Origin of the sequence: Sphingomonas montanisoli, from assembly GCF_008274695.1 — a bacterium.
GTDB classification, from domain to species: domain Bacteria; phylum Pseudomonadota; class Alphaproteobacteria; order Sphingomonadales; family Sphingomonadaceae; genus Rhizorhabdus; species Rhizorhabdus montanisoli.
This window is the reverse complement of the sequence record NZ_VTOU01000002.1, coordinates 985,136-1,098,839: the sequence shown is the minus strand read 5'-3', so window position 1 is coordinate 1,098,839 and position 113,704 is coordinate 985,136. Positions and strand designations below refer to the sequence as shown.

108 protein-coding genes (2 of these 108 cut by a window edge) are annotated in these 113,704 nt (G+C 65.2%); 55 read left to right on the top strand and 53 right to left on the bottom strand.

The window, feature by feature from the left end:
• Positions 1 to 703: the 3' portion of a M24 family metallopeptidase gene (locus tag FYJ91_RS10995; protein WP_181008454.1), read on the top strand. It extends 335 nt beyond the left edge of the window; the window shows 703 of its 1,038 coding nt (coding positions 336-1,038); its start codon lies off the left edge, out of view; its stop codon occupies positions 701 to 703.
• Between the two features lie 15 nt (positions 704 to 718).
• Here the strand turns inward: FYJ91_RS10995 and FYJ91_RS10990 are convergent, their stop codons facing one another.
• From FYJ91_RS10990 to FYJ91_RS10970, 5 genes are all read right to left on the bottom strand, one after another.
• Positions 719 to 1,351, bottom strand: coding sequence for a thermonuclease family protein (locus FYJ91_RS10990; protein ID WP_149522260.1), 633 nt, complete (start codon positions 1,349 to 1,351; stop codon positions 719 to 721).
• Between the two features lie 18 nt (positions 1,352 to 1,369).
• On the bottom strand, positions 1,370 to 2,185 hold the full coding sequence (locus FYJ91_RS10985; protein ID WP_149522259.1) for a 4-(cytidine 5'-diphospho)-2-C-methyl-D-erythritol kinase: 816 nt from the start codon (positions 2,183 to 2,185) through the stop codon (positions 1,370 to 1,372).
• Complete coding sequence (locus FYJ91_RS10980; protein WP_149522258.1) at positions 2,182 to 3,864, bottom strand: tetratricopeptide repeat protein; 1,683 nt, start codon at positions 3,862 to 3,864, stop codon at positions 2,182 to 2,184. Before FYJ91_RS10980 ends, FYJ91_RS10985 begins: the two co-directional genes overlap by 4 nt.
• Positions 3,865 to 3,879: 15 nt before the next feature.
• Positions 3,880 to 6,030, bottom strand: coding sequence for a prolyl oligopeptidase family serine peptidase (locus FYJ91_RS10975; protein ID WP_425474007.1), 2,151 nt, complete (start codon positions 6,028 to 6,030; stop codon positions 3,880 to 3,882).
• A gap of 70 nt (positions 6,031 to 6,100) precedes the next feature.
• On the bottom strand, positions 6,101 to 7,312 hold the full coding sequence (locus tag FYJ91_RS10970) for an FAD-dependent oxidoreductase (protein WP_149522257.1): 1,212 nt from the start codon (positions 7,310 to 7,312) through the stop codon (positions 6,101 to 6,103).
• Between the two features lie 66 nt (positions 7,313 to 7,378).
• On the opposite strand from FYJ91_RS10970, the gene FYJ91_RS10965 reads away from it, so the two are divergent.
• Entirely contained in the window at positions 7,379 to 9,187 is a 1,809-nt protein-coding gene (locus FYJ91_RS10965) for a cation:proton antiporter domain-containing protein (protein ID WP_149522256.1), read from the top strand.
• A 98-nt stretch (positions 9,188 to 9,285) separates the two neighbouring features.
• Here FYJ91_RS10965 and FYJ91_RS10960 read toward each other — a convergent pair whose 3' ends face one another.
• Positions 9,286 to 9,723: a hypothetical protein gene (locus tag FYJ91_RS10960; RefSeq protein ID WP_149522255.1), complete on the bottom strand. Its 438-nt coding sequence runs from the start codon at positions 9,721 to 9,723 to the stop codon at positions 9,286 to 9,288.
• Positions 9,720 to 12,377 (bottom strand): alanine--tRNA ligase, encoded by a 2,658-nt coding sequence (gene alaS / locus FYJ91_RS10955; RefSeq protein ID WP_149522254.1) that lies wholly within the window; start codon positions 12,375 to 12,377, stop codon positions 9,720 to 9,722. The genes FYJ91_RS10960 and alaS overlap by 4 nt, the downstream gene beginning before the upstream one ends.
• Positions 12,378 to 12,447: 70 nt before the next feature.
• Between alaS and FYJ91_RS10950 the strand changes: the two genes are divergently transcribed.
• The 3 genes from FYJ91_RS10950 to FYJ91_RS10940 are packed head-to-tail and all read left to right on the top strand — an operon-like array spanning position 12,448 to position 13,623.
• Positions 12,448 to 12,759 carry a hypothetical protein gene (locus FYJ91_RS10950; protein WP_149522253.1) on the top strand — a complete coding sequence of 104 codons (312 nt, stop codon included), beginning with the start codon at positions 12,448 to 12,450 and terminating at the stop codon, positions 12,757 to 12,759.
• A 4-nt stretch (positions 12,760 to 12,763) separates the two neighbouring features.
• The gene (locus FYJ91_RS10945; protein WP_149522252.1) at positions 12,764 to 13,069 is read left to right on the top strand and encodes a YciI-like protein; all 306 of its coding nucleotides are present in this window, start codon (positions 12,764 to 12,766) and stop codon (positions 13,067 to 13,069) included.
• A complete protein-coding gene (locus FYJ91_RS10940) occupies positions 13,069 to 13,623 on the top strand; it encodes a DNA-3-methyladenine glycosylase I (protein WP_149522251.1) in 555 nt (184 codons plus the stop codon). The genes FYJ91_RS10945 and FYJ91_RS10940 overlap by 1 nt, the downstream gene beginning before the upstream one ends.
• Here the strand turns inward: FYJ91_RS10940 and FYJ91_RS10935 are convergent.
• The 9 genes from FYJ91_RS10935 to dapA form a co-directional block, all read right to left on the bottom strand.
• Positions 13,620 to 14,165, bottom strand: a complete 546-nt coding sequence (locus FYJ91_RS10935) for a DUF4019 domain-containing protein (RefSeq protein WP_246152565.1) — start codon at positions 14,163 to 14,165, stop codon at positions 13,620 to 13,622. The genes FYJ91_RS10940 and FYJ91_RS10935 overlap by 4 nt on opposite strands.
• Positions 14,152 to 14,778 (bottom strand): glutathione S-transferase family protein, encoded by a 627-nt coding sequence (locus FYJ91_RS10930; protein ID WP_149522250.1) that lies wholly within the window; start codon positions 14,776 to 14,778, stop codon positions 14,152 to 14,154. Before FYJ91_RS10930 ends, FYJ91_RS10935 begins: the two co-directional genes overlap by 14 nt.
• A 36-nt stretch (positions 14,779 to 14,814) precedes the next feature.
• Entirely contained in the window at positions 14,815 to 15,165 is a 351-nt protein-coding gene (locus FYJ91_RS10925) for a VOC family protein (protein ID WP_149522249.1), read from the bottom strand.
• A gap of 243 nt (positions 15,166 to 15,408) precedes the next feature.
• Positions 15,409 to 16,482 carry a recombinase RecA gene (gene recA / locus FYJ91_RS10920; RefSeq protein WP_149522248.1) on the bottom strand — a complete coding sequence of 358 codons (1,074 nt, stop codon included), beginning with the start codon at positions 16,480 to 16,482 and terminating at the stop codon, positions 15,409 to 15,411.
• Positions 16,483 to 16,573: 91 nt separating this feature from the next.
• A complete protein-coding gene (locus FYJ91_RS10915; protein WP_246152564.1) occupies positions 16,574 to 19,015 on the bottom strand; it encodes a hybrid sensor histidine kinase/response regulator in 2,442 nt (813 codons plus the stop codon).
• An 86-nt stretch (positions 19,016 to 19,101) separates the two neighbouring features.
• Complete coding sequence (locus tag FYJ91_RS10910) at positions 19,102 to 21,132, bottom strand: M13 family metallopeptidase (protein WP_149522247.1); 2,031 nt, start codon at positions 21,130 to 21,132, stop codon at positions 19,102 to 19,104.
• Positions 21,133 to 21,190: 58 nt separating this feature from the next.
• Positions 21,191 to 21,802, bottom strand: coding sequence for a DUF2062 domain-containing protein (locus FYJ91_RS10905; protein WP_149522246.1), 612 nt, complete (start codon positions 21,800 to 21,802; stop codon positions 21,191 to 21,193).
• Positions 21,803 to 22,285, bottom strand: a complete 483-nt coding sequence (gene smpB, locus FYJ91_RS10900; RefSeq protein ID WP_149522245.1) for an SsrA-binding protein SmpB — start codon at positions 22,283 to 22,285, stop codon at positions 21,803 to 21,805.
• 10 nt (positions 22,286 to 22,295) lie between these two features.
• Entirely contained in the window at positions 22,296 to 23,171 is an 876-nt protein-coding gene (dapA, locus tag FYJ91_RS10895; protein WP_149522244.1) for a 4-hydroxy-tetrahydrodipicolinate synthase, read from the bottom strand.
• Positions 23,172 to 23,295: 124 nt separating this feature from the next.
• On the opposite strand from dapA, the gene FYJ91_RS10890 reads away from it, so the two are divergent.
• Entirely contained in the window at positions 23,296 to 25,257 is a 1,962-nt protein-coding gene (locus FYJ91_RS10890) for a lytic transglycosylase domain-containing protein (RefSeq protein WP_246152563.1), read from the top strand.
• Here the strand turns inward: FYJ91_RS10890 and FYJ91_RS10885 are convergent.
• Together FYJ91_RS10885 and FYJ91_RS10880 are read right to left on the bottom strand one after the other, a co-directional pair.
• A complete protein-coding gene (locus tag FYJ91_RS10885; RefSeq protein WP_246152562.1) occupies positions 25,230 to 25,949 on the bottom strand; it encodes a cistern family PEP-CTERM protein in 720 nt (239 codons plus the stop codon). The genes FYJ91_RS10890 and FYJ91_RS10885 overlap by 28 nt on opposite strands.
• A gap of 137 nt (positions 25,950 to 26,086) precedes the next feature.
• Positions 26,087 to 27,238 (bottom strand): cytochrome P450, encoded by a 1,152-nt coding sequence (locus tag FYJ91_RS10880; protein ID WP_181008453.1) that lies wholly within the window; start codon positions 27,236 to 27,238, stop codon positions 26,087 to 26,089.
• A 164-nt stretch (positions 27,239 to 27,402) separates the two neighbouring features.
• Between FYJ91_RS10880 and FYJ91_RS10875 the strand changes: the two genes are divergently transcribed.
• From FYJ91_RS10875 to FYJ91_RS10855, 5 genes are all read left to right on the top strand, one after another.
• On the top strand, positions 27,403 to 27,924 hold the full coding sequence (locus FYJ91_RS10875; protein ID WP_181008452.1) for a TetR/AcrR family transcriptional regulator: 522 nt from the start codon (positions 27,403 to 27,405) through the stop codon (positions 27,922 to 27,924).
• An 89-nt stretch (positions 27,925 to 28,013) separates the two neighbouring features.
• On the top strand, positions 28,014 to 29,063 hold the full coding sequence (locus FYJ91_RS10870; RefSeq protein ID WP_246152561.1) for a spore coat protein U domain-containing protein: 1,050 nt from the start codon (positions 28,014 to 28,016) through the stop codon (positions 29,061 to 29,063).
• A 44-nt stretch (positions 29,064 to 29,107) separates the two neighbouring features.
• Positions 29,108 to 29,848: a 16S rRNA (uracil(1498)-N(3))-methyltransferase gene (locus FYJ91_RS10865; RefSeq protein ID WP_149522241.1), complete on the top strand. Its 741-nt coding sequence runs from the start codon at positions 29,108 to 29,110 to the stop codon at positions 29,846 to 29,848.
• Positions 29,849 to 29,900: 52 nt separating this feature from the next.
• The gene (locus tag FYJ91_RS10860; RefSeq protein ID WP_149522240.1) at positions 29,901 to 31,271 is read left to right on the top strand and encodes a glutamate--cysteine ligase; all 1,371 of its coding nucleotides are present in this window, start codon (positions 29,901 to 29,903) and stop codon (positions 31,269 to 31,271) included.
• Between the two features lie 638 nt (positions 31,272 to 31,909).
• The gene (locus tag FYJ91_RS10855; protein WP_149522239.1) at positions 31,910 to 32,452 is read left to right on the top strand and encodes a CAP domain-containing protein; all 543 of its coding nucleotides are present in this window, start codon (positions 31,910 to 31,912) and stop codon (positions 32,450 to 32,452) included.
• Positions 32,453 to 32,670: 218 nt separating this feature from the next.
• Here FYJ91_RS10855 and FYJ91_RS10850 read toward each other — a convergent pair whose 3' ends face one another.
• A complete protein-coding gene (locus FYJ91_RS10850) occupies positions 32,671 to 33,231 on the bottom strand; it encodes a hypothetical protein (protein ID WP_246152560.1) in 561 nt (186 codons plus the stop codon).
• Between the two features lie 210 nt (positions 33,232 to 33,441).
• On the opposite strand from FYJ91_RS10850, the gene xrtV reads away from it, so the two are divergent.
• Complete coding sequence (xrtV, locus tag FYJ91_RS10845; protein WP_149522238.1) at positions 33,442 to 34,362, top strand: exosortase V; 921 nt, start codon at positions 33,442 to 33,444, stop codon at positions 34,360 to 34,362.
• On the top strand, positions 34,359 to 35,066 hold the full coding sequence (epsI, locus tag FYJ91_RS10840) for an exosortase-associated protein EpsI, V-type (RefSeq protein ID WP_149522237.1): 708 nt from the start codon (positions 34,359 to 34,361) through the stop codon (positions 35,064 to 35,066). The genes xrtV and epsI overlap by 4 nt, the downstream gene beginning before the upstream one ends.
• On the opposite strand, the gene FYJ91_RS10835 is transcribed toward epsI, so the two are convergent.
• Entirely contained in the window at positions 35,063 to 35,323 is a 261-nt protein-coding gene (locus FYJ91_RS10835) for an XrtV sorting system accessory protein (RefSeq protein WP_149522236.1), read from the bottom strand. The two genes, epsI and FYJ91_RS10835, sit on opposite strands and share 4 nt — an antisense overlap.
• A gap of 112 nt (positions 35,324 to 35,435) precedes the next feature.
• Here FYJ91_RS10835 and FYJ91_RS10830 point away from each other — a divergent pair, with 112 nt between their 5' ends.
• Positions 35,436 to 36,422, top strand: a complete 987-nt coding sequence (locus FYJ91_RS10830) for a SurA N-terminal domain-containing protein (RefSeq protein ID WP_149522235.1) — start codon at positions 35,436 to 35,438, stop codon at positions 36,420 to 36,422.
• On the opposite strand, the gene FYJ91_RS10825 is transcribed toward FYJ91_RS10830, so the two are convergent.
• Together FYJ91_RS10825 and FYJ91_RS10820 are read right to left on the bottom strand one after the other, a co-directional pair.
• Positions 36,416 to 37,870 carry an exopolysaccharide biosynthesis polyprenyl glycosylphosphotransferase gene (locus tag FYJ91_RS10825; RefSeq protein ID WP_149522234.1) on the bottom strand — a complete coding sequence of 485 codons (1,455 nt, stop codon included), beginning with the start codon at positions 37,868 to 37,870 and terminating at the stop codon, positions 36,416 to 36,418. The two genes, FYJ91_RS10830 and FYJ91_RS10825, sit on opposite strands and share 7 nt — an antisense overlap.
• Positions 37,870 to 39,582 (bottom strand): tetratricopeptide repeat protein, encoded by a 1,713-nt coding sequence (locus FYJ91_RS10820; RefSeq protein WP_149522233.1) that lies wholly within the window; start codon positions 39,580 to 39,582, stop codon positions 37,870 to 37,872. Before FYJ91_RS10820 ends, FYJ91_RS10825 begins: the two co-directional genes overlap by 1 nt.
• A 140-nt stretch (positions 39,583 to 39,722) precedes the next feature.
• Here FYJ91_RS10820 and FYJ91_RS10815 point away from each other — a divergent pair, with 140 nt between their 5' ends.
• The 3 genes from FYJ91_RS10815 to FYJ91_RS10805 are packed head-to-tail and all read left to right on the top strand — an operon-like array spanning position 39,723 to position 43,410.
• On the top strand, positions 39,723 to 40,742 hold the full coding sequence (locus tag FYJ91_RS10815) for a glycosyltransferase family 2 protein (protein WP_149522232.1): 1,020 nt from the start codon (positions 39,723 to 39,725) through the stop codon (positions 40,740 to 40,742).
• On the top strand, positions 40,739 to 41,884 hold the full coding sequence (locus tag FYJ91_RS10810) for a glycosyltransferase family 2 protein (RefSeq protein WP_149522231.1): 1,146 nt from the start codon (positions 40,739 to 40,741) through the stop codon (positions 41,882 to 41,884). Before FYJ91_RS10815 ends, FYJ91_RS10810 begins: the two co-directional genes overlap by 4 nt.
• The gene (locus tag FYJ91_RS10805) at positions 41,881 to 43,410 is read left to right on the top strand and encodes a hypothetical protein (protein ID WP_149522230.1); all 1,530 of its coding nucleotides are present in this window, start codon (positions 41,881 to 41,883) and stop codon (positions 43,408 to 43,410) included. Before FYJ91_RS10810 ends, FYJ91_RS10805 begins: the two co-directional genes overlap by 4 nt.
• On the opposite strand, the gene FYJ91_RS10800 is transcribed toward FYJ91_RS10805, so the two are convergent.
• From FYJ91_RS10800 to FYJ91_RS10790, 3 genes are read right to left on the bottom strand one after another with little or no spacing between them, the layout of a single operon-like run.
• The gene (locus FYJ91_RS10800) at positions 43,411 to 44,964 is read right to left on the bottom strand and encodes a hypothetical protein (protein WP_149522229.1); all 1,554 of its coding nucleotides are present in this window, start codon (positions 44,962 to 44,964) and stop codon (positions 43,411 to 43,413) included.
• Between the two features lie 19 nt (positions 44,965 to 44,983).
• Positions 44,984 to 46,381: an oligosaccharide flippase family protein gene (locus FYJ91_RS10795; RefSeq protein WP_246152559.1), complete on the bottom strand. Its 1,398-nt coding sequence runs from the start codon at positions 46,379 to 46,381 to the stop codon at positions 44,984 to 44,986.
• Positions 46,378 to 47,868 carry a hypothetical protein gene (locus FYJ91_RS10790; protein ID WP_149522228.1) on the bottom strand — a complete coding sequence of 497 codons (1,491 nt, stop codon included), beginning with the start codon at positions 47,866 to 47,868 and terminating at the stop codon, positions 46,378 to 46,380. The genes FYJ91_RS10795 and FYJ91_RS10790 overlap by 4 nt, the downstream gene beginning before the upstream one ends.
• Positions 47,869 to 48,025: 157 nt before the next feature.
• Between FYJ91_RS10790 and FYJ91_RS10785 the strand changes: the two genes are divergently transcribed.
• The 16 genes from FYJ91_RS10785 to FYJ91_RS10710 all read left to right on the top strand — a co-directional run bounded on the left by FYJ91_RS10785 (position 48,026) and on the right by FYJ91_RS10710 (position 60,975).
• On the top strand, positions 48,026 to 48,598 hold the full coding sequence (locus tag FYJ91_RS10785) for a NifU family protein (protein WP_149522368.1): 573 nt from the start codon (positions 48,026 to 48,028) through the stop codon (positions 48,596 to 48,598).
• Between the two features lie 26 nt (positions 48,599 to 48,624).
• Positions 48,625 to 49,212 (top strand): malonic semialdehyde reductase, encoded by a 588-nt coding sequence (locus tag FYJ91_RS10780; protein WP_149522227.1) that lies wholly within the window; start codon positions 48,625 to 48,627, stop codon positions 49,210 to 49,212.
• Positions 49,212 to 49,835 (top strand): tRNA (adenosine(37)-N6)-threonylcarbamoyltransferase complex dimerization subunit type 1 TsaB, encoded by a 624-nt coding sequence (gene tsaB, locus FYJ91_RS10775; RefSeq protein WP_149522226.1) that lies wholly within the window; start codon positions 49,212 to 49,214, stop codon positions 49,833 to 49,835. The genes FYJ91_RS10780 and tsaB overlap by 1 nt, the downstream gene beginning before the upstream one ends.
• The gene (locus tag FYJ91_RS10770; RefSeq protein ID WP_149522225.1) at positions 49,832 to 50,317 is read left to right on the top strand and encodes a GNAT family N-acetyltransferase; all 486 of its coding nucleotides are present in this window, start codon (positions 49,832 to 49,834) and stop codon (positions 50,315 to 50,317) included. Before tsaB ends, FYJ91_RS10770 begins: the two co-directional genes overlap by 4 nt.
• A gap of 105 nt (positions 50,318 to 50,422) precedes the next feature.
• A complete protein-coding gene (locus FYJ91_RS10765) occupies positions 50,423 to 50,836 on the top strand; it encodes a Ros/MucR family transcriptional regulator (RefSeq protein WP_149522224.1) in 414 nt (137 codons plus the stop codon).
• Between the two features lie 153 nt (positions 50,837 to 50,989).
• The gene (locus FYJ91_RS10760; protein ID WP_149522223.1) at positions 50,990 to 51,412 is read left to right on the top strand and encodes a Fur family transcriptional regulator; all 423 of its coding nucleotides are present in this window, start codon (positions 50,990 to 50,992) and stop codon (positions 51,410 to 51,412) included.
• On the top strand, positions 51,409 to 52,131 hold the full coding sequence (locus tag FYJ91_RS10755) for a lysophospholipid acyltransferase family protein (protein WP_149522222.1): 723 nt from the start codon (positions 51,409 to 51,411) through the stop codon (positions 52,129 to 52,131). The genes FYJ91_RS10760 and FYJ91_RS10755 overlap by 4 nt, the downstream gene beginning before the upstream one ends.
• Before the next feature lie 31 nt (positions 52,132 to 52,162).
• Positions 52,163 to 53,497, top strand: a complete 1,335-nt coding sequence (gene miaB, locus FYJ91_RS10750; protein ID WP_149522221.1) for a tRNA (N6-isopentenyl adenosine(37)-C2)-methylthiotransferase MiaB — start codon at positions 52,163 to 52,165, stop codon at positions 53,495 to 53,497.
• A gap of 35 nt (positions 53,498 to 53,532) precedes the next feature.
• Complete coding sequence (locus tag FYJ91_RS10745) at positions 53,533 to 54,009, top strand: VOC family protein (protein ID WP_149522220.1); 477 nt, start codon at positions 53,533 to 53,535, stop codon at positions 54,007 to 54,009.
• Positions 54,010 to 54,161: 152 nt separating this feature from the next.
• The gene (locus tag FYJ91_RS10740; RefSeq protein ID WP_149522219.1) at positions 54,162 to 55,397 is read left to right on the top strand and encodes a cytochrome P450; all 1,236 of its coding nucleotides are present in this window, start codon (positions 54,162 to 54,164) and stop codon (positions 55,395 to 55,397) included.
• A gap of 98 nt (positions 55,398 to 55,495) precedes the next feature.
• Positions 55,496 to 56,500 (top strand): PhoH family protein, encoded by a 1,005-nt coding sequence (locus FYJ91_RS10735; RefSeq protein WP_149522218.1) that lies wholly within the window; start codon positions 55,496 to 55,498, stop codon positions 56,498 to 56,500.
• A 24-nt stretch (positions 56,501 to 56,524) separates the two neighbouring features.
• A complete protein-coding gene (gene ybeY / locus FYJ91_RS10730; RefSeq protein WP_149522217.1) occupies positions 56,525 to 57,034 on the top strand; it encodes an rRNA maturation RNase YbeY in 510 nt (169 codons plus the stop codon).
• Between the two features lie 100 nt (positions 57,035 to 57,134).
• Entirely contained in the window at positions 57,135 to 57,809 is a 675-nt protein-coding gene (locus tag FYJ91_RS10725; RefSeq protein WP_149522216.1) for a DUF2490 domain-containing protein, read from the top strand.
• A gap of 92 nt (positions 57,810 to 57,901) precedes the next feature.
• On the top strand, positions 57,902 to 59,449 hold the full coding sequence (locus FYJ91_RS10720) for a PQQ-dependent sugar dehydrogenase (RefSeq protein ID WP_149522215.1): 1,548 nt from the start codon (positions 57,902 to 57,904) through the stop codon (positions 59,447 to 59,449).
• Between the two features lie 60 nt (positions 59,450 to 59,509).
• Complete coding sequence (locus FYJ91_RS10715; RefSeq protein ID WP_149522214.1) at positions 59,510 to 60,403, top strand: hemolysin family protein; 894 nt, start codon at positions 59,510 to 59,512, stop codon at positions 60,401 to 60,403.
• 83 nt (positions 60,404 to 60,486) lie between these two features.
• A complete protein-coding gene (locus FYJ91_RS10710; protein WP_181008451.1) occupies positions 60,487 to 60,975 on the top strand; it encodes an acyltransferase in 489 nt (162 codons plus the stop codon).
• A 2-nt stretch (positions 60,976 to 60,977) separates the two neighbouring features.
• Here the strand turns inward: FYJ91_RS10710 and FYJ91_RS10705 are convergent, their stop codons facing one another.
• Positions 60,978 to 62,315 carry a phosphotransferase gene (locus FYJ91_RS10705; RefSeq protein WP_149522212.1) on the bottom strand — a complete coding sequence of 446 codons (1,338 nt, stop codon included), beginning with the start codon at positions 62,313 to 62,315 and terminating at the stop codon, positions 60,978 to 60,980.
• A gap of 106 nt (positions 62,316 to 62,421) precedes the next feature.
• On the opposite strand from FYJ91_RS10705, the gene FYJ91_RS10700 reads away from it, so the two are divergent.
• A complete protein-coding gene (locus tag FYJ91_RS10700; RefSeq protein WP_149522211.1) occupies positions 62,422 to 63,762 on the top strand; it encodes a PQQ-dependent sugar dehydrogenase in 1,341 nt (446 codons plus the stop codon).
• A gap of 12 nt (positions 63,763 to 63,774) precedes the next feature.
• Positions 63,775 to 64,074, top strand: a complete 300-nt coding sequence (locus tag FYJ91_RS10695; protein WP_149522210.1) for a hypothetical protein — start codon at positions 63,775 to 63,777, stop codon at positions 64,072 to 64,074.
• 1 nt (position 64,075) lies between these two features.
• Here FYJ91_RS10695 and FYJ91_RS10690 read toward each other — a convergent pair whose 3' ends face one another.
• From FYJ91_RS10690 to FYJ91_RS10675, 4 genes are all read right to left on the bottom strand, one after another.
• Positions 64,076 to 65,392 carry an MFS transporter gene (locus tag FYJ91_RS10690; RefSeq protein WP_181008450.1) on the bottom strand — a complete coding sequence of 439 codons (1,317 nt, stop codon included), beginning with the start codon at positions 65,390 to 65,392 and terminating at the stop codon, positions 64,076 to 64,078.
• A 163-nt stretch (positions 65,393 to 65,555) separates the two neighbouring features.
• Positions 65,556 to 65,894, bottom strand: a complete 339-nt coding sequence (locus FYJ91_RS10685) for a response regulator (protein WP_149522208.1) — start codon at positions 65,892 to 65,894, stop codon at positions 65,556 to 65,558.
• Between the two features lie 200 nt (positions 65,895 to 66,094).
• A complete protein-coding gene (locus tag FYJ91_RS10680) occupies positions 66,095 to 66,892 on the bottom strand; it encodes an arginyltransferase (RefSeq protein ID WP_149522207.1) in 798 nt (265 codons plus the stop codon).
• Between the two features lie 267 nt (positions 66,893 to 67,159).
• Positions 67,160 to 68,404, bottom strand: a complete 1,245-nt coding sequence (locus FYJ91_RS10675) for a threonine ammonia-lyase (RefSeq protein WP_149522367.1) — start codon at positions 68,402 to 68,404, stop codon at positions 67,160 to 67,162.
• A 127-nt stretch (positions 68,405 to 68,531) separates the two neighbouring features.
• Between FYJ91_RS10675 and FYJ91_RS10670 the strand changes: the two genes are divergently transcribed.
• The 3 genes from FYJ91_RS10670 (at position 68,532) to FYJ91_RS10660 (ending at position 72,919) form a co-directional block, all read left to right on the top strand.
• Positions 68,532 to 69,404 carry an NAD(P)-dependent oxidoreductase gene (locus tag FYJ91_RS10670; protein WP_149522206.1) on the top strand — a complete coding sequence of 291 codons (873 nt, stop codon included), beginning with the start codon at positions 68,532 to 68,534 and terminating at the stop codon, positions 69,402 to 69,404.
• Between the two features lie 92 nt (positions 69,405 to 69,496).
• Positions 69,497 to 71,137 (top strand): amidohydrolase, encoded by a 1,641-nt coding sequence (locus FYJ91_RS10665; RefSeq protein WP_149522205.1) that lies wholly within the window; start codon positions 69,497 to 69,499, stop codon positions 71,135 to 71,137.
• A 147-nt stretch (positions 71,138 to 71,284) separates the two neighbouring features.
• Positions 71,285 to 72,919, top strand: coding sequence for an alkaline phosphatase family protein (locus FYJ91_RS10660; RefSeq protein ID WP_149522204.1), 1,635 nt, complete (start codon positions 71,285 to 71,287; stop codon positions 72,917 to 72,919).
• 135 nt (positions 72,920 to 73,054) lie between these two features.
• Here the strand turns inward: FYJ91_RS10660 and FYJ91_RS10655 are convergent, their stop codons facing one another.
• Positions 73,055 to 73,300, bottom strand: coding sequence for a hypothetical protein (locus tag FYJ91_RS10655; RefSeq protein ID WP_149522203.1), 246 nt, complete (start codon positions 73,298 to 73,300; stop codon positions 73,055 to 73,057).
• 128 nt (positions 73,301 to 73,428) lie between these two features.
• Here FYJ91_RS10655 and FYJ91_RS10650 point away from each other — a divergent pair, with 128 nt between their 5' ends.
• Positions 73,429 to 74,220 carry a TauD/TfdA dioxygenase family protein gene (locus tag FYJ91_RS10650; RefSeq protein ID WP_181008449.1) on the top strand — a complete coding sequence of 264 codons (792 nt, stop codon included), beginning with the start codon at positions 73,429 to 73,431 and terminating at the stop codon, positions 74,218 to 74,220.
• Here the strand turns inward: FYJ91_RS10650 and FYJ91_RS10645 are convergent, their stop codons facing one another.
• From FYJ91_RS10645 to FYJ91_RS10630, 4 genes are all read right to left on the bottom strand, one after another.
• Complete coding sequence (locus tag FYJ91_RS10645; RefSeq protein WP_149522201.1) at positions 74,221 to 75,213, bottom strand: right-handed parallel beta-helix repeat-containing protein; 993 nt, start codon at positions 75,211 to 75,213, stop codon at positions 74,221 to 74,223.
• Positions 75,214 to 75,247: 34 nt separating this feature from the next.
• The gene (locus tag FYJ91_RS10640) at positions 75,248 to 76,246 is read right to left on the bottom strand and encodes an inorganic phosphate transporter (RefSeq protein ID WP_149522200.1); all 999 of its coding nucleotides are present in this window, start codon (positions 76,244 to 76,246) and stop codon (positions 75,248 to 75,250) included.
• 12 nt (positions 76,247 to 76,258) lie between these two features.
• Positions 76,259 to 77,371 (bottom strand): DUF47 family protein, encoded by a 1,113-nt coding sequence (locus FYJ91_RS10635; RefSeq protein WP_149522199.1) that lies wholly within the window; start codon positions 77,369 to 77,371, stop codon positions 76,259 to 76,261.
• Between the two features lie 74 nt (positions 77,372 to 77,445).
• Entirely contained in the window at positions 77,446 to 78,078 is a 633-nt protein-coding gene (locus tag FYJ91_RS10630; RefSeq protein ID WP_181008448.1) for a response regulator, read from the bottom strand.
• 126 nt (positions 78,079 to 78,204) lie between these two features.
• Here FYJ91_RS10630 and FYJ91_RS10625 point away from each other — a divergent pair, with 126 nt between their 5' ends.
• From FYJ91_RS10625 to FYJ91_RS10610, 4 genes are all read left to right on the top strand, one after another.
• Entirely contained in the window at positions 78,205 to 78,837 is a 633-nt protein-coding gene (locus FYJ91_RS10625; RefSeq protein WP_149522197.1) for a response regulator transcription factor, read from the top strand.
• Positions 78,834 to 81,326, top strand: coding sequence for a CHASE3 domain-containing protein (locus FYJ91_RS10620; protein WP_246152558.1), 2,493 nt, complete (start codon positions 78,834 to 78,836; stop codon positions 81,324 to 81,326). Before FYJ91_RS10625 ends, FYJ91_RS10620 begins: the two co-directional genes overlap by 4 nt.
• Positions 81,323 to 81,697: a response regulator gene (locus tag FYJ91_RS10615; RefSeq protein WP_149522196.1), complete on the top strand. Its 375-nt coding sequence runs from the start codon at positions 81,323 to 81,325 to the stop codon at positions 81,695 to 81,697. Before FYJ91_RS10620 ends, FYJ91_RS10615 begins: the two co-directional genes overlap by 4 nt.
• A 240-nt stretch (positions 81,698 to 81,937) precedes the next feature.
• Complete coding sequence (locus tag FYJ91_RS10610) at positions 81,938 to 82,384, top strand: hypothetical protein (RefSeq protein WP_149522195.1); 447 nt, start codon at positions 81,938 to 81,940, stop codon at positions 82,382 to 82,384.
• A 3-nt stretch (positions 82,385 to 82,387) separates the two neighbouring features.
• Here the strand turns inward: FYJ91_RS10610 and FYJ91_RS10605 are convergent, their stop codons facing one another.
• Both FYJ91_RS10605 and FYJ91_RS10600 read right to left on the bottom strand, forming a co-directional pair.
• Positions 82,388 to 83,164, bottom strand: coding sequence for a class II aldolase/adducin family protein (locus FYJ91_RS10605; protein WP_149522194.1), 777 nt, complete (start codon positions 83,162 to 83,164; stop codon positions 82,388 to 82,390).
• Positions 83,161 to 84,510, bottom strand: coding sequence for an MFS transporter (locus FYJ91_RS10600; protein WP_149522193.1), 1,350 nt, complete (start codon positions 84,508 to 84,510; stop codon positions 83,161 to 83,163). Before FYJ91_RS10600 ends, FYJ91_RS10605 begins: the two co-directional genes overlap by 4 nt.
• Positions 84,511 to 84,594: 84 nt before the next feature.
• Between FYJ91_RS10600 and FYJ91_RS10595 the strand changes: the two genes are divergently transcribed.
• The 8 genes from FYJ91_RS10595 to FYJ91_RS10560 all read left to right on the top strand — a co-directional run bounded on the left by FYJ91_RS10595 (position 84,595) and on the right by FYJ91_RS10560 (position 94,430).
• The gene (locus tag FYJ91_RS10595) at positions 84,595 to 85,557 is read left to right on the top strand and encodes a D-2-hydroxyacid dehydrogenase (RefSeq protein ID WP_181008447.1); all 963 of its coding nucleotides are present in this window, start codon (positions 84,595 to 84,597) and stop codon (positions 85,555 to 85,557) included.
• A gap of 41 nt (positions 85,558 to 85,598) precedes the next feature.
• Positions 85,599 to 86,138, top strand: a complete 540-nt coding sequence (locus FYJ91_RS10590; RefSeq protein ID WP_149522192.1) for a nuclear transport factor 2 family protein — start codon at positions 85,599 to 85,601, stop codon at positions 86,136 to 86,138.
• A 48-nt stretch (positions 86,139 to 86,186) separates the two neighbouring features.
• Positions 86,187 to 86,801, top strand: coding sequence for a TetR/AcrR family transcriptional regulator (locus tag FYJ91_RS10585; RefSeq protein WP_149522191.1), 615 nt, complete (start codon positions 86,187 to 86,189; stop codon positions 86,799 to 86,801).
• A 395-nt stretch (positions 86,802 to 87,196) separates the two neighbouring features.
• On the top strand, positions 87,197 to 87,589 hold the full coding sequence (locus tag FYJ91_RS10580) for a hypothetical protein (protein WP_149522190.1): 393 nt from the start codon (positions 87,197 to 87,199) through the stop codon (positions 87,587 to 87,589).
• A complete protein-coding gene (locus FYJ91_RS10575) occupies positions 87,586 to 88,839 on the top strand; it encodes an efflux RND transporter periplasmic adaptor subunit (protein WP_149522189.1) in 1,254 nt (417 codons plus the stop codon). The genes FYJ91_RS10580 and FYJ91_RS10575 overlap by 4 nt, the downstream gene beginning before the upstream one ends.
• 143 nt (positions 88,840 to 88,982) lie before the next feature.
• Positions 88,983 to 92,165: an efflux RND transporter permease subunit gene (locus FYJ91_RS10570; RefSeq protein ID WP_149522188.1), complete on the top strand. Its 3,183-nt coding sequence runs from the start codon at positions 88,983 to 88,985 to the stop codon at positions 92,163 to 92,165.
• A 13-nt stretch (positions 92,166 to 92,178) separates the two neighbouring features.
• Positions 92,179 to 93,624, top strand: coding sequence for an efflux transporter outer membrane subunit (locus tag FYJ91_RS10565; protein WP_149522187.1), 1,446 nt, complete (start codon positions 92,179 to 92,181; stop codon positions 93,622 to 93,624).
• 200 nt (positions 93,625 to 93,824) lie between these two features.
• Positions 93,825 to 94,430, top strand: a complete 606-nt coding sequence (locus FYJ91_RS10560) for a cysteine hydrolase family protein (protein ID WP_149522186.1) — start codon at positions 93,825 to 93,827, stop codon at positions 94,428 to 94,430.
• A 131-nt stretch (positions 94,431 to 94,561) separates the two neighbouring features.
• On the opposite strand, the gene metH is transcribed toward FYJ91_RS10560, so the two are convergent.
• The 4 genes from metH to FYJ91_RS10540 form a co-directional block, all read right to left on the bottom strand.
• Positions 94,562 to 97,165, bottom strand: coding sequence for a methionine synthase (gene metH / locus FYJ91_RS10555; RefSeq protein WP_149522185.1), 2,604 nt, complete (start codon positions 97,163 to 97,165; stop codon positions 94,562 to 94,564).
• Between the two features lie 132 nt (positions 97,166 to 97,297).
• A complete protein-coding gene (locus FYJ91_RS10550; protein WP_181008464.1) occupies positions 97,298 to 98,353 on the bottom strand; it encodes a homocysteine S-methyltransferase family protein in 1,056 nt (351 codons plus the stop codon).
• A 2-nt stretch (positions 98,354 to 98,355) separates the two neighbouring features.
• Positions 98,356 to 99,300 carry a methylenetetrahydrofolate reductase gene (gene metF / locus FYJ91_RS10545; RefSeq protein ID WP_149522183.1) on the bottom strand — a complete coding sequence of 315 codons (945 nt, stop codon included), beginning with the start codon at positions 99,298 to 99,300 and terminating at the stop codon, positions 98,356 to 98,358.
• Positions 99,297 to 100,268, bottom strand: a complete 972-nt coding sequence (locus FYJ91_RS10540) for an ArsR/SmtB family transcription factor (RefSeq protein ID WP_149522182.1) — start codon at positions 100,266 to 100,268, stop codon at positions 99,297 to 99,299. Before FYJ91_RS10540 ends, metF begins: the two co-directional genes overlap by 4 nt.
• Positions 100,269 to 100,357: 89 nt before the next feature.
• Between FYJ91_RS10540 and FYJ91_RS10535 the strand changes: the two genes are divergently transcribed.
• On the top strand, positions 100,358 to 101,287 hold the full coding sequence (locus FYJ91_RS10535) for an MlaA family lipoprotein (protein WP_246152557.1): 930 nt from the start codon (positions 100,358 to 100,360) through the stop codon (positions 101,285 to 101,287).
• A gap of 136 nt (positions 101,288 to 101,423) precedes the next feature.
• Complete coding sequence (locus FYJ91_RS10530) at positions 101,424 to 101,621, top strand: circumsporozoite protein (protein WP_149522181.1); 198 nt, start codon at positions 101,424 to 101,426, stop codon at positions 101,619 to 101,621.
• A gap of 80 nt (positions 101,622 to 101,701) precedes the next feature.
• Here FYJ91_RS10530 and FYJ91_RS10525 read toward each other — a convergent pair whose 3' ends face one another.
• The 6 genes from FYJ91_RS10525 to FYJ91_RS10495 form a co-directional block, all read right to left on the bottom strand.
• The gene (locus tag FYJ91_RS10525) at positions 101,702 to 102,487 is read right to left on the bottom strand and encodes an acid phosphatase (protein ID WP_149522180.1); all 786 of its coding nucleotides are present in this window, start codon (positions 102,485 to 102,487) and stop codon (positions 101,702 to 101,704) included.
• Between the two features lie 65 nt (positions 102,488 to 102,552).
• Positions 102,553 to 103,341, bottom strand: a complete 789-nt coding sequence (locus FYJ91_RS10520) for a CpsD/CapB family tyrosine-protein kinase (protein WP_246152556.1) — start codon at positions 103,339 to 103,341, stop codon at positions 102,553 to 102,555.
• Positions 103,338 to 104,789 (bottom strand): GumC family protein, encoded by a 1,452-nt coding sequence (locus tag FYJ91_RS10515; protein ID WP_149522179.1) that lies wholly within the window; start codon positions 104,787 to 104,789, stop codon positions 103,338 to 103,340. The genes FYJ91_RS10520 and FYJ91_RS10515 overlap by 4 nt, the downstream gene beginning before the upstream one ends.
• Positions 104,786 to 106,000: a porin family protein gene (locus tag FYJ91_RS10510; protein WP_181008446.1), complete on the bottom strand. Its 1,215-nt coding sequence runs from the start codon at positions 105,998 to 106,000 to the stop codon at positions 104,786 to 104,788. The genes FYJ91_RS10515 and FYJ91_RS10510 overlap by 4 nt, the downstream gene beginning before the upstream one ends.
• Complete coding sequence (locus tag FYJ91_RS10505; protein WP_149522177.1) at positions 105,997 to 106,629, bottom strand: polysaccharide biosynthesis/export family protein; 633 nt, start codon at positions 106,627 to 106,629, stop codon at positions 105,997 to 105,999. The genes FYJ91_RS10510 and FYJ91_RS10505 overlap by 4 nt, the downstream gene beginning before the upstream one ends.
• 639 nt (positions 106,630 to 107,268) lie before the next feature.
• Positions 107,269 to 107,547, bottom strand: coding sequence for an integration host factor subunit beta (locus FYJ91_RS10495; protein WP_149522176.1), 279 nt, complete (start codon positions 107,545 to 107,547; stop codon positions 107,269 to 107,271).
• Positions 107,548 to 107,768: 221 nt separating this feature from the next.
• Here FYJ91_RS10495 and FYJ91_RS10490 point away from each other — a divergent pair, with 221 nt between their 5' ends.
• Positions 107,769 to 108,140, top strand: a complete 372-nt coding sequence (locus FYJ91_RS10490; protein WP_246152555.1) for a c-type cytochrome — start codon at positions 107,769 to 107,771, stop codon at positions 108,138 to 108,140.
• Between the two features lie 40 nt (positions 108,141 to 108,180).
• Here the strand turns inward: FYJ91_RS10490 and FYJ91_RS10485 are convergent, their stop codons facing one another.
• From FYJ91_RS10485 to aroA, 6 genes are all read right to left on the bottom strand, one after another.
• Positions 108,181 to 108,432, bottom strand: a complete 252-nt coding sequence (locus FYJ91_RS10485) for a hypothetical protein (protein ID WP_149522175.1) — start codon at positions 108,430 to 108,432, stop codon at positions 108,181 to 108,183.
• Positions 108,433 to 108,485: 53 nt separating this feature from the next.
• Positions 108,486 to 108,617, bottom strand: coding sequence for a hypothetical protein (locus FYJ91_RS21000; protein ID WP_281290592.1), 132 nt, complete (start codon positions 108,615 to 108,617; stop codon positions 108,486 to 108,488).
• Positions 108,618 to 108,705: 88 nt separating this feature from the next.
• Entirely contained in the window at positions 108,706 to 109,464 is a 759-nt protein-coding gene (locus tag FYJ91_RS10480) for an SIMPL domain-containing protein (RefSeq protein WP_181008445.1), read from the bottom strand.
• Between the two features lie 160 nt (positions 109,465 to 109,624).
• A complete protein-coding gene (rpsA, locus tag FYJ91_RS10475) occupies positions 109,625 to 111,340 on the bottom strand; it encodes a 30S ribosomal protein S1 (RefSeq protein ID WP_149522173.1) in 1,716 nt (571 codons plus the stop codon).
• Positions 111,341 to 111,564: 224 nt separating this feature from the next.
• Positions 111,565 to 112,191, bottom strand: coding sequence for a (d)CMP kinase (locus FYJ91_RS10470; protein ID WP_149522172.1), 627 nt, complete (start codon positions 112,189 to 112,191; stop codon positions 111,565 to 111,567).
• Entirely contained in the window at positions 112,188 to 113,522 is a 1,335-nt protein-coding gene (gene aroA / locus FYJ91_RS10465; protein ID WP_149522171.1) for a 3-phosphoshikimate 1-carboxyvinyltransferase, read from the bottom strand. Before aroA ends, FYJ91_RS10470 begins: the two co-directional genes overlap by 4 nt.
• A 113-nt stretch (positions 113,523 to 113,635) precedes the next feature.
• Between aroA and FYJ91_RS10460 the strand changes: the two genes are divergently transcribed.
• On the top strand, positions 113,636 to 113,704 hold the 5' end (the start) of the coding sequence (locus FYJ91_RS10460) for a TIGR02300 family protein (protein WP_149522362.1). 249 nt of this gene lie beyond the right edge of the window; 69 of the gene's 318 nt are visible here — the first part of the coding sequence; it begins with the start codon at positions 113,636 to 113,638; its stop codon lies beyond the right edge, outside the window.

Sequence of the window (113,704 nt, the reverse complement as noted above, 5' to 3'; positions counted from 1 at the left end):
TGTGAAGGCCGACGAAGCCCCCGCCGATCCTCCGCTCGATGCCCTGGTCGCCGCCGAACAACGCGGCCTCGCCTTACTCGACGCGATCGAGGCGGCGGGCTTCATCGTCCCCGGCCGCACCGAACGCGCGATCGAGGCGGACATCCGCGCGCTCGCCGCCCGCGAGTTCGGCGTGTCGGTCCATTGGCACGATCGCGTCGTGCGCGCCGGCATCAATACGCTCTGCATCGCCGGCCAACCCGCGCCCGACCGGACCATCGAAGAGGACGACATCGTCTTCCTCGATCTCGGCCCCGTCTTCGGCGATTGGGAGGCGGATGTCGGCCGCTCCTATGCGGTAGGCGACAATCCCGAAAAGCGCCGCGTCATCGCCGATCTCGAAACCGTGTTCGACGTCGTCCGCGCCCGTTTCCTCGCCAACCCTGACATCACGGGCGCGGACCTGTTCGCGATCGCGGTGGCGGAAAGCGAAGCGCGCGGCTGGCGCTTCGGCGGGCAGATCGCCGGCCACACGGTCGGCCCCTTCCCCTATGCCCGCTCCCCCGCCGGCAAGACCGGCGGTCGCGTCAATCCCGCTAACACCCAGCGCATGCGCGAGCACGACCAGCATGGCCATCCGCGTCACTGGATCTTGGAGATCCACCTCGTCTCGCCCGACGGCCAGTGGGGCGGCTTTTACGAGCGGCTGCTGCTGGAGGCTTGATCCGCCGCCGGGCCTCTAATGCCCGGCCTCGACCCCACGCCATTCCCACGGCGGCTTGAAGCTGCTCGCCCACAGGCCGGCGCGCGCTTGCTGCGCATCGTCCTCGATCTCGCCGAAATGCCCCTCGATATCCATTGCGGCTCCGCGCTTGACCATTGCGAGGTTGAGCGAGCCTAGGCTCGTCTGGCACGCCTCATCCTGCGCACAGCGCGCGGTGCGGACGAAGCACAGGACGGTCGGATGCTCGGCATTCTGCTCCGGCCCTTCGCCCCGGCACGCAACCGTCCGGCCGCCGATCAGCTTTTCGAGTTCCGCCTTGGCGAAGTCGCCGCAGCGCCACGGCTTTCCGGCGCGTTCGCAGGTCTGATCCAGTTCCGGCGCGTCGACCGCCCACAGGTGAACCTCATGCCCGTCGAATGCGAGCGTATCGCCATCCACCGCCTGCGCATCGCCGAACCATTCCTGCGTCGGGGTCGGTTCCTCCGCAGCGGGCACAAGCTGCGGGGCCGCCTTATTCTCAAGTGCGGCCAGGCGGACGGCATCGGCCTGCTTGATCGGATGCACCCACGGTTTCGCGGTTTCATAAGCGTAGATGCCGAAGCCCAGCACGGCCGCACCCAGCAACAAAAGATACCAGCGCCGTGTCATCCCGCCTCCGTTCGTATCTTAACGCAGCGCCGTCGCCAGCCGCCACCAGTCGGGCCGCTCGTTGCCGATCGCGGCATCGGCCGCATCGCGCCACGCTTCACTCTCGAACAGCGCAAAGCAGGTCGCGCCCGATCCCGACATCCGCGCCAGCGTCACCCCATCCTGCGCGCGAAGCAGCGCCAGCACCTCGCCGATCACCGGGCACAGGCCGAGCGCCGGCGCCTCCAGATCGTTACGCCCGGCCAGCGCCACGGCCAGCGGATCGCCCTCGCCCAGCGCGCCGCGATCCCGGCCATCCCACGCGCGGAAGACCGGCCCTGTCGACAGCGGCACGCGCGGATTGACCAGCAGCAGAGGCATAGCGCTCAGCCCCGCCGCCTCGATCGCGCGCAGTTCGTCGCCCCGCCCGTCGCCGCGCACCGGCACCGAGGCAACGCACGCCGGCACGTCCGCGCCCAGCCCCGCCGCGATCGCCAGCAACTCCGCCTCGTCATGCCCCTCGCCCAACAGGCGCAGCACCGCCGCCGCGTCGGCCGATCCCCCGCCGATCCCAGCCGCGATCGGCAATGTCTTGGTCAGCCGGATCGCCGCAGGCCGCCCCAGTGCCCGCGCGGCGCGCATCACCAGATTGTCGTCGCCCGCCTCCCCCGCCAGCGCATCGCTGAATGGTCCATCGATCGTCAGGCCCGGCGCCCCATCGGTATCGATCGCAATCGCATCGCCGTCGCGTGCGAAGGCGAACAGGGTTTCAAGCTCATGATAGCCATCCTCGCGCCGCCGCCGGACGTGGAGCGCGAGGTTGATCTTGGCGTAACCCGTGCCGGTCAGCGTCACGGGCGCGCGGATGTCGTCTTGGTCGGCGCCGGCGTGTCGAGGCCGTCGGCGAGCTTGCGGTTGATCCGCGCGATATCGTCCGGCTCGGCATGAACCAGGGCCGCGCGCCAGGCATAGCGCGCCTCGATCCGCCGTCCGGTCGCCCAATAGGCGTCGCCCAGATGATCGTGCATCACCGGCTCGGACGGATCCGCCACGATCGCGCGTTCGAGCGCCGCGATGGCCCCGGCATAATTGCCACGCTTGTAATAGAGCCAGCCGAGCGAATCGCTGATCGCCGCATCGCTGGGGTCGAGCGCCGACGCGCGTTCGATATAGGCCTGCGCGACGGCCAGATCCTCGCCATGTTCGAGCATGCCGTAGCCCAGATAGTTGAGCACGATCGCTTGCTGCGGATCGATCGCATTGGCCTCCGCCAGCGCCGTCTTGGCCGCCGGCCACTGCCCCGCTTCGTCGAGCGTGCTCGCCATCAGGAACAGATAGACCCAGTTCGGCGTGCCTGCCGCCTTGTTCATCGCCACCGCGCGGCCATAAGCGGCGGCCGCATCCTGCGGGCGGGAGAGATCGGACAGGATCTGGCCAAGATCGGCGAAGTTGCTGGGGGTGGCGCCCGGCTGAGCGGCGGTGCGCTGCAGTTCGGCCAGCACCGCCTGCTTGTCGCCCTTCGCCGTCAGGATCGAGGTGCGCACCTGTCGCGCGGCGTCGTAGAGCGGATCATCGGGGCTGACCCCGTCGATCAGCTTCAGCGCGCTGTCGCGATACTCGGCGCCCGACAGAAGATCGGCCGCCGCGATCCGGGCGCCGGTATTGGCGGGCGCGACATAGGTGGCCAGCCGGGCGAGCTGGAGCGACATTGGCGATCGCCCTCCGCTCTTCACGTCGACCGCGAGTTGGGTGAACAGTTCGGCCAGGCCATCGGCCGGGTCGTCGATCGCGCCCGGCAGCGTCTTGCCCGCCGCCAGCCGCGCGCGCGCCGCCTCCAGTTCGGGCGCGCGGCCATCGAGCAGGCTGGCCGCCGTCTCGCGATCCCCCGTCTTCGCCACAAACGCTGCGACCGCGAGCCGCAGGCGCAGCGAGCGGACGTCGCCCTGTGCGATCAGCGCGCGGATCGACTGCACCGCCTCGTCCCGCTTGCCTGCGACCAAAGCGATCAGGATGCGATGGTCGCGCGCATAGCTGTTGGCGAGCTGGCTTTGCCCCGGCGTATCCATCGCGCGCAGCGGATTGGAATCGCCCGCGCCCACCGCAACCCAACCGCGAATGACCGGCAGCAGGAAGGAGAACAGCGCCTCCTTGTCGATCCGGTCGCACAAAACGCGCGCCTTCACCCAGTCCTTTGCCGCGACGGCATCGGACAGGAGCAGCAGCGTGCCGTCGGCAGGCAGCGCGCCGATCCGGTCGAGTTCGCCGGCCGCCTTCGATGCCAGTCTGAAGTCACCGGCCGTCAGCGCCTGACGATAGGCGCGCAGCGCCAGTCCCTTGTCGCCCGGCGCCTCGGCCAGCAGCCGGCCATAGTTCTGCGCCGCCATTTCGGGCAGGCCCGACGCATCGGCCAGCCGCGCCTGGACGTAGAGGCGATGCTCGGCCGACGCGGGATCGATCGCGAGCGCATGGACAGGCGCCGCCACGATGGTCGCCGCGATCGCCCCAAAACCTAGCTTAATCTGGGCGAGCTTCATCCCGATATCCTTCCGTCAGCGCTTCGCGGGGACGAGGCCCGTCCAATAGCCCATGAACGCCCACAAGTCCGCATATTCGTCGATGATCTTGTCGGTGGGCTTGCCCGAGCCGTGGCCCGCACGCGTCTCGATCCGGATCAGATGCGGCTTCGATCCGATCTGCGCCGATTGCAGCGCGGCGGCATATTTGAAGCTGTGCCCTGGTACGACGCGATCGTCGGTATCCGCCGTCGTGACCATGATCGCGGGATAGTCCACGCCCGCCTTGATATTGTGATAGGGCGAATAGGCACGCAGCACGCGGAAATCGGCCTCGACGCCCGGATCGCCATAATCGTCGACCCAGTAACGCCCCGCCGTGAAGCGATCGAAGCGCAGCATGTCCATCACGCCCACGGCCGGATTGGCGGCGGCGAACAGATCTGGACGCTGGTTGACGGTCGCGCCGATCAGAAGGCCACCGTTCGACCGGCCCATCGCCGCCAGCTTGCCCTTCGCGCTAATCCCGCTGGAGATCAGATAGTCGCCCGCGGCGATGAAATCGTCGAACACGTTCTGCTTCTGCGCAAGGCGGCCGGCATCGTGCCACGCGGCGCCATATTCGCCGCCGCCGCGCAGATTCGCGACCGCATAGACCCCGCCCATCTCCATCCAGTTCAGCACCGCAGCCGAAAAGACCGGCGTCACCGAGATGTTGAACCCGCCATAGCCATATAGCAGCGCCGGCGCGCCGGGCGCCGTCGTCTTCTTGCGCGCGACGAAGATCGGAACCCGCGTGCCGTCCTTCGAATCGAAGAACTTCTGATCGACCTCATAATCCTTGGGATCGAAGGCGAGCTTGGGCGCGGCGAAAACGTCGGTCTTCCCGGTCGAGGTGTTGAGCCGGTAGATCGTCGTCGGCGTCGCGAAGTTGGAGAAGCTGTAGAAGGTCTCCGGATCGCCCGCGCGCCCGCCGAAGCCCGCGCCGGTTCCGATATCGGGCAACTCGATCGGGCCGACGCGGCGACCGTCGAGTTCGTAGAGCGACGCCTCGGTCTTCGCATCGCCCAGATATGCGAGGATCATCCGGCTGCCGACGATATGCGCGCCGACCAACGTATCGATCTGCTGCGGTACGATCTCGACCGGCTTGGGCCGTCCCCTCTCCGCCACATCGAGCACGACCACGCGTGAGCGCGGCGATTTCAGGTTGGTGCGGAAATAGAATTTGGTGCCGATGCTGCCCGCCAGCGCCCAATCATTGTTGAAGCCACCGACAAGCTTGCGCGGTTTCATCTTCGGATCGGCGAGGTCGAACAACGTCACCTCGTAACGCTCGTCCGTCCCCTGCGACGATGTGACGAGCAGGTAGCGGCCGTCACTGGTCGTCTCGACGCCATGGTTGAGCTTGGGCCGGTCGGGCGTAGCGTAGATCAGCTTGTCGGCCGACTGATCGGTGCCGACCGCATGATAATAGACCTGGTGGTTCAGGTTGAGCTGCTGAAAGGCATTGCCTTTCTTCGGCTCGGGGAAGCGCGCGTAGAAGAAACCTTTGCCGTCGCTGTCCCAGGCGAGGCCCGAAAATTTCACCCAGCGTATCTCGTCGGGCAGCAGTTTGCCGGTCGCGACGTCGAGCAGGCGCACGATCCGCCAGTCGGTGCCGCCGTCCTGCACCGAATAGAGCAGCAGCTTGCCGTCGTTCGACGGTTCCCACGCGTCGAGCGCAGTCGCGCCGTCCTTCGCCCAATCGTTCGGATCGATCAGCGCGCGATCCTTGCCGGCCAGCCCGTCGCGGACCTTGAGCACCGCCTGGTTCTGCAGGCCGCTGTTATGGACGAAGAAATAGCCGTCGCCGCGCTTGCGGGGCACGCCATAGCGTTCGAAATTCCACAGCTGCTTCATGCGCGCCGCGATGTCGGCGCGCACCGGCAGCGTCTTCATATAGGTCTGCGTCGCCTTGTTCTCGGCCTCGACCCAGGTTTCGACAGCCTTATCGGCCCGCACGTCATTTTCCAGCCAGCGATAGGGATCGGCGATCTCCTCCCCGAACTGCGTCTCCACCACGTCGCCGCGCGGCGTCTGCGGATAGGTCACGGGATCGGTGGGAGCGGCGGCGGGAGCGTTCATGGTCATCATCAGGGCAGTCGCGGCAAAGAGGAAACGGGCGGTCGAACCGAGGCGTGGCATCCTCATCCTTTCTGTAGGCTTATCGACGCGAACCGTAGGACGGGTGATGTGGGATCGCAACACACTGGCCTCAGGCCACAGGCGACCGCACATGTTCGCGCCGCACGCCCAGACCCACGATGCGCGCGGGGATACGCTGAAGGATCGGGAAGCGATCGAGCATCCTAAGCGCGAGCGGAGGCTCCATCACGGAATCGGCGCTCGCCAGAGTGGGCCCAAGGACGTTGGCGTGAATCGCTCTCTGCATCCCTTGGATCACGCGCACCGGAAACATCCGCCGCGCCTGAACCTTCGCCAGCAGCAGATCGATGTCAGCGCCCCGCGCCATCGGCCCGGCCAGGATGTTCGCGGCGGCTACCGCATCCTGGATCGCCAGGTTGATCCCCACCCCGCCCACCGGCGACATCGCATGCGCCGCATCGCCGATCGCGAGCAGGCCGGGGCGGTGCCAGCGGGTCAGCCGATCGAGCGAGACCGAGAGCAGCTTCACGTCGTCCCATGACGTCAGTTCGCCCACCTGCCCCGCCACTTCGGGCACGGCCGTCGCGACGCGGGTGCGGAACGCATCGATCCCCATCGCGCGGATGCGATCGGCGCCGCCCTTCGCGAAGACGAAGGCGCATTGCCAATAATCGCCGCGATCGATCATCGCGATCACCGTGCCGGGCGCAAACTGCCCGACCGTTTCGTTCCCCGGCCGCGGTTCCTTCGACAGGCGGAACCAGAAGACGTCGATCGGCGCCCCCAGATCCTCGCGCGGCAATTCCGCCGCATCGCGCAGCACCGATCCGCGCCCGTCTGCGGCAATGACGAGTCGCGCGCGCAATTCGCGCCCGTCCTTGGTCCGCACACCCGCGATCCGGCCTGCCTCCGCGATCAGCCCCGCCGCCTCGGTTTCCATCGCGAGCGAGAAGGCGGGATAGAGCTTCGCCTGATCGGCGACGAAATCGAGGAATTCCCATTGTGGCATCATCGCCATGAAGCCGTGTCGCACGGGCAGATGGGTGAGGTCGGCCACGCGATAGTCGCGCCCGCCGATCCGCGCACCGACGGCCGGCACCCTGTCATGCGGGCGGGCGAGCAGCGCATCGGCCAGCCCCAGTTCGTCGAACAGCGCGATCGTCGAGGGGTGGACCGTGTCGCCACGAAAATCGCGCAGGAAATCGGCGTGTTTCTCAAGGACCAGCGTGCGCACCCCCGCGCGGGCGAACAACAGCCCCGCCATCATGCCGGCAGGGCCACCCCCGACAATCAGGAGGTCGGTCGGCTGGTCCTCTGTCATGGTCTACATCCCCTTTTTGCCTCGCTTTGACTGGTATTTCGCGCGCTTAACCGCCAAAGTCTCCCTATGGCGCTTCCTCTCAATTCCGCGGCGTTCAGCGACGCCCTCGTCATCCTCGGCGCTGCCGGCCTCGTCATCCCCGCCTTCGCCCGCGCCAAGATCAGCCCCGTCATCGGTTTCATCCTGGTCGGAGCCCTGATCGGCCCGACCGCGCTCGGCGCACTCGTCGACGAGCATCCCTGGCTTTATTATATCACGATCAGCGATCAGCACGCGATCGAGCCCTTCGCGGAATTCGGCATCATCCTGCTGCTGTTTTCGATCGGCCTGGAACTGTCGTTTCGACGATTATGGGCGATGCGGACACGCGTGTTCGGGCTCGGCTCGTCGGAGCTTCTGCTGTCGGCAGCGGCGATCGGCGGCGGGCTGTATATGCTCGGGCAGAGCTGGACGGGATCGCTGGGTCTCGGCCTCGCGCTCGCGCTCTCGTCGACCGCTTTGGTGCTCCCGCTGGTCGGCACGACGGGTGCTGTGGGGCGCAACGCCTTCGCGATGCTGCTGTTCGAGGATCTGGCGCTCGTCCCCATCATCTTCGTGCTCGGCGCGCTGGCCCCTTATGGCGAGAATGCCGGCTGGGACGGGATCGCCCGCACATTGGGCCTCGGCGCGATGGTGATCGCGATCATGATGATCGGCGGGCGCTTCTTCTTGCCACGCCTCTTTTCGCAGGCGGCGCGCGCGAAGAATCCCGAACTGTTCCTCGCCGCCAGCCTGCTGGTCGTCATCCTCGCCAGCGTCGCGACCGCAGCGGCCGGCCTGTCGCCGATCGTCGGCGCGCTGCTGGCCGGCATCCTGATCGCCGAGACGGATTATCATGCCGAGGTCGAATTGGTCACCGCACCGTTCAAGGGACTGGCGCTCGGTGTGTTCCTGATCTCGGTCGGCATGTCGCTCGACTGGCCGATGATCTTCGCCAACTGGCCCAAGCTGCTGCTCGCGGTGGCGGGGGTCTGCGCGGTCAAGGCGATCATCACCGGGCTGCTGCTGCGTTTCTCGGGCGCGGGCCGCGCGGTCGCGACCGAGACGAGCCTGCTGATGTCGGCGCCTTCGGAAACCACACTGATCGTGCTGGGCGTCGCCGCGCAGGCCGCCTTGATCGCGCCGAATACCGCCGCCTTCTGGCAGGTCGTCACCGCGATCGGCCTGACGATCACGCCGATCCTCGCCCGCGTCGGCCACGACATCTCGCGCCGCATCACCGATGGCCAGGAGGGTGAGGCGCCAGACGCCGCCCCGGACAGCGGCCGCGCGATCATCGCTGGCTTTGGCCGTGTCGGGCGGCTCGTCGCGCAGATGCTCCACGCGCATAACCGGCCCTATATGGCCGTCGACGCCAACATCGATACCGTCACCCATGCGCGCAAGCGCGGCTATCAGGCGATGTTCGGCGATATCGGGCGCCCGGGGATGATCGAGCATCTCGATCTGGGCAGTGCCAGCGCGCTCATCCTGACGATGGACGATCCGGTCCAGACCGTCCGCCTCACCCGCCGCGCACGAACCCTCCACCCCGAACTCACGATCGTTGCGCGCGCCCGCGATCCCAATCACGCCGCGGAACTCTACAAGGCGGGCGCCACCGACGCGGTGCCCGAAACGCTCGAAAGCTCGCTGCAGCTCTCCGAGGCAGTCCTCGTCGATCTGGGCGTCGCGATGGGGCCCGTCATCGCCTCGATCCACGAAAAACGCGCCGAGCTGCGCGCCAAGATCATGGAGATGAGCGAAACCAACCGCGAACCGCCCCTGCGCGGCCGCCGCCTGCGCGACGCCGCCGGCAGCGCGCCCGACGAGCATGCGGAAGATACGGAGCTTTAACCGTCGCCCCAGCAAAGGCTGGGGCCTATCTCTCTGGCGGCAAACGGTGCCGTTCGAAATGAAAGACATGGGCTCCAGCCTTCGCTGGAGCGACGAGCCTAGCGACCAGCCTGTTCGATCCGCGCCACGCCCAGACCATAGGCCCGTTTCACGAGCTTCAGCCGGTCCTCGCTATCGCGCTCGCCGTTGAACGTCAGGAGCAGTCGATTCCCCCGCATCCGGCCGGTGACGTAGAAATGCAGCGACGGCGCCGCCTTCCCGTCGGGATTGTAGAGCGGCTGATCGAAGTCGAAGCTGAAGCTCTCGCCGGTCCGAACCAGGTCGACGCGATAGGTGCTGTTGCACCACCCTTCGCACATCACGAACTCGGCCCAGGTCTTCGGAGAATCGAGATGCAGTTCGATCTCGTTGCCGACCAGATCGTCAGCTTCGGGGATATGCTTGACGCTGCTGTAGATACCCGACCGCAATGGTGCGGGCATCGCCGCGGCAGGAACGAGCATCGCGACCAGCGCCGCGATGCTCGATATTCTCAAGCAGGCACCTTCGCCAGAACGTCACGCACCGCCGCGACCGCATCTTCTGCCTTGTCGCCATCGGGCCCACCGCCCTGCGCCATGTCGGGACGGCCGCCGCCGCCCTGCCCGCCCAGCGCCGCGACCGCAGCCTTGACGAGGTCGACCGCGCTGACCCGGCTGGTGAGGTCCGCCGTCACGCCCGCCGCGACGCTCGCGCGACCTTCGTTGGTCGCGACGATCACCGACACGCCCGAGCCCAGCTGCTGCTTCGCCTCGTCGACCAGCCCGCGCAGCCCCTTGGGATCGAGCCCGTCGACGACCTGCGCCAGGAACTTCACGCCCGCAATGTCTTCCGGCCCCGCCGCTTCCGCCTTGGCAGCACCGCCGCCCAGCGCCAGCGCCTTCTTTGCCTCGGCCAGTTCGCGCTCGAGCTTGCGACGCTCCTCGACCAGCGCCGCGATGCGCGCGGGCACGTCGTCGGGTGCGGTCTTGAGCGCGGCGGCGGCTTCCTTCAGCCGCTCGTCGCGCTGCGTCAGCCACAGCCGCGCCGCTTCGCCGGTCAGCGCCTCGATGCGCCGCACGCCGCTCGATACCGCGCTTTCCGACACGATCTTGAACAGGGCGATGTCGCCCAGCGCGGAGACGTGCGTGCCGCCGCACAGCTCGACCGAATAATTGTTCTCGTCCGCACGGCCCATCGAGAGCACACGCACCTCATCGCCATATTTTTCGCCGAACAGCGCCATCGCGCCTGCGGCGATCGCGTCGTCAGGGGTCATCAAACGGGTCATCACCTCTTCATTCTCGCGAATGTGCAGGTTCACCTCGGCCTCGACCGCGGCGATATCCTCCGGGGTCATCGGCTTGGGATGCGAGAAATCGAAGCGCAGGCGATCGGCCGAAACCATGCTGCCCTTCTGCGTCACATGCCCGCCGAGCCGATGGCGCAGCGCCGCGTGGAGCAGGTGGGTCGCGGAGTGATTGGCGCGAATCCGCGTCCGCCGATCCTTGTCGACGACGAGATGGAGCGCCGCCCCGACCTTGAGCGTCCCAGCCTTCACCACGCCCTGCATCGCGTGGATGCGGCCCAGCGGCTTGGCGGTGTCGGCGACCTCGATCAGCAGACCGTCATCGCCGGTGACGACGCCCGCATCGCCCATCTGGCCGCCGCTTTCGCCGTAAAAAGGCGTCTGGTTGGTGACGAGCGAGACCTCGTCGCCCGGCCCTGCGCTGTCGACGCGCGCGCCATCCTTGACGATCGCGAGCAACTGGCCTTCGCCGACTTCGCTGACATAGCCGGTGAATTCGGTGCCGCCATGCTCCTCCGCGATGTCGAACCACACTTCAGACGAAGCCTTCTCGCCCGAACCCTTCCACGCCGCGCGTGCCGCCGCTTTCTGTTCGGCCATCGCCGCGTCGAAACCCGCGCGATCGACGCCGAGCCCCTGAGCGCGCAATGCGTCCTCGGTCAGATCATAAGGGAAGCCGAACGTGTCGTAGAGCTTGAACGCGGTCGCGCCGGGCAAAGTATCGCCCTTCGCCATCGAACCCGTCGCCTCATCGAGCAGACGCAGCCCGTTGGCGAGCGTCTGGCGGAAGCGGACCTCCTCCAGCTTCAGCGTCTCTTCGATCAGCGGCTGAGCGCGGACCAGTTCGGGATAAGCGGCGCCCATTTCGGCGACCAGGCTCGGCACCAGACGGTGCATCAGCGGCTCGGCCGCGCCCAGCAGGTGCGCGTGACGCATCGCGCGGCGCATGATCCGGCGCAGCACATAGCCGCGCCCTTCGTTCGCCGGCAGCACGCCGTCGGCGACCAGGAAGCCCGCCGAACGCAGGTGATCGGCGATCACGCGGTGCGACGCCTGATTATCGCCCGTCGTAACCGTCTTGGTCAGTTCGCCCGACGCGGCGATCAGCGCCTTGAACGTATCGGTATCGTAATTGTCGTGGACACCCTGCAGGACGGCGGCGATCCGCTCCAGCCCCATGCCAGTGTCGATCGACTTCTTGGGCAGTTCGCCGACGATCTCGTTGTCGACCTGCTCATATTGCATGAACACGTTGTTCCAGATCTCGATGAAGCGATCGCCATCCTCGTCCGGGCTACCCGGGGGGCCGCCGGGGATGTGATCGCCATGATCGTAGAAGATCTCGGAACAGGGCCCGCACGGGCCGTTATCGCCCATCGCCCAGAAATTGTCCTTGGTCGGGATGCGGATGATCCGGCTTTCGGGCAGGCCGGCGATCTTCTTCCACAGATCGAACGCCTCGTCATCGGTATGATAGACGGTGGCGGTCAGCCTATCGGGGTTGAGCCCCCAGACCTTGGTCAGCAGGGTCCAGGCATGGGTGATCGCCTGTTCCTTGAAATAGTCGCCGAACGAGAAATTGCCGAGCATCTCAAAGAAAGTGTGGTGCCGCGCGGTATAGCCGACATTGTCGAGATCATTGTGCTTGCCGCCCGCGCGCACGCACTTCTGGCTCGACGTCGCAGTCGTGTAGGGCCGCGTTTCAAGGCCGGTGAACACGTTCTTGAACGGCACCATGCCCGCATTCACGAACATGAGCGTGGGATCGTTGTGCGGCACCAGCGGCGCGGATGGCACCACGGCGTGGCCGGCCCCGGCGAAATAATCGAGGAAGGAGCGGCGAATATCGTTGGTCGACGTCATGGGGTCGACTTAGGATAGGACGCGTCGATTGGGAAGATGGGCAGAACGCAGTTCGGCGGAGGGCGATGCGATGTTCAAATTGCTGCTGGTCGCCGGACTGATCGTCCTCGTGATCGCGCTCTATCGGTCGACGCGGCGCGGGCGCTCCGGCGGGGGCGATGCGGGCGGTGGCGATAGCGGCGTCGGCTATGCCGGCACCGACACTTATTATGTGTCGAGTGGCGGCGATAGCGACAGTGACAGCCTGAATCGCTTTTCGGGCGATGGCGGCGATTTCGGCGGCGGCGGAGCGAGCGGCGACTGGAGCGACTCTTCGGACAGCGGCGGCAGCGACAGCGGTAGCGATAGTGGCGGCGGGGATAGCGGCGGGAGCAGCGACTGAGATCATGGCGCATTACATCCTGAGCTACGAATTGGCCCCCGATTATCTCGAACGCCGCGGCACGTTTCGCGCCGATCATCTGGCGCTCGCCTGGGCCGCGGCCGAACGCGGCGATCTGCTGCTCGGCGGCGCGCTCGGCGATCCGGTCGAGGCGGCGATGCTGCTGTTCGCGGGCGACGGGCCGGAGGCGGCCGAGGCGTTCGCGCGGGCCGATCCCTATGTGACCAGCGGTATCGTGCGATCGTGGCGCGTGCTGCCGTGGACCACCGTGGTCGGCGATGCGGCCGCGACGCCGGTGCGGGGCCAGTAATGCCGCGCTGCAGCTGGGCCGAGGGCGATGCGGTGATGTCCGCCTATCATGACGCCGAATGGGGCGTTCCGGTGCGCGATCCGCGGATGCTGTGGGAAATGCTGATGCTGGAGGGGTTTCAGGCGGGCCTTTCGTGGCGGACGATCCTCTATCGGCGCGAAGGCTTTCGCCATGCTTTCGACGGCTTCGATCCCGCGATCGTCGCGACCTACGACGATGCGAAGGTCGAGGCGCTGATGCAGGACGAAGGCATCATCCGCGCCCGCGCCAAGATCCTCGCCACGATCGGCGCGGCGCGGATCTACGGCGAGATGGCGGCGGCGGGCGAGGATTTCTCCGCGTGGCTGTGGAGCTTCGTCGACGGCGAACCGCAGCAGGGCGACGGCACCTCCTTCCCGGTCTCCTCCCCCGCCTCCGAAGCCATGTCCAAGGCACTCAAGAAGCGCGGGTTCAAGTTCGTCGGCCCGGTGATCGTCTATGCGTTCATGCAGGCGGTCGGGATGGTGAACGACCATGCACGCGACTGTCCGCAGCGAGAGCCGATCGCGGCCTAGTCGCTCGCCGGCTGGTCAGCGCCAACACACCCGAACAGTTTCGGCAATTCCTTGCGGCGTTCGGGGGGCATGGCTTTGGCGGCGGCGTGGTCGATGTAGTTTTGTTCTTCGCGGACGAGTTCGAAGCGGCCGGGGGCGGCTTCGTGCCACATGAGATAGCCGCACATCAGATCGAGATTGGCGTAGAGCGCGGTGAAGTCGGTCGCGACGTAGAGGCCGGGGGCGGGCGCGTCGGGCGGGTCGCGATACCAGCTGATCCGGGTGAGCACGCGGCGATCGAGCTTGCCCGCCTCCGACGCGAAACGCGCCTGCGCGTCGGCGAAGAGTTGGGGGGTGAGATAGGCGGTCATGCTGGGGCCGATCAGCTTGTAGGCGCTGGTCGGCTTGCCGTGGTCCTGCGCATCGAACCAGGTCTTCGTCGCCGTCATCAGCGCCGCGCGTTCGGCGGCGGTGCCGGGTTCGCCGACTTCGGGGACCGCCGAAGGCGGCGCCGCGGCGATCAGGGCGAGAGCGGCGAGGACGGCCAACTTATGCATAGGCATAGGGACCACCTTTTTCGAGCGCGGTCTTGTAGGCGGGGCGAGCGTGGATCTTGTCGAGCCATTCGACGATGGTCGGGCGGCGGCCGTCGAGCTTCAGGCGACCGCGCGCGGCCTCCAGCGGGAAGCTCATCATGATGTCGGCGGCGGTGAATTCGGGGCCGGCGAACCAGGGGCGGGTGGCGAGTTCGGCCTCGACATAGTCGATATGGACCATCGCCATTTTCTCGACGAAGCCCTTTGCCGGCCAGCCGAACGGGCCCATCTTTCCAATGACGAGGCTGAGCAGCAGCGGCGGCATCAGCGAGCCTTCGGCATAATCGAGGAAGTAGCGCCAGCGCAGGCCACCGTCGGTGTCGGCAGGCGGGCCGAGCCGGCCACCTGCGAGCGCGACGAGATAGCCGATGATCGTCGCGGTTTCGGCGACGATCCGCCCGTCATGCTCGATCAGCGGTGACTTGCCGAGCGGGTGGATCTTTCGCAGTTCGGGCGGGGCGAGCATCGTGCGCCTGTTCCGCTCGTACCGCTTGACCTCATAGGGAAGGCCAAGCTCTTCGAGCAGCCACAGCACACGCTGCGACCGCGAATTTTCGAGATGATGGACGATGATCGTCATCGGACGCTCCCCCGAACCGGAGGAGCGACACGATCGTCAATCCCCGGGCTCGTTGATATAGACTGCCAATTCGTTGCCCGAAGGCTCGCGGAATTGAAAGCGGCGTCCGCCGGGGAAGGCAAAGATCGGCACTGTGATCTCGCCACCCGCCGCCTCGACCGCGGCGAGCGTCGCTTCGAGATCGTCGGTTTCGATGCCCGCCAATGGCTTGGCCGCCGCTTCGAGCATGTCCCCCTGGAGCGCGATATCGGTGCCCGCGCCCATCGTCGCGGCATAGGTGGGGCCGAACGCGGTCAGGCTCCAGCCGAAAGCGGTTTCGAAGAAGGTCTTGCTGCCCGCGATATCGGCGGCGGGGAGTTCGACATAGTTGAGACGGGCGAAAACCATCTGAGGCTCCGTGTAACATCAAAGGCCACAATGGTCGTGGCTTTTGTGGCCTTTGGATTTCGGCTGGAATTCCCGGAGAAAATGCGACGAAGTGGCAAAAGAACCAAACTCGCTCCTCCCCCGCCAGGGGGAGGTGGCGCCGAAGGCGACGGAGGGGGAGGTCGGCGACCAACTCAAGGACATCGCGTCCTCCCCCTCCGTCAGCTACGCTGACACCTCCCCCTGGCGGGGGAGGATCAACAGTTAGACGTCGTCGTCTTCGGACGGGCCGGCCATCAGCGCTTCGCCGACGCCTTCGGAATTGGCGCGGATCGCCTTTTCGAGGCGGGTGGCGACGTCGGGATTTTCGCGCAGGTAATTCTTCGAATTCTCGCGGCCCTGCCCGATGCGGATCGAGTCGTAGCTGAACCAGGCACCCGATTTCTCGACCAATCCGGCCTTGACGCCGAGATCGAGGATCTCACCGACCTTGGAAATGCCCTCGCCATACATGATGTCGAATTCGACCTGCTTGAACGGCGGGGCAACCTTGTTCTTGACCACCTTCACGCGGGTCGCATTGCCGACGATATCGTCGCGATCCTTGATCTGGCCGGTGCGGCGAATGTCGAGGCGGACCGAGGCGTAGAATTTCAGCGCATTGCCGCCGGTCGTCGTTTCGGGCGAACCGTACATCACGCCGATCTTCATGCGGATCTGGTTGATGAAGATCACGGTGCACTTCGACCGGCTGATCGATCCGGTGATCTTGCGCAGCGCCTGGCTCATCAGGCGTGCCTGAAGGCCGACATGGCTGTCGCCCATCTCGCCCTCGATCTCGGCACGAGGCACGAGTGCGGCGACCGAATCGATCACCAGCACGTCGATCGCGTTCGATCGGACCAGCGTGTCGGCGATTTCGAGCGCCTGTTCACCGGTGTCGGGCTGCGACACGATCAGCTCGTCGATGTTGACGCCCAGTTTCTTGGCATAGACCGGATCGAGCGCATGTTCGGCGTCGATGAAGGCCGCAGTGCCGCCCGCCTTCTGCGCTTCGGCGATCGAATGGAGCGCGAGCGTGGTCTTGCCCGAGCTTTCCGGTCCGAAAATCTCGATGACGCGGCCCTTGGGAAGCCCGCCAATGCCCAGTGCGATGTCGAGCCCGAGCGAACCGGTCGAGACCGCTTCGACCTGCATCGCTTCCTTCGAGCCCAGCTTCATCGCCGAACCCTTGCCGAAGGCGCGGTCGATCTGCGCCAGCGCCGCTTCGAGCGCCTTTTCCCTGTCGATGTTTGCCACGTCCTTGGGGGTTCCTATCAGTTTCAACTGTGCCGACATCTGCGGGCTCCCTCGTAGATAGCGTGTCCGAAAGCTTCAATGCCCGAATACGTATCCGAAATGTTCCAACAGAACAAGTGGAGAACAGATATTATTTATCCGCCGCGCGATCTTCCGCCAGCGTATCGCGCGCGGCCTCGCAAATCTGCTGCACCGAGAAGGGCTTGGGCAGGAAACCGATATTGTCGATATCGATCGATTTGCGCAGCTGTTCCTCGGCATAGCCCGACATGAAGATCACCGGCAGATCCGCCCGCGCCGCGCGTGCGGCGCGCACCATTGCGGGGCCGTCCATCACCGGCATCACAACGTCGGAAATGACGAGATCGACCTCCTGCCCGCTTTCGAGCACCTCCAACCCCTCCTCGCCATTGGTGGCGGTGAGGACGGTGTAACCCTGGCGCGAGAGCGCGCGTTCGGCCACGGCCCGCACCATCGCCTCGTCTTCGACCAGAAGGATGGTGCCGGTGCCCCAAAGCTCGGTCGACGGCTCCTTGGCGGCGGCGCGCTGTGCGGGAATGCTGCCCTTTTCGGCCTCGTGAACGGGCAGGTAGATGACGAAGCTGGTCCCCTTCCCCACCTCCGATTCGGCGAAGATGAAGCCGCCGGTCTGCTTGACGATGCCATAGACGGTGGACAGGCCCAGGCCGGTGCCGCGCCCGACCTCCTTGGTGGTGAAGAAGGGTTCGAAGATCTTGGTGATGATCTCGGGCGGGATCCCGGTGCCGGTGTCGCTCATGCGCAGCGCGACATATTCGGTTATGGGCATGATCTCGATGCCCAGCTTGCGCGTGTCGGCAGCGGAGAGACCGTAGGTCTGGATCGTCAGCGTGCCGCCATCGGGCATCGCGTCACGCGCGTTGACGGCGAGGTTGACGATCACCTGTTCGAGCTGGCCCGGATCGGCGCGGACCGTCTGCAAATTGCGGCCGTGGCTGACGTCGAGCGCGACCCGTTCGCCCAGCAGGCGGCGCAGCAGGCTGGAGATTTCGGAGATGACGTCGGGCAGCTGGAGGATCTGTGGGCGCAGCGTCTGCTGACGCGAGAAAGCGAGCAGCTGGCGGGTCAGCGCGGCGGCGCGGTTCGAGTTCTGCTTGATCTGCTGGATATCGTCATAATCGCTGTCGCCCGGCATGTGGCGCATGCTCATCAGGTCGCAATGGCCGATGATCGCGGTCAGGATATTGTTGAAATCGTGCGCGACGCCGCCGGCGAGCTGGCCCACCGCCTGCATCTTCATCGCCTGCGCGACCTGCCGCTTCAGGCGTGATTCCTCGCTATTGTCCTTCAGGCTGAGGAGGACTGCGGCATCGCCCAACCCCTTCGTCGCGGCGATGGTGAGCGCGACATTCTCCTCCCCCTTCTCCTTCAGCCGAACCGAGAGATCGCCGAACGATCCGCGACCCGAGGCGAAGCGGCGCACCGCGTCGGACACCGACGCCTTGTCGTCTTCGACCACCAGATCGCTGGGGTAGATGACGTGCCCGTCGGGCGCGATGCCGGCTGCGCGGCGGAAGCTGTCGTTCATGAACAACAGCCGCCCGTCGCGATCGGCGAGCGCGAGGCCGAGCGGCAGCATGTTGAGCAACCCCTGCACATTGGGCGCGGCCGGCGCGATCTGCTGCGCGATACCGCCCGCATGGACGGGCAGATCGAACATCAGGAACATCGTCGCGGCTTCGCCATCCGAGCCGTCGAACGCGACCTGCGACAGATGGATCGGCGGCATGTCGCGCGGTTCGCCCGCCAGCCGGATCGCGTCACCCTCGATACGCAGAAGATCAGTGAACAGCCAGCCAGGCGACGCTTCGAGATCGCCCAGCGCGCGTTTGCGAAAGGCGCGATTGGCGGCGATCCCGCGCCCCTCCCTGTCGACCAGCGCCACCATGATGCCGGCCCCACCAAAGCGCCGCCCGTTCTCGCCGCTGATCCAGCCGGCAATCTCCGAAACGCCGTCGATCCGGCGCAACTGGCGGAACCGCCAGACGATGTGCGCGCCATCCTCGCCCGCCGCGCGCAGCACGACATCGACAGTGCCGCGATCGGTGACGAGACCGGGAAGGTTCGCGATCCCGTCGCGCCGCGCGATCATCCGCGCTTCATCCAGCCGCCGCCGCGATTCTTCGGGCAGCGGCAGAGCGGGCGGGGTCGGCAGGCCACCGAACCAGTTCTGGAAACGCCGGTTGACGCAGGCGAGGCTGCCGTCGGGCCGGGTGATCGCCACCGCGCAATCCGAATCCTCGATCACGCCGACGATCAGGTTCATGTCAGGCCCCGATACGCGCGCGGTCGCGACCGGCTGACGATAGCGCAGCAGCGCATAAATCAGCATGCCGAGGATCGCGGCGATGAACGCGATCAGGAACACGCTGGCGCTGCGAGCATCGGTGACAGTGCCCCACACGGCCACCACAGTCCCCGCCGACAGCAGCATGAACATCGTGATGCCGATGCCATAGAGCAACGTGCGGCTCGACGCGCGCGCATGCGCCTTTGCCGGCTTGGTGGACGACGGGAGAAATTGGCTGGCCATACCAACCTGTCCCCCCGGCGACGGGGGACGTCAAGCCGGGGAAGTGATCGACCTGATCCTCCCCCGCCAGGGGGAGGATCAGAAGGTTACCAGATACGGATGCGCTGATCGGGCGCGAGATAGATCTTCTGGCCGGGCTTGGGATCATAAGCCGAGTAGAAGGGATCGAGGTTGCGGACGACCCAGGCGCGCTGCATCGAGGGCGAATGCGGATCGGTCAGCAGGCGCTGGCGCAGGTTCGCCTCGCGATAGTTGCGGCGCCACACCTGCGCCCAGCCCAGGTAGAAACGCTGGTCGCCGGTGAAACCGTCGATCACCGGCGCTTTCTTGCCGCCCAGCGAGATCATGTACGCCTCATGCGCGACCGTGAGCCCCGCGAGATCGGCGATGTTCTCACCCTGGGTCAGCGCACCCTGAATGTGCATGCCGGGCAGCGGCTCATAGGCGTCATATTGCTTCACGACCTTGTCGGTCAGCGCGTTGAACGCCTTGACGTCTTCGGTCGTCCACCAGTCGGACAGGCGGCCGTGCATGTCGTACTTCGCGCCCTGATCGTCGAAATGATGGCTGATCTCATGCCCGATCACCGCGCCGATGCCGCCATAGTTCACAGCCGGATCGGCGTTCGGATCGAAGAAGGGCGGCTGCAGGATCGCGGCCGGGAAGACGATCTCGTTCATGCCGAAATTGGCGTAGGCGTTGATTTCCATCGGGGTCATCCCCCATTCGCTGCGATCGAGCGGCTTGCCCAGCTTGTTGAGGCCGCGATTCCATTCGAATTCCGCCGAACGCATGACGTTGCCGGCCAGATCATCACGCTTGATCACGAGCACCGAATAATCGCGCCACTTGTCGGGATAGCCGATCTTCGGGGTGAACGCCGCCAGCTTGGCGCGTGCCTTCACCTTGGTTTCGGGCGCCATCCAGGTGAGGCCGTCGATGCGCTTGCCCATCGCGGCGATGATGTTCTTGACGAGCTGATCGGCGGCCGCCTTCGTCTCCGGCGTGAACCAGCGCTTCACATATTCCTGGCCCAGATCCTCGCCGATATTGTCCTTGATCAGCGTGACACCACGCTTCCAGCGCGCCGAATTCTCCGGCGTGCCGCTCAGCACGGTCTGGTTGAACGCGAAGTCGGCGTCGACGAATTGCTTCGACAGATACGGCGACATCGCGTTGATCAGGTTGAGCTCGACATAGTCCTTGAGGACGGCGAGCGGGGTCGCCTCGAACACCTTGGCCGAGCCGGTGAACGCGGTCGGCTGCGCGACGAGGAAGGCGGGCTGCGCATCGACGCCCGACGCCTTCAGGAAGGCATCCCAATCGAAGCCGGGGGCGTTCTTCGCGAAATCGGCGCGCTGCCACTTGTTATAGGTCTTGGTGCTGTCGCGGCTGTCGACGCGGGTCCAGTGGACCTTGGCCAGCTCGGTCTCGAACGCGACCACGGCGGCGGCACGCGCGGCGGCGTTCGGCTCGCCCGCCAGCGTGAGGAGCCGGGTCAGATAGGCGGCATATTTGGTGCGAGTCTCGACGATCTGCGCGTCGGTCTTGAGGTAATAATCGCGGTCGGGGAGGCCGAGGCCGCCCTGATAGCTGCTGACGATGTTATTCTCGGGATCCTTGTCGTCCTGACCGACATACAGGATGAAGGGCGCATTGACGCCGATCTTGCGCAGCTTCGCCATTTCGGCGGCGACGGCGGACTTGTCCTTGAGCGCCTTGATCTCGGCGATCGTCGGGGTCAGCGGCTTGATGCCCAGCGCGTCGACCGTCTTTTCGTCGGTGAAGCTGGCATACATGTCGCCGATGCGGGTGCCCGGGGTCTTGGAGATTTCCTCGAGGATGTCGTGGCTGCGCGCGATCGACAGTTCGTCGAGGACCGAGAACATGCCGAAGTTCGAGCGATCGGCCGGGATCTGGGTCGTCTTGGCCCAGGTGCCGCTCGCATAACCGTAGAAGTCATCGCCGGGGGCGATCGACTTGTCCATGCCGTCCGTGTCGAAGCCGAAGCTGCCATAGGTCGGCTTCTTGGACGGGGCGGCGGTGGCGGCAGCGGCGGGCGAGACGGCGGACGCCAGCATGGTGCTCGCGGCCAGCGCGATCAGGAACGTCTTCATCGGGAAACCTCTGTATTATCTTGCTATGACGGTTGGCTAAGCCCGCCTCGAAGCAAGATCAACCCCGATGATGGCCGTGTTCGTCGTAATGATCGGGGTGGGCCCGCTCATGCGCGCGCTCGATCCGCTGGCGGGTGCGCAGGGTCCACTTATGGGCGATCCACCAGCGCCAGAAGAAGGCGGCCGCAAGGTAGCCGACGGCCGCTGCGACCACCGAGATCACGAACAGCCCCAGCACCAGCGCCGGCGCGGCCGAGGAAGCAAGCCAGCTAAGCCAGTCCCCGATCGATGCGCCTTGATCGATCATCACCATCACCGTGCCAACATCGGCGGTCGAATGGATGAAGTGATTACCGACGATCAACGACAGATAGAGGATGAACGGCGTCGTCGCCGGATTGCTGAGGAACGTCCCCGCAACCGCGATCGGCACGTTGGCGCGGCACGGCAAAGCCAGCAGGCACGCGCCAATGATCTGCAGCCCCGGGATCATCAGGAAGATGCCGACGATCAGGCCCAGCGCCACCCCGCGCGGTACCGAACGGCGCGTGAAGCGCCACAGGCTCGGCTCCAGCACGCGATGCGCGAAGGGGCGCAGCCAGCGCACCTCCTCCAGCGATTCCCGCGTCGGGGCGTGCTTGCGCCACCAATTGCCGATCCGCGCGAACATTCAGCCGCGCTCGCGCATCAGGCGGCCCTGCTCGCGCTTCCAGTCACGCGCCTTCTCGGTATCGCGCTTGTCGTGGAGCTTCTTGCCCTTGGCGAGCGCAAGTTCGACCTTCGCGCGGCCGCGTCCGTTGAAATAGACCGACAGCGGGACCAGCGTCATGCCTTCGCGCGACACAGCGTTGCGCATCTTTTCGATCTGGCGTTCGCGCAGCAGCAGCTTGCGGGGGCGCTTTGGCTCGTGATTGAAGCGGTTGCCGAAATTATATTCGGGGACGTTGGCGTTCACCAGCCACACCTGCCCGTCCTTCACCTCGGCATAGCTTTCGGCGATCGAACCCTCGCCGAAGCGCAGCGATTTCACCTCGGTCCCCGTCAGCGCGATTCCGGCTTCGAAGAATTCCTCGAGGAAATATTCGTACCGCGCGCGCCGGTTCTCGGCGACGACCTTGGTCTTTTCGAATTCGGGGGGATGCGGACGGGCCATTCAGATTCCGTCAGACCAGGCCCGCATGCGCCAGCGCCGCGTCGACGGCCTTGCGGCTCGCCTCGGAAGGCCAGGTCATCGGCATGCGCAGCTCGTTGGGGAAATCGGGATAGACACGGGTGAGCGCATATTTGATCGGGCCAGGTGAAGCATCGCTGAACAACGCGGCGTGGAGCGGAAAGAGCCGATCCTGCAGCGCAAGCGCGTCGGCCCAGCGCCCTTCGGCGCAGGCGGCCTGAAAATCGGCAGCCAGCTTCGGCGCGACATTGGCCGTCACCGAGATGCAGCCCTTGCCGCCCATCGCCATGAAGCCGAGCGCCATATCGTCATTGCCCGACATCTGGCAGAAATCGGGGCCGCACGCCGCCCGCTGCGCCGAAACCCGCTCGACCTTGCCGCTCGCATCCTTGATCCCGATGATCGTGGGCAGTTCGGCCAGCTTGCCCAGGGTTTCGGGCAAGATGTCGGTCACGGTGCGCGCGGGCACGTTGTAGACGACGATCGGCAGATCGTTGTTCGCCGCCAGATAGCGGTAATGCGCCAAAATGCCGTCCTGGTTCGGGCGGTTATAATAAGGCAGCACGACCAGCGCCGCAGCCGCGCCGGCGGCCTTTGCGTGGTGCATATGTTCCAGCGCGACCATCGTGTCGTTCGATCCGCAGCCAGCAATTACGGGCACGCGCCCTTTCGCCTGATCGATGCAGACCCTAACTACATGGTTATGTTCTTCGATCGACATCGTGGCGCTTTCGCCCGTCGTGCCGCATGGCACGAGCGCGGAAGAACCCTGTTCGATCTGCCAATCGACGAAGCCACGAAACAGTTTCTCGTCGAACGCCCCGTCGCGAAACGGTGTCACCAGCGCCGGTATCGATCCACTGAACATCAGCCACTCCCTTCACCTCACGATGCCAGGGGGGCATAAGGCACCCATGACCGACCCGCGAGATCGTGCTGCGCCCAATAGGTTTCAGCCCCCTGCCCTGTCCAGCCGCGCCCGCCGTCTTTTTATGCCGGGCCTGCTTCTCCTCTCCACGGCCGCGCTTGCCGCAGTGGTGGCGCAGGACGAGCCGACTCGGCCCGCGCCCGCCCCTCCGGGCTTTGCGGGCTGGAACGAAACCGCGCTGCGCCAGGCGATTGCCGACTGGCGGCGGCTTCGCGGCAACGATTCGCTGCCGTTCCAGAGCTATGCCAGCTTCCTGACCGCGCATCCCGGCTGGCCGGGCGACACCGCCATGCGCCGCGCGGCCGAGCGCCGGATCGATCCGAACAATTACACGCCCGGCGATGTCGTCACCTTCTTCACCCGCACCCCGCCGCTGACGGCAGCAGGCCAGGCGCGCTATGCCGAGGCGCTGGCTGCGACCGGCCGATCGGGCGAGGCGCGGACCGCCGCGGCCGCCGCCTGGGGCATGAAGGGGCTGTCGGCCGACGATGAAGGGCGTCTGCTCACCCGGTTCGGGGGGCAGTTCAGCGCATCCGACCATGATCGCCGCATGGAACGCCTGCTGTGGGATCGTAACGCCACCGCCGCATCGCGCTTCCTGACGCTCGCCACCCCCGCGCGCCGGCCGCTATACGAGGCGCGGATCGCGCTGATCCGCAACGATCCCGATGCGGCGACGCGTGTCGTCGCGGCGGGCGAAGCCGCCAATCGCGATCCGGGTTTCCTTCTGGATCGGGCGCGCTGGATGCGCGATCGGGGCAATGGGTTCGACGCGCGCGTCTGGCTGGCGCAATCGCGCACCCTGTCGGGCGTGCCCTATGACGCCGCGATCTGGCTCGATACTTTGTTCCAGTTCGGACGACAGGCCGCGGCCGACAATCAGAACGACCTTGCCTTCGCCATCGCGCGCCATGCCGAGGAGACCTATCCGTCGGGCACGCAGGTCCGCGATCGCCCGTTCGACGAGCGCGACGATTATACCAACCTGATGTGGCTGGGCGGCACGGTGGCGCTCAAGCGGATCGGCCGTCCCGCCGATGCGATGACGATGTTCGATCGCTATGCGCGCGCCGCGCAAAGCCCGTCGACCCAGACCAAGGGCATGTACTGGGCCGGACGCGCCGCGGAACAGGCGAACAAGTCGGATTGGGCAAACAGCTATTTCGGCCAGGCAGCGTCGCATATCGACCAGTTTTACGGCCAGCTCGCCGCCGAACGCCTCGGCCGCCAGCTCACCATGCCCGCCGATTCCAACCGCGCCGTTGCGCCCACCGAACGCGCCGCGTTCGAAGCGAGCGAGGTCGTGCGCGCCACGCGCCTGCTGGGCCGCGACGGGCAGTGGCAGGATCAGACTGCGTTCATCCGCCTGATCGCCAGCGACGCCAAGACCGACATCGACCATGCGCTGGCGGGCGAGCTTGCACGCTCGATCGGACGGCCCGATCTGGGCGTGATGGTGTCGCGTGCGGCGCGGACAAGCGGCACCCCCGATCCGCTGCGCATCGGCTTCCCAACCGTCGCGGTGCCGCCGGCCATGGCGGATCACTGGACGATGGTCCACGCGATCAGCCGGCAGGAAAGCCAGTTCGATCGGCAGGCGACAAGCCGCACCGGTGCGCGCGGCCTGATGCAGCTGATGCCCGCCACCGCGAAGGAGCAGGCAGGCAAGGTCGGCCTGCCCTACGATCCCGCGCGACTTGCCGAGGTCGACTATAACGTGATGCTGGGATCGTCCTTTTTCGATCGCATGCTCAATTATTACAACGGTAGCTATGTGCTTGCGATCGCAAGCTACAATGCCGGCCCCGGCAACGTGAACAAGTTCATCCGCGCGAACGGCGATCCGCGCATGCCCGGCGTCGATGTGGTCGACTGGATCGAGGCGATCCCGTTCGAAGAGACCCGCGGCTATGTCCAGCGCGTGCTGGAAAATGCGGTGGTCTATGACCTGATGAACCCATCACGGGCGCGCACGCCGACGAAGAACCGGCTGTCGACCTACCTCGCCAAGAAGACGCCGGGCTGAGGCGAGAACGCCGAGCCCCGGCGGCGCATTGCCATTCCCACCAGCCCGAAGCCGGTGAGCATCAGCATCCACGTTGCCGGATCGGGCGCCGCGCCGACCACGCCGCCATCAAGTCCGATCAGCGAACCCGTGCCCACGCCCGAGCTCGATCCGTTGATCTTCGGGTTGATTGACTGGAAGCGAACAGCAAAGTCGCTCAGTTCGATAGACGACATCGCATTGGCGAATGTCAGCGCGAACGTGCCGCTGCCCGATTGATCGGGATTTGAGGTCAGCCCCGCGCCATTACCCGTGCAGGTGCCGTTGCTGACGGCCGTAAAGCAGATTTCGATATTGCCGATGCCCTGAGGATAATTGGCGTTGGTGTTCGAATATCCGAAATAGCCGGTCGACGATACCGAAGAGATATTGGGAGCTGCATTAAACCCGAACGAACTCAACCGTGAATCATAGTTAGAATTGTTGAGCATATTATAGGTAAAGTTGAACGTTTTTCCCGCATTCGATACGCTTGTGAAGGTAAAGTTACCTTGGGCCGTGACGTTGTTGGTCGTCACCCCACCAACCAGCCCGGTATAGGCCATTGCAAATGACTGACCTGCGGCATTGCTATTGATGACGATGCCCGCACTGGCCGGAGCCATCGCGCAAACGGCAACCAAAAGCCCCACAACAAAACGCATCGAACGCATAACATCCTCCCGAGCCGGCCACCGCGACCGATTGCCCGATGAGCGGTCGCCTAACCCGGAAGTCGAAAACGTGCAATTGTTGGCTTTTCTTACACTATGCCATTACTTAACCATTTTCCTGATATTCATTCGCATTATTATTTGTAGCAGCGGATATTACACCCGCGCAATTCATAGCCGGTGATCAGCGGATTCCAGCCGACGCTGGGTGCATCGATCAGCCGGATGCCCGGCACACGCAGCAGGCGATCGAGGAAAATCGCCGCCTCCAGCAGCGCCACGCCGGCACCGGGACAGCGATGCGCGCCGTCGCCGAAGGCCATTCCTGCAGCGCCCACGCGCGGCGCGCGGTCGCGATCGGGGTCGATGCGATGCGGGCAGGCGCCCATCGCCTGCGGATCGCCATTGGCGGCGCGGATATCGAGCGCCACGGGCGCGGGCTCGCCTTCGCGCTGGCGATAAAGCGTGCCGACCACGGGCTCGAGCCGCAATATCTCCTCAAGGATCGCGAGTCGCCCCACCTCGTCGGTCTCGCGAAAGCGATCGGCGAGGTGCGGGTCTTCGAGCAGGTGCCACGCCGCCATCGTGATGAACTCACGCGTCGTCACCATCCCCGCCGCGCCATAAGTGAAGCATTCAGTGAGGATCGACCGGTCGCTATAGCCTTCGGCGATCAGGTGCGAGATGACGTCTTCGCGCGGGGCCTTCATCCGCGAGCGGATCGCGGGGCGGACGTCGCGGAAATAGAAGGACCAGAGGCGGAACTGGCCCTGAAAGAAGCTCGCGAACTGCGCGAGCCGGTTATCCTTCAGCGCCAGATCCGCATCGAAGAATCGATCGAGCCGCCGCGCCATCCCATCCCGGTCGCTGTTGGTCAGGCCGACGATATCGGCCGCGACCGCGACGGCGAGGCGCAGGCTCATCCGGTCGAGCGTCGCGTCCCCCTTCGCCTGAAACCCGGCGATGAGTTCGTCGGCTTCGGCCTCGATCAGCGCGCGATAGCGTGTGGTGACGGTGCGCGGGGCGAAGAAACGTGCGGTGGCGGCGCGCTGGCGGCGGTGCGCGTCACCTTCGAGGAACAGGATCGGCGCGAACCGCATATCGGCATAACGCCGGATCAGATCGGCCTTGAAGCCCGCCTGGGTCGCGCTTTCATCGCGCAGCACCGCACGCACGCCGGCATGATCGACGATCCGATCAGCCGACTGGGTTGATCCTCCGGCGACGGCACTGGCGGTCTTTCGGTCATCGCCACTGCGATCCGCATGAACAGGGCAATGTTCGGTCATCGGACATTCTCCACCACATAGACACAACGGGCCTTGCCTTCGGACGGACAGCCATCCTAGGGCAGTCGAAACGATTGCGTGACATATGATAACCAGTGGATCATAAAACAAGAGTGGCACCGACACGACATCAAGCGGACGATCGCTGGCGCAAGGATGCGCGGGTGGTACGGACACGCGCAGCACTGCGATCGGCATTGGTCGAGCTGCTAGCCCGACATGACTTTCCGGACGTCACCGTGGGGATGATCGTGGAGGAGGCGGGCGTCGGCTATGCCACGTTCTTCCGCCATTTTGCCGATCCGACCGCGCTGCTGACCGACATCGCCGACGCCACGATCACCGAGTTCATGACGGCGATGATGCCGACCCTGCTGTCGGCCGATCGCCTGAGTGTGACGCGGGTGTTGGTCGATTTCATCGCCGACAGGACGGCCTTGTGCCGCGCGCTGCTGATCGGCGGAGGCGAAGTGGTGCGGCGTGACGCGATGGCGCGCGCGATCGAACATGGCACCGCCGTGCCGGTGATTTTCCACCCCGACATTCCGCTCGACCTGGCGGTGACGCACGCCGTCAACGCGATCTTCAGCACGGTCGCATGGTGGCTGGGGCCGGGACAGGGCATGAGCCGCGATCGCTTCGCCGAGATGCTCGAACGGCTGGCGATGGCGCCGGTAAGATCGTGACCGATCATCTATTGGTCTAATCGCGCCCCTTGCGGGCGGGCGGATTAGGCAATCGGTAAGCATGCGCGGCCAAGCCCGGCAGCATGTTCGTGAACCGCTTCTTCAGTTGGACGCGCCGACGGCCGACATGGCCGCTCATGGCGCTGCTTGGCGCGATCCTGTGCGCGTGGACCTCAGCCGGCAACGCCTGCGGCGTGACGACGCCCACATCGGTTACAGTCGGCCCCTTCTCCCCTTCCGCGATCAAGGGCGGCGCCGTGCCGCTCACCCCGACGTTGGGCGGGTTTTCGTGCACCAGTTCGACCGTGCTGGGCCTGCTCAGCGGCAACTATCTGAAGGCGACGGTTCCGGGTGCTGCCAGCCTGCAGCTCACATCGGGCGGCAATATCGTCACATACAAGCTTTATGCCGATGCTGCGGGGACCACGGAGCTCAAGCCGGGCGTGATGGCTTATTATATCAACGGATCGGTGCTGAGCCTGCTCTCCACGAGCACGACCAACGTGCCCGTCTATTTCAAGCTGGCCAGCGCGGGCTATCCGCCCGCCGGCACCTATACGGGCAGCTTCCAGATCAAGTGGGAATGGTATTTCTGCTCGGTCAACGCGCTGGGTATCTGCATTCTCGGCCCGATCGACAGCGGCAACGTCACCGGAACGGTCAACGTCACCCTCACCGTCCAGCCCAACCCGCCGACTGTGAGCATCGCGATGGGCGCCGCGACCTGGAACCCGGTGGAGGGCACCAGCAACCCCAAGGCGCTGCCCGGCAGCAAGCGGCGTATGACCGTGACCGTCACCAACCCCGACATCGTCGCGGTCGACGCCAACGTCCTCCAGATCACCGTCCCCACCCCGCCCAAGATGACGATCGCGCTCGACGGCGACGGCACGGGCGGTAATGTCGTGCGGACGACCGACGGCAATCCGGCTTCCGGCCTGACGCTCAGCTATGTCTCGTCGACCAGCACCGGCGACAATGTCGAGTTCGCATCGGACGGGGGCACGAACTTCACCTATGCGCCGGCCGCAGGCGACGCCACGTCGCAGGCCGCCGTGACCCATGTGAAGTTCCGCCCGCAGGGCAGCATGGCGGCCGGATCGAGCTACAGCATCTCGATCCCGTTTTCGGTCAACTGATCGCCACGGATGACGGAGGCGGGCAGTCGTGTTAGCGCACGGCCATGCCCGCCACCCCCGCCTGGCCGCCCGCGAGCCTGCCCCGCCTGTTCGTCGATGAAGCGCTGTCGCAGGATCAGCACCTGATGATCGACGGTGCGCAGGCGCATTATCTGGCGGGCGTGATGCGCCGGAAGGCGGGCGATCAGATCATCCTGTTCGACGATCGCACCGGCGAATGGCTTGCCACGATCGAAAGCGTCGCCAAGCGCAACCTGGTCATCCACCTGACCGAGAAACTGCGTGAGCGCGAGGCGGTGCCCGACCTGTGGCTGGTCGCCGCGCCGATCAAGAAGGACCGGATCGACTGGGTCGCGGAAAAAGCGAGCGAGCTGGGCGTCGCGCGCTGGCGGCCCGTTATCACCCACCGCACGATCGTCGACCGGCTCAACCTCGATCGGCTGCGGTCGCACATGATCGAGGCGGCCGAGCAATGCGAGCGCACCGCCCTCCCCCTGCTCGACGAACCGGTGAAGCTCGCCGCGCTGCTGCGTGAATGGCCCGCCGATCGCCAGCTGATCTTCGCCGACGAGGAAGGCGGCCTGCCGATGGTTCAGGCGATCCGCCCCGGCCCCGCCGCGATCCTGATCGGCCCTGAAGGCGGCTTCACCCCCGAGGAACGCGCTGCGATCCGCGCCATCCCACAGGCGAGCGGCATCTCGCTCGGCCCCCGCATCCTGCGCGCCGACACGGCGACGGCGGCAGCGATCGCGGTGTGGATGAGCCACGCGGGCGACTGGCGCTGACCCGCGCAAAAGCTCTGGCACCCTACCGATCGGTAGGTTATTGCGCCGCCCCATGAGCACTCGCGAAGCCGGCACCGGCACCGACCCCGTCATCGAAAGCCGCGCTGACCTGATCTCGGTCTTCTCCGGAGGCGAGAAACCCAAGGCCCGATGGCGCATCGGCACCGAGCACGAGAAGTTCGTGTTCTTCGAGGACGATCGCCGCGCACCGAGTTACGAGGAACGCGGCGGCATCCATGCGTTGCTGATCGCGCTGACCAGGTTCGGCTGGGAGCCGATCTACGAGGGCGAGAACGTCATCGCGCTCAAGGGCGCCGACGGCAATGTCAGTTTGGAGCCCGCAGGCCAGTTCGAGCTGTCGGGCGCGCCGCTCGACAATCTGCACGAGACCTGCGCCGAAACCGCGCGGCATCTCAGCCAGGTCAAGGACGTCGGCGAGAAGCTCGGCATCGGTTTCCTGGGCGTGGGCCTGTGGCCCGACAAGACCCGCGAAGAGCTGCCGATCATGCCCAAGGGCCGCTACGACATCATGCTGCGGCACATGCCGCGCGTCGGATCGATGGGCCTCGACATGATGCTGCGCACCTGCACCATCCAGACCAACCTCGATTATTCGAGCGAGGCGGACATGGTGAAGAAGTTCCGCGTCAGCCTGGCGCTCCAGCCGCTCGCAACCGCATTGTTCGCCAATTCGCCCTTTCTGGAGGGCAAGCCCAATGGCTTCCTGAGCTATCGCAGCCACATCTGGACCGACACCGATCCGCACCGCACCGGCATGCTGCCCTTCGTCTATGAAGACGGCTTCGGCTATGAGCGCTACGCCGATTACATGCTGGACGTGCCGATGTATTTCGCGTTTCGCGACGGCTATGTCGATGCGTCGGGCCTCGACTTCAAGGACTTCCTGAAGGGCGAGCTTTCGGCCCTGCCCGGCGAGAAGCCGACGATCGCCGACTGGAACGACCACCTGTCCACCGCCTTCCCCGAGGTGCGGCTCAAGAGCTTCCTCGAGATGCGCGGCGCCGATGGCGGCCCGCACGACCGGATCTGCGCGCTCCCGGCCTTCTGGGTCGGCCTGCTGTACGACGACGTCGCGCTCGACGCGGCATGGGACGAGATCAAGCATTGGACGATCGAGGATCACCACCGCATCCGCGCCGAAGTGCCCAAGCTCGGCCTCAAGGCGAAGGGGCCGCGCGGCCGCGATTTCCAGGCGCTCGGCAAGATCATCCTCGACATCGCCGATGCGGGCCTCAAGGCGCGCGCGCGCCTCAATGCGGGCGGCGAGGACGAGCGGGTGTTCCTCGATCCGCTGCGCGTGATCCTGGAGAGCGGAAAGACGCCCGCCGAGCGGCTGCTTGAACTCTATCACGGCCCCTGGGGCGGCGACATTTCGGGCGTGTATCGGGACGCGCGTTTCTGACGCCGGTTGCCTATTGATTCGATAGGCAAATGAACTTGTCCACCGGTCTCAGTTGACCAATAGGTTAGACATCGATGTTTGTAGTTGGTGGCAACCCGCGCCAACTTTGGCGGATTTCCGCCATTCGCAAACGGCTGCAAATCTTTAGTAGCGCGCCCCGATTTTCCTGCCTATCCAGCGTCCCGCTACGTCAGCGAAGAGCCCGATAGGGCCGCGCGGAGGGGGTGCACCGGTGAAAGTCCGGGTAGCGGGGCTCGACGTGGCCGCCGCGGTAAAATCGTCTCCGGTCTCACGACCGTCGAGCACGAGCCGGTGTGAGGACCGGCCCGCGGCGCCCCAACTTTCTTTGCGTAAACAATCGTCGCGCCGAACCGATGATTCGCGCCCTGCCATCTCGTTTGAATGGTAAAATTGGCCGCAACATTTGGCGCAATTTCGAACATCCCCAACGCGGAGTTAACCGGGCAAGCGCCGGGTTCGGCACGATAATCGCTGCCTCCGCACCTGCGCGCCGTCCTTCGAAAAATCCGTGTTTGTCAGCCTGTTAGTGCTGAACGTGCGGGTCACTAATCTCGCCAACCACGCCGCAAGGTGCCGTCTCCATACTGATCCCCGTCACGCAGTTGGAGTGATGGGTAATGCGTTTTTCGACGACCACGGGACGGATGGCGAAGCTGGCGATGGCCGGCGCAATCGCGTTGGTGGCGCCGCTCATGCAGGGTGCGACCGACCTGAGCACGAACTTCAACGATCGCGTTCTGGCAGGCCATAACCGCGAGCGCGAGGCGCTGGGCATTCCCGCGCTCCGCTGGGACAAGAATCTCGAGCGTGACGCCGCGATCTGGGCACAGCACCTGACCGCGGTCGGTTATCTGGTTCATTCACCGGACGAACCGCTCGATCCCGATCCCGAGGGCGAGAACCTCTGGGCGGGCACGCGCGGCTATTATGGCGCGGACTCGATGGTGGGGCTTTGGGTGGCCGAGAAGAAGAACTTCAAGCAGGGGATCTTCCCGAACAACGCGATCAACGGCGATCTCGAACAGATCGGTCACTATACCCAGCTTACCTGGCGTTCGACCAAGGCAGTAGGCTGCGCGCTGGCCCATGGCCGCCGGGACGATTTTCTGGTGTGTCGTTACAATGAAGGCGGCAACGTGATGGGCGAACGCCCCTTCTGACGCGCCTTCTTCAAGAGCTTCCGCGAAGGGCGGGGGCCGGCTTTTGACGGGGCCGGCTCCCGCCTGACTCTTCATCCTCCCCCGCCAGGGGGAGGTGTCAGCGTAGCTGACGGAGAGGGAGGACGGGGACGAACCTCAAGTTGGCTGAAACCTCCCCCTCCGTCGCCTTCGGCGCCACCTCCCCCTGGCGGGGGAGGATAAGGAGGGAAAGGCCGGCCTCAGCCCGCCTTGCTCTCGTTCTTGGTCTCAGCCCAGGCGTCGAACGGATCCTGGCGGCGCTGCTGGCCGCCGTTGCGGCGATAGCTGACGCGCGCGACACCGCCGATGATGCCGAAGCCCAGCACCAGCTGGACCCAGGTCTCCGGCTCGGGCACGCCGCCCGGGCCCTGCGGCACCGGATTGCCACCCGCCGGCGGCACGAAGATGCGCGGGGTGAGCGGGATGGGATTGGTCACGTCCGGGCTCGGCCCTTCGGCGAGCTGCTGGGGCGCGGCCTGAAGCGGCTGAACCGAGGTTTCGGGCAGGTTCGACAGGGCGAACGGCGTGACCGTGGGGCAAGGCTCGTCGGCCGCCGCCATCTGCATGGCGCTCGCCTCGCCTTCCGCACCCGGAGCGCGAACGCGCGTCTTGGGCTTGGCATATTGACGCGGCTGGGTCGCCTTGTGGACCGCATCGCGGACCTTGGGGGAGGCAAGGCTGAGCGCGGTGGTGCCCGCGACCGGGCACACGCACGTCATCAGCAGCTTAGCCGCTTTGGACGCTGCAGCTTCCTTCAACATCTCGACAACCCCAATACTCGGCCAAAACAGCCACTCTACGCATGCGGAAACATAGCATGCCTCGCTGAATCCGCAAACCTTGACGGTTAACGCCTGTTCCCTCGCGAACCGATCGGCTATGGACGCCGACGGGGAAGCTGGAAGCCCTTTCCAGCCGCGGAGCAACGGGCTTTGAAGCTATACACATCCCTGGTTAAGGCTTCCTAAACCATGACCGGTCAAGACGGTCGCGTGGCGAACCAACATGTAAACAATCGTTATGGATGGAGCGATCTGGCCCCCGTCGTGCGCGGCCTGCGCCCGATCTGGCCCTTCGTCCTGGGCGCGCTGATTCTCGCGCTGCCGACCTTGTTCGACGTCGCGAGCGAAAGCTGGTCGACCGAACAGGGCGCGCACGGCCCGATCGTGCTGGCGACGGGCCTGTGGCTCTATGCCCGCCGTTGGAGCGAGGCGAAGACGCTGGCGGCGCCGGGCAACCCGATCGTGGCGCTGCTCGCCGCCCTGGTGTTCGTGCCCGGCTATGTCGTGTTCCGGATCATCAACGTGATCGAGGTCGAGGGGTTCTGCATGTACGCAACCCTGCTGACCGGCGCTTATTACCTGATCGGTGCGCGGGCGCTGCGGCTGATGTGGTTCCCGATCCTCTACATGCTGTTCATATTCCCGCCCCCCGACACGGTGGTCGCGATGATCACCCAGCCGCTCAAGATCGGCATTTCGCAGGTGTCGATCGATCTGCTGCACCTGTTCGGTTATCCGATCGCGGGATCGGGCGTGATGATCAGCATCGGCCAGTACGACCTGCTGATCGCGCAGGCGTGCGCCGGGCTGAACTCGCTGATCAGCCTGTCGGCGATCGGGCTGTTCTACATCTACGTCCGCCACAATGCGAACTGGCGCTATGCGATGCTGCTGATGCTCGCGATCGTGCCGGTCGCGGTGCTGGCCAACTTCATCCGCGTGATCGCGCTGATCCTGATCACCTATTATCTGGGCGATGCCGCCGCGCAGGGCTTCCTGCACAATTTTTCGGGGATCACGCTGTTCCTCTTCTCGGTGTTGGGCATCTTCGGCGTCGATGCGCTGGCGAGCCCGCTGCGCCGCCGCCTTGCGAAGGCGGGCCAAGCATGACGGACGATAGCACCCCCGTGGTGAGCCGACGCGCGATGATCGTGGGCGGCGTCTGCGCCGCGGCGAGCGTGATCGCCAATTCGCGCCGCCCGGACGAGCCGCTGCGCATGGCCCCCGCCAATGCCGATCTGAACAAGCTGATCCCCAAAAAGATCGGCAACTGGACCTTCGAAAGCGTCGGCGGGCTGGTGCTTCCGCCCGAGGACCAGTTGAAGGGCGGCGTCTATTCCAAGCTGCTGACCCGCTATTACGGCGCGCCGGACAGCGAACCGATCATGCTGCTGATCGCCTATAGCGGCCAGCAGGACGGCATGCTCCAGGTCCACCGGCCCGAGGTCTGCTATCCGGCCGCCGGCTATCAGCTCGACGAGAATTACATCAAGCCGATCGACATGGGCGGCGGGCTGACCGTTCCGACCCATTTCATCGCGGCGCGCAGCAACACGCGCCACGAACAGATGATCTATTGGACCCGGATCGGGAATGCCTTTCCCGAACGCTGGTATCAGCAGCATCTGGCGGTAGCGGAGGAAAATCTGAAGGGCCGCGTGCCCGACGGCGTCCTTGTCCGCATCTCGACCGCGGCGCCGACCGACGATCGCGCCATCATGCTGCTCGATCGGTTCGTCGCCTCGCTGCAGTCGCAATTGTCCCCCGTCGCGCGCCGTATCCTGTTCGGCGACGCCGGGGTGAAGAAAGCCTAGGCCCGGTCGAGCGGCTTCAGAACGACGAAGACGAATACTGCCGTCGCGAGGATCAGCGCCACGGCGATCGCATGATAGAGGATGCTCTTGTCCTCGACCGCGTGGTTGCCGAAATAGTTGGCAACCGCGCAGCCGACCGCCGCGACCAGATATTGCCACAGCGAATCCCGCGGCGCCACGGCCGTCGATCGCTGCATGAACAGGACCACCAATCCCGCGAACATCGCGACCGTGATCCAGTCATAGGGCGTTTCCACTGCGTTAAACCTTAGCTGCCATCTGTGCGTCGTTGGTTAAGGCTTGTCGCCCCGGCGGGCAATCATGTAGCAGTCGCCCGGGGCGAAGTTTCGAAAGAAAGGGAATATCGGCGTGCGTCTGAAAGCGATCATGCTCGGCACCACGATGGCGGCAGCGCTGATGCTGGCGGCGTGCAGCAAGGAGCCCAAGGGTCAGGTCGTGGCCGTCGTCAATGGCGACGAGGTCTCGATGGCTGAACTCAACGCCGAACTGGCGGGGGTCAACATCCCTGACAACATCGATCGTGCGATGCTGCGCCGCCAGGTGCTGGAACGCATCATCGACCGCAAGCTCCTGGTCCAGAAGGCCAAGGAACAGGGCCTCGACAAGACCCCCGAATATGTCAGCCAGCAGCGCCGGCTCGACGAAAATCTCCTCGTCTCGATGCTGGGTCAGAAGGTCGCGCAGACCGTTCCCGCGCCCGACGATCGCGACGTGACGCAGTACGTCGCGGACAACCCCACCATGTTCGGCCAGCGCCAGCGGCTGTTGCTCGATCAGCTCCAGTTCGAAGCGCCCAAGGACAATAAGCAGCTGTTGAACCTGCGCGATGCCCATTCGCTCGACGATATCGCCGCCATCCTGCAGAAGATGGGCCTCGCGTCGCGGCGCGGCCGCGGCGTGATCGACACCGGCCGCCTCGATCCGCAGCTGATGAGCAGGATCAACCAGATGCCCGCGGGCGAACCGTTCGTCCTGCCGTCGAACGGCAGCTTCGTCGCCAGCGTCATCGTCGGCCGCGATCAGATCGCGACCCCGAACAATGTCCAGCGCGCCGTCGCGACCGAGGCGGTGCGCCGCCGCGCTTTGTTCAACGAGAGCAAGGCGCAGATCGAGCGCGCGCGCCAGCAGGCGGACATCAAGTATCAGTCGGGCTTCGAACCCAAGAAGCAGGCCGAAGCGCGCAAGGCGATGCCGGTCGACAAGCCCGAGGTTCCCGATGATCCCATCGCGACGGGCCAGCCCATCGGCGCCGCACCGGGCACCGTCCCGCCGCCGCCCGCCGCCGCCGCAGACACCGCGCCGCCCCCCTCGCCCGCGGCGCCCCCGGCTCAATAAGCGTCGGGATCGCGCCAGATCTTGAATATGGTCTCCAGGATGATGCGGATGTCGAGCATCAGGGACCAGTTCTCGATATAATAGAAATCCAGCTCGACGCGCCTTTTGGCGCGTTCGACGCTGTCGATCTCGCCCCGTAGCCCGCGCACCTGGGCAAGTCCGGTAATGCCGGGTTTGACCCGGTGGCGCGCGGTATAGTGGCGCACCGCATCGAAATAATAATTGTCGCCGACCATCATCATCGTCGCATGCGGGCGCGGGCCGACCAGGGACATTTCGCCGCGCATCACGTTGATCAGCTGCGGCAGTTCGTCGATGCTCAACCGCCGGATGATCCGCCCGATCCAGGTCACGCGCGGATCGCCGCGCACGGTGCGGTCCGTGCCACTCGGATCCTGCAACTCGGTGCGCATCGACCGGAACTTGAGCACCTCGATCTTGACGTTGTTGAAGCCAAAGCGCTGCTGACGGAACAGGATCGGCCCGGGGCTCGACAGCTTGATCAGGATCGCGGTCAGGATCATCACGGGCGACAGCACGATCAGGCCCGTCGCCGCGAGAATCCTGTCTTCCAACGCCTTCACCAACAGCGCCCAATCCCGGATCGGGCGCTGCCACAATGCGAACAGCGGCAGCGACCCGATGAAGCGGACATTATACTGGCTCGAAAGATCCATCGCCTCGCGTGGCATCAGGCAGACATCGACCGAGATCGACTGGAGCGCCTCGGTCAGCTGGTCGAGCCGTTCCTGGCCGATATTGGGCAACGCAATCAGCACCATGTCGATATCGCCCCGGCCCAGGCGATAGCGAAGCTCCTCCATCCCCGAATAATAAGGCAGCCCCCACGGCGCCTCGGCCGCCACGCGCGTCGTCCGTCCGTCGGCGATACCGACCACCGACAAATAAGGGAGCCGTTCGAGCTCAAGCAGGCGGATCGCGCGTTCGGCGGTTTCGGTTTCGGCGCCGTAGATGATGATCCGCTGCCCCAGCTTGCCCGCCTGGACCAGCTGCCACACGATCTGCCGCACCGCATAGCGGCTGACGAACAGGAACAAGGTGCAGCCCGCGATATAGCCTGCGGCCAGCGCGGCCGGGAAATGCGGCGCGGGCTCGATCGACCAGGTCGTGCCCCCCACCATCAGCGCGGCGACCAGGAAGGCATAGACCACGCCCTGATCGCTGTCCTGCCCGCGCCCCATCGGCCGGTCGTAAGAGCGGCGGGCCAGGCGCAGCGCGAAGAAGTTTCCCGAGATCAGCACCGCGATCCAGCCGTAAGGATAGAGCGGCTCGTCAAAGCCGGTGATCTTCGGCGCCAGCCAGAATGCGAGCATTCCGCCCGCGACCAGCGCAATCAGATCGGCCGCCACCACCATGGTTGTGACGATGCTCTGGGTCAGCCGGTATCGGCGTGCCCAGCCTGCGACGGGGGCGTGGGGGCGCAGCATCACCGCGTTCCCCCGGGTGGCGGCGGCACGGCGGTGCCCGCAGGCGCGAAATCGTCCGCGCCCTGATCGGGGGTCAGGGTGACGGCCATCGGCGGGGGTTTGGGCAGCTTATCGAGTTCCGCCTGCAGATCGCGGCGCAGCTTGTCCGTTCCGCGCAGGCGGGTCAGCCCCACGATCACCGACTGAAGGCAGTTGGCGTCGCGCGCGGCGGCGCAGAGCCGGCCCCGTAGCGCCCATCCCGCGGTCATATCCACGTTCTGGCGCGTGAACATGCGCACGACGTCGAGCGCGCGGTCACCTTTGCCGGTGGCCTGCAGCCACGCGACATAGGCCTGCAGCGCATCGAAAGCGCCGCTGATCTCGGTCAGCGCGCGCGCATAATGCGTTTCGGCCATCGCCGGATCCCCGCGCGCGGCATAGACGCGCGCCAGCATGATCCGGCCACCCGAATCCTGTGGCGTCTTGGCGACGATCGCCTGCGCATCCTCCAGCGCCTCGTCCAGCTTCCTTTCCGCCAGCTTGATCCGCACCCGGACGAGCAACGCGTTCGGATTGCTGCGGTCGAACGTCAATATGTCGTCGATCAACGGCTTGGCACGGCCGAGCTGCCCCAGCCCCGCGAGCGCCCCCGCCTGCACCACCCGCGCCTCGACATTGGCGGGATTGACCGGACCGGCGCCGACGATGGGCGAAACGATCTCGATCGCATCGGCAAAACGCCGCTGCTCGATGGCGAGCCGACCGAGCGTGACGCGCAGTTCCGGCCCCGCCGATGTCGCCAGCCCGCGCAGCTGATCGATGTCGATCACGTCGCCCATCGAGGTCCACAGATCGACCACGCGCTGCTCGATGCGGGGATCGTCCGCCTTTGCGCGCAACATGCGCGACAGCACCGGCGCGGCCAGATCGCCGCGCTTATATTCGTACATGTTGCGCGCATATTCGAGCGCGATGTCGGCATCGTCGGGGCGCAGGCGGAACAGCCGCTGATAGGTCGCCTCGATCGGCGCGAAATCGTCGCGCGCGCGATACATGTCGAGCAAGGCGACCAACCGGGGGATGGTGTCCCCCTGGGACTTCAAAGAATCCTCGAGCAGCGCGATCGCCTTGTCCTGCTCCCCCAACGCATAGTCGACGCGGGCGAGCAGGATCGTCGCCGCCTCGTTGGTCGGATCGATCGCGAGCATCTTGCGTGCGATTTCGCGCGCTTCGTCATGTTGCTTCCGGTCGAGCGCGACCGATCCCTTGACGATCAGCATGCGCAGGTTGCGCGGCTGGGTCGCCAATATCTGATCGGCATATTTCAGCGCATCGTCCTGCGAGCCGCCCGAAAAGCTCAATTCGGCCACCGACTGCACCGCTTCGATGTTGCGCGGATCGAGCATCAGCGCATTCTTGTACGCGGTATAGGCGTTCAGATAGTGGCCCAGCGCGAGCTCGACCCGGCCTAGCCGGTTCCAATATTCGGGAACGTCATCCTCAAGCCGCAGCGCGCGGTTGATCTCCAGCCGGGCGACCCAATAGCTGCGCTTGGCATAAGCGGCGTCGAAACGGGCGACCGCCTTGGTCGCGCGCTCGGTGCCCGATCCGCACCCCGCCAGCATCATGGAGGCGGCGAGCGCCGTCACCAGCAGCGGGCGCGACCATGCAAACGCGGAAGCGCCAAAGATTTCCCACGCGTGCGATAATCTCGCCTGGATCAACCTCGCCACAAGCACACTCTGCCGCGCGACCCCCCGATCCCGCGTTTCCTCAAGAAATCGATTACGGATTAAAGCGGATACGATCAAGTCGAGGCCGGCCAATCCTACACGGCTCGTCTTGCGAGAACGGATCGGCTAGGGTCGGAATCATGGGGGAAGCGACGACCGCACTGATCGTGATCGGCCGTAACGAAGGCGAGCGCCTGGAGCGGTGCCTGCGTTCGATCGGCGTCGGTCGTCCCGTCATCTACGTCGACAGCGGATCGACCGACGACAGCGTGGTGCTGGCCGAACGGCTGGGCGCCACGGTCGTCCGGCTCGACCCCGCGCAGACCTTCACCGCCGCGCGCGCGCGCAATGCGGGGCTCGCCCGGCTTGCCGAGGATGGTATCCGCGTCGACCATGTCCAGATGATCGACGGCGATTGCGAGCTTCAGCCCGGCTGGATCGAGCGCGCCGTCGCCGCGATGGAGGCAGATCCCGCTCTCGCGGTCGTCTTCGGCCGGCGGCGCGAGCGCTTCCCCGATCGTTCGATCTACAATTGGCTGTGCAACGTCGAATGGGCAATCCCTCCCGGTCCGGCCGGTTCGTGCGGCGGCGATGCGCTGTTCCGCCACAAGGCGATTGCGGCGGCGGGTGGGTATCGGCCGGAGATGATCGCCGGCGAGGAGCCCGATCTGTGCGCGCGCCTGCGTCGGGCGGGGTGGGAAATCGTCTGCCTCGACGCCGAAATGACGCTGCACGACGCCGCGATCACCCGCTTCGGCCAGTGGTGGCGCCGCACCGCCCGCGCCGGCCACGCCTTCGCTGAACTGACCGCGCTGCACGGCAAGCTGCGGGAAGGTCGCCCCTATCGCGCTGCCCGTCGTCGGATCGTGATGTGGGGCCTATTGCCCGTCCTCGGCCTGCTCCTCGCCGCCGCGATCGGCCTTGCGGGGCAGGCATCAGACGCGCGGATGATCGCCCTCGCGATCCTGCTCCTCCTCGCCGCCCAGACCCTGCGCCTCACTCTGCGTGAGGGGCTGCGCTTCCCGATGGCCAAGGCCTTCGCGCTCGCCAGCTTCCTGACGATCGGGAAGTTCGCCGAGGCGACCGGCCTGATACGTTACCTGTGGGAACAGGCGAGCGGCCGGCGTGCCACCCTGATAGAATATAAGAACGCCGCATGATCGCGCTCCTTGTCGGAACGGCGATAGCGCTTGTGCTCGGCATTCCAACGCTGACGTTTGCGGTGGAGTTGGCGCTGGGCCTGCTGCCGCCGCGCCGATCGATCGCGCCGATCTGGCAGGGGCGCTTCGCCGTGATCATCCCCGCGCATGACGAGGCGGCCGGCATCGGCCCGGTCCTAGCCGATCTGCGCCAGGCGTTGCCGAAAGAGGCCCGCCTGCTGGTCGTCGCCGACAATTGCCGCGACGACACCGCCCGGATCGCTCGCGCGGCCGGCGCCGAAGTCATCGAACGCACCGATCCCGCCCGCCCCGGCAAGGGCCATGCCCTCGCCTTCGCGCGCGATCATCTGGCTGCCGATCCGCCGAAGGTGGTGGTGGTGGTCGATGCCGATTGCCGGGTCGAAGGCGCGGGGGTCGAGCGGCTCGCCGCCATCGCTTATGTCCGTCGCCGGCCGGTGCAGGCGACCTATCTGATGGCCCCGCGCCCCGATGCCGGCCCGATGGTCCAGCTGTCGGGTTTCGCGATGCTGGTGCGCAACATGCTGCGTCAGCGAGGGCTGCGGCGGCTGCGCGCGCCGGTGGTCCTGACCGGCAGCGGCATGGCCTTTCCGTGGCGCAGCTTCGCCGCCGCGCGGCTCGCCACCGGCGAGACGGTCGAGGATCTGGTGCTGGGCGTCGAATTCACCCTGATGGGCGTGCCCCCGCGCTACGCCCCCGGCATCCGCGTCTGGTCCGACCCTGCCGGAGATTCCGGCACCCGCGAACAGCGCCGCCGCTGGGAGCAGGGATCGCTCGCCGCCGCCTGGCGGCTGGCCCCGCGCCTTCTGCTCAGCCCCCGTCCCGGCACCACGATGCTGGCGCTCGATATGCTCGTCCCCCCTTTGGCGCTGCTTGTGCTGCTCGATGGCGCAGGGATCGCGATCGCCTTCCTTCTGGCGCCGGTCGCCGCCATGGTACTCGCCGCGCTTGCGGGGCTGGCGGGGCTACTGATACTCGCCGCGTGGGCGCTGTACGGGCGGGCGCAGATGCGTGGCCGGACATTGTTCAAAATCCCGTTCTACATCCTCTGGAAACTGCCGATCTATGCGGGCGCCCTGATCGGCCGCGAACGGCGCTGGACCCGCACGAGCCGCGACGCATGATCGAAAAGACAGACGATATTGGCGGCTTCGATCGCTTCAAGCTGGCCTGTGCCGCGCTGGGCCTGATCGGCTATGCGATCGGGCTGTGGCACGTCCACCGGATCTGGCCGACCAGCGATCAGGCGATCTTCGACTATGTCGCCTTCATCGGCGCCAATGGCGGCATGTATTATCGCGACGCCTTCGACATCAGCTGGCCGATCCCCTTCCTCTATCATGCCGCCGGGCAGGCCATCTTCGGCGTACATCCGTGGACGTTTCGCGTCTTCGACATGGCCGTGCTGATGCCAATCGGCCTGACGGCGATGGCATGGCTGCTCAAGCGGTGCGGCTTCGCACGCGCACCATGGATCGTGCTGGCAACCTATCCGATTCTCTATGCGACGTCAGGTGCGTGGATTTCCGGCCATCGCGACATCACCGCGATGCACCTGCTGATCCTCGCCGCCGCGCTCATGATCGACCGGCCCAGCCCATCGCGGCGCGGGCTTGCCGGCTTCGTGCTGATGATCGCGACCTTCATCCGGCCGACCTACCTCTTCGCCGCCCTGCCGCTGTGGCTGATCGATCTGCGTGCCGCGCCGGCGAGCTTCCGGTTGCGGATGACGGCGGGGCTGATCGCGGGCGGGATCGCCGTCGCCTTCGCCTTCCTGATGGCGGGCCTGCAGCTGGGCACGATCGGCGACTGGTATGAACAGGCCGTCCTGTTCCCCGCCACCCGGTATCAGGTCGATCAGGGACGGATGCGGCTGATCGGCGATTTCATCACGATAGTCGCAAGCCACTGGCGCTGGCCCTTTGTGGTGGCTGTCGGCGGCGCGGCCTTGTGGGGCATGGACAAAGCACGCCGTAGCCGTTTCGGGCTGACTCTCGCCGCCTTGATCCTGACCGTGATCGTGTCCTTCTTCGTCCAGAACAAAGGCTTCCCTTATCATCTGAGCGGGTTCGTCCCCCTCATGCTGCTGTCGACCGCCGCTGGAATCGATGCGGGGTGGAGCCGACTGCGTGAAGCCCGGGGCGCACTGCGCGCGGCGCTCACGATGATGATGCTGATCGCCGGGGGCGGGCTTGCGATGGGCAGTGGCGCACGCGCCGTCGGGCCGCTTCTCGCCTGGAACCCGCCGATATCGCAGGTGGAGATTGATCGGCGGACCATCGCCGGGATCATCCGGTCGGAAAGCCGGCCCGACGAACCCATCCTGCAATGGGGGCGCCGTTATGATGTCGCGGTGCTCAGCGAAAGGCTGTCGGCCAGCCGCTATATCAATTCGCAGCTGATCGCCCGACTATCGGCCGACGATCGACTGTTCGCGCCGTGGATCGGCACCTTCCGGCACGAACTGGCCGCTCGTGCCCCCGTCTTCATGATCATCGATCGCGATCAGATGCCGGGGCGCCCGGATCGGCTACCTTTACCCGTCAGCGTGCGGCCGACGCCCGCGGTGGCGACGTTCGTCGCGCTCGCCAATCGCAACTATACGGTGCGTGCGCTCACGCCCGAGATATTGTTGCTCAAGCACCGCTGATCATTTGCCGGGCGGATGCGCCTTGGCGAACGCCTCTACCGCGCGCGCCTTGGGCGATTCCGCCAGCGGCGCACCGTCATAATCGCGCAGGCCGAATCCGCCCTGCGCGCCGGACCCGCCGACGAGGCTGTAGATCGCGAACACATCCCCCGCCTCGCGTGCCCACCCGTCGAGCAGCCGGGTGTAAAGCGACGCCATCCGCGGATCATGGTTGATGCGATCCAGCAAGGGCACATCATAGGCGATCAGGACGTGCGCGCCGCCTTCATAAGCGATCAGGCGCTTGCCAAGGCGGTTGGCCACGGCTTTGGCCTTACCGATCTGCGCGACGGTCGCGTCGACCTCCTTATCGAGCTGGGCGAAAGCCTCGTCGATATCGGGACGCGGCAACTTGGGGTCTTTTGGGAAGACCTTCTCGCCGAAATAAGGAGCGACTGCGATCGCATCGATCGACGCCGCCACGTCGTTCTGCTCGATGATCTCCAGCGACTGGAGATAGTTCAGATTGCCCGAATAGACGCGCACCAGATCGCGAGGCCGATCGGCGAACGTGCGGCTCCAGATGCTAGCCATCCGCTTGGCGCGCAAAGCATATTGCATCAACTGCCCTTCGTACGGATAGCGGCCAAGGCCGGCGGCCTTGCCATCGATCATAGCCTGCTGGCCTGTGAAGAAGCCGCCGTGCCACGCCTCGTTGCCGATCTCGACATAGACAGTGCGCCCCCGCGGCAATTTGTCGTGCACCATCTGCGCGAAGCTGCGGATATAATCGTCGGTGGAATCGTATGGCAGCGCGAACCACGGATCGACATTGGCCTGCCGCACCAGCGCCATCATGTCGCGCGCCGTCGCGCTATTCCGGTAATTCCGCGGCATCGTCGGGCCGGCATCCAGCGCAGCGCTGAACGAACGCTGTCCGTTGACGTTCATCCATTCCATGAAGCGCACGACCCGGAAGGGCGCGAGCGAGCGGACGAAAGCGGGATCAAATACCTGATCGCGCGGACGGTCCGCCTCACGGCAATCGACGTCGCTGACGGTGTCGACCACGTCGCCGAACCATATCGTCGCGCGAGGCGGCTTGGCATCGGTGCCGCGAATGGCGTTGCGGCCTTCGCGGGTGAAGGCGAACTCGAACATGTTCGGGCCGCTCGCCAGCATTCGCACATCACCATCGGCCCAGCTCTTGGCCTGCCCTTGCCATGTGCAGCGGATCACCTGACCAGGCTTGGCATCCAGCGGGTAGAACAGCGCCACCGTCGCGGTCGCGCCCGCGGGTAACCTGGATGGCCACCCGCCCGGACCAACCTGTTGCGGCTCGATCTTCTTATATCCTTTGCCGGGCAGCTGCGTGTTTGGGTTCGCATAGACGGCCAGGTTCGTATAGGATCGGGACTCCATCCAAAAGGCGGGCGAATTCAAATTGATGCCCAGCTGCGCCGGCGGCACGCCATTAGCGCGGGCCACGGTGGACCAGATCGCAGATCCGACCCCCAGCACCGCCACGATCGCCGCTGCGAGCAGCAACAGGGCGCCACGTTCCGAACGATTCACTGGGTCCGCCTCCTGCCGTTTACCGTCCCATCCGCGCGAGACCTTCGATCGTCTTGCCCGGAGCGGCGGCCATGCTGATAGCGCCGCCGGCCACGAATGCCGCCACAAAAATGACCGCATAGGCCGCGTGCAGCCGCGGCTTGAAGATGCCGCGCCGATGCAGCAGCCAGCCGATATAGACCGCAGCCCCCCCTTCCGCGATGGCCAGCGCCAGCGGTAGCGCGATCGGGCCGAGCAACCGGAACAACCCCGCCACTGCCGCCGCGAACAGGATCAGCCGTAGGACATTGGCGCGCAAAGTCGTCGCGGTGAAGCCCATCGCCATCAAGGTCTGGCTGCCGATGAAACTGTCGAGATCAAGCGCACCACGCACCATCAGCACCGACATGAACACCCAACCATATTCGTATCGCCAGTCGAACAGGATCGCGAATATCACAGGCGCCAGCCCGGTCGCGAAGCCGAACCCTGCAAACAACAGCCGATAGGCGCGGCCCCGACCACGATAGAAAGTATGCGCGATCGTATCGGGCGCCTCGCGCCACACGCGCGACACCAGCGGGAAAAAGTAGTTCTGGACGTAATTGCGGCCGAACGGCTGGGTCGACAGCGCCATGTTGGTCGCCATCGCATAGACAGCGAAGGTCGGCATGGCAAAGAGCCGCGCGAACAGCACCTTGTCCGCCTGCGTGATCAGCAGGGTCAGAATGCTCGACACCATGATGATGCGCGAAAAGCCGAAGAACTCTGTCGCCAGGGCGCGTTCGAAGCTCAATCGCGGCATCGGCCGCAACAGGATGATCGCCACGGCGATCCGCGTCAGCGCGCCCGCATAAAGCCCGACGACAAGCGCGCGATAGTCCATAAAGACCGAGACGAGGCCGACATTGCACCCGATCTGGACGATCAGCGCACCCAGTTCGATCGCGCCCACCATCCGAACCCGACCATGTCGTTGCGCGACCAGCAGCGACATAGGACACAAGGCGTTCAGCACGAAAACCGGCGCGCAGATCGCGATCGGATGCGCCAGCCAATCCTTGCCCAGCATCGCCGCGAACGGCGCGGCAAGCAGCGCCATCGCGATCGCCTGCAACACCGACTGGCCCAGCCGGATCGTCCAGGTCACGTCGATGAAGCGCGGATCGTCGCCGCGTTCGTGGCGGATCACGAAGCTGGCATAGCCAAGATCGGACAGCATGGTGAGGATCACCATTGCCGACGCGATCACGCCCATCACGCCGAACACATAAGGCGGTAGGATTCGCGTCAGCACCGCATTGCTCGCTATCCGCAGCAGCAGGGTCGCCGCGGTGAAAAGCAACATCACCCCGCCGGTCCGCCCCCGCACGATGCCCAGCACCTGCGCGACGAGGCGATTCACGATGGCAAGGCCGGCGGTCGATCGAACGGTCACCGTATCGCCGGCAAAAGATAGGGATCCTGGTCTCGCGCAGCTTTCTGTGCCGCGATCGCAGCACGCTTCGGGGCCTGCTCCGCTTCGACGCGTAAAGCGACCAGCAAGGCCGCGCACAGGATCGACAGCAACATAGGAGTGCTCCACGCACCCACGAACATGGCCGCAACCATATAGCTGATCTGCATGGCGACCAAGGTCTGCCCGGCGATCAGTTGCTCACGCGCCGGCCCGGTGCGTCGCAATGCACGATATTGGGTAAAACTGCTGAGCAGAAAGGCGATATAGGGCAGAAGCGATACCAGCCCACCCACCACCGCTATCGCAAGGTAGATGTTGACCAGATCGACCAGCCCCTGCCCCTGCATAAAAGCATCCAGCAGCCCCAGACCGATCGCCTCGCGATAGCCCAGGATCAGCTTACTGCCCAATGTCGCGGGAATGCCGCCGAGGATGTAGAGCCGATAAGCCGCGGTCGATGATCCGTCGCTGCCCGAGATGAACTGCAGCAGGAAAAAGCCGCCGAGCCCAAGGATCATTGCAGACAAGGCGGTAAGCGGTCTTCCGCGCAGCGCCATCAAAGCGATCACGCCGACGACCAGCGCGACGAGGCCGCTGCGCGACACCGTTACCAACATGCCGATCACGATCGCCGCACCCAGCAACAGGATGGGCCAGCGCATACCGCGCAGCGCCACAAGCCCCGCCGCCGCCACGCCCGCCATGCCGAATACCACGCTGCCCACCAACGGATGCACGAAAGGGCCGGAAGATCGCATCACGCCGGCGCGCAGCAGCATCATGTCGTTATACTGGATGATGTTGCCCGCACGCTTGATCGCGTAGAGCCCACTGTAGAGCGGCCAACTGCGCAGCGTTTCGAACAGACACACCGCGCCCGCCATGGCCGATCCGATCACCAGCCACCGCAGCGCCAGTTCGGGCCGCTCGATCCGCGTGCGCGACACGCCCCAATAAGCCAGCCCATAGGGAACCGCGTAGATGAAGAAATTGCGCATCGCGATTGTGATGCCGTCGCGCAGCGACACGCAGATCCAGAAGACGACAAGGAAGATCGCCAGATAGATGTCGGTCGCGACGACACCCGGCCGCAGCTTGATCCGTGGATAGAGCGCGAACGCCACCGCCAGGGTCGCGCCGAACACCAAAGTCGGCGTCAGTGGCATCAGATAGAGGCCCGCCAATTCGAGAAGGCCCGCCGCCATCGGCGTCCACACCACGAACATCAGGAAGGGCGCGCTGGCCGGCGCGCGCTGATCGATGCACAACAACATCATGATTGCGAACAGGATCGGCGTGACCAGGATCGGTACCGCGCTGACGGTTAGGCAGGCGATCAGGCCCGCCGAAACCATCATTTTTTGGGTCATCATCCGCTCCCAATTGGAGCGGGCCAACGCCATCGCCGCCGGATAGAGCAGCACGACGATGCCGACGAGGACTATGGCGTTCTTCCAGTAGAACATTTGCCGCTTGTTGCCGTCCTACCCCGTGTCGTCCACTGCGTTGCTATGGCAATTATCTTAAAGCTTTGCCATCGCCTAACCACGCCCCAAGTCGGGTTATTCGCCCTGATGGGAGGATTATCTTGATCATGCGCGCGACAGCCCCCAAATGACGCCCATGCTGATCGAAACAGAACCAACGCCCAACCCGGCCACGCTCAAGTTCGTCCCCGGTCGCACGGTGATGTCCGCGGGCACGCGCGACTTCGCCGATCCGGAAGAAGCCGAAGCGTCCCCGCTTGCAAATGCCCTGTTCGGCCTGGGCGATGTCGAAGGCGTATTCTTCGGCAGCGACTTCGTGTCGGTCACGGCGGCGCCAGGCGTCGAATGGCGCCATCTGAAGCCGCAGGTACTTGGCGTACTGCTCGATCATTTCGCGTCGGAAGCGCCATTGTTCGCGCCCGGATCGGCCGGGGCCATCGCGATCGACGACACCCCCGATTTCAACGACGATCCCGAGGATGCGGAGATCATCGCGCAGATCAAGGATCTGATCGACACGCGCGTTCGCCCGGCGGTAGCCAAGGATGGCGGCGACATCGTCTATCGCGGCTTCGATCGCGGCACCGTCTATCTTGCGATGCACGGCGCCTGTGCGGGCTGCCCGTCATCGACTGCGACGCTCAAGCAGGGCATCGAAACCCTGCTCAAACATTATGTGCCCGAAGTGACGGAAGTCCGCGCGGCCTGATCGAACGAAAATTTAGGGGGGACTATATGGCCAAGCTTTCCGACGACGCGCTCGACCAGATTTTCCGCAAAGCGCGCAGCTATAACGGTTACACCGATCAGCCGGTGTCCGATGCGGAGCTGCACGCGATCTGGGACATCATGAAGTTCGGGCCGACCTCGGCGAATCTTCTTCCCGCGCGCATCATCTGGGTGAAGAGCGACGAGGCGAAGGAAAAGCTCGCCGGGCTCGTCTCCTCGGGCAATGCCGCCAAGGTGCGCAGCGCCCCCATCACCGCGATCATCGCGATGGACCTCGAATTTTACGAGCAGGGCCACAAGCTGTTCCCGCACGACGATGTCCGCCCCTGGTTCGCGGGCAATGAGAAGTCGATCGCCGACACAGCCTTCCGCAACAGCGCGCTGCAGGGTGCCTATCTGATCATCGCCGCACGCGCGATCGGGCTCGATACCGGCCCGATGTCGGGCTTCGACAATGACGCCGTCGACGCCGCCTTCTTCGCGGGCACCAGCTACAAATCCAACTTCATCTGCACGATCGGGCATGGCGATGCCTCGACGATCTTCGATCGCCTGCCTCGCCCCGACTTTGCGGAGTTCAACAAGATCGCCTGATGCCGGGGGGCGGCACAAGACGGCTGGTGATCGACACCGCCACCGCCGCCTGCTCGGTGGCGCTGCTGGACGGCGATGTCGTGCTGGCAGCGACGCATGAGCTGGTCGGCCGCGGCCATGCCGAACGGCTGATGCCGATGATCGCGGCGCTGCCCGATGGCGGGCGCGCCGATTCGATCCTGATCGATTGCGGCCCCGGCAGCTTCACCGGCGTGCGCGTCGGCCTGGCCACAGCGCGTGCGCTGGGCCTGGGCTGGGGCGTGCCGGTCTGCGGCTATTCGGCCACCGCCCTGCTCGCCGCGATGGCGCAAGGCGACGACACGATCCTCGCCGTCGCGATGACGGGCGGACATGGCGAGCTGTTCGTGCAGCGATATTCGCGCAATCCGCTCACCCCGATCGGCACGCTCGCCTCGCTCCTGCCGGCCGACGCCGCGAACCGGACCACAGAAGAAACCATCTTCGGATCGGGCGCCGAAGCACTCGTCGCCGCGCGCGCCACCGGCCGTGCCGTCGATCTGCTGCCCGATGCGGCGCAGGCATGGCGGCTGCCCGCCGATCTGGCGAAGCTTCCTGCGCAGCCGATCTACGGCCGTGATGCCGATGCGAAGCTTCCTGCATGACCGGCTTCGACATCAGCGAAGGCACCACCGCCGATATCGATGATGTGATGGCAGTCATGAACAACGCCTTCGATCCGCGTTTCGGCGAAGCATGGAATGCCGGGCAATGCTTGTCGATGATGTCGCTGCCCGGCACCTTCCTCGTGATTGCAAGACAGGACGGAGAACCCGTCGGATTCGCGCTAAACCGCCACATTGTGGACGAAGTCGAACTGTTGTTGCTCGCTGTAACAACGGCTCGCCGCAGGCAGGGGACTGCTCGTCGATTGATCGATGCTGTTCGTCAATTGTCTCTGGCGCGCGGCGCATCCCACGTTCATCTGGAAGTACGAGACAATAATCCGGCCTATTTGCTTTATGTAAATGCGGGGTTCAGCTTGGTCGGGCGCAGAACAGGCTATTACCGTGGCGCGAATGGCGAAGCTTTCGATGCGTTGACCTTGTCCTGCCAACTCGATCATGGGGTGGACTTACATCCCTGAAAGAAGCTTGTTGCATTGAAGTGCAAAATGGCGCAGAGGCCGCCCTTGGCTTCCCCGGCCAAGTAGTGACCAAGTTAATCCTTATTTACAATAAAGGGTCCGCCAATGAACGATAATAACGCCCAGAACGAAACCTTGATCGCCCTTACGGCCGATATCGTATCTGCGCATGTCAGCAACAACAGCGTCTCGGTTTCGGATCTTCCCGTTCTGATTCAGAATGTTCACAACGCACTCACGTCGCTGGGTGGCGATCAGGCTGAGCCGGAAGTGAAGCAGGAACCGGCCGTTTCGGTGCGCGCCTCGATCCGTCCCGACTACATCGTGTGCCTCGAAGACGGCAAGAAGCTGAAGATGCTCAAGCGCCACCTGATGACGCATTACCAGCTCACCCCGGAACAGTATCGCGCCAAGTGGAACCTGCCGGCCGACTATCCGATGGTCGCCCCGAACTATGCCGAGCAGCGCCGCTCGCTCGCCAAGAAGATCGGTCTGGGCACGAAGCGCCGTACGCGCTGATCCCTTCCATCGAATGCGGAACGGGGGCGGCCGCCAGGTTTCGCCCCCGTTTTCGTTTTCCCGCCAAAATTTCTCGATGCCGCCAGTCTTTCGTTTCGCGCGAAAAGCGCCTAATCCATGCTGCATCGCAACTCTCCCGCGCCAAGGGGTCGCATGAATCGCAAAATCGACATCGAAGCGCTTTGCGCCGAGAAGGGCCTCCGCATCACCGAACAGCGCCGCGTCATCGCGCGCGTCCTTTCGGATGCAGAGGATCATCCGGACGTCGAGCTGCTCCACGAGCGCGCCTCGACGATCGATCCGGGTATCTCGATCGCTACCGTCTATCGCACCGTTCGCCTGTTCGAGGATGCCGGCATCCTCGAACGCCATGACTTCGGCGACGGCCGCGCCCGTTACGAAGCGGCGGCCGAAACACATCACGATCACTTGATCGACGTCGAAACCGGCAACGTCATCGAGTTCACCGATCCCGAACTCGAAGAATTGCAGCGCAAGATCGCCGAAAAACTCGGCTTCCGCCTCGTCGATCATCGTCTCGAACTCTACGGGGTCTCGAACGCTCGCGCGAAGTGAGCCGTAAGATACGGACGGGCTGGCGGGTCGGGCTTCTGCTCGGCCTGCTGCTCGTCTGTCTCGTCGGCTATGGCGTGAGCCGCCTGTTCGGCCCCGGCCATTGGTGGAAGCGCACCTTCCTGCATCGCGCAGGCGGGATCATCGGCCTCGATCTGCGGATCGAGGGCACGCCCCTTCCCAACAACGTCCTGCTCATCGCCAATCACGTCAGCTGGCTCGATATCCTTGCGATCGGCGGGGCGGCGGGCGCGCGTTTCGTGTCGAAGGCCGAGGTCGCGAACTGGCCGGTGGTCGGCATGATCGCGCGAATCGGCGACACCGTTCTGGTGGAGCGCCAGAGCAAGCGCGCGGTGCGCGGCCAGGCCGATCAGCTCAGCGCCGCGCTGAGCGAGGGCCGCCCCGTCGTGCTCTTTCCCGAAGGGACCACCGGCGACGGCCGCGCCCTCCTTCCCTTCCGCCCTGCTTTGCTGGCCACCGTCACGCCCCCGCCGTCCGGCATCGCCGTCCAGCCGGTTGCGATCGACTATGGCGATGCGACCGCCGACGTCGCCTGGCCTGATGGCGAATCGATGGGTGTGAATGCCGCTCGCGTCGTCGGCCGCCGCGGTCGCATTCGCGCCACCGTCCGCTTCCTCCCGCCTCTGCCGCCGATCGACGACCGCAAGGCGCTCGCGGCCGCGGCTCAGGCTGCGATCGCCGAGGCACTGAGCGGGGCTTAAACCCGCGCCCACTTTCCGCTATGGCGCGCCGATGACTTCCCCCAAGCCCAAAAGCTACCACGTCAAGTCGTTCGGCTGTCAGATGAACGCCTATGACGGCACGCGCATGGCCGAACTGCTCGAGGCGGACGGACTCGCCGCCGCCGCGAGCGCCGACGAAGCGGACCTCGTCGTCCTCAACACCTGCCACATCCGCGAGAGGGCCGCCGAAAAGGTCTATTCGGACATCGGCCGGCTGACCAAGAACGCGAAGACCAACGGCCGCGCCAAGCCGATGATCGCGGTCGCCGGCTGCGTCGCGCAGGCCGAGGGCGCCGAGATCGGGGTACGCGCGCCGGCGGTCGACATCGTCGTCGGCCCGCAGGCCTATCACAACCTGCCCGATCTCGTTGCCAAGGCCGCTTCCGGCACCCGTGCGCTCGATACCGACATGCCCGCCGCGTCGAAGTTCGATGCGCTGCCCAAGCGCCGCAAGCAGGGGCCGACCGCCTTCCTGACCGTGCAGGAGGGTTGCGACAAGTTCTGCACCTATTGCGTCGTGCCCTATACGCGCGGCGCCGAAATCTCGCGTCCTTGGGGCCAGATCGTCGATGAGGCGAAGGCGCTCGTCGATGCCGGCGCGCGTGAGATCACGCTTCTCGGCCAGAACGTCAACGCATGGTCCGACGACAGCGGCCGTGGCCTCCACGACCTGATCGAAGCGCTCGCGACCATCCCCGCTCTCGCACGTATCCGCTACACCACCAGCCACCCCAACGACATGGCCGATGGGCTGATCGCTGCGCATCGCGACATTCCCAAGCTGATGCCCTTTCTTCACCTGCCCGTGCAGGCGGGATCGGATCGCATCCTCAAGGCCATGAACCGCAGCCACGACGCCGCCGGTTACCTGAAGCTGATCGATCGTGTCCGCACCGTGCGACCCGATATCGCGATATCGGGCGACTTCATCGTCGGCTTCCCCGGCGAGAGCGAAGCCGATTTCGAAGCCACGCTCGCGATCGTCCGCGCGGTCGATCATGCGCAGGCGTTCAGCTTCAAATATTCGCCCCGCCCCGGCACCCCTGCCGCGACGATGGGCGATCAGGTGGCGCCTGAGGTGATGGACGAACGCCTCCAGCGGCTCCAGGCCCTGCTCAACGAACAGCAGCACCGCTTCAACCTCGCCACCGTCGGAAAACGTTGCGAAGTGCTGGTCGAGCGCGACGGCAAGCGCCCGGGCCAGCGCATCGGCAAGTCGCCCTGGCTTCAGTCGGTGATCGTGGAGAATGGCCCCGCGATCGGCGAGCTGGTGACGGTCGACATCATTTCGGGCGGCCCCAACAGCCTCGTCGGCGAAATCGTCGCGGAGCGCGCCGCGGCCTGATACGTTCTGTCCCGGATTCATCCGGGAGAGCCGTCATGTCGAAGATCACGACCTGTCTCTGGTTCAAGGACGAGGCCGAGGACGCCGCGAACTATTACGCCTCGATCCTGCCCAACACCCGCGTCGACCGCGTCACCTGCAACCCTGCGGACGCGCCGGGCGGGCCGGAAGGGTCGGTCCTTGTCGTCGAGTTCACCCTGCTCGGCACGCCGATGCTTGCGCTCAACGGCGGCGTCGCCTTCGAATATAATGAGTGTATGTCGCTCAGCGCCGAATGCGCGGACCAGGCGGAGGTCGACCTTTACTGGGATGCGCTGATCGCCGACGGCAAGCCCGAACAATGCGGCTGGCTGCGCGACAAGTATAACGTCCCCTGGCAGATCACGCCCAAAGTGCTGATGGACATCTACTCCGCCCCCGACAAGGCCCGCGCCGCTCGCGCGATGCGGGCGATGATGACGATGGTGAAGATCGACGTCGCCAAGGTGCTGGAAGCGGCGGACGGCATCTAAAACCATCCCCGCCAGGGGAGGATAACTAAATGCCCCGCGCACGCCCGCATCGCCCTCGCCCGCATCGCCCTGACCTTCATCGCCGCCATCAACTTCCCTCGCGCACGGCCGAAGTATAGGCTGGCCAAAAATAGAATAGAGAGGATCGATCGATGGGCGAACTGCGTGAGATCACCACCGCTGATATTCCGGCGCACGTCCCTCCGGACTTGGTCTTTCCCTTCGATTTCCGCCGCGATTTCTCGACCCAGGGAGACGTGTGGGCACTGGCCGAGGCGATGAACGATCGTCCCGACATCTTCTGGTCGCCCGATCTTGGCGGTTACTGGGTCGCGACTCGCGCGCCCATCATCGAGGAGGTGTTCCGCCGCCACGAACTTTTTTCGAGCCGCAGCGTGATGATCCCGCCGATGATGTCGAGCGGGTTCGGGATCGTGAACACCGATGATCCCCCGGATCATGCGCGCTTCCGCTCGATCCTGGCCAACACCATGTTCTCGCCGCGCGCGCTGGCGGGCGTCGAGGAGGAGGCGCGCAAGGTCACGCGCGAGATCATCGACGGTTTCGCCGCCCGCGGCGCCTGCGATTTCGCGGCCGAATTCGCGCGGCCGATGCCGGTCGACGTCTTCATGAGCATGTTCGGCATGGGCCGCGATCGCCGCATGGCCTTCGTGCCGTGGGTCGAACAGTTCTTCCGCTCGTCAGTGCCCGAGGAACGCTTCCAGGCGCGCGACGCGATCCTGGGCCTGCTCGACGACTGGATCGACCGGCAGATCGCCGATCCGTCTTCGGCGACCGACGGGCACATCATGCCCGCGCTCCTCGCCGCCCGCCCCGATGGCCGCCCGGCGACGAAACAGGAAATGATGGCGCTCTGCTTCCTGCTGGTGAACGGCGCGCTCGACACCACCACTGCCCAAATGACGCACCAGATGCGCTTCATCGCCGGCCATCCCGCTCACCGTGATGCGCTGATCGACGATCCCGCACTTATCCCCCACGCGGTCGAGGTCATGCTGCGCCGCTTCGGCATGATCAACACCGGCCGCATGGTCCGCGACGACGTCGCGTTTCACGGCGTGCAGATGAAGGCGGGCGAGATGGTGTTGTGCTCCACCGCCATCGCGGGGCTCGACAACACCACCTACCCCGCCGCGCGCGACGTCCGCTTCGACAAGGGCGACGGCCGCGTGAAGCATTGGGCGTTCGGCTCCGGCATCCATATCTGCCCCGGCGCCTATCTCGCCCGGATGGAATTGCGCATCCTTTTGGAAGAGGCGCTGCCCCGTCTCAAGAACCTGCGATTGGCGGAAAAAGACACCGGCGCGGCGGTCTCCGGCATCACCGTAGCGTTGCCCGAACTCCACATCGAATGGGATCCGGCGTGAAATCCAGCCTTTTGCCTTTGCAGTGACGCAAATGCGACTAGACTTGGCGTGGGCTTCGCGAGTCCCGCGAGGTTTGCGAAAGGAACGTGCCGCACTTTATGTCGCGTAAAGCCGTGCAAGCGCAGGCCGGGGATCGCGCCCGGATCGAAGTCACGTTCGACAAGCCCCAGTTGCTGGGTCAGTTGTTCGGGCAGTTTGACCAGAACCTGGTCGCCATCGAAAACCGCCTCGGCGTCTATATCGCGGCGCGCGGCAACAAATTGCAGATCGAGGGCGAGGCCGAAGCCGCGGCGCGCGCTCGTGAAGTTCTGACCGGCCTCTACAATCGCATCGTGCAGGGCCAGGATATCGATACCGGCGCGGTCGAGGCGGTGATCGCGATGTCGGCCGAGCCGATGCTCGACGGCATCATCCGGCAGGACGTGTCCGATCCGCCCAAGGTTATGATCCGCACGCGCAAGAAGACGATCGTCCCGCGCTCGGCCACGCAGACCACCTATATGGAGGCGCTCAACCGCGCCGACATCATCTTCGCGCTCGGGCCGGCAGGCACCGGCAAGACCTATGTCGCGGTGGCCCAAGCGGTGCAGCAGCTGATCCAGGGCACGGTGGATCGCCTGATCCTGTCACGCCCCGCTGTCGAAGCGGGCGAGCGTCTGGGCTTCCTGCCCGGCGACATGAAGGAGAAGGTCGATCCCTATCTCCGCCCGCTCTACGACGCGCTCTACGATATGCTGCCGACCGAGCAGGTCGAACGGCGGATCGCGAGCGGCGAGATCGAGATCGCGCCGATCGCGTTCATGCGCGGCCGCACGCTCAGCGACGCCTTCGTCATCCTCGACGAAGCGCAGAACACCACGCCCGCGCAGATGAAGATGTTCCTCACCCGCTTCGGCATGAACAGCCGGATGGTCGTGTGCGGCGATCCGCGCCAGATCGATTTGCCCGATATCGGCAAGTCGGGGCTTGCGGATGCGGTCAGCAAGCTTGAAGGGACCGAAGGCATCGCGACGGTCCGCTTCGGCGCCGCCGACGTGGTCCGTCACCCGATCGTCGGCCGCATCGTCCAGGCTTATGAAGGCCCGGACGACGCACCGTTCTGATCCCACCTCCCATCGGAAGAATGAATGATCGAAGTCGCGGTTCAGATTGAAGAAGGCTGGGATGTGTCCGTCGACTGGGAGGCGCTCGCGACCGAGGCGGTAACCGCCGCGCTCAGGGTCAGCCCCCACGCCGCGATCCTGACGGCGGCCTACACCGCCGAAATATCGGTCCGCCTGACCGACAATGACGAGGTGCAGGCGCTCAATCGCCAATATCGGCAGAAGGACAAGCCGACCAACGTCCTGTCCTTCCCGATGGTGCAGCAAGATCTGCTCGAAGGGCTCGAAAACAGCGACGACGGCGAAGTGCTGCTCGGCGACATCATTCTTGCGCTTGGCGTGTGCGAGGCCGAGGCCGCCGACAAGCGCGTCCCTCCCGCCACCCACGCGACCCACCTGATCACACATGGCACGCTTCACCTGATCGGATACGACCATATGGCCGACGACGAAGCCGAGCATATGGAAGACCTCGAACGCGCAGCGCTCGCGACATTGGGGATCGACGATCCCTATGCTGTGGCTGACGACTGACGTTCACATCCTCCCCCTCCGGGGGAGGATTTGCCAACGTTGAAACCCCTTGCAGCACCCCGGAAAACAACGGGAAACACGGCGCAGCTAACCCGCAACGATGCTCCGCAAACTCCTGCTCGTCCTCGCAGCCCTCTCCACCCCCGCCCTCGCCGCCACCCGGCAGGAGGAGCAGGTCTGGATCAACTTCACCGCAATGGGCAGCCTTAAAGGCGACCTCGTCTATTTCGCCGAGATCCAGCCGCGGCTGAACGGCGATGCCGGCCCGATCGATCAGTTGCTGATGCGGCCTGCGATCGGGTGGAAGCTGTCGCCCGCGCTCACGATCTACCAGGGCTATGCCCATGTCGAAGTTCCGCGCGAAGGCCGTGGCGATCGTAACGAGGAGCGCAGTTTCCAGCAGCTCAGCTGGTCGATCGGCACCGTCGGCAAGATCGAGCTGTCGTCGCGCACCCGACTTGAACAGCGCTTCGTGTCGGACGGGCGCGACACCGGCTGGCGGCTGCGCCAGTTCGTTCGCGCCGAAACCCCGCTGGGCGCGTCGAAGAGCGGCCCCGCCGCACTCGGCTGGATGGAGGGCTTCGTTGCACTGAACGACACCGATTGGGGCGCACGCAAGGGCTTCGATCAATTCCGCACCTTCGCCGGCATGGAAATCCCGCTCGCCGGCAGGTCGACAGTCGAGATCGGCTATCTTAACCAGGTGATCAACCAGACCGCCGGCAACACCCGCATCAACCACGTCGCGTCGATAACGCTTTGGGCACGCCAGTGAACCAGACCATCATCATTACTTGGGTTGAACGAAAAAGTTCGCTGATCTAGCCTGATGTTCGGGGGGCGCTCCTAGGGGAATGGGAGAGCCTGATGTTGCGTTCTTACCTGCTTCGCGCCTCGTCCATCATGGCTTCTGCAGCCCTGCTCGCTTCGTGCGGCGGTGACGGCGGTTCCGGATCGGGCGGCGGAGGCGGCTCCCCGCCCGCCAACACAGCGCCGGTCTTCACCTCGCCCGCGACGCTCTCGGTCGTCGAGAATGCGAGTGGCACGATCTACACCGCGACCGCGACCGACGCCGACAGCAACCCGCTGAGCTACGCGATTTCGGGCGGGCTCGATCGGTCGGCATTTCAGATCAGCGCTGGCGGCGCGCTCTCCTTCGCCGCCAGTCCCGATTTCGAAGCCCCGGCTGATTCCGACAGGAACAATGTCTATCAGGTCGAACTGAGCGTCAGCGACGGGACCACGTCGACAACGCTCGCACTGACGGTGACGGTCACCAATGATCCGAACGACAGCTTCCGCACGCGTCGTGTCGCCACCGGGTTGGGCGGCGCGGTCTTCTTAGCACCGGTCCCCGACAATTCGGGCCGGGTGTTCGTTGTTCAGCGCACCGGCTTTATCCGCATCCTGACCCCGTCGACCGGCGCAGTTGCGGGCGCGCCCTTCCTCGACGTATCGAGCCAGATATCGACCCAGGGCGAGCGGGGCCTGCTCGGCTTCGCCACCGCGCCCGACTTTGCGACCAGCGGCACGTTCTACATCTACCTGACCAACCCCGGCGGCACGATCGAACTGCGCCGCTATCAGACGCAGACGGGCAATCGCGACGTCGGCGACGTCAACAGCGGCGACGTGATCCTGTCGATCCCGCACCCGACCTTCGACAATCACAATGGCGGCTGGATCGGCTTCGACGCGAATAATCTGCTCTATGTCGCAGTGGGCGACGGCGGCGGCGGCGGCGATCCTGCCGGCAATGCGCAGAACCGCAACGCCCTGCTCGGCAAGATCCTGCGCATCGATCCGCGCAGCGATGCCTTCCCGGCCGATCCCAACCGCAATTACACGATCCCCACCGGCAATCCCTTCGCAGGCGGCGGCGGTGCGGGTGAGGTCTGGGCGCTGGGCCTGCGCAATCCGTTCCGCAACAGCTTCGATCCGACGACCGGCAATCTCTACATCGCCGATGTCGGGCAGGACGTGATCGAAGAGGTCAATCTGATGCGCCCCACCGATGGCGGCGCGAACTTCGGGTGGAACCGGCGCGAAGGCACCCAGCCCTATAATGGCGGCACTAACGACCCCATCTTCACCCCGCCCGTCACCGAATATGCGCACGGCACCGGGGAGATGCAGGGGGATTCGATCACCGGCGGCTATGTCTATCGCGGGCCGATCACATCACTGCGCGGCCTGTATTTCTTCGCCGATTTCGTGCGATCGCGCATCTGGTCGATCCCCGTCGCCGAACTCGTCCCCGGCCAGACCGCGCCCAGCAGCCGCTTCACCCTTCGTAACCTGGCCCCCAATGCGGGCACGATCGACAATGTCACCAGCTTCGGCCTCGACCAGACGGGCAATCTCTACATCGTCGGCATCGACGGCGAGATTTTCGTCATCGAACCCGCGGCTTGATTACCGGCCGCAATATCGGATAGCGCATGATCTTCCTCGCGATGGGCAACCTGAAAGACGATGCCAGACGACAGTAGTAGCGCCGCGGACAGCGGCGGACGATTTTGGCGCAGCCTGCGCTCGCTCTTCGGACAAGAGCCCGAGCCCAGCCTGCGCGATCAGATCGAAGAAGCGATCGAGGAGCATGAGGGCGAATCCTCGGCGGAGGAGGACGATCTCTCCCAGGCCGAGCGCGACATGCTCCGCAACATCCTGCATTTCGGCGAACGCAATGTCGGCGATGTCGGCGTACCGCGCGGCCGCATCGTCGCTGTGCCCGAAACGATCAGCTTCGTCGAACTCGTCGAGCGTTTCGTCGAGGCCGAGCATAGCCGGCTGCCCGTCTATCGCGACAATCTGGATCACGTGATCGGCATGATCCACGTCAAGGACGTGTTCCGCATCATCGCGACCGGCGCCCCCCCGCCGCAGACGATCACGCCGCTGATCCGCCAGCCGCGCTACGTGCCCTCATCGATGCGGATCATCGATCTGCTGGCGGACATGCGCGAGGCTCGCACCCACCTTGCGATCGTGCTCAACGAATATAGCGGCACCGACGGACTCGTGACGATCGAGGATCTGGTCGAGGAGATCGTCGGCAAGATCGAGGACGAGCATGACGAGGCCGAGGAAGAGCTGCTGATCCCGCTCGGCGATTCGATCTGGCAGGCCGATGCGCGCGCCGAGCTCGACGACGTCGCCAAGCTGATCGATCCGCGCCTCGCGATCATCGACGACGACGTTGAGACGCTGGGCGGTCTCGCCTCATCGCTTGCCGGCCATGTCCCCCAGCCGGGCGAGATCGTCTTGCACCCGAGCGGCTGGCGCCTCGAAATAGCCGATGCCGACGAGCGCCGGGTGAAAAGCATGCTGCTTCATCCGCCGGTCATGGAACCCGAGCCGCAGGATTAGAGCTGCGCTTGACGCTGTAACGCCAATCGGCGCTAGATGCCGGAAATCCGCCAAAGGGCCGCGGTACGACAAGGATCGAAGCGTTGGGCAATGGGATCAAGGGCACGTTACGCAAGCTCCAGCGCAGCTATCTGATTCCGAAATCACTCCGCACCCGGCTCCTCCGCCTGGCGGGCGTCGACATTCGCGACGCGATCGTCAGCCCGGGCCTGCATCTCGGCCCCGACGTCCGGGTCAGGATCGAGCCAAAGGCGTATATCAACGCCGGTTGCTTCTTCGACGATGCGGGCGACATCCATATCGGCGAATATGTCCATCTGGGCCCGGGCGTGACGCTGCTGACCACCGACCATAAGATCGGTGCTGCGAAGAAGCGCGCCGGCACGCCGTTCTCCGGCACGATCCGGATCGAAAAGGGCAGCTGGCTGGGCGCCCGCGCGGTCGTCTTTTCGGGGGTTACGATCGCGGAAGGCTGCATCGTCGGCGCAGGCGCGATCGTCACCAAAAGCACCGAGCCGCATGGCCTCTATGTCGGCGCCCCCGCCCGCCGGATCAGGGATCTGCCCGCCTGATCTCAGTCCGGCAGCGGCGCGAGATGTTCGATCCGGCCGGTGCGATGGAGGACGGGTTCGAGCATCAGCATCTGGCGCATCGTACGCGCATGGAACAGCGCGACCAGGGCAGCGTCATGCTCCGGCCCCGCCGCCAGGACGAAAGCCTCGAGCGCGGCGTCGCCGCTCTGCCAGTCGGTATGCCGGGCCCCCGTGAGCGCGGCGATCTCTTCGAGATTGGCGGCCTCGATCCCCGGCCCAAACAACGCGGCGCGCTGGGCGAAACGCGCCGTCCGCGCGGTGGCATCGCGCCGATAGGCCGCGTCGGGATCGGCCGCCAGAAGATCGCCGATCGTTCCCGGCAGCGTGTCCGCCATTCCGGCATGGCGTCCCGGCGCGGGCTGCAGCAAGGCGACAACCGGCAGATCGACACCAAGGATCGCCGCGATCGCCTCGATCCCGGTCAGCGAATATTGGTGGAACCACTCCAGATATTGCAGCGTCTCGGGCACCGCGCGCGGGGCGTGGAGTTCGCCGACCAGAGACATCGGCGTCGCCAGCGAGAATTGGGCAGTGTGAAATTCGATCGCCACCCGATCGAGCGCCTGCCCGCTTGCCGCTTCGTACCGCCGGAAGGCACGGCCGATATCGCCCAGCGGCTCGGGAATCGTGCGCAGCCGCAGCCCCGCCAGATCGTGTGCGACATCGCCGATATGCGCGAGTTCGACGTCGATCAGCCCCGTCATCCGATCGCCCTCGAACATAAACTGCGCGGGATCGCCCAGGATGAAGCGTGGATCGTAGCGATGACGCGGCACATTGCGCCGCAGCCATTTGATCCCGAATTCCAGCAGTGGTTCGGGTCGTTGCTTGGCTGGGCGATAGCGCCGCTCGAAGCGATCGAAATTGCCGAGCGCCAGCGCCTCGGCATCCGGCGGCACCGCAAAGCCCAAAGGCGTGAACTCGCCCGGGTCGCGCGCGTGGATTACCGCCAGCACGTCCATATAGTGATCGAGGATCGTGCCGCGCGCGGCGTCGCTTTCGGCGGTCGCCAGATTGGCGCGGCCGGGCAGGCGATCCATCACCACCGCGCTCGCTGCGTCGATCAGGCCATAGACATGCGGCACCGGCACACCCGCCGCCTCCAGCCGTTCGAGCACCGCGGCTTCGAGAGAGACGGGGACGCTGCCCGCCATCCCTTCGCGATCGCCGCGCACATAGAGCGGCAGCACGCCGCCCGCGCGCTCGACATCGACGAACCAGGCCGGGCGCCAACGCGGCTGGCGTTCGATCCGCACGACCCGCCCCAGCCGCGCCTCCAGCCACGCGACGATCCGCGCTTCGGCCGTGCCCTCCATCATCCGATCCCATCATCTCGTTTTGCGCAGTCTGACAGGCGGTGGGCGACCTCGCCATCCCCACAAACGCATGCTAGTTCATGCAAAAATTGAGCAGGAAGCAGGTGCCATGAGCCGTTTGAAGCGCATCATCCTCATCGCAGCGGGCGTCATCGCCGTGCTGCTGATCGCAGGCGGCTTCTGGCTGTCGCGCGGCGACAAGGCGCAGGTCGCTTTCGATCAGGTGACGGGTGAGCGGCCCAAGCTGACGGACGTGCGCGAGCAGACCTTCCCCACGGTCGGCGTCGCCAAGGCGGTCGGCTGGAAGACCGGCGAAGCACCGACCGCAGCCAAGGGATTGAAGGTCGCTGCCTTCGCCAGCGGCCTGAACCATCCACGCTGGATCTACGTCCTGCCCAATGGCGATGTGCTGGTGTCCGAAAGCAATTCGCCGCCGCGCGATGCAAAGAATGGCGGGGGCGGGATCACCGGCTTCGTGATGAAGACGCTGATGGGCCGCGCGGGGGCGACCGTCCCCTCCCCCAATAAGATCATGCTGCTGCGCGACGCCGATGGCGACGGCAAGGCCGAGCTCAAGACCGTGCTGATCTCCGGGCTCAATTCGCCCAGCGGCATGGCCCTGGTCGGCGACACGCTCTACATCGCGAACACCGACGCGCTGGTGAAGGTGCCGTTCAAGGTCGGCGAAACCAAGATCAGCGTCAAACCGGTGGTCGTCACCAAGCTGCCCGGCGGATTTAACCATTGGGCGCGCAACGTGATCGCGGCGGCCGACGGCAAGTCGCTGTTCGTGTCGGTCGGCTCGGCGAGCAACATCGGCGAGAACGGCATGGACAAGGAGGCCAAGCGCGCCGCCATCTGGCAGATCAATCTGGAGACGGGCGAGGACCGCATCTACGCTTATGGCCTGCGCAACGCCAATGGCATGGCGCTGGAGCCGGCCACGGGCGATCTCTGGACCGTTGTCAACGAACGCGACATGCTGGGTTCGGACATGGTCCCCGATTATCTGACCGAGGTGCAGCTCGGCGGCTTTTACGGCTGGCCCTATTATTATTGGGGCGGCGTTCCCGACGAGCGCGTGACCCCGCCCGAAGACGATATGAGCGGCTATGTGATCCGCCCCGATTATGCGCTGGGGCCGCATGTCGCCGCGCTCGGCCTCACCTTTTCGACCAATGCGATGCTTGGCGACGCCTATCGCTCGGGCGCGTTCATCGGCGAGCATGGGTCGTGGAACCGCAAGCCGCTGTCGGGCTACAAGGTCGTCTTCGTGCCGTTCGCCAACGGGCGCCCCAAGGGCAAGCCGGTCGACGTGCTGACCGGATTCCTGTCGCCCGACGAGGACGCGCGCGGCCGCCCGGTCGCCGTGACGGTCGCGAAGGACGGCGCCCTCCTCGTCACCGACGATGTCGGCAACACCGTGTGGCGGGTGACCGCCGCGAAGTGATCGGGAAAAGGCATGCCCAAATATCTGATGCTCGCGATCAACGGCCCGAAGCCGGGGATCGAAGAGGACGACTATAACGCCTGGTATCGCGCGCAGGTCGAAAAGATCCGCACTATCCCCGGCGTGAACAGCGCGCAGCGTTACAAGGTCGCGCTCGGCAAGGGGATCGATCAGCCTTACTTCACCGCTTACGAGGTCGAGACCGACGATATCGAGGCGTTCAAGGCCGACATGGCGGCGCGCCTCCACCCGCTCGAACCGCCCTTCGATCAGGCGATGTCGCTGGCGCTGCTGGGCGAAGCGGTGGACTGACCTAACGTCGGATACGGACCACGCTGCACAGCCCTGCGATCGTCGCGAGGGTGGCGGCGGCATAAGCCGGCCCCGGTCCGGATCCGAGGCCGAAGGACAGCAATGCCGCCGCGACCGTGGCGCCGATCGCCTGGCCCAACAGGCGCACCGTCTGGAACAGCCCGCCTGCCGATGCGGCGCGATGGCGCGGGGCCGAAGCGATCAGCGCGCGGGCGTTGGGCGACAGATAGAGCGAGATGCCACCGCCCGTCACGAACAGGCGCGCGCAGATGCCGAGGGGCGACACATCCGCCGGCATCATCGCCAGCGACAGCAACGCCAATACCGTAACGGACGCACCGATGCCGCTTAGCAGCCGCAGCGAGAAACGATCGGCCATGATGCTGGCGAACGGGCCGATCAGGAGCGCGGCCAACGGCCATGTGGCCATCATCGTGCCGACCTCCCCTGCGCTGAAATGGTATCCGGTTTCCAGCCGGAATGGCATCGAGATGACGAAGGTCATCATGGCCATGAACCCCGCCATCGCACCGAGCATCGCCAGAGCAAGCGCGGGCGAGGCGAGCATGTCGACCGGCATGACGGGCTGCTCGACCCGCAATTCGCGGCGCACGAACACCACACCGATCCCGATGCCCGCCGCGAGCACGAGCAATGTCGCGACCGCTCCGCCGCCGTGCGCCCCGGTTTCGAGACCGCCGACGATCAGACCGAAGGTCGCCGCAGACATCGCCGCCGACAGCCAGCCGAACCGCCCCTGCCTGGGCTCCGGATCGGGCAGGTTGCGCACGCCGATCAATGCCAGCACGCCCAACGGCGCGGACGCCGCAAATACCCACTGCCACGGCGCGAACGCGACAATATAGCCCCCGACGGTCGGCGCGAGCGCGGTGAAGCTGGCGTTGATCAGGCTGTTGACGCCCAGGCCGCGCCCAAGCTGCCCGGACGGGTAGATCGATCGGATCAACGCCGACGTCATGCTCAACACCGCCGCCGCGCCCAGCGCCTGGACGAAGCGGATGAAGAGCAGCAGGACGAACGAATTCACGAAAAGGCATGTCGCTGCCGCTAGCGCGAAGACGGTCAGGCCAAGTGCATAGAGCCGCCGCAATCCGATCATGTCGCCGACCGCCGACAACGGCATGATCGCCATGACCAGGGTCAATTGATAAATCGTCACGGTCAATACGGTGGACGAAGCGGGCACGTGGAGCTCGCGCCCGATCGTCGGCAGCGCCACCACCGGAATTGCCGCGTCCAATATGACGAGCGCAGTCCCGCAACAAATGGCTGCAATCGCCCGCAGACGACGCGGCATGGGAAGACCGTCATGGGCGTCTGCCGCCGGAAGAGGCGGTTGCGATGGGGCGTTCATGACCGGCCTCTCCCGCCAGACTGCGCTGGCTTAGGCCGTCACGGTAACCCGCACCAATCCCGAGTCAATATTGCGATACGGATATCGAAATCGCGATAATCCGGGATCAGTGCCTTGCCCGGCTCAACACCTTTTCCAGATCGCCTAACGTGCAGGGTTTTTCGAGCACGGGGCCGGACAACTCGAACTCGCCCGCATAACCGGTCATATAAATAATGCCGATATCGGGATAACGGTGGCGCACGGCATTGGCCAGCGAGACACCGTTCATTCCGGGCATTCGAACATCGGTGAGCAGGACGTCGATGCGATCCGAAACGCAATCTATCAGATCGAGCGCTGATGTACCGTCGGGTGCTTCGAGAACCTGATGATCCAGATGTCGGATCATATCGCTCGTAACCTGGCGAACCAGCTTATCATCATCTACGCACACGACCAACATGACGCACCTCTCACTAATCTCTCAGTGAGTTAACCTGTATTAGTTCGAGATAGTTCAAATTATGATCCATCTCACCTCGGAAATCACAAAACAATCGATTGCTCGATTTGCACGACTGTCGGAAATCTCCCATAATCGACTGCAGCCATCTAGAGAAATAGTATGAATGCGCCTTTTGCGCGCGCAAACCCGAACGTCGATCAGACGATCTGCGTCAGCTTCGGCGGGAGCGCCTGCTGCGGGCCGGCCTGCGGCTGCTGCGGCGGAGCTTCGAAACGCTGCCAGCCATTGGGGCCGAGCCGTTCGAGGGGTTGAAAGCGGGTCTTGTACTGCATCCGCGACGATCCCTCGACCCAATAGCCGAGATAGACGAAGCTCAGCCCACCTTGCGCGGCGCGGCGGATATGATCGAGGATGAGGTAGGTGCCGAGCCCGGGACGCGCCTCATCGTCGGTCTCGAAGAAGCTATAGACCATCGACAGGCCGTCATTCTGATTATCGGTCAGGCAGGCGCCGACCAACTTGCCGGGGCGCCCATCCACTGAAGGCTCACGATATTCGACCACCTGGGTCCGGATCGGCGTCTGTTCGACCATGTCGGCGAAATCGAGTTCGTCCATCTCGGCCATGCCACCGCCCGGGTGACGCGCCTTGAGGTAGGATCGTAGCAGCGTGAACTGCTCCTCGGTGGTCCACGGTTCGCACACGTTGATTTCGAGATCCGCATGGCGACGCATCAGCTTGCGCTGGCTGGCATTCGGCCGGAACTCGCGCGCGACGACGCGGACGGACACGCAGGCCTGGCAATCGACGCAACTCGGCCGATAGGCGACGCCTTGCGAACGGCGGAAGCCGATCCGGCCCAGCGCATCGTTCAGTTCGGTCGCATTCGGGCCGCTGAGTTCGGTGAAAACCTTGCGTTCGATCTTGCCCGGCAGATAGGGGCACGGGCCGGGCGTCGTCACGAAGAAGCGCGGGAAACGGAATTGCGCGGTCATGCCCGTCCTGCCCTCCTCAAAAGCGTGAATCGCCAGTGCTTGGCCCCAAGTCAGCGAATATGCCGTGCCATCGTTCCTATGGAAAGAGCGTTAACCCTCTTTTTGCGACCATTGGGGGATGCGGAGTCCCTCCGGCCCCATCCTCCCCGCCAGGGGGAGGTGTCAGCGCAGCTGACGGAGGGGGAGGATACGGGACGCGAATTGGTTCGCCGCCCTCCCCCTCCGTCGCCTTCGGCGCCACCTCCCCCTGGCGGGGGAGGATAAAGATCAGGCCGCCTCGATCGGGGTCACGTCATATCCCTCGGCCCGCAGCGCCTGGAGGAGACGATCGAGGTGGGCGGCATCGCGGGTTTCGCATTCGATGTCCGCGATCGTGCCCTTGGCGGGGAGGGTCGTGAACACGCGCTGGTGATCGATGCCGACGATGTTGACCTGCTGCTCGTCGAACACGCGCGCGACATGGAACAGCGCGCCCGGCCGGTCCTGCATCGCGATGCGCAGGCGTGCGAGACGGCCCGACCGCGCGAGATCGCGCAGCAGGACGTTGGCGAGCAGGCGCGTATCGATATTGCCGCCAGTCAGGATGATGCCGACATTGCGCCCGCGGAACCGCTCGGGATGCGCGAGCAAAGCCGCGAGGCCGGCGGCGCCAGCGCCCTCGGCCACCGTCTTTTCGATCTGCAGCAGCATCGCCACCGCATGTTCGAGTTCGCGTTCGCCGACGAGAACGATGTCGTCGACCAGCTGTTCGACGATGCCCGCGGTGATGCCCCCCGGCTGCTTGACGGCGATGCCCTCGGCCAGAGTATCGCCCGCGCACGGCAGGGTGACGCCCTTCATCTTGGCGTACATCGACGGGTAGAGTTCGGCCTGGACGCCGATCACCTGGATCGGCTTTCCCTGCGCCCGCGCCACGATCGCCGCACCCGAGATCAGCCCGCCACCGCCGATCGGCACGATCAACGTGTCGATATCCGGCGCATCCTGCAGCATTTCGAGCGTGACGGTCCCCTGTCCCGCGATCGTATCGGGATCGTCGAACGGGTGGACGAAGGTCAGCCCCTCCGCTTCGGCCAACAGCACCGCCGCTTCCGACGCATCATCGAACCGCTCGCCGCTCAGGACGACGCGCGCGCCGTGCCCTTCGGTTTGCTGCACCTTCACCGTCGGCGTCGACTTGGGCATCACGATCGTGACAGGGATGCCGAGCCGCGCGCCATGATAGGCAAGCCCCTGCGCATGGTTTCCGGCCGACGCGGCGATCACGCCGCGCGCCTTCTGCTCTTCGGTCAGCAGGCACAATTTGTTGAGCGCGCCGCGCTCCTTGTAGGCGGCGGTGAACTGAAGATTCTCGAACTTCAGCCAGACATTGGCGCCGGTCAGCGTGCTGAGCGTCCGGCTGAGCATAATCGGCGTGCGCACGATCGACGGGGCGACGCGCACATGCGCGGCACGGACATCATCGATGGTGACGGGGACGCCCGAAGCGTCGCTTTTCTGCACACTTGCCATAGGGGGCGGGCCATAGCGGTTGCGGGACTGCACGTCACCCCCGATCCACTTCATCCTCCCCCGCCAGGGGGAGGATTGGGAACGGGCCACCTTCCCCCGCGCAAAAATCCACCCTATGCCTCGCAGCATGGCAAAAGTGACCTTCCTGGGATTGGGCGTGATGGGCGCCCCGATGGCGCGGCATCTGGCGAAGGCGGGGCACGACGTGACCGTCTATAACCGCACGCCGGCAAAGGCCGACGCGTGGGTGGTCGAAAATGGCGGCCGATCGGCGCCGACCCCGGCGGCGGCGGCCGAGGATGCCGATGCGGTGTTCTCCTGCGTCGGCGCGGACGGCGATCTCGAAGCGGTGACGCTGCGATCGGACGGCTGCTTCCGCGCAATGAAGAAGGGCGCTGTCTTCGTCGACCACACCACCGTGTCCGCACGCATCGCGCGGCAGCTGGCGGTCGAGGGGCGCGATCGCGGGCTGCTCGTCGTCGACGCACCCGTTTCGGGCGGACAGGCGGGGGCCGAGAACGGGACGCTGTCGATCATGTGCGGCGGATCCGCCAAGGCGATGGAAGCCGCCGAGCCGCTGATGCAGGCCTATGCCGCGCGGATCGTCCATGTCGGCGGCGCCGGCGCGGGCCAGACGACCAAGATGTGCAACCAGATCTGCATCGCCGGCGCGTTGCAGGGCGTGTCGGAGGCGCTGCGCTTCGCCCAGAACAGCAACCTCGATCTGGACAAGGTGTTCGAAGCGATTTCGGGCGGCGCAGCGGCGAGCTGGCAGATGCTCAATCGCTGGAAGACGATGGCCGACGACAGCTTCGACTTCGGCTTTGCGGTCGATTGGATGCGCAAGGATCTGGGCCTCGCGCTCGACGAGGCTCGATCGAACGGATCGGCCCTGCCGGTCGCGGCGCTGGTCGACCAGTTCTACGCCGACATCCAGCAGATGGGTGGCCACCGGCAGGATACGTCGGCGCTGGTCCGCCGCCTGCCGCTCGACCAATGAAGGCGCCCCCCTTTTCGTCATCCCAGCGCAAGCTGGGATCTCTCAAGGCTCTCGCGCATCGCGTCTCTCAAGCGATCCCAGCTTTCGCTGGGATGACGATAACGGGTCTGGCTCTCGCAACCCTCACCACCCCCGCATTCGCCGACGGCGTCATCGACAATGCCAATGGCTACACGCTCAACGACAAAGGCGATCTGGTCCGGTTCGACGGGCTGCTGATCGACGACAAGGGGCGCGTCTCCCGATTGCTGCAGAAGGGCGATAGGCGCCCCGAGAAGCTCGACTTCCGCCTCGATGCGCAGGGGCGCACGATCATCCCCGGGCTGATCGACGCGCATGGCCATGTGATGGATCTGGGGCAGGTCGCGCTGTCGCTCGATCTGTCCGCCACCAACAGCCTGGCCGAAGCGCAGGCGGCGCTCGTCAAATATGCCGCCGATCGCCCGACCCCGCCATGGATCGGCGGCGGCGGGTGGAATCAGGAAAGGTGGAAGCTCGGACGCTTCCCGACCGCAGCCGACATCGACGCGGTCACGCCAGGCCGCCCGGTCGTGCTCAGCCGGGTCGACGGCCACGCGCTGCTCGCCAACAGCGCGGCGATGGCGGCCGCGGGCATCAACGCCAAGACCAAGGATCCAGCCGGCGGCCGGATCGAGCGCGATGCGAAGGGCAATCCGACCGGCGTGTTCGTCGATGCCGCACAGAAGCTGATCACCGATGTCGTCCCCGCCCCTCTGCCGCGCGATCGGGATGCGATGCTGGCGAAGGCGCAGGAAATATTGCTCGGCTACGGCATCACCTCCACCGCCGACATGGGCACGACCAGCGACGATTGGCTGGTGATGCGCCGCGCGGGCGATGCGGGGCGGCTGCGTGTTCGGATCACCAGTTACGCGCATGGGATCGACACGTTGCTTGCGGTCGCGGGGACCGGGCCGACGCCGTGGCTCTACGACGATCGCCTGCGGATGATCGGCGTGAAGCTATACGCCGACGGCGCGCTGGGATCGCGCGGGGCGTGGCTCAAGGCGCCCTATGCGGATGCGCCGAACAATCGCGGCATCCAGTTCCTCGACGATGCGAAGCTGCGCAATCTGGGCAGCCGCGCTGCGATGGATGGGTTTCAGGTCGCGATCCACGCGATCGGCGATGCGGCGAACCAGCAGGCGCTCGACGCGATCGACGAACTCGCCAACACCTATAAGGGCGATCGGCGCTGGCGGATCGAACATGCGCAGATCGTCGATCCCGTGGATATCCCCCGCTTCGGCAAGAACGGCACGGTCGCGTCGATGCAGCCGGTCCATCAGACGAGCGATCGGCTGATGGCCGAGGCGCGGCTTGGGCCGGCGCGGCTCGCGGGCGCCTATGCGTGGAAGGCGATGATCGATGCGGGATCGCCGCTCGCCTTCGGATCGGACTATCCGGTGGAAAGCCCCAACCCCTTCCCCGCGCTCGCCGCCGCGATCAGCCGGACGGGGCCGGACGGGCAGCCGGTGGGCGGGTGGCATCCCGAACAGGCGATAACGATGACCCAGGCGTTCCGTGCCTTCACCGCCGATGCCGCGCATGCGGGCTTTGCGGAGGGCAAGGTGGGCGTGCTGACCCCCGGCCATCTCGCCGATTTCCTGATCCTCGACCGCGACATCTTCGAAGCCGGCGCGCCTGCGATCCAGCAGGCACGGCCGCTCGAGACGTGGATCGGCGGTAAGCGGGTGTGGGTCGCGAAGTGATGTTGTCACATTTTCGCGTCATGGCCGCTGGATAGCCCCCGTCTCGTAATCCCAGCGGACGCTGGAATTTCTTGAGGCGAAGGGCATTGCTACTCTCCCGAGATCCCAGCTTTCGCTGGGATGACGGAACAGGTTTAAGAGGGACGAATGAAGAAGCTGCTCGGCGCGTTGCTCGCCACGATCGCCACCCCGGCCCTCGCGGCGACGCCCGCAACCGTCCCGCCGCCCACGCCCAAGCTGATCGTCGCCGTCTCGGTCGACCAGTTTTCGGCCGATCTTTTCAGCGAATATCGCCAATATTATACGGGCGGCCTCAAGACGCTGACGCAGGGCGTGGTCTTCCCCTCGGGCTATCAGAGCCATGCGGCGACCGAGACCTGCCCCGGCCACTCGACGATCCTGACCGGCGCGCACCCCGCGAAGACCGGCATCATCGCGAACGACTGGATGGACCTGTCCGTCGCGCGCGCCGACAAGACGATCTACTGTTCGGAGGACGAGACCGTCCCCGGATCGAGCTCGGACCACTATACCGTCTCGCCGGTCCACCTGCTGATGCCGACGCTGGGCGATCGCATGAAGGCCGCCAATCCGGCTTCGCGCGTCGTTTCGGTCGCGGGCAAGGATCGCGCCGCGCTGATGATGGGCGGGCACAATGCCGATCAGATGTGGTGGTGGGACAAGGATCATTTCGCCAGCTTCGTCGGCAAGGCCCAAACCCCGGCGGTGAAGGCCGCGAATGCGCGCATCGCCGCGCAGCTCGCCCGCGCCGGCAAGCCCTACGTCCTGCCCCCGATCTGCCAGACGCGCGTGTCGGCGGTGCCGGTGTCGCCGAACAAGGCCGTGGGCGTGCCGATCCCGGCGCGCAAGGCGGGCGACAAGGGCGCGTGGCGCGTTTCGCCCGAATATGATCAGTCGACGATCGACCTAGCCTCCGCGCTGGTCGACGAGATGAAGCTGGGCCGTGGCGAGGCGCCCGACGTGCTGTCGATCGGCCTTTCCGCCACCGACGCAGTCGGCCACACCTTCGGCACCGAAGGCCCGGAAAGCTGCGGTCAGGTAATGCTGGTCGATCAGATCCTCGGCACCTTCTTCACCAAGCTCAATGCCGCAAAGATCCCGTATGTCGTCGTGCTGACCGCCGATCATGGCGGGCATGACCTGCCCGAGCGCAACCGCATCCACGGCCTGCCGTCGGACATGCGGGTCGATCCGGACAAGGCGCCCAAGGTCGTCGATGCCGCGATCACGCAGGCGCTCAAGCTCGACGGCGTGACTGTCTATGGCGGCGGCAGCTTCGGCGACTTCTACATCTCCAAGGGCCTGTCCGACCGCGACCGCAAGCGCGCGATCGAAGCGACCAAGACGCGGCTGTCGGCCGATCCGCAGGTCGGCGCGGTCTTCACCGCCGAGGATTTCGTGGGCTACAAACCGACGACGATGCCCGTAACCGAATGGAGCCTGCTCGATCGCGCGGCGGCGAGCTATCATCCCGGCCGCTCGGGCGACCTGATCGTCCTGCTCAAGCCCAACGTCACGCCGATCCCCGATCCGGCGCGCGGTTCGGTCGCGACGCATGGCAGCCCGTGGGACTATGACCGTCGCGTGCCGATCCTGTTCTGGTGGCCCAACGCGCATGGCTTCGAACAGCCGAACCCGATCGAGACGGTCGACATCCTGCCGACGCTCGCCGCGCTGATCGGCTTGCCCGTAACGACGCCCGAGATCGACGGCCGCTGCCTAGATCTCGATGCGAGTGCGGCGGACAGCTGCAAGCGCTGATTTCTGATCCTCCCCCGGAGGGGGAGGTGGCAGTCCGAAGGACTGACGGAGGGGTATTGGCCGGCAGCGATACGCTTGTTGCGAATACCCCTCCACCGCTTCGCGGTCCCCCTCCCCCTCCGGCGGAGGATTTAATTAAGCCGCCACCTCGACGTAGATCCGGCCCGCGCCGTGGCTGTCCGCCCAGACGAGGCCGGCCGTAAGCGCCTCGTCGAAGCTGGGATACCATTCGGGACCGATCAGGTAGACGCTGGCCTTCATAGGGCCGTGGATCTTCTCGATCTGGCCACTGAAGCCGAACTGGCCGTCCTCCTCGACGATGGCGACATAGTCGGCCGTTTCGGGGGGCTGTGCGCCGGGGGCGAGCTTGACGATCTCCATGCGCCTTCATGTGGGGCAAGGGCGACAAAAGGCAAGCACGGGCGACAGGGCGCTGTGCGGGCGGCTGCGCGATGATATCCTGCAGCCCAAGCCCGGCACGCGATGACCGGGTGCCAAGGAGAGCGCCCATGCATATCGAACGGCTTGGCCCCTATCTGGGCGTCCGCGTGACGGGCCTCGACCTGCGCGACCTGACGATCGCCGACCGGCCGATGATCCGCGATCTTCTGGAGGAGCATCTGGTGCTGTTCTTCGAAGGGCAGGATCTGAGCGAGGAACAGTTCAAGACCTATGGTCAGGTGGTCGGCGATCTCGACAATCTCGTCTTGCTGTCCAACGAGAAGCAGGACGAGCCCGCGGTCCAGATCGTCGAGATGAAGCCCGGCACGGTGCGCGGCCTCTACACCGACAGCTGGCACAGCGACGCCTGCTATCTCGAACGCCCGCCTTATGCGACCACGATCAAGCCGGTCCACCTGCCCCCGATCGGTGGCGATACGATCTGGGCGAGCATGTATGCCGCCTATGAGCTGATGGCCGAACCGCTCCGGAGACTCGCGGACGAACTGCAGGTGGTGCAGGCGATCAACCGGTTCGAACATGTCCACCCGGTCGTGCGCGTGAACCCGCGCACCGGGCGACGCGCGCTTTACGTCAACAGCGTCTTTTCGCAGCGCATCCTCGGCGTCAGCAAGGTCGAGAGCCAGCAGCTGATCGACATGTTCTGCACGCTGGCGACGATACCCGACGTGCAGGTGCGCTATCGCTGGACACCGCACACGGTCGCGATCTGGGACAATCGCTTCACCCAGCATTATGCCGTCGCGGACTACACGGCGCCGCGCAAGATGCACCGGCTGACGATCATGGGCGAGCCGGTGCTGGGCGTGAAAGACTGGCGGGCGGAGGCGGCGGAGTAATTAACCCAGCAGCTTGTCCCTCACCGCCGCCAGGACGCGGCGGATATCGCGTTTCAGGCTCGGCGGCTCGGCCCCTTCGGCGCCGCGATATTCGGCGATGCGGGGGCTGATGACGTTGCGTTCGATCCGCATCGGGTACTTGGTCCAGTCCGCGACGAGCGCCGCTGGCCAAGTGAGGCCGGGCGCCTGATGCGCGCGGTTGCCGACGACGGCAAGGCCAGCCGACGGATTGTCGCGCGATTCCGCGCCGACTGCGACGAAGGCGGAGTGGTTCTCCTTATCGCGGCCCTGGACGAAGATGTTGCGCTGGATCGTGCCGGTGGCGCCGGCGGGCAGGTCGACCATATAGTTGGTGGTGTGGCCGCGCGTGTCGTCGAAGCTGCTGTCGCTGATCGCGATGCGGCCCGAGCGGCTTTTCACATAATGGCCGCCGCGCCCGCGATCGAAGCGGCTGCGGGTGATCGTCAGACTTTTATAGTGACCGATATAGATCGAATGGGCGCAGGCAAGGTCGCGATCGCAGCGGCCAAGTCCCGAGAAGGTCGATCGATCGATCCGGATATCCGATTGCGGATCGTCGTTGCCCAATATGCCCTGTTCGGAATCGCGGAAAATACTGTTGGTGACGACCAGCGGCCCTTTTTCGAGCCTGATGCCCGCCGCATTGCCATCGCTGACGCCGAGCCGGCGGAAGAGCAGCCCTTCGACCACCGCGCCGCGCCCGCGCAGGACCAGGCTTGCCTTCTCCTCACACGCCGCGCGTTCGAAGATTGTCTTGCCGGGTATGGCGCCGCGATAGGTGATGCGGCCTGCGCTCTGGACCGCGCAGTCACGATGGACGCCAGGGGCGATCAGGATCGTGGCGTCGCCATCCCCCACCGCATCGACCGCCGCCTGGAGGCCATCATAGCCCTGCCCGCCCGGCAGGAGCGTGTAGGGCGCGGCCCCGACGGGTGCGGCCGCCAGAAAAAGCAGGACGAACGGAATGCGCATCGGGCCTCCACAGGATGACCCGGCCAACGATCGATCAGAAGACGAGTTTCGCAAGCCAGTAAAATGCGGCGGCGATCAGCCCCGCTGCCGGCAGCGTCACGACCCACGCCACGACGATGCTGCTCGCGACGTTCCAGCGGACCGCCGACAGCCGCCGCGCCGCGCCCACGCCGACGATGGCGCCGGTGATCGTGTGCGTGGTCGACACCGGAATGCCCAGCCAGGTAAAGCCGAACAGGGTGATCGCGCCACCCGTCTCCGCGCAGAAGCCCTGCGCGGGGGTGAGCCGCGTGATCTTCGACCCCATCGTGTGGACGATCTTCCATCCGCCCGCGAGCGTGCCGAGCCCCATCGCCGCCTGGCACGAGATCACGACCCAGAAGGGCACGTTGAAATCGCCGCTGAGCATGCCCTGAGAGTAGAGCAGCACGGTGATGATCCCCATCGTCTTCTGCGCATCGTTGCCACCATGGCCGAGCGAGTAGAGCGACGCCGAGACGAGCTGGAGCTTGCGGAACCTTTTGTCGACCGCGAGCGGGGTCATGCCCAACGTCGTCCACGCGACGATCAGCACCAGCAGCAGCGCGAGCGACAGGCCCAAAGCGGGCGAGATCACGATCGCCGACACCGTCTTGATCACGCCGCCCCACACGACCGCCGCCGATCCGACCTTGGCCACGCCAGCCCCCAGCAGGCCGCCAATCAGCGCGTGGCTGGACGACGACGGGATACCCAGCACCCAGGTGATGACATTCCAGATGATCGCGCCCATCAGCGCGCCGAAGATCACATAGGCATCGACGATTTCAGCGACGACGATCCCCTTGCCCACCGTCTGCGCGACGTGAAGGCCGAAGAACAGGAAGGCGATGAAGTTGAAGAAGGCCGCCCACAGCACCGCATATTGCGGCTTGAGCACGCGCGTCGACACGATCGTTGCGATCGAATTGGCCGCGTCGTGCAGCCCGTTCAGGAAATCGAACAGCAGCGCGATCGCGATCAGCGCATAGAGCGCAGTCAGGGAAATCATCATGTCCCTGATCCCTTATGCGTGATCGATGACGAGACCCTGGATCTCGTTGGCGACATCCTCGAACCTGTCGACGATGCGCTCCAGATGGCTGTAAATTTCGCGGCCCACGACGAAGCGCAACGCATCGCTGCCTTCGCTGGCCTTGAACAGCGCCTTGATGCCGGCATCGTGGATATCGTCGGCATCGCCTTCGATCTTGATCAGCCGTTCGGTCAGCGAATGGAGCCGCGCGCCGTTCGATCCGATGGAGCGCAGCAGTGGGATCGCCTCCGCGGTGATACGCGCGGCTTCGACGATGATGCCGCTCATGTCGCGCATCTGCGGTTCAAAGCTGGTGACCTCGTAAAGTTCGATCGCCTTGGCGGTCTTGTTCATCTGGTCGATCGCGTCGTCCATGACGCCGATCAGTCCGGTGATCGCGCTGCGATCGAACGGCGTCACGAAGATCCGGCGCACGTCCATCAGGACGTCGCGGGTGATCTCGTCCGCATCATGCTCGCGATCGACGATCGTGCGGATATGCGTGGCGATGTCGTCGCCCTGCAGCAGCTGCGCGAGAGCCTCCGCGCCTGCGACCAGCAGCGCCGAATGCGATTCAAACTGTTCGAAAAAACGACCCTGGGACGGCATGAGTGCCTGGAACCAGCGCAGCATCGGGATCACCTCGCTCAAACGTGATCGCACGACCGGCACCATCCGCTGAGCGACACCCGGCGTGGGTGGCGGTATCCGGAAGGTGGCGATCAGCGTCTTGAGATCTGGCTCGTCCACTGCGGCGGCGGCTTCGTCAAGCGCGAACCACCGTATTTCTCTTTGGTTACGTTCGGGCCAGTCGTCTGCCTGGAACAGAAATTTGAGCGGAAAGACGTCGACGGTCGTGTGCCGATCTGCACCATTTCGCCGCCGTTTCAAATAAACAAAGGCTCCCAACGCCGTGGGACACGGGATTCCCCGGACGCCTGCCTCTTCATAGGCTTCCTGCGCCGCCGCCTCGTGAGGGGCATAGCCGCGCATTTTGTTGCCCTTCGGAATGATCCACCGGCGCGTCTCTCTCGACGTGATCAGCAACACCTCAGCCCGTCCGTCAGTCCCGATTCGGTAGGGTAAGGCAGCGATCTGGCGGATGATGATTCCCTCTCTGGCGGCTCAGCCCCTAGGCGATTCGCGCCCGGATGTCTGTAACAAAAATGTCATATTAACTAACCGGTGTGGCGCGCAATCGCGTCGCGGGACAAAGCGCGCACCGTTGGCCAGGCATGGTCCGCCCCATCCTGCAGCGCCAGCCAGCCCGCGCTGAGAACGCTGAGGCCCAGGGTGCCCGCGAGACCACCGATCTTGTGCCCGATCCGCGCCTTGTCGCCCCCTGCGTCGACCAGTTCGACGGCCTCTTCGAGCGAGATGTAGAAGCGATCGAACATGCTGGCCGCCTGTTCGGCACCCAACAGCGCCTCCAACGTCTGACGGGTTTTCTTCGGCGCCTTTCCGTCGTGCAGCCATTGCCGCAACGTGGCCGCAGATTCGACGATCCCGAACGGCTTGGCGAGGACCCCGTCCATCCCGGCCGCCACGAAGCGATCGGTGTCGCGTGACTTGCCGAGCGTCGTGAAGGCGATGATCGGCACCTCCGTCGCCCAGCCGCCGCGCGATCGGATCGCCGCCGTCGCCGCGTAGCCGTCGATCCCCGGCATTTCCACGTCCATCAGGATCAACGCATAGTCCTTGGCATCGAGCCGCTCGTCCAGATCGGCGGCGCTGGCCACATGTTCCAGACGATGGCCCATGGAAAGCGCGAGCGCCGACATGATCTGCGCGTAAGCGGGTTCATCGTCCACAAGGAGTATTACGGAGTTTTCCTCGGACGTTGGCATGGGCCAAGAACCTTCCTGTTAACTTATACTACGCCCCGTGGGGCGGTATCCATAAGATGCCTCCGACGCGCAATCAGAGACGAGCAAAACGTGACACTTGGACGCATCCTGATCGCCGACGATCACCCGCTGATCAACGAAGGAATTCAGATAGCGCTCCGTGTGCATCAGCCGGGCTATGTCGTGGACGTCGCCGGATCGATCGCCGACGCCGAAGTCCTGATCCAGCAGCACAATGATTACCGGCTGCTTCTGCTCGATTACGAGCTGCCCGACAGCAACGGCTTCAACGGCTTCTTCAAATTACAGCATCTGCTCGGCCGCGTACCGATCGCGATCATCTCGGCGCATGACAGCAAGCAAATCCTGTCTGCCGCGCGCGCCGTGGGCGCATCGGGCTTCATATCGAAGCGCCAGCCGCTGGACGCCATCGTCGCCGCGATCAGCATGGTGCTGCGTGGGGGAAGCTTCTTCCCGCCCGTCGACGACGGCGCCGACGAGGCCGAGCAGCTTCGCAAGCGGATCGACAGCCTGTCCAACGCGCAGCGCCGCGTGCTGATGGCGCTGGCGCATGGCGACCTGAACAAGCAGATCGCGGCGGAACTTGGCGTCACCGAGGCGACGATCAAGGCGCATCTGTCCGCGATCTTCCGCAAGCTGGGCGTCACCAATCGCACCCAGGCCATATTGATGGTCCGCCCCCTGACAGGCGCCATGCCGTGAGGAGACGCCGACAGATCCGTCCGAGTTGGCTTCAGATTTTCGCACTCGCTGCCCTCGGGCCGATGATCCTGGCGATGATGGCGGTGTGGCTGGGCGGCGAATATGGCCGCGCGGAGGATGGGCGCATCCTGACGCGCCAGTCCTACGAGCATCGCCGCGATATCGAGCAGCTCTTCTCGCTCGTGCAGGACGCCGAGACCGGGCAGCGCGGCTATATCATCAGCGGCAACCGCAGTTTCCTGAAGCCATATGAGGACGCCCGAGCTCGACTGCCCGGAGTGGTCGCGCGCATGGAACGCAGCAATCCGCACAGCGAAGGCAGGGCGGAGGAGCGCCAGCTCGCGGCGCTGATCCAGGTCAAACTCGCCGAGATGCAAGAGGTGATAGAACTGCGCGACCGCCAGGGCTTCACGATCGCGCGCGACCGGCTGTCCGAAGGCGCCGGCAAGCGGCTGATGGACGATATCCGAACACGGGTCGCTAAGCTCATCGCGGACGAAAGCCGGCTGCTGGAAGCCAATGTGCGCAAAAATGCCGAGCGCACGAGCGCAACGCAACAGCTGATCTGGCTGGCGATCGCGATCATCGCGGCAATCGTCGCCATCGCCGGCTATATGTTCGGGCAGAATCGGCGCCTGCGCAACGAACTCGCGCTCGACGCCGCCGATGCCGCCGCGCGCCAGCACGCGATCTTCAACAGCGTCAGCGACGCGATCATCCTGATCAATCCCAGCGGCAGTATCGAGACGATCAATCCGGCAGCGGAAACGATCTTCGGCTATCGCACCGAAAACCTCCTGCGCCGCGACATATCGACGCTGGTCGAACTGGCGCCCGGCGAAGGCAGTTTCCTGGACCGGGTCGGCTATCGCGAGGGCACGCTCGACCATCCTGCGCGGATGGATCTGGTGGGGCATTGCGCTAACGGCAACACGATCGCGCTCGATGTCGTGCTGAGCGTCATGCCGCTGCCCGACGGGGTCCACATCGTCGCCGCCCTCCGCGACGCATCGGCCCGCAAGCAGGTCGAGCGGCTGAAGGACGAGTTCATATCGACCGTCAGCCACGAACTGCGTACACCGCTGACCTCGGTGCTCGGCTCGCTCAGCCTGCTGCGCGGCGGCGCGGCGGGCGATCTGCCGCCCCCTGCCCAACGGCTTGCGGAGATCGCGGAGAACAATTGCCAGCGGCTGATCCGGCTGATCAACGACATCCTCGACATCGATCAACTGCGCACCGGCAAGCTCGCCTTCGATCAGGTGACGATCGATCTGCGCGATGTCGCGATCCGCGCCACCCAGGCGATGAACGGCCTGGCCGATCGTAAGCAGATCGACATCGCGCAGCATCTGACCGATGCGCCGGCGATGGTGCACGCCGATGTGGAGCGGCTCATCCAGGTCACGACCAACCTGTTATCCAACGCGATCAAATATTCGCCCGACGGATCGACGATCGACATCGAGATCGTCGACGAGACAGACCGCTATGTCGTCCGGATCACCGACAAGGGGCCGGGCATCGCGCCCGAATTCGCACCCCACATCTTCGGCCGCTTCGCCCAGGGCGCACAGCCTGAGGCGAAGATGATCGCGGGCACCGGCCTCGGCCTCGCCATCTCGCGGGAAATCGTCCACACGCACGGCGGCGAAATCTGGTTCGAGAACGTCGAGGGTGCAGGCGCGTGCTTCGGCTTCTCGGTCCCCTATCTCGCCAATCCGGCCGATCGCGCACGCAACCGTTTCTACCGCATCCTCGTGTGCGAGGACGATGCCGATGTCGGCGAAACGGTGCGCACGATGCTGGCCAGCAAGGGCTATGACAGCGATCTGGCGCCCAGCGTGCAGGAGGCCGCTAGCCTGGCGCGCAACTATCGCTATGACGTCATCCTGCTCGACATGACCCTGTCAGATTCCGACGGCGCCGACGTGCTGCGCGCGCTTCATACCGGGCCGAATGATGGGACGCGCCGCCAGCCCGTCATCGTCATCTCCGGCGCGCCGCCGAGCCGCGAGGTCGAGGATATTCCGAGCGCAGAGATCATCGACTGGCTGCGCAAGCCCTTCGACACCAATCGTCTGATCCACGCGGTCGAACGTGCGCTCGACCGGGCGGGCCGCGATCTGCCGCTGGTCCTGCACGTCGACGACGATGGCGATACCCGCGAACTGTTCGTCCGTGCGATGGCCGGGCATGGCCGCGTCATCACCGCGCACAGCATCGACGAGGCGACCGGGCTGCTCGAACGTTATCCGCCCGATCTGGTCGTGCTCGACCTCGGCCTTCCCGACGGCAACGGCGCCAGCATGCTGCCCAAGCTCGTCGATGGGGCCGGGAATAGCCTGCCGATCGTCGTCTATACCGCGCAGGACGTCGACGATCGCGTGCGCGGCAATGTCGACGCTGTCCTCGTCAAATCGCGCCGATCGCTGCCCGATCTGGTGGCCGCGGTGAACGAGATATTGGAAAAGCGGAGGGAGGCCGCATGACATCGATCCTTTATGTCGACGACGAACCGGACATCCGGCTGATCGTCGAGATGTCGTTGAAGCTGAAGCCCGGCCTGGACGTCCGCACGGCGGAATCGGGCGAACAGGCGCTGGCGATCCTGATCGACGAAGGATGGCGCCCCGATCTTGCGATGATCGACGTGATGATGCCGGGGCTGACCGGGCCGGACGTGCTGGCGCGGCTGAAAGCCAATCCCGACACCGCCGACTTGCCCGTCATCTTCGTAACGGCGCGCGCGCGGCCGCAGGACATCGACGATTATATCGCGCAGGGCGCCAAGGGCGTCATCACCAAACCTTTCGATCCGATCGGCCTAGGCGATCAGGTGCTGGGGCTGATCCCGGCTTAACGCGCGAGCATTCCCATTCCTCCCCCGCCGGGGGCACGTGGCGCCAAAGGCGACGAAGGGCAAGATCGCGGCGATGACGCCGTCCTTCTCGGCAGCGTGTTGGCGGTTAGACCGGCACGGCAACGATCGGCATATCGGCCTGAAATCCCCTCCGTAAACCCCCGTAGTCGCGCGACTTTGGTCGAACTGAAAGCCCTTCGGTAAGGTTTCAGTTACCCTGGCCTCCCAAGGCTTCCCATCATGGAAGCAAGGGGCGCTCTCGAACTGCTGGCGGAGCATCAGCGCAAGATCCTCGGCATCATGGAAGGTGCCGAGCAAATACTGCTGCATGGATCGGCGAGCGACAGCTATTCGATGAGCCAGAAGCGCTGGGAATTGCTGCGCGCCATGACCAGCTATCAATATTACAAACATGCCGAGGTTCTGGACCCGATGATCGCGCGCGGAATGCCCGATCAGATCAAAGCCGCGAAGGAACTCAAGGCCCGCTGCATCAAGCTGGGCGACGAGTTTCGCGCTTATGTCGCACGCTGGACCCAGAGCGGAGTGTGCGACTGGGCCACATACAAGCCCGAGGCGCTGAACCTGATCAAGATGATACGGCTGCACATGGCCAGAGAGGCGCGCGCGATGGCGATGCTGATGGGCGAGAGCAGCTATGCCCGGCCGATGGCGCTGGCCGTCTGAGCATCAGTTCCGGTAACTGCCATCCTCGCGATCGAGCAGGCGCAGCGCCGCCGCCCATTCGAGCTTCGCGCCGGTGTAGCTGCCCATGCCGTCGGGATCGTTGGCAAGCTTGTAGATGCGCTTGCTCTCCTCGATCGCCTCCTCGCTCACGGCGTGGATCGGCGTACCGCAGGCCATAGTGTCGATCTGCATCCGGCACGCGGTCTCGAGGCTCCACAGGTTAACGTAGCATTGGGCGACATCGCGCCCACCCGCGATCAGGCCGTGGTTACGCAGGATCATGTTGTTGGCGGTGCCGAGATTGGCGATCAGCCGATCGCGCTCCTCCATGCGAAAGGCCGGGCCTTCATAATCGTGATAGCCAAGGTCGCCCGCGAAACGCAGCGCGTTCTGGTTGATGGGCAGCAGCCCGCATTCGAGGCTGGACACGGCGACGCCAGCGCGGGTGTGCGTATGGGCGACGCAGTGGAGATCGGGACGCGCGCCGTGGATCGCACTGTGGATCACCAGCCCCGCATAGTTGATGCCATAATCGTGCGGCGGCGGGAGGAGGATGGTGCCATCGAGATCGATCTTCACGAGGCTCGACGCGGTCATCTCCGAATAATCCAGGCCGAAGGCGTTGATCAGGAAAGCCCCCTCCTCGCCCGGCACCTTGAGCGTGACATGGTTATAGATCATGTCGGTCATGCCGAGCCGGTGGATGATGCGATAGAAAGCCGCGAGTTCGACCCGCGCCGCCCATTCGGCCTCGCTCACCTGTGCCTGAATGTCGCTCATTCGCCGCTCTTCCGTACCGAGTCCATGGCCCGCGCCGCTGAGCGGAACCCCGCAAGATAGATCAGCACACAGATCGGCGCGGTCACGCCGCACACGATCGCGACCGACAGGCCGACCTTGGCCGGATCGACGAACACATGGTCCGTCAGCATCGCCACGCTCCAGGGGCCGAGGATCATGCCGACCAGCGACGCCGCCAGGTTCATGATCGCGATCATGCGTCCACGATAGGCCCGCGGGGTGCCGGCCTGCACCCCCGCGATCATCGCCGTCGTGAACGGGATCGCCATATGGAACAGGCCGAGACAGATCATCACGACCGTCAGGCTCGGCGCGAAGGCAAAAGCGATCACCGCCATCGCCCCGCTGACCACCGCGCTCGCGATCAGATAGGAATAGGTGGCGTTGCGCAGGTTGCGCGCGGTGAGCCAGTCGATCAGGACGCCCGAACCCGCAAAGCCGACGATGCCCGCGAAAAGCTGCACCAGGCCCAGGGTCAGCCCGATCTCACGCGGATCGAGCCCCAACGCACGCGACAAATAGGCCGGCGTCCAGTTGGTGACGGCATAAGCAAGGATACCCAGTCCACCCGTCCCGACGACAAGGGTCGATACGAACAGCCGGTTGGCCGAGAGCCAGCTCCCGAAACCCGCCTCCGTCCCGCCCTGCGACGGAGGTGCCATGTGCCGCGTCTCGGGCGCGAGGAAGATGAGGAATGCCGCGAGAATGCCGGGAACGCCGAAGCTGAGGAAGACGAGCTGCCACGGCTGCACCGTGCCAATCAGCGGCAACGTCACCATGCCGGCCTGTTCGGCCCAAGCGACGACCAGACCACCCGCCAGCACGGCGGAACCGCCGCCGATCGCCCCGCCCGTCGCCAGCACGCCCGTCGCCGCCGCAAGCTGCCGCCGGGGGAAGAGATCGGCGAGCATGGTGTAGGCCGCGGGCGCCAGGGCCGCCTCCCCCACGCCGACGCAGAAGCGCGCGAGGAAGAGTTCGCCAAAGCTGCTCGCAAGGCCGCCCGCCGCCGTCGCGAAGGACCAGGCGGTGATGCCGCAATAGATGATCCAGCGCCGCGAGAAGCGATCCGCCAGCCAGCCGAGCGGCAACCCCGCAATCGAGAAACACAAGGCGAAGGCGAGCCCCTGGAGCAGGCTGACCTGCACGTCGCTGATCAACAGGCTGCGCTTGATCGGATCGATCAGAAGCACCAGCACCATTCGATCGACATAGGACAGGATCGTGAAGACCAGCAGGATGCCGAGCGTGAGGATCGCGCGCGGGTGGCGCGTCTGCAGCCCCGGATGTCCGGAAAACTCACTCTCGCTTGCTGCCGCCAACACCATCCCCGATATCCTCGCTTGTATTTGAGATAACTCTATCGGCTAGAGTGGCGCTGTCCACATTCGGAAGAGATGGGGAGAGGAAAAATGGGCGAAATCACCAAGCCCCTGATCGTCGGCCTGCCGGCTTTCGTGCGTCATGATATCGAAGGGCGATTGCCCGTCGGGGTCGAGGTGCGCTTCTTCGACAGCGTTGAGGACAATTTCGAAGGCGCTCCCCACGTCGACGTCGCCTGGTTCGATCATCGCGCGCAACAGCGGACCATGAACGTCTTCGCGAAGGCCGATCGGCTGCGCTGGACGCACGTGATCGGTGCAGGGATCGAGCATCTGCCGCTCGATACGTTGCGGGCGAACAATGTGCGACTGACCAACGGCGCAGGGATCAACGCGTCGGTCGTCGCCGAATATGCGGTAATGGGCGTGCTGGTGGGCGCGAAGCGCTTCGACGAGGTGGTGCGCGCGCATGACCGCGCCGAATGGCTACCCGACTCGCCGGGCAAGATCGAGCTGGAAGGCGCCCGCGCGCTCGTCGTCGGGCTCGGCCATATCGGCGCCAAGATCGCCGATCGGCTCCGCGCGTTCGAGATGCGGGTCGACGCGGTCCGCAACACTCCACGCCCGGGTGACGGCACGATGGGGCCGCACGAGTGGCAGGACAAAGCCGGCGACTATGACTTCATCGTCATCGCCGCGCCCTCGACCGACGAGACCAGGGCTTTGGTCGATGCCGCCGTGATCGCGCGGATGAAGCCGACCGCGTGGCTGGTGAACATCGCGCGCGGTCCCTTGATCGATCGCGAGCCACTGATCGAGGCGTTGCGCGAAGGGCGGATCGGCGGCGCCTTCCTCGACGTCACCGACCCCGAACCGCTGACCCCAGACGATCCGCTGTGGAAGGCGCCGAACGCGATCGTGACGATGCACCTGTCCGGTCGGGCGCAGACCGGATTGTTCCGCCGCGCCGCCGACCTGTTCCTGCGCAATCTGAACGCTTTCCTGGAAGGTCGGCCGCTCGAAAACGAGATCGATCTTTCGAAGGGATATTAAGTGGATCGAACTGGTGCGCTGGACCTGGCAGGAGAGGACATATGGAAGAGATCAGCCGACGTCATGTCGTGGCCCTCGGCGGCGCCGTGGTGGTCGCCGCCGCGCTGCCCGCCACAGTGTTGGCAGCGCCCAAGAAGCCACTGACCATCACCGAGCGGCTCGACCGCGTCGAATCACGCACCGAGATCAGTGAGTTGCGATCACGCTACGCGCGCTTCGCGGTGAATGGCGACTATCGGGGCGTCGCGGGCCTCTTCACCGAGGATTGCGTGTTCGACGGCCCTGCGGGGCCGGGCAAGCGCGCCGTGGTGAAGGGTCGGGACAATCTCGCCGCGTTCCTTGCACCGTCGATCGGCAAGCGCGGTGCCGTCTATCCCCTGATCCACAACGAGATCATCGAAGTCGACGGCGAGCGTGCGACCGGATGGTGCATGATGGAAAGCCCGACCGCCCCTGGATTCGGCCATATCGTATGCGAGTATCACGACAAGTTCGCACGCATCGATGGGCGCTGGTATTTTACCAGCCGTACGATGTATCTGTTTCTGCCGACCTATGAAGAGCGGCCGGCCAGCGCCTGACGCCAGGCACTGGACGAACCCACAGAGGATACTTATATACCGACCGTTATGGAAACCGTTCTGGCACCTCCGCCCACCAAGGGCCGCCCGAGGGAGTTCTGCTGCGAAGCTGCGCTCGGTGCTGCATTGCGCGTCTTCTGGTCGAAGGGTTTCGACGGCGCGTCGATGGCCGACCTGACCGACGCGATGGGAATCAGCAAGCCGAGTCTCTATGCGGCGTTCGGCAATAAGGAAGCCCTGTTTCACAAGGCTCTCGACCTCTACGAGCGCGAGAAGCTGGCCTATGTCGGGCAGGCTCTCGAGGCGCAGACCGCGCGCGGTGTCGCCGAACGGCTGCTGCGCGGTGCGCTTGCGATGCAGAATAGCGGAAACGATCCGGCAGGTTGCCTGGGCGTGATCGCAAGTGTCGCGTGCAGTGCGCAGGCCGAGTCGATCCGCGCCGACGTTACCCAGCGCACCGCGTCGATCCACACCGCCCTGGTCGATCGCTTCGCCCGTGCGTGCGATGAGGGCGATCTGCCCGAAGGCACCGATCCGGAAGCGCTCGCGCGCCTTCTCAGCTCGATCACGCAGGGCATGGCCGTGCAGGCGAGTTCGGGCGCGACGCCCGAACAGCTCAGCCAGCTGGTCGACACCGCTCTGGCGATCTGGCCGGGACGCTAACCCGATTTAATCCTCCCCCGCCAGAGGGAGGTGGCGCCGAAGTCGACGGAGGGGAGGTCACGAGACCTCCAGTTTTCCGCCGCCCTCCCCCTCCGTCAGCTTGCGCTGACACCTTCCCCTAGCGGGGGATGATTAAATGCCTCCGCCGGAATAACGGTCATTCCGTAGCCGCCAAAATCCCCCCTTTACCGAAACATACCAATCGGTATAAAAAGTCCTTGACGCGGTGCAGCGTCTATTTATATACCGATTGGTACGGAACGAGGTGACGGAGCGATTAAGTCGCGGCCATCGCCCCGATCCCCAGTCTGCTTTGACACACATGATCCGAAGTACCGGCGCGCGAGACAGTGTTTCGTCGGACGGATGGTCAAGTCCAATCGAGGGAGGTCACGATGGCCTATATGAACTTCAGCGATGCCCTGCCGCTCGCGGCGAACCTGGCGCCGGCCCGCACCGAAACCGTCGCGACCGCGCGGTTCACCGGGCTCGAATGGTCGGTCATCGCGCTCGCCCGCCAGGACGGGCTCGACAGCCTGGAAGAACCCGGCCGTCTATCGCGCCTGCTGGGCCTCCTCTTCGGCTTCGGTTCGAACCGCAAGCTCGCCGACGCCAAGCTCGAAACGCTGCGCCGCCTGGCCGTCCACGGCTGGCGCGACGGGCACCGCCTGTCGCCCGAAGCACAGGCCGAGGCGCGCCGCGTCGGCTACACCCCCGATCATGTCGAGCTGATGCTCTCCCGGATCGCTCCCTATCGCATCGGCCGCGGCCGTGAGGTGCTCGCATGAACGCTCCTACCCACATCACCCCGCCCGAGACGGTAGCGGACGCGCCCGAAAAGCGCCCGCTGCCGATCCGGCTCGTCATCGGCGCTGCAGCGGTCCTGATCGCAGCGATCGCATGGTTCCTCTTCCACCGCGGCCAGCCCGCGATGGCGATGCCCACCCCGGTCGTCACCGTCGCTAGCCCGATCGCGCGCGAAGTCACCGAATGGGACAGCTATGTCGGCCGCTTCGCCGCCAGCCAGTCGGTCGAGGTGCGCCCGCGCGTCGCGGGGCAGATCGTCGCCCGTCACTTCACGGACGGCGATACGGTCCGCAAGGGCGCCGCGCTTTTCACGATCGATCCGCGTCCCTTCACGGCCGCGCTTGCCGAGGCTCGCGCCGCAGCGGCCAGCGCCCGCTCCACGCTCGCGCTCGCCCGCGCCGACCTTGCCCGCGCCGATCGGCTGAAGGGGGACGAGGCGTTGTCGACCGGCGAGCTGGACGGGCTGCGTGCCCGTGTCCAGGCGGCCGAAGCCGGCCTTGCCGGCGCCGACGCCCGCATCCGCGCCCGCGCGCTCGATGTCGAGTTCACGGTCGTTCGCGCGCCGATCACCGGCCGCGTCTCCGATCGCCGCGTCGACATCGGCAATCTCGTCGCGGGCGGCGAAGGCGGTGCTGCGACCCTGCTCACCACGATCAACGCGCTCGATCCGATCTATTTTGGCTTCGATGCGTCGGAAGCCCTGTTCCTCAAGGCGCAGCGCCATCGCCAGGCCGGCGCCCCCGCCCCCACCGTGGAAGTGCGTCTGCAGGACGAGCCCGACTATCGCTGGAAGGGCAAGATCAACTTCACCGACAACGGCCTCGACAACCGTTCGGGCACGATCCGGGGCCGCGCGGTCCTCGACAATCCCAAGGGTTTCCTGACGCCGGGGATGTTTGGCAACATGCGCCTCGCCAATGCCGACAAGGTTCGCGCGCTGCTGGTGCCCGACGCCGCCGTCCAGACCGATCAGGCACGCAAGATCCTGTTCGTCGTCGCCAAGGACGGGACGATCGCCGCCAAGCCGGTGGTGCTCGGTCCGGTCGTCGACGGGCTGCGCGTGATCCGATCGGGCGCCGACCTGCGCGACCGCGTCGTCATCGAAGGAATGCAGTCGGTGATGCCCGGCGCCAAGGTGGACGTGAAACCCGGCCGCTTCGCCCCGGACAAGGAGGCCGCACCCGCCGCGATCTCCGCCCCGGCGTCGGCCCAGGCCACGTTCGCCCGATAGCTTTGATCTAAACCCACGCCGTCATTCCCGCGAAGGCGGGAACCCATCCAGTCTCTCCGCGAGAGACTACACTGGATAGGCCCACGCCTGCGCGGGGGTGACGGTAGAGCTTTGAACCACTCCGTTCACAGGAGACGGCCCCCATGCGCCTGTCCCGCTTCTTCATCGACCGGCCGATCTTCGCCGGGGTCATTGCGATCGTCATCACCCTGATCGGCGCGATCGCCTATTTCACGCTGCCGATCGCGCAATATCCGGATGTCGTGCCGCCGACCGTGACGGTCAGCGCCACCTATCCGGGCGCGTCGGCCGAAACCGTCGCCGAAACGGTCGCTGCTCCGATCGAGCAGGAGATCAACGGCGTCGACAACATGCTCTACCTCCAGTCGCACTCGACCGGCGACGGGCGGCTGACGATCACCGTCACCTTCAAGCTGGGCACCGATCTCGATGCCGCGCAGGTGCTGGTGCAGAACCGCGTCGCGGTCGCCACACCGCGCCTGCCGGAAAGCGTCCAGCGGCTGGGTATCGTCACGCGCAAGACGTCTCCCGACTTCCTGATGGTCGTGAACCTGATCTCGCCCGACAACAGCCTTGATCGCGGCTACATCTCCAACTACGCGCTGACCCAGGTCCGTGATCGGCTGAGCCGCATCGGCGGCGTGGGCGACGTGCGCCTGTTCGGTTCGCGCGATTATGCGATGCGGGTCTGGATCGATCCGGGCCGCGCCGCGGCACTCGATCTGACCGCCGGCGAGATCGTCGCGGCCCTGCGCGCGCAGAATGTGCAGGTCGCCGCCGGCACGATCGGCCAGCCGCCTTACGACACCGGCGCCGCCTTCCAGATGAATGTCGAGACGCAGGGCCGCCTGACCGATCCGGCGCAGTTCGCCGATATCGTGATCCGCACCGATCCCGACGGCCGCCAGGTCCGCGTCAAGGACGTCGGACGGGTCGAACTGGGCGCCGAGGACTATAACAGCAACACGTATTTCAGCGGCAAGCCGACCGTCGTGCTGGGCGTGTTCCAGCGCCCCGGCACCAATGCGCTCGCCGCCGCCGAAGAGGTGAACGCCGCGATGGACGATATGGCGAAGTCCTTCCCCAAGGGCTTGGAATATCGCGTCATCTACAACCCCACCGAGTTCATCGCCCAGTCGATCGACGCGGTCTATGACACGCTGATCGAGGCCGTGATCCTGGTCGTCCTGGTCATCCTGATCTTCCTGCAGAGCTGGCGCGCGGCGATCATTCCGGTGATCGCGATCCCGGTGTCGCTGATCGGCACCTTCGCGGTGCTGGCGGGGGTGGGTTACTCGTTGAACAGCCTGTCGCTGTTCGGGCTGGTGCTGGCGATCGGCATCGTCGTCGACGACGCGATCGTCGTGGTCGAAAATGTCGAACGCAATCTGGAGCGCGGGCTGTCCCCCAAGGAGGCCGCCCGCGTCTCGATGGACGAGGTTTCGACTGCCCTCGTCGCGATCGTGCTGGTGCTATGCGCGGTGTTCATCCCAACCCTGTTCCTCACGGGCATCTCCGGCGCCTTCTACAGCCAGTTCGCGGTGACGATCTCGACCTCGACCGTCATCTCGCTGATCCTGTCGCTGACGCTGTCGCCTGCGCTCGCCGCGATCCTCCTCAAGGCCAAGCATGGCACTGAGGATGGCCCGCGCTGGCGCCGCGTGATCGCCAAGGCCGGTGATCGCTTCAACCGCGGCTTCGAGCGGATGTCGGAGCGTTATGCCGGTGCGACCCGCTGGCTGATCAACCGACCGCGTAAGGTGCTGTCGGGCTATGGCTTGCTGGTCGCAGCGACGGTGGCTCTGTTCTGGTCGACCCCGACCGGCTTCATCCCCGCGCAGGATCAGGGCTATTTCCTGACCGTCATCCAGCTACCCGCCGGCTCCTCGCTCGAACGCACCGACGCGATGATGCGCAAGGTCGCCGAACGCATCCTGCCGATCCCCGGCATCAAGGGTTCGGTGATGCTCGCCGGCCTCGACGGCCCGTCGCAGACGCTGCAGCCCAACGCCGCCGCCGCTTACTTCCCGCTCGACAGCTTTGCTGACCGATCGAAGCTGGAACATGGCGACTTCAAGGCGATCTATGCCGAGGCCCAGAAGCGTGTCGCCGACATCAATGGCGCGCGCCTGATCTTCCTGCCGCCGCCGCTGATCCAGGGGATCGGCAATGGCGGCGACTATGCGATGGCGCTGCAGGATCGTTCGAGCCAGGGCTATGCCAACCTCGCCAACACCACCTATGGTCTGGCGGGCAAGGCGAACCAGACCGAGCATCTGTCGATGGTCTACACGCTCTTCGAAAGCGCGACGCCGCGCATCTTCGCCGACGTCGATCGCGCCAAATCGGACATGCTGGGCGTGCCGCCGGAGAAGATTTTCGAAGCGCTGCAGGTCTATCTGGGCTCGGCCTTCGTCAACGACTTCAACCTGCTCGGCCGCACATATCGCGTGACCGCGCAGGCCGATGCGCCCTTCCGCACCAGCACCGCCGATATCGCCAACCTCAAGACGCGGTCGGCAGCAGGCGGGATGGTGCCGGTCGGTTCGGTCGCAAAGTTCGAGGACAAGACCGGCCCGTGGCGCGTGACCCGCTACAACCTCTATCCCGCCGCGATCGTCGCGGGGAACGTGCCGCAAGGGAGTTCGTCGGGCCAGTCGCTGGTGGCGATGGAAAAGCTGGCGGATGCCTCGCTGCCCAAGGGCTACACGCATGAGTGGACCGACATCGCCTATCAGCAGAAGATGGTCGGCAACACCGCCGGCATCGTTTTCGGCATGGCAGTGGTGTTCGTCTTCCTGGTGCTGGCCGCGCAATATGAAAGCGTGGCCCTGCCCTTCGCGATCATCCTGATCGTGCCGATGACTCTGCTTGCCGCGATGATCGGCGTGAACCTGCGGGGCATGGATAACAACATCCTGACCCAGATCGGCCTGATCGTGCTGATAGCTTTGGCCGCCAAGAACGCGATCCTGATCGTCGAGTTCGCGCGGCAGGGCGAGCAGGAGGGGCTGAGCCCAGCCAAGGCGGCGGTGCAGGCTGCGCAAATGCGTCTGCGGCCGATCCTGATGACCAGCTTCGCCTTCATCCTGGGCGCAGTTCCGCTGGTCATCGCCGAAGGCGCGGGTGCGGAGCTTCGTCAGGCTTTGGGCACGGCGGTCTTCTTCGGGATGATCGGCGTCACCGCCTTCGGCCTGATCTTCACGCCGACCTTCTATGTCGTCACCCGCGCTGCAGCCGATCGGCTGAGCGCATGGCGGGGTCGGGGCAAGGGTAACGACCCCGCGCTCCAGCCCGCCGAATAAGGAGTATCGAACGATGCGCCTCATCCACGCACTTCTCGCAGCCAGCGCCCTTGTGGGAACCGCCGCTCAGGCGGTCGGCCCGAACTATAAGGCGCCCACCGTCAGCCCCAGCGCCGAGGCCCCCTTCCTCGGCGCTACCTCCTCCACCACGGTCTCGGCAAACCCTGCGGCCGAGCAGTGGTGGAGGCTTTACGACGATCCCGTGCTCGACCGGCTGATCGCCGATGCGCTTGCCGCCAATACCGATGTGCGCGTCGCGGTCGCCCGGATCGAAAAGGCGCGCGCCGCCCTGCGCGGAGCCGCCAACGGACGTCTGCCGCAGACGGGTATCGATGCGAGCAGCCAATATGGCCAGGTGTCGCAGATCGCCGCCCCTCCGGGCATCGATCGCGAAGGCTGGCGGATCGATGCTGGGCTAAGCGTCTCCTACGAGGTCGACCTGTTCGGGCGCGTCAGCCGTGGAGTCGAGGCGGCAAAGGGTGACCTTGCCGCCGCCGCCTTCGATGCGGATGCGGTGCGCGTCGCGGTCGCCGCCGATACGGCGCGCGCCTATCTCGACGCGGCCTCGGCTGCCGAACGGATCGGTGTGGCAGAGCGGATCGTGAAGCTGCTCGACGACAGCACCCGCATCACCAACGGCCGCTTCGAGGCGGGTCGCGCGACCCGGCTCGACGTCATCCGCGTTCAGGCGCTGCGCGACCAGCGCAAGGCCGACATTCCCGCCTTGCTCGCCGAGCGCGAGAATGCGCTGTTCCGCCTCGCGACGCTCACCGGCCGGGCCCCGCGCGACCTGCCGACCGATGCGGGTAAGCGCACCACGATCCCGCGCCTCGCCAGCCCGGTGCCGGTGGGCGACGGGCACGACCTGCTCGCGCGTCGCCCCGACGTGCGCGCCGCCGAACGCCGCCTGGCGGCGGACACCGCGCGGATCGGCGTGGCGACCGCCGATCTCTATCCGCGCATCTCGCTGGGCGGCGGGATCGGGCAGACGAGCACCGGCCTCGGCAACCTGTTCGGCGGCGGGCCGCTCAACTGGTTCCTCGGTCCGTTGATCAATTGGGCCTTCCCGAACCAGGAGCCGGTGCGCGCGCGGATCGCGGCGTCGAAAGCGGACGCGAAAGCGTCGCTTGCAAGCTTCGACGGCACGGTGCTGACCGCGCTGCGCGAGACGGAGACGGCGCTGTCTGCCTACCAACGCGAACTCCAGCGCCGCGACGCTCTCCAGGCCGCGCGCGATGAATCGGCCGCCGTCGCCCGGATCAGCGCCGCCCGCCAGCGCGAGGGGCAGATCGACTATCTTGCCTCGCTCGACGCGCAGCGCACCTTCGCGGATTCCGAAGCTGCCCTGGCCTCCTCCGATGCCCGCATCGCGACCGCGCAGATCGCGCTGTTCCGCGCGCTGGGCGGCGGCTGGCAGCAGGCACCGGCGGTGGCGGACGCGAAGGTGGCGTCCAAATAAATCCTCCCCCGGAGGGGGAGGGGGACCGGCGCAGCCGGTGGAGGGGTATTCGCCACAAGCGGCTCGCTGCCGGCCAATACCCCTCCGTCAGTCCTGCGGACTGCCACCTCCCCCTCCGGGGGAGGATCGTTGACGTCCGCCTGTTCGGAAATCGCCCTCCCCCACTTGGCGCTCCCATCGAGCCGCGCCACCGTACAACCATGAGCATCACCATCACTGGCCGCGCCGCCCTCCTCATCTCCGAAATGCAGCGCGGCGTGATCGAGGCCGGGGGCACGTTCAACGCGCTTGCGGGCCAGGTCGCCGAACGCGGCATCACCCCGCGCATCGCCGATCTCGCGGCGGCCTTCCGCGCCGCCGGCCTGCCGGTGATCCACCTCCCCGCAACCCATCGTCCCGACTTCGCCGACGCGCCCGCCAACACGCTGATCGCGGCGCTCGCGCGCAAGCATAAGCAGATGGTGCTGGGCACCGAAGCGGTCGAGTTCGTCGACGAACTCCAGCCGGTCGAGGGCGACTTCTCGATCCCGCGCACCGCGGGCATGGTTCCGTTTCACGGCACGACGCTCGACCTCACCCTGCGCCGGATGAAGATCGAGACAGTAGTGCTGACGGGCGTTTCGACCAACCTCGCCATCCCCGGCGCCGCGATCGCGGGTTCGGACCTGGGCTATAATATCGTCGTGGTCGAGGACTGCATCGCTGGTTCGGATGCCGATACGCATCGCGTGATCGTCGAGAACCAGCTTCGCATGGTGGCGCGGATCGCCAGCGCCGAAGAGGTGAAGACGGCGATCGCCTCTTAATCCTCCCCCGCCAGGGGGAGGTGTCAGCGCAAGCTGACGGAGGGGGAGGACGGCAGCCAACTCATTTGAGTCGCAACCTCCCCCTCCGTCGCCTTCGGCGCCACCTCCCCCTGGCGGGGGAGGATTGAGATTTAGTCCAGGTTAGGCCGCAGCCAGCGCTCGGTGATGTCGAGCGGTTCGCCCCGGCGTGCCGCATAGTCAGCGACCTGATCCGGCCCGATCCGCGCGACGCCGAAATAGCTCGCCTCCGAGTGGCCGAAATAGAAGCCAGAGACCGCCGCCGTCGGCAGCATCGCGAAGCTTTCGGTCAACGTGATGCCGGTCTTTTCCTCGGCGCCGAGCAGATCGAACAGGATCGGCTTCAGGCTGTGATCCGGGCACGCCGGATAGCCGGGTGCTGGACGGATGCCGCGATACTGTTCCTTGATGAGCGCTTCATTGGTCAGCTGCTCGCCCTCGGCATAGCCCCAGAGCGTCGTGCGGACGTGGAGGTGGAGCCGCTCGGCAAAGGCTTCGGCGAGGCGATCGGCCAGCGCCTTGAGCAGAATGTCGTTATAGTCGTCCGTGTCGGCCTTGAAGCGCGCGATATGCGGATCGATGCCGTGAATGCCGACCGCGAAGCCACCCATCCAGTCGTCCTGCGGCGCGACGAAATCGGCGAGGCACATGTTCGCACGGCCTTCGCGCTTCTTGATCTGCTGGCGCAGGAAGGCGAGCCTTGTCTCGCCGTTCACGATCACGTCGTCGCCATCGCTATAAGCCGGCCAGAGTGCGGCGACGCCCCGCGCAGTCAGCCACTTCTCCGCGATGATCGTATCGAGCATCTTCTGCGCATCGGCGAACAGGCTACTCGCGCTCTCGCCAACGACCGGATCGGTGAGGATCGCGGGATAAATGCCCGCCAGCTCCCACGCGCGGAAGAACGGCGTCCAGTCGATCAGTTCACGCAGATCCTCGAGCGGCCAATCGGCGAAGACATGCGTGCCCGGCTGCTTGGGCGCATCGGGCTTGAGCGCGAAATCGGCGACGAAGGCGTTGGCGCGCGCCTCCTCGATCGTCGACAGTTCGTTCTGGCCCTTGCCCTCACGCGCGATGCGCACCGCATTGTAGTCGGCGGCGGTCTTGCGGACGAACTCGTCGCGCTGCGTGTCCGACAACAGGGTCGATGCGACGCCGACCGCGCGGCTCGCGTCGAGGACGTGGACGACCGGACCTTCATAGACCGGCGCGATACGCAGTGCGGTGTGGACCTTCGACGTGGTCGCCCCGCCGATCAGCAGCGGCATCGTCATGCTGGTGCGCTGCATCTCGGACGCCACCGTCACCATCTCGTCCAGCGAGGGGGTGATGAGGCCCGAAAGGCCGATCATGTCGGCATCGTTCTCGTTCGCGGCCTGCAGGATCGTCATCCACGGCACCATCACGCCGAGATCGATCACCTCGTAACCGTTGCACTGGAGCACGACGCCGACGATGTTCTTGCCGATATCGTGCACGTCGCCCTTGACCGTGGCCATGATGATCCGGCCCTTCGAACGCGCGCCGGCCTCCTTTTCCGCTTCGATGAAGGGCAGCAGGTGGGCGACCGCCTTCTTCATCACGCGGGCGGACTTCACGACCTGCGGCAGGAACATCTTGCCCGATCCGAACAGGTCGCCGACCACGTTCATACCGTCCATCAACGGGCCTTCGATCACCTCGATCGGGCGTGCGAACTTCTGCCGGCATTCCTCGGTATCGTCGACGACATAGGCATCGATGCCCTTGACCAGCGCATGTTCGAGCCGCTTGACCACGTCCCAGCCGCGCCATTCCTCGGCCGCCTTTTCGGCTACGGCATCGGTGCCGCGAAAGCGCTCGGCGATCTTGATCAGCCGCTCGGTCGGCGTCTCCTTCTCCGATCGCGCCGGGCGGTTGAGGATGACGTCCTCGCATGCCTCGCGCAGATCGGGATCGATCGTGTCATAGACATCAAGCTGGCCCGCATTGACGATGCCCATGTCCATGCCCGCGGGAATCGCGTGATACAGGAAGATGCTGTGCATCGCCTTGCGCACCGGCTCGTTGCCGCGGAACGAGAAACTGAGGTTGGACAGACCGCCAGAGATATGCGCGTGCGGACAGCGGGCGCGAATTTCCTTGCACGCCTCGATGAAGTCGACGCCGTAATTGTTGTGCTCCTCGATCCCGGTCGCCACCGCGAAGATGTTGGGATCGAAGATGATATCCTCGGGCTGGAAACCGTCGGCGATCAGCAGCTTGTAGGCGCGCTCGCAAATCTCGACCTTGCGGTCCTTGGTGTCGGCCTGCCCGACCTCGTCGAACGCCATGACGACGACGGCGGCGCCATATTGGCGGCACTTGCGCGCGTGGAGCAGGAAGGCTTCCTCGCCCTCCTTCATGCTGATCGAGTTGACGATTGGCTTGCCCGAAACGCACTTGAGCCCCGCCTCGATCACGCTCCATTTCGAACTGTCGACCATCACCGGCACGCGCGCGATATCGGGCTCGGCGGCGATCAGCTTGAGGAAGGTCGTCATCGCCATTTCGGCGTCGAGCAGACCTTCGTCCATGTTGACGTCGATCACCTGCGCGCCGTTTTCGACCTGCTGGCGCGCGACCTCGACCGCCTTGGTGTAATCGCCGCCCATGATGAGCTTCTTGAACGCCGCCGATCCGGTGACGTTGGTGCGCTCGCCGATATTCACGAACTGGGTGGAGGCGGGGGTCGTCATACTGTGTCCTTCCCCCCTCCCGCTTGCGGGAAGGGCCGGGGGTGGGCGCCCGGTCGCCAAGTCAAGATCGCTTTCGGGATGAGCGCGGAGGCCCACCCCTGCCCCTCCCGCAAGCGGGAGGGGTTAAGGTCGTCACGCCACCATCGTGAACGGGTCGAGACCCGCCAGCTTCATGCGGTGATCGTGCGCGTGCGGCTGACGCGGGGGTTTGCCCGCGACCGCCTTGGCCATCGCCGCGATGTGCGGGGGCGTCGATCCGCAGCATCCACCGACGACGTTGACCAGTTGCGTGTCCGCCCAATCCTCGATGAAGCCGCCGGTCGTGTGCGGCTGCTCATCATATTGACCGAGATCGTTGGGAAGGCCCGCATTCGGATAAATCATCACCAGCGCGTCGGCGATGCCCGACAGCACCTGAACGTGCGGGCGCAGCAAGTCCGCCCCGAAGGCGCAGTTGAGGCCCACGGTCAGCGGGTGCGCATGGCGCACCGCATACCAGAACGCCTCGACCGAATGGCCCGAAAGGTTGCGGCCTGACATGTCGGTGATCGTCATCGACAGCATCATCGGGATTTCGACCCCGCGCTTCGCCTGCTCCTCGAACACCGCCATGATCGCCGCCTTGGCGTTGAGCGTGTCGAAGATGGTCTCGATCAGGATGAAGTCACAGCCGCCGTCCATCAGCGCCGCGACCTGATCCTGATACACATCGCGCATCGTATCGAAATCGACCGCGCGGAAACCCGGATCGTTGACGTCGGGCGATAGCGACAGCGTCTTGTTGGTCGGCCCGATCGCACCGGCCACGAAGCGCGGGCGCCCGTCCTTCGCGGCATAATCGTCGGCGGCCTTGCGCGCGATGCGTGAGGCGGCGAGGTTCATGTCGCGCACCAGATGGACCGCGTCATAATCACCCTGGCTGATGATGTTCGCGTTGAAGGTGTTGGTGGAGACGATGTCCGACCCGGCATCCAGATACTGCCGGGTATATTCGTCGACCACCTCGGGCTTGGTCAGCACGAGCAGGTCGTTATTGCCCTTCTGATCGCTCGGCAGATCATAGGATCCCCGATAATCGGCCTCGGTGAGCTTGTAGCGCTGGATCATCGTGCCGGCAGCGCCGTCGGTCAGCAGGATCCGCTCCTTCGCCTGCTGGCGGAAGAGCGCGGCGGCTTCGGATTTCTTGATCGTCACGCGGCCTTCTCCAGCCCGGCCTTGTCGCCGCGCAGCCCCAGCAGGTGGCAGATCGCGAAAGACAGCTCGGCACGGTTGAGCGTGTAGAAATGGAACTGGCGGACACCGCCCGCATAGAGGCGGCGACACATCTCGGCGGCGATCGTCGCGGCGACAAGCTGACGTGCGCCGGGATGATCGTCGAGCCCTTCGAACAGACGCCCCATCCAGGCGGGAACCTCGGTGTTGCACATTGCCGACATCCGCTGGGTCGCGGCAAAGTTCGACACGGGCATGATGCCGGGGACGATCTCGGCATCGATGCCGGCCGCGCGCGCCTTGTCGCAGAAGCGGAAATAATGCTCGGGCGAGAAGAAGAACTGGGTGATCGCCCGGTCCGCTCCCGCATCGAACTTGGCCTTGAGATTGGCCAGGTCGAATTCAGCGCTTTCCGAATCCGGGTGGCATTCGGGATAGGCCGCGACCGAAATTTCGAACGGGTGCAGCTTCTTGAGGCCCGCGACCAGATCGGCCGCATTCTGATAGCCGTCCGGGTGCGCCTGGAACTTCGCGCCCGCGACCGGCGGATCGCCGCGCAGGGCGACGATGTGGCGCACGCCGTCATCCCAATAAGCGTTGGCGACGTCGGCGATCTCCGCCTTCGACGCCTCGACGCAGGTCAGGTGCGCCGCCGCCGGAATGTCGGTTTCCTTCGCAATCCGCGCGACCGTGTTGTGGGTGCGCTCGCGGGTTGATCCGCCCGCGCCGTAGGTCACAGACACGAAGCGCGGCTTCAGAATCTTGAGTGTCTGGACCGACGCCCAAAGCGTCTCTTCCATCTTCTCGGTCTTGGGCGGGAAGAACTCGAACGATACCGTCGCGTCCCCCGCGACATCGGCGAACAGGGGCGCATCGAGCGCGCGGCGCGCTTCTTCAAGCTGACCGAAAGGAACCGAGTTCATCTGACTGCCTTCAATGCGGCGCGCGTACCCCGCGCGCCCAACCACAATTTCACGGTAAGCGCATCGCCCACCAGCGCATCCACATCCACCAGCGACAACCCCGCCGCTTCGAACCAGCCGCGCAACTGATCGTCGTCGAAGCCGAGCCGGGCATGCGCGTCCCGCGTGCGAAGCTCCTCACGATCATGGCTGGCGAAGTCGACGATCAACAGGCGCCCGCCCGCGTCGAGCAACCGCGCCGCCTCCGCGATCGCCGCCGCCGGCTGCTGCGCGAAATGCAGCACCTGATGGAGAATGACAACATCGGCCGCACCATCGCCCAGCGGCAGCGCATACATGTCGCCCTGCCGCAGCTCGGCCTGGCTTAGCCCCTCTTCGGCGAACTTGGCGCGAGCCAGACGGAGCATCTCCGGGCTGCGATCGATGCCCAGTGCGCTCTGCGCATTCGGGCCGAGCAACTCGATCATCCGCCCGGTGCCGGTGCCGATATCGACCAGCCGACCGATAGGTGAACCGTCGAGCAGCTTGACGATCCGCGCCTCGACCTTGCTTTCGGGAACGTGGAGCGACCGGATCGCATCCCATTCCTCGGCATGATCGGCGAAATAGCGCGCGGCGGCAGACGCGCGATCGGCGCGGACGGCGGCAAGGCGTGCGCGATCCGCAACCACCCAGGCATCCTCACCCTCGCCCGTCCACGCATCGAGCGCGGCGACCAGCGGCGCGACCCGATCGCCATCCCCCAGCCCCAGGAACACCCAGCTGCCTTCCTTTCGCCGATCGGTCAGACCGGCGTCGGCAAGAATCTTGACATGGCGCGAAACACGCGGCTGGCTCTGGCCCAACACCTGGGCCAGCTCGCCGATCGACAACTCCATCGCGCGCAGCAGTTGAAAGATGCGCAGGCGGGTCGGATCGGCCAGTGCACGGAAGATCGCGGATGCATCTGAGGCCATATATGCAGACATAAAGATGTCTTTATATGCGGTCAAGGGAACTTGCGATCAGCTTATGAGTATGACAGGCGCGTAAATACGCACCAAGGGGACAATTCCGCATGCGCCGCACGGCCCAAATCCTTTCCGCGCTGGCGATCGTCGCCGCGCTTCCCGCCTGCACCACGACCCGCGTCGGCGAGGATCGACTGGCCCAGCGCGATCCCCTCGAAGGTTTCAACCGTGGCGTCTGGGGCTTCAATCGCGGGGCCGACAAGGTGGTCATCAAGCCGGTGACCACGGTCTATCGCGCCGTGGTACCGAAGCCCGGCCGCGACGGCGTGCGCAACTTCTTCAACAACGTCAGCGAACCGTTCAGCCTCATCAACAACGTCCTGCAGGGCAAGTTCGATCGCGCCGCACGCAATCTGGGCCGATTCCTGGTCAACACGACCGCAGGTATCGGCGGCCTGTTCGATGTCGCGAGCCGCGCGAAGATTCAGCCGGCCCCCGAAGATTTCGGCCAGACGCTCGGTGCGTGGGGTGCCAATGGCGGGCCTTATCTGATGCTGCCATTCTTCGGGCCGTCGACGATGCGCGATGGCGTCGGCCTTGGCGTGGCGTGGGTTGCCGATCCCTACAGCGTCTGCCGGCGCGAGTGCGGGTTGCCCAAGGAAGTACGCTACGGCCTCCTCGCTGCAACCGTCGTCGACGCGCGAAACTCGCTGATCGAAAGCGGCGCCGACAGCTTCCTTGAAAGCGCGCTCGATCCTTATGCTGCGGCGCGGTCGGCCTATTTGCAGCGCCGGCACGCACAGATCCTGAACCAGGAAGGCGGCGATCAGGCCGCCGAGGACGCAGCCGCCGCGGACTCGGTTGCCAACCCGATGGGCGGCAGTCCGGCCACCGGGGTGGACGAAGATGCCGGTATTCCGGCCCCCGACGCGACTTCGGCGGCCGACGCCGATGCGGGCATTCCGCCGGCGGATGCAGCACCTGCCCCCGCACCCCAGCCCGCAGCGCCCCAGACCCCGCCTGCACAGCCCCAATAACTACCGGAACAAGAGACATTGCATCGCACACAGCAAAACGGTAAGACGGTCGTCGCCTGTTTCGGGGGGAAACAAGCCTGAACGGGATTGGGACCGTTCACGCCACTGATTTTGAAAACTTCCGGAGATTCCGATCATGAAGAAGATCGTTGCCCTTTCGCTGATCGCCGCTGCGTCGCTTTCGGTCGCCGCTTGCAAGAAGACCGAAGCCCCGGTCGCCAACGACACCAACGTCGTCGAGAACTCGACCGAAGTCGTCGAAGACTCGAACGCTGCGATGGCCGACACCAACGCGATGGCTGTCGACAGCAACGCTGCTTCGAACGCGATGTAATCTCGCTGGCGCCGCCCCGTGCGGCGCCGGAAGATTTGGAAAGGGCCGCGCCTTCGGGTGCGGCCCTTTCTTTTTGGGCTTCACCGCATCACGGGCTGGCTGACGAGCAGAGCCTCGTTCGAGCATGCCGCCCCGTCGGTGATCGGCGCGCTCTTCGCCAATGCTGTCAGCTCCACGCGTGAGGCGACGACGGCGTCGGCATAAGCCCGTTCGGTCCGGACCACGTCGAGCATCGAGCCCGCCGCCATCCGCCCCGCCTCGATCGCGCTGGCATTATGCGATCCGCACACGACCCGACTCTCCCCGAACGCCCGCGCGCGGGCGAGAATGGGGGACGCCTGTTTATGCAGCACCTCGGCCAGGATCAGTCCCCACGTCCAGCTGCGCGTCGCCGAACCCGACGGATAGTCATAGGAGCGGCCGAGATTGGCGATCGGCTCGCACACCTCGCCCTGATCGATCTGGAAAGGACGCTGGCGGCGGTAGAAGATCTTGATCTTCTCGATCGCCTCGTTGCTGTCGATGCTCGCCTTGTCGAGAAGCGCCGCCGTCTTGGGCGCGGTCTGCGGGGTCAACTTGATCCCGGCCGCGCAACTGAAGTCGCGCATCATCGACGCGGTATCGGCGGCGACATCGTTCACCGCCATGTCCCAACGCGGGGTGCCCTTCAACGCGCGGGTGAGCTTGAAGATTTCACGATCGGCGACACCGCGCGGCTCCTCCTTGATGGGAGCCGGTGGCAGGACGTCGATCAGGTCGAAATAGCCCGATGGCAGGAAGCCCTTGGGCTTTTCATCCTGCGCCACCACCATCATTGGAATGGCGGCCAGTGCCGCCGCCACGCCGCCGATCATCCAGCGATTCATCGACCTCTCCCCTGTTGTCGCCGCAAAGTGTTGCGCGGTCGACGGGGAGCGTCAATCAGCGGTGCTCAGCTCTTGCTGTAATATTCGGCATAGGCGCGGTCGGGACGATAGCTGTAGCCATAATCGTCCGACAGCAGGGTGGTGTCGTAGCGGTTGAGCACGGTGCCGATGCACGGCGCCGGCGACAGAAGGCGGAAGCTGTCCCGCACTTGCTTACGCGTAGTGACGCCATCCTCGACGATCATCAGATAGGCGTCGATCTTCTGCGAGATGACGACCGCGTCGTCATTGGCAAACACCGGCGGCAGATCGCAGATGCAGATCGTGTTGTCGGGCAGCTGGCGCATCGCGGCGATCAGCGCGTCCATCCGCGCCGACGCGACGAGCTCGTCGGACGCCGCATCGTTCGGATAGCTGGGGAAGATCGTCAGTTGCTCGCCCTCGATCGTGCGCGCGACCTGCTGGAGATCGGAGATCGTGCCGTCGAGGAAGTGCGAGATGCCGAACTTGCCCGATAGCGCGAAATTCTGCGCGATCGTCGAGCGACGCAGATCGAAGTCGAACAGATAGGTGTGCAGTTCGGGCTGGCGCGCGAGCGACGCGGCGAGGTTCGACGCGACGAACGACTTGCCCACGCGCGGCGCAGGCGAAGTGACGCCGATCAGCTTCCAACCCTTGGCCTTGGCGATGCGCAGCACCTGCGCGCGCAACAGATTGAACGGCCGCGAGCGTATATCGCGGCTGTCGAAACCATAGACGCCATTCTTGCGCAGTCGCTCGAACGCCGACGGGCGTCCGGCGGAGCCGACCACCGGAAAAACGGCTTCGTCACGCTGCGCGGGTTCGTAGGTCATGCCGTTGCGTGATCCTTACGCTTGAACAGCTGCCACCAGCGCCGTTTGGGCGCCGATCCGCGGCCATTGCCCCGGATCGTCGGAATGACGACCAGTGGCCCTACCCCTAACAGATTTTGGAGCGAAGCGGTCCCCCGTATCGGCCGCATGAACAGCTCGATCAGGAGCGCGAGCATCACGCCGCCAAATGTGCCCAGTGCGATGCCGCCACCGATCAGCAGCGGCCGGTTGGGCGAGGAGGGGCGATCGGGCAAGGTCGGCGGATCGACCAGCACCAGCCGATCGCCGCGCTGCTCGATCTCCATCTTCTGCGCGGCTTCGGCCGCCATCAGGCTCGCCTGCACCTTGTCGTAGCTTTGCCGGAAGCCATCTGCGCGCCCCTGAAGCTGGCGCAGCTGTTCCTCGATCAACGGCGCGCCCGCCTGCGCCGACATCGTCGCATTGGCCCGCGCGCTTTCGGATGAACGCTGCGCGTTCAGCGCGGCGATCGCACGGTTGTTGTCGGCGATCTGCTTGCTGGACAGTGCGTTCGGCGTGGTTTTGGTCGCGACGGACTTGGCCAGCGCGCGCGCCTCGATCACGCGCTGCTCGGCGGCGATAACGTCGGGATGGTTGTCCGAATAGAGCGCCTTGGCGGCCGCCAGTTGGGCCTCGGCCTTGGCGAGATTGTCGTCGCCCGCATTGGCCATGCCGCTGGCCTTGGCCATCAGCTCGGTATTCTCGCGCTGCAGCCCCGAAATCTGGATGTCATAGCTGCTCGTATTGGGCACATATCCGCCCAGTCGCGAGAGGGCCAGGCCGTTGCGGCTCTTGATCTGTTCGATCTGCGCTTCGACCTCACCGACCTTGATCTGGATCCCCTGCGCCTGATCGCGCAGGAAGTTGACCGTGGCATTCGCCTGGTTGCTCAACTGGCTCGAATCGAGGCGCAAGAGACGCTGGGTGAATTCCTGCGTCACTGCCTGCGCCTTGGCCGGATCGTCGTAAGTAAAGCTGATCGCGAAGGCGATCGTGTTCGAACGATTGCGGGCCGTCGGCGCGAAATCGGACGATACCGGCACGATGTCGGTATCGCCGCGCATCTTGTCGATGATCTGTGACAGCGGCTGGGTGCGCCGTTCGTCGAGGTAGAGGGCGTTGCCCTGAATGATCTCGATCAGCTCGGGACGGCTGAGCACCTGCTGTTTGATCTTGGCCAGCCGCTGATCGATCATGTCGCCTGCAGGCGAATTGGCGATATCGTCGGGCAGATCCTTCGACTGCACGACGATCGTCGCCGACGACTGGTAGCGCGTCGGCAGCGCAAAGGCGAAGGCGAGGCCCGCAATCTCGCACGCGAACATCGGCCCCAGCACGAACCATTTCCGCTGAAGCAGGATGGACGGCAGATAGCCGAGGATACCCTCGTAAATCTCCTGATCGGCGTTCGGCAGGCCGGCTTCGGTCATGACGATCGCGGCAGGACCAGGGTGGCGCTGACTTCGCCGCCGATATCGGCCTTGATATCCTGCCCGGCACCCAGGAACGTTCGGTTTCCGAAGACGTCGCGATAATGCGCGCTCGCGCCCACGACCACGTTCGGAAACAGCTTGTAGTCGAGCCCGCCCTGCGCCGACACGTAGCGGCGCTTGCCGATGAGCGCGAGTTGGCTCTCGCTCTGCGAGAAGCTGCCGCCGCCGTTGAATCCGAGCCGCTCGGTCAACTGCTGGTGCATGTTGAACGCCAACTGATCGCGCGTGACGGTACCGCCGAAGCCCGAGGCGCTCACCTGGCGCGATGCCGAGAAGCAGAAATTGTTCATGCGCCCGCGATGGCAGAGGTCTGCCGTACCGGCCCAGCCCGTATTGCGCTGATCGTTGCCCGGCCCCGGCACCTTGAGATCGGTGAACGAGATACCCAAAGACGCATCGAAGCTCCACGTTTCCGAAATGCTGGTGGAGAAGGTCACGTTCGGTTGCATCACCAGCGTGTCGAGGCCCGGCGTATCATAGCTGATGTGATAGACGGTGCCGCTGAGGCCGACCTTGGTCTTCTCGCTGATCGCGCGCTGATAGCCGATTGTGCCGCCAAGATTATCCGAATCCGATCCCACCGGACGGTTCGGATAGCGGGTGAGCGCCGCCGAGACATTGCCCGTGATCGTGTCCCGCGGTGACACCTGCCAGTTATAGCCGGCCGATCCCTGGAGCGTGTTGCTGCGCTGACGCGTGCCGATCAGGTTCACGTCGGTATCGTCGACGGGCAACGAACCCGGCACGCCGGTGATCGTGTCATCATTCTGACCGATGATGCGGCTGTCGTAACGCAGGCCACCGAAGACATCGAGCTTCGGGCTGAGCTTCTGTTTGACGTCGAGCCCGCCGCCATAGCCGCTCACGCCATCATAATTGCGGAAATACTCGGTGCGGTCGTAATTGCCGCGCAGGACCACACTTCCCTTCTCGGTGACCCAACTGAGCGACGGATCGATGCTGCCCGTGACCGATCCCGACGCCAGGTCATTGCCCGCCGACAGAAACGGATTGCTCGAATAACCAAGCCGAACCGACGTTTCGACAGCGGCCTTCACGTTCGCGGCCACGGCCGGCGCCGCGACGCCCACCATCATCACCGCGATCGCCGCGATGCCCGACCGATATGCCCCCACATTCATCTTCATGGAACGACCACCACATCCCCGCTCTGAAGCTCGACAAGACCGCTCTGGAGATCGGCCTGCGTGGGCGATCCCTTCATTGCGCTGTCGAGCTTGACGTCGATTACCGTGAGCTGCGCACCGCGCTTACGGTAGATTTTGACCTTGGAAAGATCCGCGAACTCGGTGGGGCCGCCGGCGACGCTGACCGCTTCGAGGACGTTCATATAATGACCGGGCGTAAAGCTGCCCGGCGCCTTGACGCGGCCGGCAACCGAAAAGCTGAGGCCCGACGGGCTCTTCACCGCCACGGTGACGCGCGGCACGCCGTTGCGATACTGATCCGCCAGGCCAGCGGTGATCACCGTCTCCAGATCGGACGGCAGCTTGTTGAGAGCGTCGATCCGGCCGATCAGCGGGAAGGAGACGCTGCCGTCGGGTAGCACCTTCAGCGCGCGCTGGAGCCGTTCGTCGCCCCACACATAAACTTCGATCTCGTCACCTGGATTGATGCGATAGGGCTTCAGGGGAGAGGGAGCCACGGCGCCGTCCGAAACGGCGGCCACCGCCGCGCTGGTCTGCGCGGCCGTGGGCATGGCGGAAAGCCCCACCAGCGTCGCCGCCAAAATCGCCCCAACACCCGGCTTACGCATCACACACATCATCCCGTTGCTCGCGTCCCGGTCATCGTCCCATGCCGGGACATCGCCGTAACCCAATCCCACGTTCCGTTCCGTCTGCCCCAAAAGACTGTTGTCTCAAAACGGAAAACGGCGCGGGGAGCCTGCCATTTAGCAAAGGATTGTTAATTCCGGGTTGATGCGGGGCCCAAGGCCCGACCCGCGCCCGTTCGACGCCGAATTTCAAAGGATCGCGCCGAAGTCGCGGCGCTGGTGCGGGCGGAGGGGATCGAACCCTCAAGAGCCGAAGCCCGACGGATTTTCACACCACTTCGGCTTTCGCCGCCGACGGCGCCAATGCACCGACGTTCGTGGTCCGGACTATCCCTTCGCCCTGTCCGCAACGGAGCTGTCCGAAACGGAGTTAGGCGCTGCCCGTCTAGTCTCTACACCTTCCGTGGGATGACCCACGGCTTGGCTCGGGATTACCAGGAACCTGAAGGCTTCCCCGAATTTGAGCAGTTCTGCATCGCGCGTTTCCCCGCGAGCACCCGATTTGGTTCAAGTCCGTTGCGTCTACCAGTTTCGCCACGCCCGCCAGCGCCGCTGCCGCGTCCATAGCGTGGCAAGAGCGCGAGCGCCAAGCTCAAACCCACGCCTCAGACCCAAACTTCAGACATTGAGGCGCGCGCGCATCTCCTTGCCCGGCTTGAAATAGGGCACCCGCTTGGCCGACACTGAAACCGCGTCGCCGGTGCGCGGATTGCGCCCCTGTCGGGCTTCGCGCGCGCGGGTCGAGAACGCCCCGAAACCGCGCAGCTCAACGCGCCCGCCATCGGCAAGCCGCTGAGAGATCGCCTCGAAGAAGGTCGTCACGATCTTCTCGACCTCCTTGGGCGAGAGATCGGGATTATCCCGTGCCAGCAATTCGACCAGTTCAGACCTGATCATGCCATGATTCCCCTCAAAACCATGCCGTTTCAACACATGTCCTCACATGTGGGCATGTGCTCGAACGCTTCGGACCGGCTTTCCCCCCACCGTCGATGCGTCGATTCCGCAGCTTAACGAGAAAACATAACGCAAATCAATGCATGGTGCGGCCTTCGCTTGCGCGCCGTGCGACGAAAATCTAGATTTTCGCCGAATTCCGTGCTCCGGGGGGATATTGGATGCGCAACCGTTTGATTAAGACCGTCTTCGTCGCTGCGATTCTGGCACCTGCGCTGCCCGTCGCGGCCGCGCCACTGCCCAAGCCGGCAATTTTCGGCGTGTGCGCCGCTTGCCACAAGACAGACAAGGGCGCGCCCAACGGAATCGGGCCGAATCTCTTCGGCATCGGCGGCGCAACTGCAGGCGCCGTTCCGGGCTTCGCCTTCTCTCCGGCGATGAAGAAATCGGGGATCAAGTGGACCCGCCCGAACCTGATCAAGTTCATCCAATCGCCCCAGGCAACCGTTCCCGGCACCCGCATGCCGTTCATGGGCCTCAAAAACCAACAGTCGGCCGAACAGGTCGCGGATTATATCCTCAGCCTGAAATAAGGTGACGGCCTCCCCGTCCCATGCCGGGGAGGCTTCATCATCACCACATCGGATCGGACGTCGCTCTGTCCGCCAGCGGCTCGGCGAAGCCATCCAGCATCTCGCCGACGTCATGGACGGCATCCATCGTCTGCTGGCTCGCACTGCTCAGATAGGTGCCGTTGTACATCACGCCCGAAATCGGTCCGCCGGTGATCTTGCTGATATAACCCATCACCTGATCGAACGACATCTTGCCGGGCGCAAGCTGGCTCGGCGCGGTCAGCGACGCGACCGGATCGCCGCAGGCCATTAGCCGCGCTAGTCGGATCGCTTATCCGATACCGCTTCGACGAGGCCGAGCGTTCAGCGCGTTTCGACGCGCGTGTATATCCGCCCGTGGCTCAGCCGCTCGGCCAGCGCCAGCTTGCTCAACTGCGCGCGGATCGCGGCGCGACTGGCGGCGAAATCGGGGGACGTCGATAGATCATGCCGCATGGCGCACCTCCTTGGTTGCGCCCCTTATGGCCCGCCATTCTGATCGATAGAAACGCATACATAGGATCAGAGTGATCGATACGATCGTTTAACGTGCGATCTCGTAACTGACCGTGATCTGTGCGCGGGTCTCGATCGGGCGCGGCTTGATATCGATCGAGATCGGCGGCGGCGGTGGAGGCGGGGCCGCCACCGCCCGCTGCGCCGTTACGATGATATCCTGCCCACCACCAAAGGCCGCCTGATCGCGGATCGAGGCGACATCGCCCAGCTTCACGCCCGATCCGGCGGCTGCCGTCTCCGCACGTCGGCGCGCATCCTTGAACGCCAATATGGCCGCGCGGCGCTGTGCCGCATCCGGATCGGCCAGCGCGAAGCCGGTCACGCGCGCGTCGCTGGCACCCAGCCGCGCCGCCAGCCCAGCCGCCGTGGCGATCTTGTCGACCGCACGGCTGCGCAGCTGCGCCTGGCTGATCGCGATATAGCCGACCACCGCGCAGGCGCCGCGGCTCAGCTGTACGCTGCCAGGATATACCGGACGCCCATCATTGCAGGCGCGATCGCGCACCTCGACGATGTTGACGTTGCTGGTGGTGAGTTCGCTGTCCTTGCCGAGCAGGCCGAGCAGCCCGCCCGACAGAGCCTTCAGCCGTGTCGCAAGCGCCCCTGCTGCCGCATCGGCGCTGTCGCCCTCGCCCCGCACCGTGAAATCAAGCGTCGCGATGTCCGGCTGCGCGCGATCGACGGCGACGCCGACGACCGTGATCAGACGTTGTGGCAGGCCTTCCTGCGCCATCGTGGGCGTCGCGGCGAGCGCCCCGAACATAAGGATCCAGCGGCTCGACATCGACATCCCCTTTTTATGCGAACGATTCGCAATGCCTAGCATGGTGGGCGGGGATTGCGACAATTCCAAATCCTCCCCCCGGCGGGGAGGATTTCGCCGGGCAAACAAAAAGGGCGCCGGATCGCTCCGACGCCCTCCATGTTCCTTGCGGACCAGCCGATTAGCTGGCGTCGCCCTTGGCCTTGAGCGCCGCGCCCAGGATGTCGCCGAGCGACGCACCCGAGTCCGACGAACCGTATTGCGCGACAGCCTGCTTCTCTTCGGCGATCTGCATCGCCTTGACCGAGAAGGTCGGCTTCTTCGAACGATCGAAGCCGGTGACCATCGCGTCGAACTTCTGGCCGACCTGGAAACGCTCCGGACGCTGCTCGTCGCGGTCGCGGCCGAGGTCGCCACGCTTGATGAAGCCGATCGCGCCGTCGTCGCCAGCCTGCACTTCCAGGCCGCCATCGGTGATCGCCATGACGGTGATCGTGGTGACCGCGTTCTTGTTCAGGCCCGAACCGCCGGTCGAAGCAGCACCACCCGCCGCGACGCCGCCGCGCTCGAGCTGCTTGATGCCGAGCGAGATGCGCTCCTTCTCCGAGTCGATGTCGAGGACGATCGCCTTGACGGTCTCACCCTTGTGGTGAAGCGCCAGAGCCTCCTCGCCCGACACGCCCCAGGCGATGTCCGACATGTGGACCATGCCGTCCACATCGCCGTCCAGGCCGATGAACAGGCCGAACTCGGTGGCGTTCTTGACTTCGCCTTCGACGGTCGAACCGATCGGGTGACGCTCCGCGAAGCTCTCCCAGGGGTTGTTGACCGCCTGCTTGAGGCCCAGCGAGATGCGGCGCTTGTCGGCGTCGACCTCGAGGATGACCACGTCGACTTCCTGCGAAGTCGAGACGATCTTGCCCGGGTGGACGTTCTTCTTGGTCCAGCTCATTTCCGAAACGTGGACCAGGCCTTCGATGCCCGGCTCCAGCTCGACGAACGCGCCGTACTCGGTGATGTTCGTCACGCGGCCGGTGAACTTGCCGCCGATCGGATACTTGGCGCCGGCGCCTTCCCACGGATCGCTCTCGAGCTGCTTCATGCCCAGCGAGATGCGCTGCGTGTCCTTGTTGATGCGGATGATCTGCACCTTCACGACGTCGCCGATGTTGATCATCTCGTTCGGATGGCCAACGCGCTTGTAGCTGAGGTCGGTGACGTGGAGCAGGCCGTCGATGCCGCCCAGGTCGACGAAAGCGCCGTAATCGGTGATGTTCTTGACGACACCCTCGATCACCTGACCTTCGGCCAGCGACTGGATCAGGCCCGAACGCTGCTCGGCGCGGGTTTCCTCGAGGACGGCGCGGCGCGACACGACGATGTTGCCGCGGCGGCGATCCATCTTCAGGATCTGGAAGGGCTGAGGGATATCCATCAGCGGCGTGACATCACGCACCGGACGGATATCGACCTGCGAACCGGGCAGGAAGGCCACGGCGCCGTTCAGGTCGACGGTGAAGCCACCCTTCACGCGGCCGAAGATCACGCCTTCGACGCGCTTGCCTTCGCCGAACTCGCCTTCCAGCTTGTCCCAGGCGGCTTCGCGGCGGGCGCGATCGCGGCTGAGCATCGCTTCGCCGTGGATGTTCTCGACGCGGTCGACATAGACCTCGACTTCGTCGCCGACCTTCAGGTCAGCCTTCTGGCCGGGGGCTGCGAACTCGCGGAGGGGAACACGGCCTTCGGACTTCAGGCCGACGTCGATGACGGCCAGATCGTTCTCGATGCCGGTGACGGTGCCCTTGACGACGCGGCCTTCGAAGCCTTCGCCCTCGCCGAGGGTCTGATTGAGGAGAGCCGCGAAATCATCGCGAGTCGGGTTGGCGGCAGTTGCCATAAAAAAGTGTTTCCTACGTTCGTTTTTCCGGCCGTCCGGTTGGTTCCGGAGGTCTTGGAGGCCAGAAAGCCATGCGGGCCCCATGCCCGACACGGCATCCGTTGAACGGCACGATCGTGGAAGCTGCTGGCGGATTCGCTACGCAATCGCCGCAAACGCAAAAGGCGCGCCAGAGGATCGGCTTTATCACCGTCCCCCTGTCACGCCTGCGATAGCGCCGCGATTTAGCGGTCTGCCGTCCTGGCTTCCACGAGCGAAATCGCCCGCTGGACGGCCGCGTCTATACTCAGATCGCTGGTATCCAGCAAGTCCGCATCATCCGCCTGCCGCAGCGGTGCGGCAGACCGTCCGGAGTCGCGTTCGTCGCGGGCAAGGATGTCGGCCAGGACGCTATCGAACGACACCCCCTGTTCCATCGCGTCGAGTTCCCGGAAGCGGCGCTGGGCGCGCACTTCCGAACTGGCGGTCACGAACAGCTTGGCCGGCGCCTGCGGCGCGATCACCGTGCCGATGTCGCGCCCATCGAGCACCGCGCCGCCATCCTGCATCGCGAAATCGCGCTGCCGCTCGAGAAGCGCCTCTCGCACCTGCGGATGCGCCGACACGATCGACGCTGCCTTCCCCGCCGCTTCGGTCTTGAGCGCCGGATCGTCGAGCAAAGCGGGATCGAACGCGCATCCCCGCAGCGCATCGGCCGCATCGCCCGGATCGCCATCCGCGCGCGTCACCGACACGCCCACCGCGCGATAGAGCAGCCCCGTGTCGAGATGCGGCAGCCCATAATGTTTCGCCAGCGCCTTCGCGATCGTCCCCTTGCCCGACGCTGCCGGGCCATCCACCGCAATGATCACGCTATTTCAGCCCCCAACGCCGTCATCAGATTCACGAAGCCCGGAAAGCTCGTCGCGACCGGCGCCATATCGTCGATCATCACGTCGCCCTTCGACGCCAGCCCCGCCACCGCGAAGCTCATCGCGATCCGGTGATCGAGCCGCGCGGCGATCGTCGCACCGCCGGGCAGTTTTTCGCCGCCTGTGCCGTCGATGATCAGCCCGTCCTCGAGTTCCTCGACCCGCGCGCCGATCGCGCGGAGCCCTTCGGCCATCACCGCGATCCGATCCGATTCCTTGACGCGCAACTCCTCCAACCCGCGCGCGACCGTCCGCCCCTCGGCCAGCGCGGCCGCGACGAACAGCACGGGATATTCGTCGACCATGCTCGCGACCGTCTCGACCGGGGTTTCGATGCCCTTGAGCGCCGATCCGCGCACGACGATGTCGGCCACCGGCTCGCCGCCCACCTCGCGCTCGTTCGCGAAACTGATGTCGCCGCCCATCATCCGCAGCACGTCGAACAGAGCCGCGCGCGTCGGGTTGAGCCCGACATTGGTGACGGTCACCTCCGACCCCGGCACCAGCAGCGCCGCGACCACCGGAAACGCCGCCGAAGACGGATCGCCCGGAACCACTATATGTTGCGGCTTCAGCTCGGCCTCGCCCCGGATCGAGATGATCCGCGTCGCGCCGTCCAGCTCGACCGACAGCTCAGCGCCGAATCCCTTCAGCATCCGCTCACTATGATCGCGGGTCGGCACTGGCTCGATCACCCGCGTGACGCCGGCCGTATTGAGCGCCGCCAGCAGCACCGCGGACTTCACCTGCGCAGAGGCGACCGGCAGGCGATATTCGATCGGCACCGCCGGGTTGATCCCCCGCATCGTCAACGGCAGGCGACCACCGGGCGATGTCGTGAACTCCGCACCCATCAGCGACAGCGGCTCGATCACGCGCCCCATCGGCCGCTTCGACAGCGAAGCGTCGCCGGTAAAGGTCGCAGTGATCGGGTGACTCGCGATCAGGCCCATCAGCAGACGGGTCGACGTGCCCGAATTGCCCATCTCGATCGCGGTCTCGGGCTGGAGCAGGCCGCCCACGCCGACGCCATATATATGCCAGCGCGAATCCTCGCCGCGGGTGATCTGCGCGCCCATAGCCCGCATCGCCGCAGCCGTGGCAAGCACGTCCTCGCCCTCCAGCAATCCCTCGACGACGCTCTCGCCCACCGCGAGCGCGGAGAGCATCAGCGATCGGTGCGAGATCGATTTGTCGCCGGGAACCGCGACCGCACCTTTAAGCGGACCGGGCGCGCGAAAGGCCATCGGTGTGGGATTGGAACCATGCATGATGGGGGCGGCTTTTGACAGCGGCCCTACGCTATGGCAAGGCGCGCGGCGTTTCCCGTGTTCCGTGTCGTCGGGACATGCGGACCTTCATTTTCTGTTGGAGTTATGTGACCGTGGTGAAACCGGAATGGGGCACCAAGCGGGTCTGCCCGAAATGCGGCACTCGCTTCTACGACCTGGGT

Bases quoted from the DNA above. Each gene is read 5' to 3' on its own strand.
- recA (WP_149522248.1), bottom strand. From the start codon at position 16,482: ATGTCGGCACAGTTGAAACTGATAGGAACCCCCAAGGACGTGGCAAAC.
- FYJ91_RS10860 (WP_149522240.1), top strand. From the start codon at position 29,901: ATGAGCACTCGCGAAGCCGGCACCGGCACCGACCCCGTCATCGAAAGC.
- FYJ91_RS10885 (WP_246152562.1), bottom strand. From the start codon at position 25,949: ATGCGTTCGATGCGTTTTGTTGTGGGGCTTTTGGTTGCCGTTTGCGCG.
- FYJ91_RS10940 (WP_149522251.1), top strand. From the start codon at position 13,069: ATGCCGCGCTGCAGCTGGGCCGAGGGCGATGCGGTGATGTCCGCCTAT.
- FYJ91_RS10605 (WP_149522194.1), bottom strand. From the start codon at position 83,164: ATGAGCGACATTCAGGCACAGGTGAGCGAGGCCGAATGGGCGGCGCGG.
- FYJ91_RS10480 (WP_181008445.1), bottom strand. From the start codon at position 109,464: ATGTCGAGCCGCTGGATCCTTATGTTCGGGGCGCTCGCCGCGACGCCC.
- epsI (WP_149522237.1), top strand. From the start codon at position 34,359: ATGACGGACGATAGCACCCCCGTGGTGAGCCGACGCGCGATGATCGTG.
- FYJ91_RS10990 (WP_149522260.1), bottom strand. From the start codon at position 1,351: ATGACACGGCGCTGGTATCTTTTGTTGCTGGGTGCGGCCGTGCTGGGC.
- FYJ91_RS10910 (WP_149522247.1), bottom strand. From the start codon at position 21,132: ATGAAGACGTTCCTGATCGCGCTGGCCGCGAGCACCATGCTGGCGTCC.
- FYJ91_RS10540 (WP_149522182.1), bottom strand. From the start codon at position 100,268: ATGTCTGCATATATGGCCTCAGATGCATCCGCGATCTTCCGTGCACTG.
- FYJ91_RS10640 (WP_149522200.1), bottom strand. From the start codon at position 76,246: ATGATGATTTCCCTGACTGCGCTCTATGCGCTGATCGCGATCGCGCTG.
- FYJ91_RS10785 (WP_149522368.1), top strand. From the start codon at position 48,026: ATGCTGATCGAAACAGAACCAACGCCCAACCCGGCCACGCTCAAGTTC.
- FYJ91_RS10670 (WP_149522206.1), top strand. From the start codon at position 68,532: ATGGCAAAAGTGACCTTCCTGGGATTGGGCGTGATGGGCGCCCCGATG.
- metH (WP_149522185.1), bottom strand. From the start codon at position 97,165: ATGACGACCCCCGCCTCCACCCAGTTCGTGAATATCGGCGAGCGCACC.
- FYJ91_RS10700 (WP_149522211.1), top strand. From the start codon at position 62,422: ATGAGCCGTTTGAAGCGCATCATCCTCATCGCAGCGGGCGTCATCGCC.
- metF (WP_149522183.1), bottom strand. From the start codon at position 99,300: ATGAACTCGGTTCCTTTCGGTCAGCTTGAAGAAGCGCGCCGCGCGCTC.
- FYJ91_RS10965 (WP_149522256.1), top strand. From the start codon at position 7,379: ATGGCGCTTCCTCTCAATTCCGCGGCGTTCAGCGACGCCCTCGTCATC.
- FYJ91_RS10495 (WP_149522176.1), bottom strand. From the start codon at position 107,547: ATGATCAGGTCTGAACTGGTCGAATTGCTGGCACGGGATAATCCCGAT.
- FYJ91_RS10780 (WP_149522227.1), top strand. From the start codon at position 48,625: ATGGCCAAGCTTTCCGACGACGCGCTCGACCAGATTTTCCGCAAAGCG.
- FYJ91_RS10660 (WP_149522204.1), top strand. From the start codon at position 71,285: ATGAAGAAGCTGCTCGGCGCGTTGCTCGCCACGATCGCCACCCCGGCC.
- FYJ91_RS10745 (WP_149522220.1), top strand. From the start codon at position 53,533: ATGTCGAAGATCACGACCTGTCTCTGGTTCAAGGACGAGGCCGAGGAC.
- miaB (WP_149522221.1), top strand. From the start codon at position 52,163: ATGACTTCCCCCAAGCCCAAAAGCTACCACGTCAAGTCGTTCGGCTGT.
- FYJ91_RS10655 (WP_149522203.1), bottom strand. From the start codon at position 73,300: ATGGAGATCGTCAAGCTCGCCCCCGGCGCACAGCCCCCCGAAACGGCC.
- FYJ91_RS10825 (WP_149522234.1), bottom strand. From the start codon at position 37,870: ATGCTGCGCCCCCACGCCCCCGTCGCAGGCTGGGCACGCCGATACCGG.
- FYJ91_RS10535 (WP_246152557.1), top strand. From the start codon at position 100,358: ATGCGCCGCACGGCCCAAATCCTTTCCGCGCTGGCGATCGTCGCCGCG.
- FYJ91_RS10590 (WP_149522192.1), top strand. From the start codon at position 85,599: ATGGAAGAGATCAGCCGACGTCATGTCGTGGCCCTCGGCGGCGCCGTG.
- FYJ91_RS10930 (WP_149522250.1), bottom strand. From the start codon at position 14,778: ATGACGATCATCGTCCATCATCTCGAAAATTCGCGGTCGCAGCGTGTG.
- FYJ91_RS10805 (WP_149522230.1), top strand. From the start codon at position 41,881: ATGATCGAAAAGACAGACGATATTGGCGGCTTCGATCGCTTCAAGCTG.
- FYJ91_RS10665 (WP_149522205.1), top strand. From the start codon at position 69,497: ATGACGATAACGGGTCTGGCTCTCGCAACCCTCACCACCCCCGCATTC.
- FYJ91_RS10740 (WP_149522219.1), top strand. From the start codon at position 54,162: ATGGGCGAACTGCGTGAGATCACCACCGCTGATATTCCGGCGCACGTC.
- FYJ91_RS21000 (WP_281290592.1), bottom strand. From the start codon at position 108,617: ATGCGGCATGATCTATCGACGTCCCCCGATTTCGCCGCCAGTCGCGCC.
- FYJ91_RS10650 (WP_181008449.1), top strand. From the start codon at position 73,429: ATGCATATCGAACGGCTTGGCCCCTATCTGGGCGTCCGCGTGACGGGC.
- FYJ91_RS10865 (WP_149522241.1), top strand. From the start codon at position 29,108: ATGCCCGCCACCCCCGCCTGGCCGCCCGCGAGCCTGCCCCGCCTGTTC.
- FYJ91_RS10725 (WP_149522216.1), top strand. From the start codon at position 57,135: ATGCTCCGCAAACTCCTGCTCGTCCTCGCAGCCCTCTCCACCCCCGCC.
- FYJ91_RS10975 (WP_425474007.1), bottom strand. From the start codon at position 6,030: ATGCCACGCCTCGGTTCGACCGCCCGTTTCCTCTTTGCCGCGACTGCC.
- FYJ91_RS10850 (WP_246152560.1), bottom strand. From the start codon at position 33,231: ATGTTGAAGGAAGCTGCAGCGTCCAAAGCGGCTAAGCTGCTGATGACG.
- aroA (WP_149522171.1), bottom strand. From the start codon at position 113,522: ATGCATGGTTCCAATCCCACACCGATGGCCTTTCGCGCGCCCGGTCCG.
- FYJ91_RS10600 (WP_149522193.1), bottom strand. From the start codon at position 84,510: ATGGTGTTGGCGGCAGCAAGCGAGAGTGAGTTTTCCGGACATCCGGGG.
- FYJ91_RS10505 (WP_149522177.1), bottom strand. From the start codon at position 106,629: ATGCGTAAGCCGGGTGTTGGGGCGATTTTGGCGGCGACGCTGGTGGGG.
- alaS (WP_149522254.1), bottom strand. From the start codon at position 12,377: ATGACGTCGACCAACGATATTCGCCGCTCCTTCCTCGATTATTTCGCC.
- FYJ91_RS10950 (WP_149522253.1), top strand. From the start codon at position 12,448: ATGTTCAAATTGCTGCTGGTCGCCGGACTGATCGTCCTCGTGATCGCG.
- xrtV (WP_149522238.1), top strand. From the start codon at position 33,442: ATGACCGGTCAAGACGGTCGCGTGGCGAACCAACATGTAAACAATCGT.
- FYJ91_RS10925 (WP_149522249.1), bottom strand. From the start codon at position 15,165: ATGGTTTTCGCCCGTCTCAACTATGTCGAACTCCCCGCCGCCGATATC.
- FYJ91_RS10685 (WP_149522208.1), bottom strand. From the start codon at position 65,894: ATGTTGGTCGTGTGCGTAGATGATGATAAGCTGGTTCGCCAGGTTACG.
- FYJ91_RS10560 (WP_149522186.1), top strand. From the start codon at position 93,825: ATGAGCATCACCATCACTGGCCGCGCCGCCCTCCTCATCTCCGAAATG.
- FYJ91_RS10570 (WP_149522188.1), top strand. From the start codon at position 88,983: ATGCGCCTGTCCCGCTTCTTCATCGACCGGCCGATCTTCGCCGGGGTC.
- FYJ91_RS10680 (WP_149522207.1), bottom strand. From the start codon at position 66,892: ATGACCGCGCAATTCCGTTTCCCGCGCTTCTTCGTGACGACGCCCGGC.
- FYJ91_RS10585 (WP_149522191.1), top strand. From the start codon at position 86,187: ATGGAAACCGTTCTGGCACCTCCGCCCACCAAGGGCCGCCCGAGGGAG.
- FYJ91_RS10810 (WP_149522231.1), top strand. From the start codon at position 40,739: ATGATCGCGCTCCTTGTCGGAACGGCGATAGCGCTTGTGCTCGGCATT.
- FYJ91_RS10490 (WP_246152555.1), top strand. From the start codon at position 107,769: ATGCGCAACCGTTTGATTAAGACCGTCTTCGTCGCTGCGATTCTGGCA.
- FYJ91_RS10575 (WP_149522189.1), top strand. From the start codon at position 87,586: ATGAACGCTCCTACCCACATCACCCCGCCCGAGACGGTAGCGGACGCG.
- FYJ91_RS10765 (WP_149522224.1), top strand. From the start codon at position 50,423: ATGAACGATAATAACGCCCAGAACGAAACCTTGATCGCCCTTACGGCC.
- FYJ91_RS10690 (WP_181008450.1), bottom strand. From the start codon at position 65,392: ATGCCGCGTCGTCTGCGGGCGATTGCAGCCATTTGTTGCGGGACTGCG.
- FYJ91_RS10485 (WP_149522175.1), bottom strand. From the start codon at position 108,432: ATGGCCTGCGGCGATCCGGTCGCGTCGCTGACCGCGCCGAGCCAGCTT.
- FYJ91_RS10980 (WP_149522258.1), bottom strand. From the start codon at position 3,864: ATGAAGCTCGCCCAGATTAAGCTAGGTTTTGGGGCGATCGCGGCGACC.
- FYJ91_RS10880 (WP_181008453.1), bottom strand. From the start codon at position 27,238: ATGACCGAACATTGCCCTGTTCATGCGGATCGCAGTGGCGATGACCGA.
- FYJ91_RS10510 (WP_181008446.1), bottom strand. From the start codon at position 106,000: ATGAAGATGAATGTGGGGGCATATCGGTCGGGCATCGCGGCGATCGCG.
- FYJ91_RS10645 (WP_149522201.1), bottom strand. From the start codon at position 75,213: ATGCGCATTCCGTTCGTCCTGCTTTTTCTGGCGGCCGCACCCGTCGGG.
- FYJ91_RS10855 (WP_149522239.1), top strand. From the start codon at position 31,910: ATGCGTTTTTCGACGACCACGGGACGGATGGCGAAGCTGGCGATGGCC.
- rpsA (WP_149522173.1), bottom strand. From the start codon at position 111,340: ATGGCAACTGCCGCCAACCCGACTCGCGATGATTTCGCGGCTCTCCTC.
- FYJ91_RS10915 (WP_246152564.1), bottom strand. From the start codon at position 19,015: ATGGCCAGCCAATTTCTCCCGTCGTCCACCAAGCCGGCAAAGGCGCAT.
- FYJ91_RS10935 (WP_246152565.1), bottom strand. From the start codon at position 14,165: ATGCCTATGCATAAGTTGGCCGTCCTCGCCGCTCTCGCCCTGATCGCC.
- FYJ91_RS10720 (WP_149522215.1), top strand. From the start codon at position 57,902: ATGTTGCGTTCTTACCTGCTTCGCGCCTCGTCCATCATGGCTTCTGCA.
- FYJ91_RS10595 (WP_181008447.1), top strand. From the start codon at position 84,595: ATGGGCGAAATCACCAAGCCCCTGATCGTCGGCCTGCCGGCTTTCGTG.
- FYJ91_RS10520 (WP_246152556.1), bottom strand. From the start codon at position 103,341: ATGACCTACGAACCCGCGCAGCGTGACGAAGCCGTTTTTCCGGTGGTC.
- FYJ91_RS10890 (WP_246152563.1), top strand. From the start codon at position 23,296: ATGCCGGGCCTGCTTCTCCTCTCCACGGCCGCGCTTGCCGCAGTGGTG.
- ybeY (WP_149522217.1), top strand. From the start codon at position 56,525: ATGATCGAAGTCGCGGTTCAGATTGAAGAAGGCTGGGATGTGTCCGTC.
- FYJ91_RS10675 (WP_149522367.1), bottom strand. From the start codon at position 68,404: ATGGCAAGTGTGCAGAAAAGCGACGCTTCGGGCGTCCCCGTCACCATC.
- FYJ91_RS10615 (WP_149522196.1), top strand. From the start codon at position 81,323: ATGACATCGATCCTTTATGTCGACGACGAACCGGACATCCGGCTGATC.
- FYJ91_RS10815 (WP_149522232.1), top strand. From the start codon at position 39,723: ATGGGGGAAGCGACGACCGCACTGATCGTGATCGGCCGTAACGAAGGC.
- FYJ91_RS10715 (WP_149522214.1), top strand. From the start codon at position 59,510: ATGCCAGACGACAGTAGTAGCGCCGCGGACAGCGGCGGACGATTTTGG.
- FYJ91_RS10580 (WP_149522190.1), top strand. From the start codon at position 87,197: ATGGCCTATATGAACTTCAGCGATGCCCTGCCGCTCGCGGCGAACCTG.
- FYJ91_RS10525 (WP_149522180.1), bottom strand. From the start codon at position 102,487: ATGAATCGCTGGATGATCGGCGGCGTGGCGGCGGCACTGGCCGCCATT.
- tsaB (WP_149522226.1), top strand. From the start codon at position 49,212: ATGCCGGGGGGCGGCACAAGACGGCTGGTGATCGACACCGCCACCGCC.
- FYJ91_RS10945 (WP_149522252.1), top strand. From the start codon at position 12,764: ATGGCGCATTACATCCTGAGCTACGAATTGGCCCCCGATTATCTCGAA.
- FYJ91_RS10735 (WP_149522218.1), top strand. From the start codon at position 55,496: ATGTCGCGTAAAGCCGTGCAAGCGCAGGCCGGGGATCGCGCCCGGATC.
- FYJ91_RS10790 (WP_149522228.1), bottom strand. From the start codon at position 47,868: ATGTTCTACTGGAAGAACGCCATAGTCCTCGTCGGCATCGTCGTGCTG.
- FYJ91_RS10760 (WP_149522223.1), top strand. From the start codon at position 50,990: ATGAATCGCAAAATCGACATCGAAGCGCTTTGCGCCGAGAAGGGCCTC.
- FYJ91_RS10705 (WP_149522212.1), bottom strand. From the start codon at position 62,315: ATGATGGAGGGCACGGCCGAAGCGCGGATCGTCGCGTGGCTGGAGGCG.
- FYJ91_RS10565 (WP_149522187.1), top strand. From the start codon at position 92,179: ATGCGCCTCATCCACGCACTTCTCGCAGCCAGCGCCCTTGTGGGAACC.
- FYJ91_RS10515 (WP_149522179.1), bottom strand. From the start codon at position 104,789: ATGACCGAAGCCGGCCTGCCGAACGCCGATCAGGAGATTTACGAGGGT.
- FYJ91_RS10970 (WP_149522257.1), bottom strand. From the start codon at position 7,312: ATGACAGAGGACCAGCCGACCGACCTCCTGATTGTCGGGGGTGGCCCT.
- FYJ91_RS10695 (WP_149522210.1), top strand. From the start codon at position 63,775: ATGCCCAAATATCTGATGCTCGCGATCAACGGCCCGAAGCCGGGGATC.
- FYJ91_RS10770 (WP_149522225.1), top strand. From the start codon at position 49,832: ATGACCGGCTTCGACATCAGCGAAGGCACCACCGCCGATATCGATGAT.
- smpB (WP_149522245.1), bottom strand. From the start codon at position 22,285: ATGGCCCGTCCGCATCCCCCCGAATTCGAAAAGACCAAGGTCGTCGCC.
- FYJ91_RS10905 (WP_149522246.1), bottom strand. From the start codon at position 21,802: ATGTTCGCGCGGATCGGCAATTGGTGGCGCAAGCACGCCCCGACGCGG.
- dapA (WP_149522244.1), bottom strand. From the start codon at position 23,171: ATGTTCAGTGGATCGATACCGGCGCTGGTGACACCGTTTCGCGACGGG.
- FYJ91_RS10610 (WP_149522195.1), top strand. From the start codon at position 81,938: ATGGAAGCAAGGGGCGCTCTCGAACTGCTGGCGGAGCATCAGCGCAAG.
- FYJ91_RS10530 (WP_149522181.1), top strand. From the start codon at position 101,424: ATGAAGAAGATCGTTGCCCTTTCGCTGATCGCCGCTGCGTCGCTTTCG.